The organism is Streptomyces sp. NPDC093089 (assembly GCF_044754405.1).
In the GTDB taxonomy this organism is placed as follows: Bacteria; Actinomycetota; Actinomycetes; order Streptomycetales; family Streptomycetaceae; genus Streptomyces.
The window spans coordinates 336,916-450,741 of the sequence record NZ_JBIVPA010000002.1 but is presented as its reverse complement, the minus strand read 5'-3'; the positions used below and the strand labels follow the sequence as shown (position 1 = coordinate 450,741).

The following is a 113,826-nucleotide window of genomic DNA, read 5'->3' as shown; positions in this document are numbered from 1 at the left end:
CGCCGCCACATCCGCATCCGCAAGAACGTGTCGGGTACGGCGGAGCGTCCGCGCCTCGTCGTGACGCGTTCCAACCGCGGTATCACCGCTCAGGTCATCGACGACCTCAAGGGTCACACCCTTGCGTCGGCGTCGACCCTGGACGCGTCGATCCGCGGCGGCGAGGGTGACAAGTCCGCGCAGGCCAAGCAGGTCGGTTCCCTGGTCGCCGAGCGCGCCAAGGCCGCCGGTGTCGAGGCTGTCGTGTTCGACCGTGGTGGCAACAGGTACGCCGGGCGCATTGCCGTTCTGGCTGACGCCGCCCGCGAAGCCGGGCTGAAGTTCTAAGCCCCGGTTCCGGGACTAACGGACGTAACAGAGAGAGGTAATCCAATGGCTGGACCCCAGCGCCGCGGCAGCGGTGCCGGTGGCGGCGAGCGGCGGGACCGGAAGGGTCGCGACGGTGGCGCTGCCGCCGAGAAGACCGCGTACGTTGAGCGCGTTGTCGCGATCAACCGCGTCGCCAAGGTTGTCAAGGGTGGTCGTCGCTTCAGCTTCACCGCGCTCGTCGTGGTGGGTGACGGTGACGGCACCGTAGGTGTCGGTTACGGCAAGGCCAAGGAAGTTCCCGCGGCCATCGCCAAGGGCGTCGAGGAAGCCAAGAAGAACTTCTTCAAGGTTCCCCGCATCCAGGGCACCATCCCTCACCCGATCCAGGGTGAGAAGGCCGCGGGCGTCGTCCTGCTCAAGCCGGCTTCCCCCGGTACCGGTGTTATCGCCGGTGGCCCGGTGCGCGCCGTGCTCGAGTGCGCCGGCGTTCACGACATCCTGTCGAAGTCGCTCGGCTCCGACAACGCGATCAACATCGTGCACGCGACCGTGGCGGCCCTCAAGGGCCTGCAGCGTCCCGAGGAGATCGCGGCTCGCCGTGGTCTGCCCCTCGAGGACGTCGCCCCCGCGGCTCTGCTCCGTGCGCGTGCTGGGGCGGGTGCGTAATGGCTCGCCTCAAGGTCACGCAGACGAAGTCGTACATCGGCAGCAAGCAGAACCACCGCGACACCCTGCGCTCGCTCGGCCTCAAGAAGGTCAACGACGTGGTTGTCAAGGAGGACCGCCCCGAGTTCCGCGGCATGGTGCACACCGTCCGCCACCTCGTGACGGTCGAGGAGGTTGACTGACATGGCGGAGACCAACCCGCTGAAGGCCCACAACCTCCGTCCCGCCCCGGGCGCCAAGACCGCGAAGACCCGTGTGGGTCGCGGTGAGGCGTCCAAGGGTAAGACGGCCGGTCGTGGTACCAAGGGCACGAAGGCCCGTTACCAGGTTCCGCAGCGCTTCGAGGGTGGGCAGATGCCCCTCCACATGCGTCTGCCGAAGCTCAAGGGCTTCAAGAACCCGTTCCGCACCGAGTTCCAGGTCGTGAACCTGGACAAGCTCGGCGCTCTCTACCCCGAGGGTGGAGAGGTCACGGTGGCCGACCTGGTCGCCAAGGGCGCGGTTCGCAAGAACCAGCTCGTCAAGGTGCTCGGCACCGGTGAGATCACCGTGGCGCTGCAGGTTTCGGTTGACGCCGTCTCCGGCTCCGCCAAGGAGAAGATCACCGCCGCCGGCGGCACCGTCACCGAGCTCGTCTAAGACGACTCGATGGCTTGAACATCCGATCGGGGATGCCTCTCAAAAGGGGCATCCCCGATTGGTCGTTCCTAGGGGGGCACGGTCGCCGGTAAGGTGGCGTGCACTGTCTAGACTCCGTGCGGTATGCCCGCACGGAATTGATGACCGATACCTAATCGTCGAACCTCAAGACCGTCACCCTTGACGCATAGCGCGGGGGTCGCAGGAGGCACCGTGCTCACCGCGTTCGCCCGGGCGTTCAAGACGCCCGACCTGCGCAAGAAGCTGCTCTTCACGCTTGCCATCGTCGTGCTGTACCGCCTCGGGGCCCACATCCCGGTTCCCGGCGTCAGCTACGAGGCCGTCCAGCAGTGTGTCAAGCAGGCCAGCGAGGGCAACAACAGCCTGTTCGGCCTGGTCAACATGTTCAGTGGCGGGGCGCTGCTGCAGATCACCATCTTCGCGCTCGGCATCATGCCGTACATCACGGCGAGCATCATCCTGCAGCTGCTGACCGTCGTGATCCCCCGCCTCGAGGCCCTCAAGAAGGAGGGCCAGTCGGGCACTGCCAAGATCACGCAGTACACCCGGTACCTGACGGTCGCCCTCGCGGTCCTCCAGGGAACCGGTCTCGTCGCCACGGCCAAGAGCGGTGCGCTCTTCAGCGGCTGCTCGGTGGCGGACCAGGTCGTGCCGGACCCGTCGATCTTCACCATCGCCACCATGGTCATCACGATGACCGCGGGCACCTGTGTCGTCATGTGGCTCGGTGAGCTCATCACCGACCGCGGCATCGGCAACGGCATGTCGATCCTCATGTTCATCTCGATCGCCGCCGGCTTCCCCGGCGCCCTGTGGGCCATCAAGGAGAGCGGCAAGCTCGCCAAGGGCTGGATCGAGTTCGGCACCGTCATCCTCATCGGCTTCGTGATGGTGGCCCTCGTGGTCTTCGTCGAGCAGGCCCAGCGCCGCATTCCGGTGCAGTACGCGAAGCGCATGATCGGTCGACGCTCCTACGGCGGAACGTCCACTTACATCCCGTTGAAGGTGAATCAGGCAGGTGTGATTCCTGTCATCTTCGCGTCGTCGCTTCTCTACATCCCGGCCTTGATCGCGCAGTTCTCGAACTCCACCGCGGGGTGGAAGACCTGGATCGAAGCCCACTTCGTCAAGGGTGACCACCCGTATTACATCGCCACCTACTTCCTCCTGATCGTGTTCTTCGCCTTCTTCTACGTGGCGATCTCGTTCAACCCCGAGGAAGTTGCGGACAACATGAAGAAGTATGGTGGCTTCATCCCGGGTATCCGGGCTGGTCGACCTACTGCCGAGTACCTGAGCTACGTGCTCAACCGGATCACTTGGCCGGGCTCGCTGTACTTGGGTCTGATCGCTCTTGTGCCGACGATGGCGTTGGCAGGCTTCGGTGGCGCCAATGCCAACTTCCCCTTCGGTGGGACGAGCATCCTCATCATCGTGGGTGTGGGGCTGGAGACCGTGAAGCAGATCGAGAGCCAGCTCCAGCAGCGCAATTACGAAGGGTTCCTCCGCTGATGCGAATCGTCCTCGTCGGACCGCCCGGTGCGGGTAAGGGCACGCAGGCTGCGTACCTCGCCAAGAACCTGGGCATCCCGCACATCTCTACGGGCGACCTGTTCCGTGCCAACATTTCGCAGGGCACGCCGCTGGGCGTAGAGGCGCAGTCGTACATGAAGGCCGGCCAGCTCGTGCCGGACTCCGTGACGATCGGGATGGCCGAGGACCGCATGCGCCAGGCGGACGCCGAGGGCGGCTTCCTGCTCGACGGGTTCCCGCGGAACGTGGCCCAGGCCGAGGCCCTGGACGCGTTCCTCAAGTCGGGCGGCATCGAGCTGGACGCGGTCCTGGACCTCGAGGTCCCCGAGGACGAGGTGGTGAAGCGGATCGCAGGCCGCCGCATCTGCCGCAAGGACTCCGCGCACGTCTTCCACGTGACGTACAACGCTCCGAAGACCGAGGGCGTCTGCGACGCCTGCGGCGGCGAGCTGTACCAGCGCGACGACGACACGGAGGAGACCGTCCGCAAGCGCCTGGCGGTCTACCACACCGAGACCGAGCCGATCATCGACTACTACCGGGAGCAGGACCTGGTGGCGACGATCTCGGCGCTCGGCAAGGTGGACGAGGTCACCGCCAAGGCGATGGACGCGCTCAAGAAGTAACCCCCGGTTCGTGCGATACGGCCGCGGTGCCCCTCAGGGGCGCCGCGGCCGTATCGTTGTTCTGTTCCCCGTACTCGATGGAAAGGCCGCGGCCACGATGGTGCAGATCAAGACCCCCGAGCAGATCGCGAAGATGCGCGAGGCGGGGCTGGTCGTCGCCGCCATCCACGCGGCGACCCGCGAGGCGGCCGTGCCGGGCGCCACGACGAAGGACCTGGACGAGGTCGCGCGGAAGGTCATCGCCGACCACGGGGCGAAGTCGAACTTCCTCGGTTACGGCGGCTTCCCCGCGACGATCTGCACCTCGGTGAACGAGGTCGTCGTCCACGGCATCCCCGACGACAAGACCGTCCTCAAGGACGGCGACATCATCTCGATCGACGCCGGCGCGATCGTGGACGGCTGGCACGGCGACGCGGCCTACACGGCCTTCGTGGGCACCGGGCACGCGCCCGAGCTCGTCGAGCTCTCCCGCGTCACCGAGGAGTCGATGTGGGCCGGCATCGCGGCCATGAAGCTCGGCAACCGCCTCGTCGACATCTCCAAGGCGATCGAGACGTACATCAAGCGGCAGCCCCGCCCCGCGGTCGGCGACCACAGCCTCGGCCGCTACGGGATCATCGAGGACTACGGCGGCCACGGCATCGGCACCGAGATGCACATGGACCCGCACCTCCTGAACTACGTCTCCCGCAAGCGCGGCAAGGGCCCCAAGCTCGTCCCCGGCCTCTGCCTCGCCATCGAGCCCATGGTCTCCCTCGGCACCCCCCACACCGAGGTCCTCAAGGACGACTGGACCGTCATCACCACCGACGGCACCTGGTCCTCGCACTGGGAGCACTCCATCGCCCTCACCGAGGACGGCCCCCTCGTCCTGACCGCCGTCGACGGCGGCAAGGCCAAGCTGGCCGAGCTGGGCGTGACGGCTGCGCCGGACCCGCTGGCGTAGTGCCGGGCCCGCGAGGGCGTCGGGGATCGGGCCCTGGGAGTTCGGCGCGGTGGCTTGCGTAAGGATCTCCTGGCGTGGGCAGACTTCCCGATTCGTCTTTTCCTGGGGCCTGACGTAGACTGATGCGTCGGCTCTCGTGTACCCGTGTGTCCGCATGCGGCGTCGAGAGTCGATCAAGGTAGCCGATTCGAAAGGCGAAGCGTGGCCAAGAAGCAAGGTGCCATCGAAATCGAGGGCACCGTGATCGAGTCCCTCCCGAACGCCATGTTCAAGGTGGAGCTCCAGAACGGTCACAAGGTCCTCGCGCACATCTCCGGCAAGATGCGGATGCACTACATCCGAATCCTTCCGGACGACCGGGTCGTGGTGGAGCTCTCTCCCTACGACCTGACGCGTGGCCGGATCGTCTACCGGTACAAGTAGATCTTGCCCGCACCCCGCCTTCGCGCGCGGGTGGTGGCACTGACCCGGAGAACCTCACATCCCATGAAGGTCAAGCCGAGCGTCAAGAAGATCTGCGACAAGTGCAAGGTGATCCGCCGTCACGGCCGGGTCATGGTCATCTGCGACAACCTGCGCCACAAGCAGCGCCAGGGCTGACGCACGCCGACCGACCTGCATTTCGCAGTTCTTCGCGCGACGCATAGCAATACGTACATACGCAGAGCCCGTCGGGCCGTGTTCCACGGTTGACGGCACCTCCGGCGGGGGCCGGGGACCCGGACGTACCACTGCTCCGACAGGAGCGGTCGGCGGTCGGGAGCGGTTCTGCAGCAGACCCCCGAGAACACAGGAGCCATTGAATGGCACGCGTTTCCGGTGTTGACATCCCGCGCGAAAAGCGTGTGGTGGTCGCACTCACCTACGTCTTCGGCATCGGGCGCACCCGGTCCGAGGAGATCCTCGCCTCGACCGGTGTGAACCCGTCGACCCGTGTCCGCGACCTTGCCGAGGAAGACCTCGTCAAGATCCGCGAGTACGTGGACGCCAACCTCCAGACCGAGGGTGACCTCCGTCGCGAGATCGCCGCCGACATCCGCCGCAAGGTCGAGATCGGCTGCTACCAGGGCCTCCGCCACCGTCGTGGCCTGCCCGTCCGCGGCCAGCGCACCAGCACGAACGCTCGTACCCGCAAGGGCCCGCGTCGCGCCATCGCCGGCAAGAAGAAGCCGGGCAAGAAGTAGTCCTCAGCGGACGCTTGACCAAGCGGTCTTCGCTGTAGGACCGACCACCTCCCGTAGGAGTTATAGATGCCCCCCAAGGGTCGTCAGGGCGCTGCCAAGAAGGTGCGCCGCAAGGAAAAGAAGAACGTCGCTCACGGCCACGCGCACATCAAGAGCACGTTCAACAACACGATCGTCTCGATCACGGACCCCTCGGGCAACGTGATCTCCTGGGCCTCCGCCGGCCACGTCGGCTTCAAGGGCTCGCGCAAGTCCACCCCGTTCGCCGCGCAGATGGCCGCCGAGTCGGCCGCTCGCCGCGCGCAGGAGCACGGCATGCGCAAGGTCGACGTCTTCGTCAAGGGTCCGGGCTCCGGCCGCGAGACCGCGATCCGCTCCCTCCAGGCCACGGGCCTCGAGGTCGGTTCGATCCAGGACGTCACCCCCACGCCGCACAACGGCTGCCGTCCCCCCAAGCGCCGCCGCGTCTGACGCACGGCTGCTTGATCAGGACTTCGGGCGGTACGGCTCTTCGGACCGTGCCGCCCGTACCCTTGCAGTAAGCAGAAGTACCGCACATCCATCGGGCTGCCGCCCGGTGACCGTCGGGCGTCAAATAGTGGGCGTCCACGACTGAAGGACACAGAGACATGCTGATCGCTCAGCGTCCGTCGCTGACCGAAGAGGTCGTCGACGAGTTCCGCTCCCGGTTCGTGATCGAGCCGCTGGAGCCGGGCTTCGGCTACACCCTCGGCAACTCCCTCCGCCGTACCCTCCTCTCCTCGATCCCGGGTGCCGCTGTCACCAGCATCCGCATCGACGGCGTCCTGCACGAGTTCACCACCGTGCCGGGCGTCAAGGAGGACGTCACCGACCTCATCCTGAACATCAAGCAGCTGGTCGTCTCCTCGGAGCACGACGAGCCGGTCGTGATGTACCTGCGCAAGCAGGGCCCGGGTCTGGTCACCGCCGCCGACATCGCGCCCCCGGCCGGTGTCGAGGTGCACAACCCCGACCTCGTCCTCGCCACGCTCAACGGCAAGGGCAAGCTGGAGATGGAGCTGACCGTCGAGCGCGGTCGCGGCTACGTCTCCGCCGTGCAGAACAAGCAGGTGGGCCAGGAGATCGGCCGTATTCCGGTCGACTCCATCTACTCCCCGGTGCTCAAGGTCACGTACAAGGTCGAGGCGACCCGTGTCGAGCAGCGCACCGACTTCGACAAGCTGATCGTCGACGTCGAGACCAAGCAGGCCATGCGCCCGCGTGACGCCATGGCGTCCGCCGGCAAGACCCTGGTCGAGCTGTTCGGTCTGGCGCGCGAGCTCAACATCGACGCCGAGGGCATCGACATGGGCCCGTCCCCCACGGACGCCGCCCTCGCCGCCGACCTGGCGCTGCCGATCGAGGAGCTCGAGCTCACCGTTCGTTCGTACAACTGCCTCAAGCGCGAGGGCATCCACTCCGTGGGTGAGCTCGTGGCGCGTTCCGAGGCCGACCTGCTCGACATCCGCAACTTCGGTGCGAAGTCGATCGACGAGGTCAAGGCGAAGCTGGCCGGCATGGGCCTGGCCCTCAAGGACAGCCCGCCCGGATTCGACCCGACCGCCGCCGCCGACGCCTTCGGCGCCGACGACGACGCGGACGCCGGTTTCGTCGAGACCGAGCAGTACTGAGAACTCGGGCCTCACGGTCCGTACCCGGGTGCGGGAGCTGTGCCTGATCGCACGGCCCCCGCGCCTCTCTCCGGGCCCCTCGCGGGGTCCGGATCTCCGACGGGTGACCGCCCGCTCGGACACTGACACCGGTACCTCATACGGCCGGTGCAGATCACAAGGAGAAACACCATGCCGCGTCCCGCGAAGGGTGCCCGCCTCGGCGGTTCCGCCGCGCACGAGAAGCTGCTGCTCGCCAACCTGGCGAAGTCGCTGTTCGAGCACGGCCGCATCACCACCACCGAGGCCAAGGCCCGTCGCCTGCGTCCGGTCGCCGAGCGCCTGATCACCAAGGCGAAGAAGGGCGACATCCACAACCGTCGCCTGGTGCTGCAGACGATCACCGACAAGGGCATCGTCCACACCCTCTTCACCGAGATCGCCCCGCGTTACTCGGAGCGTCCGGGTGGTTACACCCGTATCACCAAGATCGGCAACCGTCGTGGCGACAACGCCCCGATGGCCGTGATCGAGCTGGTCGAGGGCGAGATCGCCAAGAAGGCGACCGTCGCCGAGGCCGAGGCCGCCACCGTGCGCGCCGTCAAGGAGGCCGACGCGGCCGCCGAGGCTCCGGCCGAGGAGTCGAAGGACGCGTAAGCGTTCTTCCGACGTTTCTCGCGAGCGGGCCCGTACCCCCTGGGGTGCGGGCCCGCTCCCGTGTGTTTGAGAGGATCTCCGCGTGAGCGATGACGTGCAGGACGGGTTCGTACGGGTACGCCTTGACCTTTCGTACGACGGCAGGGACTTCTCCGGCTGGGCCAAGCAGGCCCAGGGGCGGCGGACCGTGCAGGGGGACATCGAGGAAGCCCTGCGGACCGTGACCCGGTCCACGGAGACGTACGAGCTGACCGTCGCGGGCCGGACCGACGCGGGGGTGCACGCGCGCGGCCAGGTCGCGCACGTCGACCTGCCCGTGGAGCTGTGGGAGGAGCACCGGGACAAGCTGCTGCGGCGGCTCGCCGGGCGGCTCTCCCACGACGTCCGCGTGTGGAAGGTCGAGGAGGCGCCCGCCGGCTTCAACGCCCGGTTCTCCGCGATCTGGCGCCGGTACGCCTACCGGGTCACCGACAACCCCGGCGGCGTCGACCCGCTGCTGCGCGGGCACGTCCTGTGGCACGACTGGGCCCTCGACATGGACGCCATGAACGAGGCCGCCACCGCGCTCGTCGGCGAGCACGACTTCGCCGCGTACTGCAAGAAGCGCGAGGGCGCGACCACCATCCGCACGCTCCAGGTGCTGCGCTGGGAGCGGCGTGCCGACGGCGTCCTGGAGGCGACCGTCAAGGCGGACGCCTTCTGCCACAACATGGTCCGCTCGCTGGTCGGCGCGATGCTGTTCGTCGGCGACGGGCACCGGCCGGTGGACTGGCCGGGCAAGGTGCTCGCCGCCGGGGTCCGGGACTCGTCCGTGCACGTCGTACGGCCGCACGGGCTCACCCTCGAAGAGGTCGGCTACCCGGCCGACGAGCTCCTGGCCGCCCGCAGCGTGGAGGCCAGGAACAAGCGGTCACTCCCGGGGAGCGCCGGCTGCTGCTGAGGCCTGGGAGCGGCCGCGGGCGTAGATCTGGTTGAAGGCGAAGGTGCCGAGGTCGTCACTGGCCCGGAAGACGGGCTCGTCGGCCTTGGTGACCTTCTTGCCGTCGGCGAAGCCGGCCTGGGTGAAGTACGCGTACCGGCCGATCGAGTTCGCGCGGCGCAGGCAGACCGTGGCGTGGCAGAAGTCACGCACGCCCGCGCCGACCAGCGGGGCGATGCCGCCGGTGGCCTGGCCCTTCGCCTTCTGGGCCGCGGCCTCGGACGGGAAGACGGCGACGCCGACGGTGATCGCGACGCCGTCCTTGACGTAGGTGGCGCGGAGCACGCGCTGGCAGCCGTTCTGCTTCAGGACGGTGCCGAGGCCGCCCTGGGTGACGGACGCGCAGTTCGTCGTGGCGGAGGTCGCGCCCTTCTTGTAGGCGCGCTTGTTCATGGACATCTGCTTGCCCGGGAAGAGGCCCTCGGCGGTGAGCGGGGCCTTGTCCTTCTTCGGGTCCGAGATGTAGTCCATCGGGTTCGGCGGGGGCGGCGGCGCCACGGACGAGAACGTCGGCTCGGGGGTGGGCGTGCCGGTGGGGGAGACCGCGCCGGTGGGGACGCCGCCGCCGTTCTTCGCCGTGTCGTTGTTCCTGTTCGTGGTCACGACGGCGGTGGCGACGATCGCGCCCACCGCGAGCGTGGCCAGTGCCCCGCCGCCGATCAGCAGCCAGCGCTTGCGGCGGCTGCGGCTGGCGGAGGCCGCGGCGAGGGCGCCCCAGTCAGGGGTCTGACCGCCGCCCTGCGCGCCCGGGAAGGGGTTCGGCTGCCCGGGCGGCTGCCCGAAGCCCTGGGGAGCGGTCGGCTGCCCGAAGCCCTGCGGGCCGCCGTACGGCTGCTGCGGTCCGTAGCCCGGCTGCTGCCCGTGCCCGGGCTGCTGTCCGTACCCCTGCTGACCCTGCCCCTGACCCTGCTCCTGCGGCTCTTGCGGCCACTGCGGTCCCCCAAAGCTCATGCCGCGCATCCTAAACCGGTTGGGCGCAGCGGACGCGGGCGGTGACAATGCACCCCATGGGACATGTCGAGGCCGCGCATCTTGAGTACTACCTTCCGGACGGGAGGGTCCTCCTCGGGGACGCCTCCTTCCGGGTCGGGGAGGGCGCCGTCGTCGCCCTCGTCGGGGCCAACGGCGCCGGCAAGACCACACTGCTCCGGTTGATCTCCGGGGAGCTCCAGCCGCACGGCGGCAGCGTCACCGTCAGCGGCGGACTCGGCGTGATGCCGCAGTTCGTCGGCTCGGTGCGGGACGAGTCCACCGTCCGCGACCTGCTGGTCTCGGTCGCCCAGCCCCGGATCAGGGAGGCCGCGAAGGCGGTCGACGAGGCCGAGCACCTGATCATGACCGTCGACGACGAGGCCGCGCAGATGAAGTACGCGCAGGCCCTCAGCGACTGGGCCGAGGTGCAGGGCTACGAGGCGGAGACCGTCTGGGACATCTGCACCATGGCCGCGCTCGGCGTGCCGTACGAGAAGGCCCAGTTCCGGCAGGTGCGGACGCTGTCCGGCGGCGAGCAGAAGCGGCTCGTCCTGGAGTCGCTGCTGCGCGGTCCGGACGAGGTGCTGCTCCTCGACGAGCCGGACAACTACCTCGACGTGCCCGGCAAGCGGTGGCTGGAGGAGCGGCTGCGGGAGACCCGCAAGACCGTGCTCTTCATCTCCCACGACCGGGAGCTGCTCTCCCGGGGCGCGCAGAAGATCGTCGCGGTCGAGCCCGGCCCGGCCGGTTCGGACGTGTGGGTGCACGGTGGGGGCTTCGACACCTTCCACGAGGCGCGCCGGGAGCGGTTCGCCCGCTTCGAGGAGCTGAAGCGGCGCTGGGAGGAGAAGCACGCCCAGCTGAAGAAGCTGGTCCTCAACCTGCGGCAGGCGGCGGCGGTCAGCCACGACATGGCCTCCCGGTACGCGGCGGCCCAGACCCGGCTGCGGAAGTTCGAGGAGGCGGGTCCGCCGCCGGAGCCGCCGCGCGAGCAGGACATCCGGATGCGGCTGCGCGGCGGCCGGACCGGTGTGCGTGCCGTGACCTGCGAGAACCTTGAGCTGACCGGCCTGATGAAGCCGTTCTCCCTGGAGATCTTCTACGGGGAGCGGGTCGCCGTCCTCGGTTCGAACGGCTCCGGCAAGTCGCACTTCCTGCGGCTGCTCGCGGGGGACACCTCGGTCGCCCACACCGGTACGTGGAAGCTCGGCGCGCGGGTCGTGCCGGGGCACTTCGCGCAGACCCACGCCCATCCCGAGCTGGCCGGGCGTCCGCTCGTCGACATCCTGTGGACGGAGCACGCCAAGGACCGGGGCGGGGCCATGTCGGTCCTGCGGCGCTACGAGCTGGAGCGGCAGGGCGACCAGCCGTTCGACAAGCTGTCGGGCGGGCAGCAGGCGCGGTTCCAGATCCTGCTCCTGGAGCTGGCGGGCACCACGGCGCTGCTCCTGGACGAGCCGACGGACAACCTGGACCTGGAGTCGGCCGAGGCCCTCCAGGACGGGCTGGAGTCGTACGACGGGACCGTGATGGCCGTCACGCACGACCGCTGGTTCGCGAAGAGCTTCGACCGGTTCCTGGTCTTCGGGTCGGACGGGGTCGTACGGGAGACCAGCGAGCCGGTGTGGGACGAGCGCAGGGTCGAGCGGGAGCGCTGACCCGCCGACCAGCCGGCCCGCTGCCGCCCCGCGGGCCGGCCCGACGGCGTCCCGCGGCGTTTTGACCCTTCGGGGGTGGCGCGGGTACTGTTGCGGTTTGTTATGCGTACCGGCTTCGTCGTTCTCACGCGAAGGGCCGTGCGCAGGTTCCCTGGAGCAGTTACCAGTGGCTCGCATACGGGCGTCGTTCCCGGCAGTGCAGGCCCCAGCTGCATGATCGCTTCAGGTGTGTCTGGACTCCATCCACTGAAGAAGCGAAGGCTACGAAGTGCGTACGTACAGCCCCAAGCCCGGCGATGTCACTCGCCAGTGGCACATCATCGACGCGCAGGACATCGTCCTGGGTCGTCTGGCGACCACGGCTGCGAACCTCCTGCGAGGCAAGCACAAGCCGATCTACGCCCCGCACATGGACATGGGCGACTTCGTCATCATCATCAACGCTGACAAGGTCCACCTGTCCGGCAACAAGAAGACCCAGAAGCTGGCGTACCGCCACTCCGGCTTCCCGGGTGGTCTGCGCTCCGTCCGTTACGACGAGCTGCTTGCCAAGAACCCCGAGAAGGCCGTCGAGAAGGCCATCAAGGGCATGATCCCCAAGAACACCCTGGGCCGTCAGATGATCTCGAAGCTGAAGGTCTACGCGGGCGAGAACCACCCGCACGCTGCGCAGCAGCCGGTTCCGTTCGAGATCACCCAGGTCGCGCAGTAGTTCCGGCCACACCCCCTAAGAACGAAAGAAATCTGAGGAGAATCGTGGCCGAGACCACCCCCGAAACCCCCGTCGACGAGTTCGAGGGCGTTGAGGAGTACACCACCGAGACCGAGCTCGTCGAGGGTGAGTACACCTCCGAGTCGCTCGCGTCCCGCTTCGGCGACCCGCAGCCGGCCGCCGGCCTGGGCCGTCGCAAGAACGCCATCGCCCGCGTCCGGATCGTTCCGGGCACCGGCAAGTGGAAGATCAACGGTCGCACCCTTGAGGACTACTTCCCCAACAAGGTGCACCAGCAGGAAGTCAACGAGCCCTTCAAGGTGCTCGAGCTCGACAACCGCTACGACGTCATCGCCCGCATCGCGGGTGGCGGTGTCTCCGGCCAGGCCGGCGCCCTGCGCCTCGGTGTGGCCCGTGCGCTGAACGAGGCGGACGTCGAGAACAACCGCCCGGCGCTGAAGAAGGCCGGCTTCCTCTCCCGCGACGACCGTGCGGTCGAGCGCAAGAAGGCCGGTCTCAAGAAGGCCCGTAAGGCCCCGCAGTACAGCAAGCGCTAATCACGCCTGCTCGCTGCTTTCGTACGCCCCGGCGGCACTGCCCGTGCCGTCGGGGCGTACGTTTTTTCATCACCTCTTTTATCAGCTTGGGCACGTATTTCTCGGAGGACAGCTGTGGGACGACTCTTCGGCACGGACGGCGTACGCGGTGTCGCCAACGCGGACCTGACGGCGGAGCTCGCGCTCGGTCTGTCGGTCGCGGCGGCGCACGTGCTGGCCGAGGCGGGCACCTTCGAGGGACACCGGCCGACCGCCGTCGTCGGGCGTGACCCCCGCGCCTCCGGAGAGTTCCTGGAGGCCGCCGTCGTGGCCGGCCTCGCCAGCGCCGGCGTCGACGTGCTGCGCGTCGGCGTGCTGCCCACCCCGGCCGTGGCGCACCTCACCGGCGTCCTCGGCGCCGACCTCGGCGTGATGCTCTCCGCCAGCCACAACGCCATGCCCGACAACGGCATCAAGTTCTTCGCGCGCGGCGGCCACAAGCTCGCCGACGACCTCGAGGACAAGATCGAGACCGTGTACGAGGAGCACCGCACCGGCGCCCCCTGGGAGCGCCCGACCGGTGCCGGCGTCGGCCGCGTGCGCGACTACGACGAGGGCTTCGAGACGTACGTCTCCCACCTGATCTCCGTCCTCCCCAACCGGCTCGACGGCCTCAAGATCGTCCTCGACGAGGCCCACGGCGCCGCCGCCCGCGTCTCGCCCGAGGCCTTCACCCGCGCCGGCGCCCAGGTCGTCACCATCGGCGCCCAGCCCGACGGCCTCAACATCAACGACGGCTGCGGCTCCACCCACCTGGGCCTGCTCCGGGCCGCCGTCGTCGAGCACGGCGCCGACCTGGGCATCGCCCACGACGGCGACGCCGACCGCTGCCTCGCCGTGGACGCCGCGGGCAACGAGGTCGACGGCGACCAGATCCTCGCCGTCCTCTCCCTCGCGATGCGCGAGGCCGGCACGCTCCGCGGCGACACCGTCGTCGCGACCGTCATGTCGAACCTGGGCTTCAAGCTCGCCATGGAACGCGAGGGCCTCAACCTCGTCCAGACCGCGGTCGGCGACCGCTACGTCCTGGAGTCCATGAAGGAGAACGGCTACGCCCTCGGCGGCGAGCAGTCCGGGCACGTCATCGTGCTCGACCACGCCACCACCGGCGACGGCACCCTCACCGGCCTGATGCTGGCCGCCCGCGTCGCCGCCACCGGCAAGTCCCTCGCGGACCTCGCCGGCGTGATGGAGCGCCTGCCGCAGATCCTCATCAACGTCAAGGACGTCGACAAGTCGCGGGTGACCACCTCCGGCGAGCTCGCCGCGGCCGTCACCGAGGCCGAGCGCGAGCTGGGCTCCACCGGCCGCGTCCTGCTCCGCTCCTCCGGCACCGAGCCGCTGGTCCGCGTCATGGTCGAGGCCGCCGACATCGAGCAGGCCCGCGCCGTCGCGCAGCGCCTCGCGGACGTCGTGAAGTCCGCGCTGGGATAGCCTTTCTGAGGCACCGTCATGCACGCGTGAGGGCCCGCCGCACACCGGAATCCGGTGCGGCGGGCCCTTTCGTACGAGGTGCTCCGGGGCGGACTCGGGCGCGCCGGGCGCTTTCGTACGAGGTGCTCTGGGGCGGACTCGGGCGCGCCGGGCGCTTTCGTACGAGGTGCTCCGGTGCGCGGCGGACCTTTTCGCGCAAAGGGCCCTCGACCGGGCCGGTGTCAGCCCTTTCGCGGCCGGCGCTTGAGGCGCCCGCGCTGGGTCCGCCACAGCCGCTGCTGCAGCGACAGGGTCGCCGTACCCGCCAGCATGATCCCCAGCAGGTTGAGCAGCAGCTGCCCGATCGACCCCCACGTCTGCGCGAACTCGCCGTAGCTGAGCGCCACCGCCGCGTTCGCCGCCGCCGGGACCGTGGTCACCGAGATCGCCACCCCCACCAGGGCGCCCGACTTGGACGACGTCAGGGACAGGGTGCCGGCCGCGCCCGCCAGCAGCGCCACCACGAAGGAGAACGGGTCCGGCTTCCAGATGAAGCCGGTCTGCGGACGCTCCGCGTCCAGCATCGCGTCGCTGAACAGGTCCAGCCAGTCCATGAACAGGCTGAACAGCGTCGTCGCCAGGATCGCCGCCGCGAAGCCGACGAGCAGCGCCGTCAGCGAGCGGGCCGCCAGCCTCGGCGCCCGCTGCACGATCGCCGTGCACACCCCGGCGAGCGGGCCGAACTCCGGACCGACCGCCATGGCGCCCACGATCAGGATCGCGTTGTCCAGGACGACGCCGCAGGCCGCGATCATCGTCGCGAGCAGCATGAAGGACAGATAGGTGAAGGAGAGCGTCGACTCCTCGTGGGTCGCCTCCGCCAACTGCTCCCAGATCACGGCGTCCGCGGCCTCGCCCGGAGCGTCCTCCTCGGCCTCGTCCGCCCGCGTGGACATCGACAGGTCGATGGTCTCCACCGCGATCGACCCGTCCTGGTCGATCCTCATGTCCCGCAGCCCGTGCAGCAGTTCGTCGGCCGACTCGCGTGCCATGTCGCACAGGACCAGGTCGCCGACCGGGTCCCTGGCCACGCCCGGCAGCACCACGAGATGCGTGGTGCCGACCTTCGACTCGATCAGCTCGACCGCGGCCGCGGTGCGGTCCGGTGGGACGATCATCCGCAAGTGCAACATCACCCGAGCTTACGGACGTCAGAGCTTCCGGAGGCTCAGTCTCTGCACCTTGTGGTCCGGGCCCTTCCGGACCACGAGCGTCGCGCGGCCGCGGGTCGGGGCCACGTTCTCCAGCAGGTTCACCTTGTTGATGGTCCGCCACATGGTGCGGGCGTAGTCCAGGGCCTCCTCCTCGGAGACCTGGGTGTAGCGCTGGAAGTACGAGGACGGGTTCTGGAACGCGGTGTCCCGGAGCTTGCGGAAGCGGTTGAGGTACCACCGCTCGATGTCCTCCGCCCGCGCGTCCACGTACACCGAGAAGTCGAAGTAGTCGGCGAGACCCACCCGGGTGCGGCCGTCCTTGCCGGGCAGGGCCGGCTGGAGGACGTTCAGCCCCTCCACGATGAGGATGTCGGGGCGGCGGACGACGAGCCGCTCGCCCGGCACCCGGTCGTAGATCAGGTGCGAGTAGACCGGGGCCGTGACCTCCTCCTTGCCCGCCTTGATGTCCGCGACGAACCGGGTCAGCGCCCGGCGGTCGTACGACTCGGGGAAGCCCTTCCGGGACATCAGGCCGCGCGCCTTCAGCTCCTCCATCGGGTAGAGGAAGGCGTCCGTGGTCACCAGCTCCACCCGCGGGTGCTCCGGCCAGCGGGCCAGCAGCGCCTGGAGGAGGCGGGAGACCGTCGACTTGCCGACGGCCACCGAACCGGCGACCCCTATGACGAACGGCGTGCCGCGCTGCTCGGCGCTCTCGCCGAGGAAGGTGTTCAGGGCGCCGCGCAGGCCGCTCGTCGCCTGCACGTACAGGTTGAGCAGCCGCGACAGCGGCAGATAGACGTCCCGGACCTCGTCGAGGTCGATGACGTCGCCCAGGCCGCGCAGCCGCTCGACCTCGTCGGCGGTGAGCGGCAGGGGCGTCTTGTCGCGGAGGTCGCTCCACTCGGCCCGGGTGAAGTCGACGTACGGGGTCGCCTCGGACGGCCGTCGGGGGCCGGTGCCGTTCCCGCTGCCGTTGCGGGGACCGTCTCCGTGGGAGCTTCGTGGCGGCGAAGTGATCACCCCGCCATTGTCGGGGGTCGCGGGCGTCCGTGGGCCGTGGGGTCGGTCACGCGACAAAAGCCGTTGTCCGACCGCTCCACTAGGGTGATCATGCTGATGCCGCGTGGGCTCCTGTACTTCACGCGGGGGGAGCCGCCACCGGGCGGCGCGAAGTCACCACGAAGAGAAGCAGAGAGCCACCTCAGATGCGTACGCCCATCCGAAGCGCCGCCGTCGCCGCCACCGCCGTCTCCCTCGCCCTGCTCGTCACCGCGTGCGGCAGCGGCGAGAAGGGCGGCGACGCCAAGGACGCCGGCAGGACCGCCGCGCCCACCGCCTCCGCCACCAGCGAGCCCCCGGCCGTGGCGCTCACCGCCGCCGAGCTGGACAAGCTCATCGTCGAGCAGGCGGACCTGCCCGGCTACCAGGTGCAGAAGGCCAAGGCCGCGGACCTCGTGAAGTCCGACGCCGTCTCCACCGACAAGCCCTCCTGCAAGCCGATCGCCGACGGCATGTCGTCCGTCGCCGCCGGAGCGGCCGCCGTGTCCGCCCAGCGCAAGGCCATCGAGGTGCCCAAGACCGAAGGCGCCACCGGCTCGCCGGCGGACGCCCTCGGCGCGCTCTCCGCCCCGGTCACCAGCGTGACCCTCGGCTCGTACGAGGGACAGGGCGCCCAGGAGGCCTTCGCCTCCTACAAGACGGCCGGCACCGACTGCGCCGGCGGCTTCACCCTCATCGGCGGCGGCGAGAAGACGAAGATCACGAAGCTCGCGCCGGAGACGGTGTCCGCGGGCGACGAGGCGCTCGCCTGGACGATCACCACCGACATGGACGGCGAACCCTTCGTCACCAAGCTCGTCGTCCTCCGCAAGGGCAACACGCTGGCCTCCTTCTCCACCCTCAGCCTCGGCGGCACCGTCAAGGCGCTGCCGCAGGCCGTGATCGACGCGCAGGCCACGAAGCTGGGCTGATCCGGGGGCGGGCCGGGGGCTGATCCGGGGGGCGAGTACGGGGGCCTGAGGCGGGCACGGGGCCTGGGTCGGGCGCCGAGCCCGGGTCGGGCGCCGAGCCCGGCCGCCCCCCGGGGGGACCGCCGGCCGGTCCGGAGCCCGGTGCGGCGCGGTCGCCGACCCGTGCGGCGCGGTTTGTCGACCCGTGCGACACGGTCGTCGACCCGTGCGACACGGTCGTCGACCCGTGCCGCCCGACTCCGGCCGGTGGGCCCGGTTCCGCCATAGGCTGCCGCCATGTGCGGAATCGTGGGTTATGCCGGCGGGCAGTCGGCACTTGATGTGGTGATCGCGGGCCTCAAGAGGCTCGAATACCGGGGCTACGACTCGGCCGGTGTCGCCGTGCTCTCCGACGGAGGGCTCGCCGCGGCCAAGAAGGCGGGCAAGCTCGTCAACCTGGAGAAAGAGCTCGTGGACCGGCCCCTGGCCGGCGGCTCCGTCGGCATCGGACACACCCGCTGGGCCACCCACGGCGGGCCGACCGACGCCAACGCGCACCCGCACCTGGACAACGCCGGGCGCGTCGCCGTCGTCCACAACGGCATCATCGAGAACTTCGCCGCCCTGCGGGAGGAACTCGCCGACCGCGGCCACGACCTGCGCTCCGAGACGGACACCGAGGTCGTCGCCCACCTCCTCGCCGAGGAGTTCTCCTCCGCCGGAGACCTCGCCGAGGCCATGCGGCTCGTGTGCCGCCGCCTCGACGGGGCGTTCACCCTGGTCGCCGTCCACTCCGACCAGCCGGACGTCGTCGTCGGCGCCCGCCGGAACTCGCCCCTCGTCGTCGGCGTCGGCGAGGGCGAGAACTTCCTCGCCTCCGACGTGTCCGCCTTCATCGCCCACACCCGCTCGGCGATCGAACTCGGCCAGGACCAGGTCGTCGAACTCACCCGCGACGCCGTCACCGTCACCGACTTCGACGGCTCGCCCGCCGACGTACGGGCCTACCACGTCGACTGGGACGCCTCCGCCGCCGAGAAGGGCGGCTACGACTACTTCATGCTCAAGGAGATCGCCGAGCAGCCCAAGGCCGTCGCCGACACCCTCCTCGGGCGCATCGACACCGCCGGCCGGCTCACCCTCGACGAGGTGCGCATCCCGGACGCCGTCCTCCGCGAAGCCGACAAGGTCGTCATCATCGCGTGCGGCACCGCCTTCCACGCCGGGATGATCGCCAAGTACGCCATCGAGCACTGGACCCGGATCCCCTGCGAGGTCGAGCTCGCCAGCGAGTTCCGCTACCGCGACCCGATCCTCGGCCAGCGCACCCTGGTCATCGCGATCTCCCAGTCCGGCGAGACCATGGACACCCTGATGGCGCTCCGGCACGCCCGCGAACAGGGCGCCAAGGTGCTCGCCGTCTGCAACACCAACGGCTCGACCATCCCGCGCGAATCCGACGCCGTGCTCTACACCCACGCCGGACCCGAGGTCGCCGTCGCCTCGACGAAGGCCTTCCTCACCCAGCTCGTCGCCTGCTACCTCCTCGCGCTCTACCTCGGGCAGGTACGGGGCACCAAGTGGGGCGACGAGATCCACGCCGTCGTCCGCGAGCTCGCCCGCATCGGCGACGAGGTCGAACGCGTCCTGGAGACGATGGAACCCGTCCGGGCCCTCGCCCGCTCGCTCGCCGACAAGGACACCGTCCTCTTCCTCGGCCGGCACGTCGGCTACCCCGTGGCCCTGGAAGGCGCCCTCAAGCTCAAGGAACTCGCGTACATGCACGCCGAGGGCTTCGCCGCGGGAGAGCTCAAGCACGGACCGATCGCGCTCATCGAGGAGGACCTCCCGGTCGTCGTGGTCGTCCCCTCGCCCAAGGGCCGCTCCGTCCTCCACGACAAGATCGTCTCCAACATCCAGGAGATCCGCGCCCGCGGCGCCCGCACCATCGTCATCGCGGAAGAAGGGGACGAAGCGGTCGTCCCGTACGCCGACCACCTCATCCGCATCCCGGCCACGCCTACGCTGCTCCAGCCGCTGGTCTCCACGGTGCCGCTCCAGGTCTTCGCCTGCGAGCTCGCCACCGCGCGGGGCAACGAGGTCGACCAGCCGCGCAACCTGGCCAAATCAGTGACCGTGGAGTGAGGTAACACATGATCATCGGGGTGGGGATCGACGTGGCGGAGATCGACCGTTTCGCCGCGTCGATCGAGCGCACGCCCGGGCTGCTCCAACGCCTCTTCGTCGAGCGCGAAATGCTGCTCCCGAGCGGCGAACGGCGCGGCCCCGCCTCCCTCGCGGTGCGGTTCGCTGCGAAGGAGGCACTGGCGAAAGCGCTCGGAGCACCCGGCGGACTCCTCTGGACGGACGCCGAGGTGTACGTCGAGGGCACCGGACAGCCCCGCCTCCGCGTCCGCGGAACCGTCGCCGCCCGCGCGGCCGAACTCGGCGTCAAGAACTGGCACGTCTCCCTCAGCCACGACGCGGGCGTCGCCTCGGCGGTGGTCATCGCGGAGGCGTGACGGGGAGGGGACGGGCTCGGTGCCGGTGCCGGTGCCGGTGCCGGTGCTCGTGCCTGTGCCTGTGCCTGTGCTCGTGCCTGTGCCTGTGCCTGTGCCTGTGCCTGTGCCTGTGCTCGTGCCTGTGCCTGTGCCTGTGCCTGTGCCTGTGCCTGTGCCTGTGCTCGGCACGTGCGGGGCGGGGGCTGCCCGGCGTAGGGGCGCCAGGGCCGACCCGACCCGCCGGGTTTGCTGCTCCTGCAGGTCGGGGCCCGGTCGCCGGAGGGCGGCCGGGCCTTCGGCGTGCCGGGGGCGGTTGACCGTCGGGTGGGGGTGGCTGGGGCTTCGGCGTGCCGGGGGCGGGTGTCCGTCGGATGGGGCGCGGTCTGCCGTGCGGGCCGTGGGGCTGCCGTGCGGGGCGGGGCTCTGCCCGAGGGCCGTGGCTCGCGGCTCCGTGGCTCGTGGCGGTCTTCGGGCGGGGACAGGGGGACTGCGGCAGACTGCGGACATGCGAACCGCTCACCGCGCCGAGACCGTACGGGCCGCAGAAGCCGCCCTCATGGCCCGCCTGCCGGAAGGCGCGCTCATGCAGCGGGCCGCCGCCGGACTCGCCGCAGCCTGCTGCTCCCTGCTCGGCAAGGGGCGGGTGTACGGGGCCCGGGTCGTCCTGCTCGTCGGCAGCGGCGACAACGGCGGCGACGCGCTGTACGCCGGCGCACGGCTCGCCCGGCGCGGAGCCGGCGTCACGGCCGTCCTGCTCGGCACGCGCGCCCACCCCGGCGGACTCGCGGCCCTCCGCGCTGCCGGCGGCCGGATCGCCGACGACCCCTTCGACGCGCTCGCCGTCGCCGATCTCGTCCTCGACGGCATCACCGGCATCGGCGGACGCGGCGGACTGCGGCCCGACGCCGTCCCCGTCGCCCGCGCCGCACGCGGCTCCGGAGCCGTCGTCGTCGCCGTCGACCTCCCCAGCGGCGTCGACGCCGACACCGGGGAAGTCGCCGGAGAGGCCCTGCGCGCCGACGCGACGATCACCTTCGGCACGTACAAGCCCGGACTGCTCGTCGACCCGGCACGCGAGTACGCCGGGGCGCTGCGGCTCGTCGACATCGGCCTCGCCCCCGTCCTCCCCGGAGTGCCCGACGCCGAGGCGCTCCAGCACCAGGACGTGGCGTGGCTGCTGCCCGTCCCCGGCGCCGAGAGCGACAAGTACCGGCGCGGCGTCCTCGGCGTCGTCGCCGGCTCCGCCCGCTACCCCGGCGCGGCGGTCCTCGCCGTCGCCGGGGCGCTGGGGGGCGGCGCCGGGGCCGTCCGGTACGTGGGGCCCGCGGGCGACGCGGTCATCGCCGCGCACCCCGAGACCCTCGTGCACGCCGGACCGCCGTCGAAGGCCGGACGGGTCCAGGCCTGGGTCGTGGGCCCCGGCCTCGGTGACGAGTCCTCCCTCGTCACCGAGGTCCTCGCCTCCGACGTGCCCGTCCTCGTCGACGCCGACGGGCTGCGCGGGCTCGACCCCGCCGCCGTACGGGCCCGCACCGCCCCCACCCTCCTCACCCCGCACGCGGGCGAGGCGGCGGCGCTGCTCGGCACCGCGCGCGAGGACGTGGAGGCGGGGCGGCTCGGTGCCGTCCGGGAACTGGCGGCGCGCTTCGGCGCGACGGTCCTCCTGAAGGGCTCCACGACCCTGGTGTGCGGGCCCGACGGCGGTCCCGTACGGGTCAACCCGACCGGCACCCCCTGGCTCGCCACCGCCGGCAGCGGCGACGTCCTCTCCGGCCTCGCCGGCTCCCTCCTCGCCGCGGGCCTCCCCGCCCTCGACGCGGGCTCCTGCGGGGCCTACCTGCACGGCCTCGCCGCCCGTCGCGCCTCCTCCGGCGCCCCCCTCACCGCGACCCGGGTCGCGAACGCCCTCCCCGCCGCCTGGCACGACGTCACCACCACCCCGTAGCCCCGCCTTTCGATCCCCCCACCCCACCCCTTCCCGAAACCCTGCAGGGGGCAGGTGGAGGCGGGGGCAGAGAATTTCCCGGGGGCTGCGCCCCCGCCCCTGCCGGGACTGCGCCCCCGCCCCCGCCCCCTGCCGGGACTGCGCCCCCGCCCCTGCCGGGACTGCGCCCCCGCCCCCGCCCCCTGCCGGGACTGCGCCCCCGCCCCTGCCGGGACTGAGCCCCTGGCCTCCCGCTGGGGCTCCCCCTTCCGGGGTCGCCCCCTACCCGGCTGCGCCCCGCCCTGCGCGCAGCCTCACCCCCACCCTGGCCGCCCCGTCCCGCGCGGTCCCTGCGTCGGCGGGGGGAGTGCCCGTGTGGTTCGCGTGTCGTGCCCCGGTTGGTGGAAAACATTGGGCCGGGGGTGGGTTTCGGCGGGAATGGGGGGCGGGGTGGGGGTTGGGTGGGTGGGTGATCAAAGTGAGAAGTGGGATGGCGGCGGTGGTGTTGGTGATGGTGGCGGCTTGGTTCGGGGGTGGGGCGGGGGTGGCTGCTGAGGTGCCGGATCCGGGGGAGGTGTTGGTGCCGGGGGCGGCGGGTGGGGGGAGGGCGGAGTATCCGATGGATACGCCGGACCAGGTGTTGCCGCCGTTGCAGCCGGAGGGGGAGGTGCCGGTGCCGGAGCCGCAGGAGGAGGGGGAGGGGGCGGTGGAGTGGGTGCCGAGGAGCGCGGTGGCGGAGGCGTGTACGGCGAGGACGGGGACGTATCAGCGGCGGGTGGAGAAGTTGCTGGGGCTGAGGGTGGACGGGAGGCAGTCGGCGGGGGACTGCAGGGCCATCAGGGCGTTCCAGGTGAGGGAGAGGATCAAGCCGGCGAGCGGGTACGCGGGGCCGGTGACGTGGGCGCGGGCGGAGTTGCTGGCGGCGCGGAAGTCGCTGGATCCGGGGAAGCGGTGTCCGGTGAAGAAGTACGCGGTGGCGTGCGTGGACCTGGACCGGCAGCTGATGTGGGTGCGAAAGGGGAAGAAGGTGACGTACCCGGTGGTGAACATCAGGAGCGGGCGGGTCGGGTACGCCACGAGGACGGGCTGGCACGACGTGTACTGGCGGCACAAGGACCACTGGTCGTCGATCTACGACACGCCGATGCCGTTCGCGCAGTTCTTCAGCGGGGGGCAGGCGTTCCACGCGGTGTACGGGCAGCTGGCCACGCCGACGGGCAGCCGGGGATGCGTGAATCTGAGCTACCGGAACGCGGAGAAACTGTGGGGGGTGCTGCGCAAGGGTGACAGGGTCTACATCTGGGGGAAGCGGCCGGGTGGCTGACACCTGAGAGACTGGGCGCGATGACTGAGACACCGCCGCCCCGCAGAGCCCGCGCCGAGATCGACCTTGGCGCGCTGCGTGCGAACGTCCGCACGCTGCGCGCCCGTGTCGCCCCCCACGTCCGGATCATGGCCGTGGTGAAGGCCGACGCGTACGGACACGGCGCGCTGCGCTGTGCCCGCGCGGCCCTGGACGCGGGCGCGGAGTGGCTGGGGACGGCGACTCCGCAGGAGGCGCTGGCGTTGCGGGCGGCGGGGATCACGGACGTGCCGGTGATGTGCTGGCTGTGGACGCCGGGGGACCCGTGGGACCAGGGCGTCGAGGCGGGCCTGGACATGTCCGTGAGCGGGATGTGGGCCCTGCGGGAGGTCGTGGCGGCCGCGGAGGCGGTCGGCAAGCGCGCGCGGATCCAGTTGAAGGCCGACACGGGCCTGGGGCGGAACGGGTGCCAGCCGACCGACTGGCCCGAGCTCGTCACGGAGGCGCTGAAGGCGGAGGCGCAGGGGCTGGTGAAGGTGACGGGGCTGTGGTCGCACTTCGCGTGCGCCGACGAGCCGCACCATCCGTCGATCGCGCCGCAGCTCGACCTGTTCCGTTCGATGGTCGACTTCGCGGAGAAGTCGGGTGTCGAGCCCGAGGTCCGGCACATCGCGAATTCGCCGGCCACGCTGACGCTGCCCGAGGCGCACTTCGACCTGGTGCGGCCCGGCATCGCGATGTACGGGGTGTCGCCGAGTCCGGAGCTGGGGACCTCCGCCGAGCTGGGGCTGCGGCCGGTGATGTCGCTGAAGGGGAGCGTCGCGCTGGTCAAGCGGGTGCCGGCCGGGCACGGGGTGAGTTACGGGCACCACTACGTGACCGCGGAGGAGACGACGCTGGGCCTGATCCCGCTGGGGTACGCGGACGGGGTTCCGCGGCACGCCTCGGGCCGGGGGCCGGTCCTCGTCGGGGACCGGGTGCGTACGGTCGCCGGGCGGGTCGCCATGGACCAGTTCGTGGTCGACCTCGGTGGCGACAGCCCCGAGCCGGGCACCGAGGCGGTGCTGTTCGGGTCCGGGGAGCGGGGCGAGCCGACCGCGGAGGACTGGGCGGTGGCCGCCGACACCATCGCGTACGAGATCGTGACCCGCATCGGCGCGCGCGTGCCGCGGGTCTATACGGGCGAGTAGGAAGAGGGCCGGCGTGGGCGAGTCGAGGAGCTGGCGGCGGGCCGGGTTCGCCGGTGCCGCGATAGGCGTCCTCGCCGCCGGTGCGGCGGCGGGGGTGGCCGTCGAGCGGTTGACCGTCGGCCGTTCCGTACGGCAGAAGGCGCGGCTCGCGCTGGACGCCACCGGCCCGTACGGCGGGCTGCGCGGCACTCCGGGGCGGGTGTCCGCGGACGACGGGACGGTGCTGTACTACGAGGTGGACGAGGTCGAGCCGGATCCGTCGTCCGGTCGCCGCAGGCGGCTGTTCGGGCGGAAGGAACCCGCCCCGGTGACCGTCGTGTTCAGCCACGGGTACTGCCTCAACCAGGACTCCTGGCACTTCCAGCGGGCCGCGCTGCGCGGTCTCGTCCGGAGCGTCCACTGGGACCAGCGCGGCCACGGCCGCTCAGGGCAGGGCGTCTCCCAGGCCGGTCCCGACGCGGTGCCCGTCTCGATCGACCGGCTGGGCCGCGATCTGAAGGCGGTGCTCGACGCGGCCGCGCCCGAGGGCCCGCTGGTGCTGGTCGGGCACTCGATGGGCGGCATGACGGTGATGGCGCTCGCCGAGCGGTATCCGGAGCTGGTCCGCGACCGGGTCGTGGGCGTCGCCTTCGTCGGCACGTCGGCGGGGAAGCTGGGCGAGGTGTCGTACGGGCTGCCGATCGCGGGGGTCAACGCGGTCCGGCGGGTCCTGCCGGGGGTGCTCCGGGCGCTCGGCACGCAGGCGGAGCTGGTCGAGCGGGGGCGCCGGGCGACGGCCGACCTGTTCGCCGGGCTGATCAAGAAGTACTCGTTCTCGTCGAAGGACGTGGATCCGGCGGTGGCCCGGTTCGCGGAGCGGATGATCGAGTCGACGCCGATCGACGTGGTCGCCGCCTTCTATCCGGCGTTCGCCGAGCACGACAAGGCGGCCGCGCTCGCCGCCTTCCACGGCCTTCCCGCGCTCGTCCTCGCCGGCGACAACGACCTGGTGACGCCCAGTTCGCACACCGAGGCCATCGGCGACCTGCTGCCGGACGCCGAGCTGGTGATCGTCCCCGACGCGGGGCACCTGGTGATGCTGGAGCACCCGGAGGCGGTCACCGACCGGCTGGCCGACCTCCTGGTGCGGGCCGGTGCCGTGCCGGAGCCGGACGCGGGGGCGTCCGCGGGGGCGTCCGCGGCGGGGACGGACACCCGCAAGGGCTAAGTTGGCGGGTATGGAAGCAGCGCACCCGCCCGTGTCCGGCGCGACCCTCTCGGTCGACTCCCCCCAGCAGATGCAGGAGCTGGGCCGCCGGCTCGCGAAGATCCTCCGGCCCGGCGACCTCGTCATGCTCACCGGCGAGCTCGGCGCCGGGAAGACCACGCTCACCCGGGGCCTCGGCGAGGGGCTCGGGGTGCGGGGCGCGGTCACGTCCCCGACGTTCGTCATCGCCCGGGTCCATCCGTCGCTGGTCGGCGGTCCGGCCCTGGTCCACGTGGACGCGTACCGCCTCGGCGGCGGGCTCGACGAGATGGAGGACCTGGACCTCGACGTCTCGCTGCCCGAGTCGGTGGTGGTCGTCGAGTGGGGCGACGGCAAGGTCGAGGAGCTGACCGACGACCGGCTCCACCTGCTCATCCACCGGGTGACCGGCGACACCGACGACGACCGGCGGACGGTCGTGCTGCGCGGGATCGGGGCGCGCTGGGCCGACGAGGAGCTGGGCGCGCTCTGAGCGGGCGCGGCCGCCGGTACGTAGGTTCCGACAACGTGTCGGGAAGGTGTTGCGTGGGTCGCACGAGCCGTGGTCACATGGATGCACGAGATGGTTAGGTGTACCTAACCTACGGGAGGCAGGCATGGCGACGCCCGAGCGCGCGGAACCCGGTCGGGACCACGTACCGATGAGTGAGCTGCTGGCGTCCTGCGCCGCCGCACGCGCCCTGTCCACGCCGCCGCGGCCCCAGCCCGAGGAAGGCGACCAGGCGACGCCGCCGGGGCCGCCGGTCGTGCGGGGCGAGGCGGCCTGACGCCCGGCCCGCGGGTCGTCGCCCCGCCCGGGGGCCGTCCGGCCTCGGGCGACGACGGCTCTCGGGCGACGGCGACTCTCGGGTGGCGGCGGCTCTCGGGCGACGACGGCTCTCGGGCGACGGCGACTCTCGGGTGGCGACCCTCAGGCGACGACGACGACCTTCGCGCCGATCACCGCGAAGACCCACAGCGCGTCGCCGTCGGCGCGCTTCATGCGGATGCCGCCGGTCTTCCTCGCCGGGTCGGGGGTCGGCATCGAGCCGTTCACCGCCGCGCTGAAGCCGATCGCCACGTCCTGGTTGGTCGCGAAGCGCACCACGTGCTCGATCTGCACGCCGTCCGAACCGCGGACCGAACCCGAGCGCGAGGTCACCTTGTACGCGCCCGGCACCGGGTGGACCGTGCTCGGCGTCACGGAGAACGTCCGGGTCGCCTTGCCCTTGGCGTCGACCAGCCACACGCGGCGGTCGGCCAGCGCGTACACGACGCGCTCGCCGGTGCCGGAGCTCGCCGGCACCGCCAGCGGGTCGCCGGCCGGCTTCTTCGCGCCGCCGCTCGGCGAGACGGACGGGACGGACGTGCCGGAGGTGCGGGGTTTCGCCGACAGGTCGGAGGGGGCGCTCGCCGAGGCCTGGTAGGCGAGGAACGCGACCGCGGCGACGGCCGCCGCCGTGAGCCCGGCCACGAATCCCGAGCTGCTCCGTGCCACCGTGCCCACCTCTCGTACGAATGTATCGAAGGGTGACGGTAGCAGCCGCGGCACCGAGGTCCGGGGCGCCGTGCCCGGTGGGGCACCCGGCCGGGCCCGGGCGGCGGGGCGGCACCCGGCCCGGGAGCCGTAGGCTGTTCGCGTGCTGTTGCTCGCCATGGATACCGCCACCCCCGCCGTCACCGTCGCCCTGCACGACGGCGACGCCGTCGTCGCCGCGTCGAGCCAGGTCGACGCCCGCCGTCACGGGGAGCTGCTGATGCCCGCCGTCGACCGGGTCCTCAAGGAGGCCGGTCTGAAGCTCGACGCGGTCACCGGGATCGTCGTCGGCGTCGGCCCCGGCCCGTACACGGGACTGCGCGTCGGCCTCGTCACGGCCGCGGCCTTCTCCTCCGCGCTCGGCGTGCCCGTCCACGGACTGTGCACGCTCGACGGCCTCGCGTACGCCGCCGGGTACGACGAGCCGTTCGCCGTCGCCACCGACGCGCGGCGCAAGGAGGTCTACTGGGCGCGGTACGACGACTCCCGCACCCGGGTGACCGACGCGGCCGTCGACCGGCCCGCCGACATCGCCGAGCGGCTGGCCGGCCTCCCGGTCGTCGGCGCGGGTGCCCGCCTCTACCCCGACGCCTTCCCCGACGCCCGCGACCCCGAGCACCAGTCGGCGGCCGCGCTCGCCGGGCTCGCGGCGGAGCGGCTGGCCGCGGGCGGGGACGGCTTCCTCGACCCGCTGCCGATGTACCTGCGGCGCCCCGACGCGCAGGTGCCGAAGAACTACAAGGTGGTCACCCCCCGGTGACCGCCGCCGTGACCGGGGCCGTGCTGCGCGGGATGCGCTGGTGGGACATCGAGCCGGTGCTCGCCCTGGAGGCCGAGCTGTTCCCCGAGGACGCCTGGTCGGAGGGGATGTTCTGGTCGGAGCTCGCGCACGCCAGGGGTCCGAGGGCCACCCGTCACTACATCGTCGCGGAGGACCCGGCCGACGGCCGTCTCGTCGGGTACGCCGGGCTCGCCGCCGCCGGCGGACTCGGCGACGTGCAGACGATCGCCGTCTCCCGCGACCAGTGGGGCACGGGCCTCGGCGCCCGGCTCCTCACCGACCTGCTCAAGGAAGCCACCGCCTTCGAGTGCGAGGAGGTCCTCCTCGAGGTGCGCGTGGACAACACCCGGGCCCAGAAGCTCTACGAGCGCTTCGGCTTCGAGCCCATCGGTTTCCGGCGCGGCTACTACCAGCCGGGCAATGTCGACGCGCTCGTGATGCGACTGATCGTTCAAGGAACTGGGACTGAGATCTGATGGCTGCTGACGAACCGCTGGTACTCGGCATCGAGACGTCCTGCGACGAGACCGGCGTCGGCATCGTGCACGGCACCACCCTCCTCGCGGACGCCGTCGCCTCCAGCGTCGACACCCACGCCCGCTTCGGCGGGGTCGTGCCCGAGATCGCCTCCCGCGCCCACCTGGAGGCGATGGTCCCGACGATCGAGCGCGCCCTGAAGACGGCCGGGATCTCCGCGAAGGACCTCGACGGCATCGCCGTCACCGCGGGCCCCGGCCTCGCGGGCGCGCTGCTCGTCGGCGTCTCGGCGGCCAAGGCGTACGCGTACGCCCTCGGCAAGCCGCTCTACGGCGTCAACCACCTGGCCTCGCACATCTGCGTCGACCAGCTGGAGCACGGCAAGCTGCCCGAGCCGACGATGGCCCTGCTGGTTTCCGGCGGCCACTCCTCGCTGCTGCTCTCCTCGGACATCACCTCCGACGTGCGGCCGATGGGCGCCACCATCGACGACGCGGCGGGCGAGGCCTTCGACAAGATCGCCCGCGTCCTCGACCTGGGCTTCCCCGGCGGCCCGGTCATCGACCGGCTCGCCAAGGAGGGCGACCCGGCGGCCATCGCGTTCCCGCGCGGTCTGAGCGGCTCCCGCGACCCCGCGTACGACTTCTCCTTCTCCGGCCTCAAGACCGCGGTGGCCCGCTGGATCGAGGCGAAGCGGGCGGCCGGCGAGGACGTGCCCGTACGGGACGTGGCTGCGTCCTTCCAGGAGGCGGTCGTCGACGTGCTCACCCGCAAGGCCGTCCGGGCCTGCAAGGACGAGGGCGTCGACCACCTGATGATCGGCGGCGGCGTCGCCGCGAACTCGCGGCTGCGGGCCCTCGCCCAGGAGCGCTGCGAGCGGGCCGGCATCCGGCTGCGGGTGCCCCGGCCGGGCCTGTGCACCGACAACGGCGCGATGGTCGCCGCCCTCGGCTCCGAGATGGTCGCCCGCAACCGGCCGGCCTCCGACCTGGAGCTGTCGGCGGACTCGTCCCTGCCGGTCACCGACCCGCACGTGCCCGGGGCGCACGGCCACGACCACGGTCACGGTCACTCCCACGACCACGTGCACGAGGTCAGCAAGGAGAACCTGTACTCGTGAGGCTCACCCTCATGTGGGAGGCGCGGGCGGCCCGGGACCGGGGCGCCGAGCTCCTGGAGTGGGCGCGGGCGCAGGTCCTCGTCCGCGAGCCGGTCCGCCGGGAGCTCTTCCGGGCGCCCCAGGACCGGGTCCTCGTCCTCACCTGGTGGGAGGCCGACGCGTTCGACGCCGAACTCCCCGAGCTGCCGGAGCCGGACGCGGAGCTGATCACCCGCCCGGTCCACCGCTGGCGCTTCGAATCGATCGAACAGGCGACGGGCGAGCGAAAGTAGAGCAACCTTTCGACTCTGGCGGGCATCCCACAGCGTGTGAAGAAGACGATCACGCTGTGGGCGGTGCTGACCGCCCTCGCCCTCCTGGTGACCGGCTGCGCGACGGAGGACCCCGCCGCCGCACCCGTACCGGAGCGGGCGGGACCCTCCACCGCGCCCGCCGCGGGCCACGGGGCGCCCGAGGCCCCCGCCGCCCCGGGGGCCGCCGCTGCCGCCGCGTACCGCAAATGGGGTCTGAAGCCCTTCCCGGCCGCGCCCCCGCCGCCCGCGGCCAAGCCGGTCGCCCGGCGGCCCGGCGAACCGGTCCCTGTCATCAGCGAGATACCCACCACCGAGAAGATCGTGTTCCTCACGATCGACGACGGGGCCGAGAAGGACCCCGGGTTCGTCACGATGATGGACGAGCTCAAGATCCCCTTCACGATGTTCCTGACCGACTCCGCCATACGCGCCGACTACGGGTACTTCGCCCCGCTCGCCGCCCAGGGCCACGGCGTCGCCAACCACACCCTCACCCACCCGAACCTGCGCACCCTCTCCCAGGACGCCCAGCGCCGCGAGATCTGCGGCCAGCAGGAGCGGCTGGCGCAGCGCTACGGCACGACCCCCCGCCTCTTCCGCCCGCCCTACGGCAACTGGAACGAGGCCACGCGCGCGGCGGCCGGCCAGTGCGGGGTCGACGCGATCGTCCTGTGGCGCGAGTCCATGCAGATCAAGAACATGCAGTACCAGCGCGGCGACCGGAAGCTCCACCCCGGCGACATCATCCTGGCCCATTTCCGAGGCCCGTCCGAGCTCAAGGGCCGCACGATGACCGAGATGACGGCCACGATGCTGCGCCGCATCCAGGAGCAGGGCTTCACGGTGGCCCGCCTGGAGGACTACGTCTGAGAATTCCTCCGGGCGCGGTGTCGATGCGGGCGGTGCCCGTTCGACGTATGAGTGAGAGGCGGGGAACGGCCCCGCCACCCGCACCACCGAGGAGTCGTCATGCCCCGCTTCCTGTCCCTCGTCCGCATCGAGGAGAACACCATCGACATGGAGAGCGCCGACCCCGGCTTCGAGGAGCGGATGGGCGCGCTCTTCGAGGAGATCACCAAGGCCGGCGCCATGCTGGACACGGCGGGGCTCAAGCCGACCGCCGAGGCCACCCGGATCACCTGGTCGGACGGGAGCCTGTCCTACACCGACGGGCCGTTCACCGAGACCAAGGAGGTCGTCGGCGGCTACGCCATGCTGCAGTGCAAGGACATGGCCGAGGCCGTCGAGTGGGGGAAGCGCTTCCTCGCCGTCCACCCGCCGCACTGGAAGGTCGGTCTGGAGGTCCGCGAGGTCGAGGAGATGCCGGGCGCCTGACGCGCGGTGTGCTGTCATGTGAGCCGTGACGGTGCAGAGCACGCTGGAGACGGTCTTCCGGATGGAGTCCGCGCGGATCATCGCGACGGTCGCGCGGATCGTCCGCGACGTCGGCATCGCCGAGGAGATCGCGCAGGACGCGCTCGTCTCCGCCCTTGAGCAGTGGCCGAGGTCAGGCGTCCCGGAACGGCCGGGCGCCTGGCTCACGGCCACCGCCAAGCACCGCGCCGTCGACCTGGTGCGGCGGCGCGAGACGTACGCCCGGAAGCTCGCCGAGGTGGGCCGGGAGCTGCCGGAGGAGTCGTACGACCCGGAGCCCTCCGGCCCCGGCGACATCGACGACGACGTCCTGCGGCTGATCTTCACCGCCTGCCATCCGGTGCTCTCCGCCGGGGCGCGGGCCGCGCTGACGCTGCGGCTCGTCGGCGGGCTCCGCACGGACGAGATCGCCCGCGCCTTCCTCGTGCCGGAGGCGACCGTCGCGGCCCGCGTCACCCGCGCCAAACGCACCCTCGCGAAGGCGGGCGTCGAGTTCGAGGTGCCGTACGGGGAGGAGCGGGCGGCCCGCCTCGGCTCGGTCCTTGAGGTCGTCTACCTGATCTTCAACGAGGGGTACGCGGCCACCGCGGGCGACGACCTGCTGCGGCCCGGCCTGTGCGAGGACGCGCTCCGGCTCGCCCGGGTGCTCGCCGCCCTCGTGCCGGCGGAGGGCGAGGCGCAGGGCCTGGCCGCGCTCCTGGAGCTCCAGGCGTCCCGGACGGCGGCCCGCACCGGACCCGACGGGCGGCCGGTGCTGCTCGCCGAGCAGAACCGGCGGCGCTGGGACCGGCTGCTCATCCGGCGCGGGTTCGCCGCCCTGGAGCGGGCCGGGGACGGCCGCTCCTACGGGCCGTACGCCCTCCAGGCCGCCATCGCCGCCTGCCACGCGCGGGCGGTGTCGTACGAGGAGACGGACTGGGCGACGATTGCCGCGCTCTACGGGCGGCTCGGCGTCCTCGCGCCCTCACCGGTCGTCGAACTGAACCGCGCCGTCGCCGTGTCGATGACCGAGGGCCCGGCCGCCGCCCTCCCGATCGTCGACGCCCTCGCCGCCGAACCGGCCCTGGCCCGCTACCACTTGCTCCCCAGCGTCCGGGGCGACCTGCTGGCCCGCCTCGGCCGGACCGCGGAGGCCCGCGCGGAGTTCGAGCGGGCGGCGGCCCTCACCAGGAACGAGAGCGAGCGGGGGCTGCTGAGGGCGCGGGTGGGGGAGTTGGGGGAGGCGGAGGAGGCAGGGCGGTCAGGGGAGTCGGGGGAGGCGGAGGAGGCAGGGCGGTCAGGGGAGTCAGGGGAGTCGGGGGGCTCGGGGGCGGGGTGGCCGGGGGAGGGGGAAACCGGATGACGGGACTCCGGGCCGGGGGCCGGGGGCTCGGAGTCCCGGAGTCGGGAGGCCCGTCGTCGGTCCGGGACGGGTGACGCTTAGGGTGCTCGGCATGTCCCCGCGTATGCCGCTGCCTCCACCGCCCCCGCCCGCCGAGCTCCAGAGCTGGCCCGACCGGGAGGCGCGGATCGCCGACCGGGCGCTGGCGCTCGACGCGTTGGGGCGGCGGCTGCTCGGGGTGGGGCGGCTGGCGACGTTCCTGGCGTGGTGCGCGCTCCTGCAGGTGGGCTGGGCCCTGGTGGGGGTGCTGCTGATCTCGCTCGGCGGGCCGATGCCCGACCCGCTCACGGTGCTGACCGGGGTGTTCGCGACCGTCCTCGGCGTCGGCGTCCTCGTTCCCGCCGGGTGGCTGACCGTGCGGAGCCTGCGGCGCGACCGGACCGTCCGCGAGCTGCTCGTCCGGTGGGCGGCGCTCGACCGGCACGGCCCGACGGACGCCCGGCTGCGCGCCCCGGCCCTCAGCGCCTGCTGGCTGCTGCTGTCCTCCGCGATGTGCGCGGTCGGCCTCTGGCTGGGCTTCGCCGTGCCCCTGGGCACCCGTTGGGAGGACGGCGGCTACGGCCTGGTCGCGTACGGCATGGGCGCCGCCCTGATCCTCTGGGTCACGGGGCTCACCGGCCTGACGAAGGCCGTCGGCCACTACCGCTTCGCGGTGCGGCTCAGCGGCCCCCGCCGGCCGGCCGGCCGATCAGCATCGTCGGGGCGCCCGCGACCCGAGTGAGCAGCACCGTCGCGGAGTTGGGGCCCTTCGGCTTCACCTTGCGCCGGATCTCCTCGGGTTCGACCGCCGAGCCGCGCTTCTTCACGGTCAGGGTGCCGACCTCGCGTTCCCGCAGCAGTGCCTTCAACTTCTTGAGGTTGAAGGGGAGTTCGTCGGTGATCTCGTAGGCGGCGGCGTACGGGGTGGGGGTGAGCGCGTCCGCCGTGACGTACGCGATCGTCTCGTCGACCAGGCCCCCGTCCAGCTGCTCCGCGACCTCGGCGACGAGGTGCGCGCGGATGACGGCGCCGTCCGGCTCGTACAGGTAGCGGCCGACCGGCCGGACCGCCGGGTCGGGCAGTCCCCGGCCGGTGAGCCCGGCGCCGGAGGGCAGCAGGGTGGCGCGGCGGGCGCCCGGCTCCGTGCCGAACCACAGCACGGCCTCCTTGACGTCCCCGCCGTCCGAGATCCACTCGGCCTCGGCGTCCTCGGGGACGGCCTCGTGCGGGATGCCCGGCGCCACCTTGAGGGCGGCGCGCGGGGCCTTGCGGGCCGCCTCGACGGCCCAGGACAGCGGCGGGGAGTACGCCTCCGGGTCGAAGATCCTGCCCCGGCCGCCGCGCCGCGCCGGGTCGACGAACACCGCGTCGTACGGGCTGGTGTCGATCTCGGTCACGTCCGCGCAGCGGACCTCGATCAGCTCCGCGAGGCCGAGCGCCTCGGCGTTGGCGCGGGCCACCTCGGCGGTCAGCGGGTCGCGGTCGACGGCGAGGACGGAGATCCCGGCGCGGGCGAGGGCGATGGCGTCGCCGCCGATCCCGGAGCAGAGGTCGGCGACGCTGCGGACGCCGAGGTCCCTCATGCGGCCGGCCCGGTAGGTGCCGACCGAGGCGCGGGTCGACTGCTCGACGCCGTGGGGCGTGAAGTACATCCGGTACGCGTCCTCGGCGCCGAACTTCGCCACCGCCCGCTGCCGCAGCCGCGCCTGGCCGAGCGCCGCCGTGACGAGCTCGGCGGGGTGGTCGCGGCGCAGCCGGGAGGCGACCGCCAGTTCCCGGGCGGGGTCGTAGTCGCGCAGGGCGGTGAGGAGCGTCTGACCCTCGGGGCCGAGCAGGGGGGTGAAGGAGGCGAGGTCGGTCACCCGTCCCATTGTGGGCCCTGCGTCGCTGTGGGCCGCCCGGGGGACGGTGGGGCGGCGCGGCGGTGTCGCGACCCGGAACGGCGCCTCCGCGCTGACAGGATGCGGCGCCATGCAGCTCGTACGACAAAAGGAAGAATCTATGGTGATCGGCGCGCCCCCTTCCCGTCGGACCCTCGGGGCCGCCCTCCTCGCCGCCGCCCTCGCCACCACCGCCACGGCCTGCTCCGGCGCCGCCGAGCCGGACCGCGGCGCGCCGGCCCCCGCCGCCGGCCAGCAGGCCCGGGGCGGCCAGGGCGCGTCCGGCGCGCTCAACGACTACCTCGACCGCGTCCGCAAGGAACGCACCGCCCGCGTGCTCGCCGCCAAGAAGTGGGGCCTCGCCCGCCCGCCGCTCGAAGCGCCCGCCCCGCCCGCCGTCAAGCCGAAGATCACCACCCGCAAGGGCTTCGAGACCGACGGCGAAGGCCTCCCGCCCGTCTTCACCACCGTGCCCACCCAGCAGAAGGTCGTCTTCCTCACCATCGACGACGGCGCCGAGAAGGACCCCGACCTGCTGCGGATGATGAACGACCTCCGCATCCCCTACAGCGCCTTCCTCAGCGACTACGTCGTCAAGGACGACTACGGCTACTTCGCCCGGATGCAGAAGTCGCAGAAGTCCGGGGTCTCCCTGCACAACCACACCCTCAACCACCGCTACCTGCCCGGACTCTCGTACAAGCAGCAGAAGCGCGAGATCTGCGGCATGCAGGACGTCATCGAGAAGCGGTACGGCAAGCGGCCCCCGCTCTTCCGCCCGCCGTACGGCAACTACAACGAGGACACCCTGCGCGCCGCCAAGTCCTGCGGCGTCAAAGCGGTTCCGCTGTGGGCCTCCGAGGCCTTCCCCGACCGCATGGAATGGCGCGAGTGGGACCGGGACCTGCACCCCGGCGACATCGTGCTCACCCATTTCCGGGGCAAGGCGGACTGGAAGGGCACCATGCCGGACATGATCCGCAGGGTGATGAACGTGATCACGGCGAAGGGGTACGCCGTCGCGAAGCTGGAGGACTACGTGTGAGAACCCGGGCACGGCGCCTGGCCGCCGCTCTGGCCGTCACCGGCGCCCTCCTCGCCCTCCCCGCCTGCGCCTCCTCGGTCGACCCGATCGAACGGCTGGGCCGCAAGGCGGCGGAACGGGTGGGCCCCCACCCGTCGCCGGCGGGGGAGGTGCGGGGCACGGCCCGGGCGGTGTCGGACGCGAAGGGCTGCGGGGCCCGCCCCGCACTCCGCCGCGAAGTCCCTCCCGAAGCCCCTCCCGCAGTCCGTCGCGAAGTCCCTCCCGAAGCGCGTCCCGAAGCGCGTCCCGTCACGCCACGGAGCGATGAATTGGCACTCCGCTTGACCGAGTGCTAATCGCGGTCATAGTCTCGGCTCTGGCACTCCCCACTGGAGAGTGCCAACACAGCGACGGGCAGGTCCGGCACCCGCGACGACGGATCCACCTGGTCGCCACCTCAGACAGTTAGCCCCGTGAGATCTCCGAAGGGGGAGGTCGGATCGTGACGACCACCAGCTCCAAGGTTGCCATCAAGCCGCTCGAGGACCGCATTGTGGTCCAGCCGCTCGACGCCGAGCAGACCACCGCCTCTGGCCTGGTCATTCCGGACACCGCCAAGGAGAAGCCCCAGGAGGGCGTCGTCCTGGCCGTGGGCCCGGGCCGCTTCGAGAACGGCGAGCGTCTGCCGCTCGACGTCAAGACCGGCGACATCGTGCTGTACAGCAAGTACGGCGGCACCGAAGTGAAGTACAACGGCGAGGAGTACCTCGTCCTCTCGGCCCGCGACGTGCTCGCGATCGTCGAGAAGTAATTCACCGAAGTACCGAAGTACCGAAGTACCGAGCACTGAAGCAGATGCTCTGAGCTGCGCCCCGAGGCCCCTTCCAGGCGCCCCGGGGCGCAGTTCGTTCCACCCGAATCCGAGAGGGCTGAACCGCTCCCATGGCGAAGATCCTGAAGTTCGACGAGGACGCCCGTCGCGCCCTTGAGCGCGGCGTCAACAAGCTTGCCGACACGGTCAAGGTGACGATCGGCCCCAAGGGCCGCAACGTCGTCATCGACAAGAAGTTCGGCGCCCCCACCATCACCAACGACGGTGTCACGATCGCCCGCGAGGTCGAGATCGAGGACCCGTACGAGAACCTCGGCGCCCAGCTGGTGAAGGAGGTGGCGACCAAGACCAACGACATCGCGGGTGACGGCACCACCACCGCCACCGTGCTCGCCCAGGCCCTGGTCCGCGAGGGTCTGCGCAACGTCGCCGCCGGCGCCTCCCCGGCCGCCCTGAAGAAGGGCATCGACGCCGCCGTCAAGGCCGTCTCCGACGAGCTGCTCGCCACCGCGCGCCCGATCGAGGACAAGTCCGACATCGCCGCCGTCGCCGCGCTGTCCGCGCAGGACCAGCAGGTCGGCGAGCTCATCGCCGAGGCCATGGACAAGGTCGGCAAGGACGGTGTCATCACCGTCGAGGAGTCCAACACCTTCGGCCTGGAGCTCGACTTCACCGAGGGCATGGCCTTCGACAAGGGCTACCTGTCCCCGTACATGGTGACCGACCAGGAGCGTATGGAGGCCGTCCTCGACGACCCGTACATCCTGATCAACCAGGGCAAGATCTCCTCGATCCAGGACCTGCTGCCCATCCTGGAGAAGGTCATCCAGGCCGGCGCCAGCAAGCCGCTGCTGATCATCGCCGAGGACGTCGAGGGCGAGGCCCTGTCGACCCTGGTCGTCAACAAGATCCGTGGCACCTTCAACGCCGTGGCCGTCAAGGCCCCCGGCTTCGGCGACCGCCGCAAGGCGATGCTCGGCGACATGGCCACCCTCACCGGTGCCACCGTCATCGCCGAGGAGGTCGGCCTCAAGCTCGACCAGGCCGGCCTGGACGTGCTGGGCACCGCCCGCCGCGTGACCATCACCAAGGACTCCACCACCATCGTCGACGGTGGCGGCAACTCCGAGGACGTCGCGGGCCGCGTCAACCAGATCAAGGCCGAGATCGAGTCCACGGACTCCGACTGGGACCGCGAGAAGCTCCAGGAGCGCCTCGCGAAGCTGGCCGGCGGCGTGTGCGTGATCCAGGTCGGCGCCGCCACCGAGGTGGAGCTGAAGGAGAAGAAGCACCGTCTGGAGGACGCCATCTCCGCGACCCGCGCCGCGGTCGAGGAGGGCATCGTCTCCGGTGGTGGCTCCGCTCTGGTCCACGCCGTCAAGGTCCTCGAGGGCAACCTCGACAAGACCGGCGACGAGGCCACGGGCGTCGCGGTCGTCCGCCGCGCCGCCGTCGAGCCGCTGCGCTGGATCGCCGAGAACGCCGGCCTCGAGGGCTACGTCATCACCTCCAAGGTGGCGGAGCTCGACAAGGGCCAGGGCTTCAACGCCGCCACCGGCGAGTACGGCGACCTGGTCAAGGCCGGCGTCATCGACCCGGTCAAGGTGACGCGCTCCGCCCTGGAGAACGCCGCCTCCATCGCCTCCCTCCTCCTCACCACCGAGACCCTCGTCGTGGAGAAGAAGGAAGAGGAGCCGGCGGACGCGGGCCACGGCCACGGCCACGGCCACTCCCACTGAGGCCCACCGCTGACCGCTGAGGTCCGCAGCTGAACCACCGAGGCCCGGTGCTCCCGTCGCGGGAGCACCGGGCCTCGTGCTTCGCGCCCGTTCCTACCCCTCCACGGCGCCGAGCTGCCCCATGAGCCCGAGCAGGTCGTACTGCCACCACCCCTCGACGATCTTCCCGTCGTCCCGGAAGCGGTGGATGACCGTGCCGCTCATGGTCACGTTCATGCCCGTCGGCTGAAGCCCCATGAAGTCCCCGGTGTGGCTGCCGCGCCACGTCCAGCGGGTACAGACCCGGTCGCCCTCGGCGATCTGGTCGTCGACGGTGAAGGCGAAGTCGAATCCGCCCCGCCACATCTCCACCTCGCGCCGGACGGCGTCCATGCCGATGACGTCCTGCTCGTTCGTCGGATCGTGATCGTGGTACCCCTCGGCCAGCACCTCGTCGAGCAGCGCCAGCTCCTGCTCCGTCGCCAGCATCTCCATCAGCCGCCGCGCGTTGTGCTTGTACAGCGCCTCGTCCCGCACCACGTCCAGGTCCGTGAACGTCGGCATCTCGTCACAGAGCGCGACCATCTCCCGGAAGATCCGGTCCGTCTCCGGCAGCTGCGAGTTCCGCATCGCCACGTCGTACGACGGGAACTCGACGATCTCCACGACGTGCGAAGAGTCCGACCGGTCCATCCCGACCATGCTGTGCGTGGCCGTCCGCTTCCCCTGGGTCTGCTCCACCCACTGATCCATGAGCCGGTTCAGGTCGTCGACCCGGCTGGTCTTGCAGTCGATGATCTGTACGAAAGTCATGACGCCTCCCGACCGCGGTGGGAACCCTTTCAGTCTAGGTCCGGCGCGCCGGGATGCCCTGGCAGCATGGGGGCATGAAGCGGGGGATCGGCGTGGAGAACGACTCGGGCATCGTGGTGATCGGCGACGGGAACCGGGTGGTGACCGGCCCGCCGCCGACCGTCCGCTCGGCGTACTGGGAACAGGTCCGCCGCATCGCCCCCGACGAACTCGTCGGGCGGGAAAGCGAGTTGGCCGAGCTGGCCGCCTTCTCCCGTACCGGCCGCGGTTGTCTCTGGTGGCGGGCCGACGCCTGGGCCGGCAAGTCGGCGCTGATGGCGTGGTTCGCCCTCGCCCCGCCGCCCGGCGTACGGATCGTCCCCTTCTTCACCACCGCCCGCCTCGGCGCCCAGAACGACGCCGCCGCGTACGTGGACGTCGTCCTCGAACAGCTGGCGGAGCCGGCGGGGGAGGGCCTGCCCGCGCTGCTCACCTCCGCGACCTGCGAGGCCCACCTGCTGCGCCTCTACCGCACCGCCGCCGAGGCCTGCGCCGCGCGCGGCGAGCGCCTCGTCCTCCTCGTCGACGGCCTCGACGAGGACCGCGGTGTCACCACCGGCCCGACGCCCACTCCATCGCCAGCCTCCTCCCCGCCTACCGGCCCGTCATCGTCGCGGGCCGGCCCAATCCGCCGATCCCCGCCGACGTCCCGGAACGCCATCCCCTCCGGGACCCCGCGACCGTACGGCCCCTTCCCCCCTCCCCGAAGGCCCGCGCGATCCGCGTCGAAGCCGAGCGCGAACTCAAGCACCTCCTCGCGGACGACGGCCTCCCGTACCCGCTCCTGGGTCTGCTCACCGCCGCCGGCGGCGGCCTCACGGCGGACGACCTCGCGGAACCGACCGGCGAGATCCCCTACCGCGTACGCGACCTCCTGCGCACCGGCCCGGGCCGGACGTTCGCCGTGCGCGGCGACGCCCACCTCCCCGCCCACGAGGAACTGGCGGCCGGAGCACGCGAGATGCTCGGCGCACGGGAACTCGACCGGCGCCGCGGCGAGCTCCACGCCTGGGCGGACGAATGGCGCCGCCGCGGATGGCCGGCATCCTCCCCGGCCTACCTCCTGCACGGCTACGCCCCCATGCTCCGGGAGTCCGGAGACGTCGACCGGATGCTCGCCTGCGCCCTCGACGAGGCGCGGCACGACCGGCTGCGGGCCGTGGGCCGGGTGTGCCGGGCGCTCCTCGCCGCGGGTCGGGCCGACGAGGCCGAACGCGTGCTGCGGGGCACGGCGCAGGAGCACCGGGAACTGGGCCCGTCTTCCTCCTCGACGGTTCGCGGGCGCTGCGCGCGGCGGGGTACGAGGAGCGCGGCGGAGCTGCTGCTCTCCGTCGCGCGGGACCTCGTGGAGGCGGGGGAGCTCGGGCGGGCCGAGGCGGTCCTGACCGGTCTGCATCCGCTGGGTCACGGGTGTGCCTCCGCCTACGCGCAGCTCGCCCGCGCCCATGCGGACCCCGTGCGGGCCCGCCGGTGCGCCGCGCTCGCGCTGCACCCGGGGTCCTGGGCCGGCGTGCTCGGCGCCGTCCTGCACGCCGACGCCGGGACCCTTCCCCTGGTGCTCGCCGAGGCGGACCGGCTGCTGGACGCCGCGGTCGACCGGTGGCCGGGCCCGGCGGGTCAGGCCGACGTGGTCAGGTCGGCGGCGCGGACCTCGTCGGCGAACGGTTCGCCGGCCGTGTAGCGGGTGATCTCCGCGAGGGCCTGGTCCGTCATGCGGTGGAGTTCGTTGCCGAGGGAGCCGGCGACGTGCGGGGTGAGGAGGACGTTGGGGAGGGTCCACAGCGGGGAGTCGGGCGGGGGGAGTTCGGGGTCCGTGACGTCGAGGACGGCGTGGAGGCGGCCCGAGAGGAGGTGGGGGAGGAGGGCGGTCTCGTCGACGAGAGAGCCGCGGGCCGTGTTGATCAGGGTGGTGCCGTCGGGCATGGCGGCGAGTTGGCGGGCGCCGATCATGCGGTGGGTGGAGGGGAGTTGGGGGGCGTGGACCGAGACGACGGTGCTGCGGGCGCAGAGTTCGTCGAGGCCGACGAGCCGGGTGCCGGCGGGCGGGGTCGTCACGTACGGGTCGTAGAGGAGGACTTCGCAGTCGAAGGGGCGGAGGAGCTCGATGACGCGGCGGCCGATGCGGGAGGCGCCGATGATGCCGATGGTGCGGTGGTAGTTGCCCCAGGGCGCCGACTCGGTGAGCCAGGAGTCGTCGGTGCGGTGCCGCGCGTAGCGCTGGGCCGAGCGGAGGACGCCCTTTCCGGCGAAGAGGATCGCGGCGAGGGCGTACTCGGCGACGGGGAGGGCGTTGGCGGCGGCGGCGGAGGTGACGCGGAGGCCGCGGTCCCAGCAGGCTTCGGTGATGTGGTGCTTGACGGAGCCGGCGGCGTGGACGACGGCTTTGAGCCGGGGCGCGCGGTCGAGGACGTCGGCGGTGAGGGGGGTCGCCCCCCAGCAGGTGAGGAGGAGTTCGGCCTCGGCGAGGGCGGCGGCGACGCGGGGGCCGGGGGCGGTGAGGTCGTGGGCGACGAGGTGCGGGTCGGTGCGGGTGAGGGCGGCGAGTCGGTCGCGGTGGGCGCCGGTGAGCAGCCGGTCGGCGATGCCGGGGCCCATCGCGAGGAGGAGGGCGGGGCGGTTGTCAGGGTCGGGGCGCATCGTGGGTACCGGCCTTCCTCACTTGACGCTGCCGGCGGTGAGGCCGGCCTTCCAGTGGCGCTGGAGGGAGACGAAGGCGACGACTAGGGGGACGACGGCGAGGAGGGACCCGGTGACGACGAGGGGGTAGAAGTCGGGCTCGGCGTGGGCGTTGCTGTTCCAGGCGTACAGGCCGAGGCTCAGCGGGTAGAGCTTCTGGTCGGACAGCATCACCAGGGGGAGGAAGAAGTTGTTCCAGACGGCGGTGAACTGGAAGAGGAAGACGGTCACGAAGCCGGGCATGACCATGCGCAGTCCGATGGACCAGAAGACGCGCAGTTCGCCGGCGCCGTCGATGCGGGCGGCTTCGAGGGCCTCGTCGGGGATGTAGCCGGCGCAGAAGACCCGGGAGAGGTAGACGCCGAAGGGGTTGACGAGGACGGGGATCAGGACGGCCCAGTAGGTGTTGACGACGCCGACCTCGCTGGCGAGGAGGTACATCGGCAGGGCGAGCGCGGTGGTGGGGACGAGCACGCCGAGGAGGACGAGGCCGAAGAGCTTCTCCTTGCCCCGGAAGTCGTAGACGTGGAAGGCGTATCCGGCGGCGACGCTGACGAGGGAGCAGGCGAGGGCGCCGAGGCCCGCGTAGAGGAGGCTGTTGGCGTACCAGTGGAAGTAGACGCCGTCGTTGTACGCGGCGAGCCGGCTGAGGTTGCCGCCGAGGTCGAAGCCCTCGAAGGAGAAGGCGTTTCCGGCGAGGAGGCCGCCGGCGTCCTTGGTGGCGGCGGTGAGCAGCCACACGAGGGGGAAGAGCATGTAGACGACGGCGAGGAGGAGGGCTCCGTTGACGGCCGTCTGGGACAGCCAGCGGTGGGGGGCGCGGTTGCTCATGCCGTCCGCTCCTTCCGTGCCGTGCGCGCCGGGCGTGCGGTGCGTGCCGGGCTCGCCTCGCGTGCCGTGCCCGCCTTGCGCCGGCCGGTGAGGCGGGTGACCGCGAAGGAGAGCAGGGCGGCCGTCAGGGCGAGGAGTACGGAGGCCGCGGCGGCGAGTCCGTAGTCGTTGCGGTCGAAGGCCGCGGTGTACGCGTACATGTTGGGCGTCCAGGTGGAGGTGACGGCGGAGCCGGTGCCCTTGTTGAGGATCAGCGGTTCGGTGAAGAGCTGGAGGGAGCCGATGATCGTGAAGAGGCCGACCATGGCGAGGGAGGCCTTGACGAGCGGGATCTTGATGGCGAAGGCGATCCGCCAGGCGCCGGCCCCGTCGACGGTGGCCGCTTCGAGGACGGAGCGGTCGATGGCCTGGAGGGCCGCGTAGAAGATGACCATGTTGTAGCCGAGCCATTCCCACAGGGCGATGTTGACGACGGAGGGCAGGGTGCCTTCGGGGGAGAAGAAGTCGAAGCCGATGCCTCCGGCGTCCATCGCCTGTACGACCGGGCTGAGTTGGGGCGTGTAGAGGTAGACCCAGATCAGGGCGGCGATGATGCCGGGGACGGCGTGCGGCAGGAACAGCGCGAGCTGGAAGAAGCGGCGGGCGCGGGCGAGCGCCGAGTCGAGCAGGAGGGCGAGGCCGAGGGCCCCGGCGAGCAGCAGCGGGATGTAGAGCAGGCAGTATCCGAGCAGGACGCCGAAGCCCTCGCGGAAGGCCCGGTCGCCCAGCGCCGCGGTGTAGTTGTCGAGGCCGGTGAAGACGGTCTCGGTGCCGCCGAAGCCCAGTCCGGACTGCTTCTCGGTGAAGAGGCTGAGCCAGACCGCGTATCCGATCGGCACCACCATCACCGCGGTGAACAGGAGGAAGAAGGGGGTCAGCAGGATCGTCGCGGCGCGGGTCCGGGCCTTCATGCGGTCAGCCCTCGACCTTCAGGCCGCGCTTGGTGAGTTCGGCGACGGTGGCGTCGTGGCCTGCCTTGACGGCGTCGGCGATGCCGGGGCCGCCCTGGGCGATCTTGCCGAAGTGGTCCTTGATCGCGGTGTTGGTGGTGCCGGTGGTGGGGCCCCAGGACCAGTGGGGGTTGATGGAGGCGCCGGCGGCCTCGAAGAGGGCGTAGATGTCCTGGCCGTCGTAGTAGCCGGCGTCGAAGGCCTTCTTGGCGACGGGGCGCAGGGCCGTGGCGGCGGGGAAGGCGGAGGAGGTGCCGGAGGCGATGCGGGCCTTCACGCCGTCCTCGGTGGTGGACATCCACTCGGCGAAGGCGACGGCCGCCTCCTTCCTCTTGCTGTCCTTGGTGACGGCGAAGGAGGTGCCGCCGAGCATGCCGCTGGCGGGCTTTCCGTCCCAGGTGGGGATGGGGGCGACGGCCCACTTGCCGCTCAGTTCGGGCGAGTTGCCCTTGAGGACGCCGGCGCCCCAGGAGGCGCCGAGATAGCCGATGGTGGTGCCGTTCTTGAGGGAGCCGACCCATTCGGGGCTGAAGGAGGCGTCCTTGTGGACGAGGTCGGCGTCGAGGAGGCCCTGCCAGTAGGCGGTGACCTTGGTGGTGGCCGGGTCGGTGGTGTCGATCTTCCAGGTGTCGTTCTCGGCCTTGAACCACTGGGCGCCGGCCTGCCAGGCCATGGCCTCGAAGGTGGTCGGGTCGTCGGGGAAGAAGGTGGCGAGCCGGGCCTTGGCGTCGGCCTTCTTGACCTGCTCGGCGGCCTTCTTGAAGTCGTCCCAGGTCGCCGGGGTCTGGATCTTGTACTTGGCGAACAGGTCCTTGCGGTAGAAGAAGGCCTGCGGGGCGGCGTCGAAGGGGACGGCCCAGGACTTGCCGCCGAGGGTGGTGAGTTCGACGGACTGCGGGAGGAGCTTGGCGCGGTCGGCCTCGGTGAACTGGTCGCCGATGTCCTGGAGGGCGCCGGAGCTCACGAACTCGGGGAGCGAGGAGTACTCGATGGAGACGAGGTCGGGGGCGTTGCCGGCCTTCACCGCGTTGGAGATCTTGGCGTAGCCGCCGGCGGTGCCGGAGGGGATCTCCTCGAACTTCACCTGGACGTCGGTGTGGGAGGCGTTGAAGGCGTCCACGACGTCCTTGGAGCCCTTGGCCCAGCCCCAGAAGGTGATGGTCACGGGCCCGGTCGGCTTGTTCGCGGTGTCGTCACCGCCGCCGCCGCAGGCCGTGAGGACGGCGAGGGCGGTGGCGGTGCCGGCTATGACACGGGACGTTCTGCTCCAAGTACGGGTCACGGCTCGACTCCTGGGGGCGGGGCGGCTGGGAGGTTGTGGCCGTGATCCTGTGACCGTTCATGACCGAAGTCAAGAGCGAAAGATTGATTGATCGAAAAAAGAACAGATCGATCGCCCGTGGCACCGCATCGGGGGCCGGGCCCGCGGGCGGGTCCCGCAGGCCGGTCCCGCAGGCCGGTCCTCGGCCTTCCCGCCGGAGGGGTGCGCCGCGCCCGCCGGGCCGGTGCCCCGCGCCCGTCAGTCGCCCCGCGCCCCGCACGAGTCCCGGACCCGCAGCCTCGGCAGCAGGCTCAGGTGGCGCCGGGCCGCGTCCTCGTCGGGGCTCTCGGTGAGCCGCTCCACGAGGAGCTCCGTGGCGTGCCGCCCCACCTGCCGCTTCGGCGGCGCGACCGCGGTCAGCGGGGTGTCGGCGAGGGCGGCGACCTCGTCGTCGTACGCGATCAGGGCCAGGTCCTGCGGCACCCGCACGCCCAGCTCGGCGAGGCGCTGCACGATCTCGATCGCGTCCACGTCGTTGTGGACCAGGGCCGCGTCCGCGAGGTCCGAGCGGACCGCGTCGTGCAGGGCCCGCACGGCCCGCTCGAAGCCCTCCGGATCCGCCTCGGCCGGTACGGAGTCGATGACCGGGCGCGGCTCCTTCAGGCCGAGCGTGCCGAGCGCCCCGGCGTACCCCGCGCGCACCGCGAGCGCGGTCGGGGAGTCGCGGCGGGCCACGAGCAGCGGCGTCGCACGGCCGAGGGAGAGCAGGTGGCGCAGGGCGAGCAGGACACCGTGGCCGTGGTCGGAGACGACCCGGTCGAGGTCGTCGAGGGGGCTGCCGGGTTCGGCCCTGCGCTCCAGGAGCACGGCCGGCACCGGGAGCTCCGCCAGCCAGTCCCCGTATGCGAGCCGGTCCTCGGGGCCCCGCCAGCCGGGCGCCACGAGCACGCCCTCGGCGCCGGCCGCGAGGAGCCCCTCGGTGCGGGCGCGGTCCTCCTCGGGCCGGTAGTCCGAGATGCGCAGCACGAGCCGGGCGCCGACCCGCGCCGCCGCCTCGTGGGCCCCGCGGATGACCTCGGCGAAGTAGTACGTGGCGGAGGGGGCGAGCAGGCCGAGGACCAGGCCCTCGCCCGGCCGTCCGGCACCGGCCGCGCTCTGTCCCCGTGGCCAGGACACCTGGCCGTGCACCCGGTCGAGCAGCCCCTGCCCGGCCAGCGCCTCGACGTCCCGGCGGGCGGTGACGGGGGAGACCCCGAGGCGCTCGGCCAGTTCGGAGACGCGGGCGGTGCCGCGCTCGCGCACCAGGGCCAGCAGTCGGTCGTGTCGTTCGGCAGCACTCTCGCGCACGGCGCAGTTCCCCCTCGCGGTGGTCGTGGTTCCCCGACCCTAGCCCAGAAATGATCGAACGACGGAAGTTTCGATCATTCGCTCCGAATCTCTTGACGTTCGATCGGAGTCTGTCCAGGATTCCCCGCGACGCGGAAGTCGACGCAGATGTCGGCGCAGGCGTCGACGCGGACGTCAGCGCAGGGAGTCCCAGGGAGCATCATGCCCACGCCACCCGAGAACCGTGAGCTCAGCCCGTACACCGGCTGGACCCGTACCCACTGGGAGGCCGCGGCCGACCGACTCCTCCTCGCCGTCCGCCCGTACGCCTCGCCGGGACGCGCGCTGATCGACCTCCCGGGCCCCCGCCCCAGCTGGTCGGGGGCCCGCTCCGACGGCCTGGAGGGCTGGGCCCGCACCTTCCTCCTCGTCGCCCTCCGCACCGCGGGCGCCGGGGGCGAGGACCCGCACGGCCACCTCGACCGGTACGCGGAAGGCCTCGCCGCCGGAACCGCGCGCCCCGGACGGGCGGACCCGGACTCCTGGCCCCTGATGGCCGACACCCGCCAGGCGGTCGTCGAATCCGCCTCGGTCGCCCTCGGTCTCCGCCTCACCCGCCCCTGGCTCTGGGACCGCCTCGACGACGGCACCCGGCAGCGGGTCGCCGAGTGGCTCCTGCCCGCCCTCGGCCCGTCGCCCGTCGACAACAACTGGTGGCTCTTCGGCCTCACCGTCGCCGGCTTCCTCCAGGACGCCGGCGTCGAGACCGACCGCGCCGCCGCCACGATCGACCGCTCCCTCGCCCGGATCGAGGACTGGTACCTCGGCGACGGCTGGTACAGCGACGGGGACAACCGCGCCTTCGACCACTACAACGCCTGGGCCCTGCACTTCTACCCCGTCCTGCACGCCCACCTCGCCGGCGACCGGGAGCTCCTCGACCGCTACGGGCCCCGCCTCCGCGCCCACCTCGACGACTACGTCCACCTCTTCGACGCGAACGGCGCCCCCCTCCCGTACGGGCGCTCCCTGATCTACCGCTTCGCCGCGGCCGCCGCCCCCTGGCTCGGCACCCTCACCGGCCACACCCCGCTCACCCCCGGCGCCACCCGCCGCCTCGCCTCCGGCACCCTGCGCCACTTCCTGGCCCGCGGAGCCACCGACGCCCGCGGAGCCACCGGCAAGCGCGGAGACACCGGCAAGCGCCGGGCCACCGACGCCCGCGGGCTCCTCACGCTCGGCTGGTACGGCCCGTACGCGCCCCTCGTGCAGGAGTACTCGGGCCCCGGCTCCCCCTACTGGGCCTCCAAGGGCTTCCTCGGCCTCCTCCTGCCCGCCGGCCACCCGGCCTGGACCGACCCCGAGGAACCCCTGCCGGCCGAACGCGCCGACACCGTCCGTCCCGTCGCCCCGGCCGGACTGCTCGTCCAGACCACCGCCGCCGACGGGCTCGTACGCCTCCACAACCACGGCAGCAACCACGTGGGGAGCGGCGAAGGGGGCGAGGACGACCCCGGGTACGCCCGCCAGGCCTACTCCACCCGTACGGGACCCACCGCCCCGCCCGACGCCGCCGACAACCACTTCGCCCTGATCGTCGACGGGGAGCCCACCCGGCGCGGCACCGCCGTCCCGGCCGGCACCGGCCCGGGCTGGGCGGCCTCCGCGCACCGCCCGCTGCCCGGCGTCCGGGTCCTCTCGGCGACGCTCGCGCACGGCCGCGCCGAGGTCCGCGCCCACCTCGTCCTCGGTGCCCCGGAAGGGACCCCCGTACGGCAGACCGGCTGGGCCGCGCACGCCGACGGGCCCGTCTCCCAGCTCCACCCGGTCCACGGCTACGGTCCCGGGACCGCCGAACTCCCCACCGGAGCCACCCTCCAGGGCCCGGGCCCCACCCGTACCCCCGCGCTGCACGGCGTCACGCACGGCCCGGAGAGCCTCTTCGTCGCCCTCGCGTCCCTCACCGCCGAGGCCGCCCCCGCTCCGGTGTCCGACCTCGCGGACGTCCGGGTCGCCGGCCGCACCCTGCACGTGACCTGGCAGGACGGCACGACCGCGCGACTCCCCTTGGAGCAGGACTACTTCGGACCGTACTTGCGGCCCGCCTTGGAGGAGACCCCGCCGAGCAGCCCGCGCGGCGCCAGCTTCGCCACGCCCATGAGGGCCTTGTAGCGGGGGTCGGGGATGGACAGGGTCTTGCCCCGTTCCAGGTCCGACAGCGCCGAGGACACCAGCTTGTCCGCGTCGAGCCACATCCAGCCGGGGATGTTGTCCGTCCCCATCCCCGCGCGCTCGTGGAACTCGGTGCGGACGAAGCCCGGGCAGAGCGCCATGAGCCGGATCCCGCTGCCCGCGAGGTCCCGCGCCGCGCCCTGGGTGAACTGGACGACCCACGCCTTGGAGGCGCCGTACGTGCCGCGGGGCACGAAGGCCGCCACCGAGGCGACGTTCACGACGGCGCCCCGGCCCCGCTCCCGCATCGAGGCGGCGGCGGCCGAGGTCAGCCGCAGCACCGCCTCGCAGTGCACCGTCAGCATCTTCAACTCGTCGGCCATGGAGACTTCGAGGAAACGGCCCTTGTTGCCGAAGCCGGCGTTGTTCACGAGCAGGTCCACCGGCCGCTTCGGGTCGGAGAGGCGGGCCTCGACGGAGGCGATGCCCTTCTCGTCGGCGAGGTCCGCGGAGAGCACCTCGGCCTCGATCCCGTGCCGGTCGTGCAGCTCGGTGGCCTGCTCCCGGAGCCGCTTCACGTCCCTCGCCACGAGCACGACGTCGTGGCCGTCCGCCGCGAGTCTCCGTGCGAAGGCGGCTCCGATGCCCGCGGTGGCGCCTGTGATCAGTGCAGTCGTCATACGGGCACGGTAGTGCCCCCGCCGAGCGGCTACGGAGCCGCGTCCGCCCCGCCGTCCGCCCCGCCGTCCGCCGCGTGGTCCTCCCCTTGGCCCGCCCCGCCGTCCGCCCCGCCCCGCCCGTCGCCGTACGCGTCCGCGTACCGGCGGGCCAGCGCGAGCAGCCCCGACTCCATCCACTCGGCGGCGGCCAAGGTGCCGGGCAGCAGGGTGCGTTCGGCGGTCGCGGCGTGGTGCAGGACCGCGACGGTGACGTGGTGGTCGGGCCGGTGCACGACCGTGATCGGGTCGCCGGCCCGGATCTCGCCGGGCTCGATCACCCGCAGCAGCGCGCCGGGTCCGGCCGTCGACCGCGTGAACCGCTTGACCCACCCCTTCTCCCCGACGAAGCCGCCGAACGTACGGCAGGGGATGCGGCCGCCCGTGACCTCCAGGACCACGTCGTCGCCGATCCGCCAGCGCTCCCCGATCAGGGCCCCGTTGACGTCGAGGCCGAGGGTGGTGAGGTTCTCGCCGAAGGAGCCGTTGGCCAGGGGGCGGCCGAGTTCGGCCTCCCAGCGGTCCAGGTCCTCACGGGCGAAGGCGTACGCGGCCCGGTCGCGGCCCCCGTGGAAGCGCAGGTCGCACACGCTGTCCCCGGCGAGGCCGCCGGCGCCGACGCCGGGCGGCCCGGGGTCCTCGATCCGTACGGGTCCGTCGACGGGGCGCTTGTCGATGCCCGTCGTCCCCGACGCGGAGTCGGTGTACTCCACCGCCCGGGCACGGCCCACATTCACGCTCAGCAAGGTCATGGCGGCACTTTAAGGGCATCCAACCCAAAGACGTGGTCGAATTTTCTCCGCCGAACCCAAGATTCGCTTATGCTTGGGCGCATGATCGAGGCACGCCACCTCCGCGTCCTGCGCGCCGTCGCCGCCACCGGCTCCTTCTCGGCCGCCGCGCGCGAACTCGGCTGCACCCAGCCCGCCGTCAGCCAGCAGATGAAGGCCCTCGAAGCCTCCGCCGGAACCCCGCTGCTGATCCGCACGGGACGCGAGATGCGCCTCACCCAGGCCGGCGAGGTCCTGGTGCGGCACGCCTCCGGCATCCTGGCCGGGCTCACCGCCGCCGAGGAGGAGGTCGCCGCCATCGCGGGACTGCGGGCCGGCCGCGTCCGCCTCGTCTCCTTCCCGAGCGGCAGCTCCACCCTCGTCCCCACCGCGCTGGCCGCGCTGCGGGCCGCGCACCCGGGCACCCGGGTCTCCCTCGTCGAGGCCGAACCGCCCCGCTCGATCGAGATGCTCCGCGAGGGCGACTGCGACGTGGCCCTCGCCTTCCGGTACGGCGCGGGGCAGGCAGAGTGGGACGACCTCGTCGTCCGGCCGCTGCTCGCCGACCGGCTCGTGGGCCTGGTGCCCGAGGGGCACCGGCTCGCCGGGGCGGACGCGGTCGGCATCGCGGAACTCGCCGACGAGTCCTGGATCGCCGGCTGCCCGCGCTGCCGCCGCCAGCTCGTGGACGTCTGCGAGGAGGCGGGCTTCACCCCCCGCATCGACTTCGCCACCGACGACTACCCGGCGGTGGTGGGCCTGGTCGGCGCCGGCCTCGGCGTGGCCGTCCTGCCGGAGCTGGCCATCGAGTCCGTACGCCCCAAGGGTGCGCGGACCGTGACCGTCGAGCCCGCCGTGGAGCGCGAGATCGTCGCCCTCACGCTGCCCGACCTGGCCCAGGTCCCGGCCGTCGCCGCCACGCTGGACGAACTGACCCGGGCCGCCGCGCGCCCCTGAGGGCCGCGACCGCCGAAGGGCCGGCCGTTCCCGGGCGCGGGCATGCCGGAGGTGCGGCCCGGGCCGAAGGTGCGGGGGAGGCCTGGCCGAGCCGGGCCGCCACGCGCGCACAGGTGCCGCCCGACGCGCGCGTGGGCGTGGCCGCAGGCTCGGTGCCTAGCTGAAGAAACGTTCCTTCACATGTGCTCCGCGATCGGTCGGCCGGCGGCCGCCGATGTCGTCATGGCTGTCATGGGAGTCATGGACGCCGTGCCCGTGGCGGACGTGGCCGACGCGGTCGTCGGCGCCGCCGAGATCAGGCGGTTCCGTGCGCGTCCCATGAGCTCTTCGCGTTCGTCCTCGGTGAGGCCGCCCCATACGCCGTAGGGCTCCCGTACGGCGAGTGCGTGTGCCGCGCACTCCGCGCGTACCGGGCACCGCATGCAGACCTCTTTCGCCGAGTTCTCACGCGCACTCCGTGCCGCGCCGCGCTCTCCCTCGGGGTGGAAGAACAGGGAGCTGTCGACTCCGCGGCAGGCCGCGAGCAGTTGCCAGTCCCACAGATCGGCGTTGGGTCCGGGAAGGCGGGAGAAATCTGCCATTGCGCTTGTCCCCTTGAAACCGTGTCGAACGGATAGGTGGGCGGGTGGATGGCTGATCGACGGGGCTCCTCCGGGTCCCCGTCAGGCTGGGTGGGTCCAGGTAGGTCTGGGTCGGTACACCTACTGTCGAAGTAGATGTAAATATGACTCATTGCGAATCTAGCCACAGACACTACGAAAAGGGAAGAAAACCCGCTAAATGGGGCATAGCTTTCCGTGAAGGGCGGATGACCTGCGGTGCTCTCCTCCGTGTGCGCACCCTCACGTAGAGTGCCGAAGGTCTCCGTCCGACCCGTAACTCTTTCGAGTGACCGTCGTTGAGAGTGCGGAGGCGGTTGAAGGAAGAAGCGATCGGGCAGGTGTCCGAGAGCGTCAATCGCACAGGTGACGATTACGTACAGCCCTGGAGGCTCAAGGTGACGCGCTACAGCTGCGAGAGCCGCGGAGGTCAGGCATGACATCCGTCCTCGTCTGCGACGACTCCCCGCTCGCCCGAGAGGCGCTCCGCCGCGCGGTCGCGACCGTGCCCGGCGTCGAGCGGGTGACCACCGCGGCCAACGGCGAGGAAGTCCTCCGCCGCTGGGGCGCGGACCGCTCGGACCTGATTCTGATGGACGTACGCATGCCCGGTCTGGGCGGCGTGGAGACCGTCCGCCGGCTGCTCTCCGCGGACCCCGGCGCCCGCATCATCATGCTCACCGTCGCCGAGGACCTCGACGGCGTCGCCCTCGCGGTCGCCGCGGGTGCGCGTGGCTACCTGCACAAGGACGCCTCGCGCGCCGAGCTGCGGGCCACCGTCACCCAGGCGCTCGCCGACCCGACCTGGCGGCTCGCCCCGCGCCGCCTCCGTTCGGCCGAGATGGGCGCCGCGCCCACCCTCACCGCACGCGAGATCCAGGTCCTCGAAGGCATGAGCCACGGCCGGTCCAACGCGGAGATCGGGCGCGAGCTCTTCCTCTCCGAGGACACGGTCAAGACGCACGCCCGGCGCCTCTTCAAGAAGCTCGGCGCCTCGGACCGAGCCCACGCCGTCGCGCTCGGATTCCGCTGGGGCCTGGTCCGCTGAACCCCAGGTCACCCGCCATGTCCCCGTCCGAGCCCGCGTCCGTCGCGGGGCGGACGGGGTCGGCTTGTGTCACTTCCCCGCCGGATGACGCATCCTTGAGATGTGGAGTTCCTCGGGGACGAGTCGATCGAGCGGGAGGGGAGGGCGCGGGAGATGGGTTCCGGCGCACCTGCTCATAACGCTTCGGTGCACAACTACGGACGCGGTGCCGCGGACGCGGAAGCGTCGGGGCACCATGGAGCGATGCGCGACGACGAGACCGTGAGGTCCCCCAAGCCCGCCGGGCAGGGGGAGATCGGCGCGCTCGTCGGTCGCGCGGTCGACGGCGACGCGCAGGCGACGCACGACCTGCTCGCACGGGTGCACCCGCTCGCCCTGCGGTACTGCCGCACCCGCCTCAACCGGCTGCCGGGCGACGCCCGGCACTTCGTCGAGGACCTGGCCCAGGAGGTCTGCGTCGCCGTCCTGATGGCGCTGCCGCGCTACAAGGACACGGGCAGGCCCTTCGAGGCCTTCGTCTTCGCCATCGCCGGACACAAGGTCGCCGACCTCCAGCGGGCCGCCATGCGGCACCCGGGGTCCACGGCCGTGCCCTCCGACGAGATGCCCGAGCGGCCCGACGACTCCCTCGGCCCCGAGGAGCGCGCGCTGCTCAGCGACGACGCCGAGTGGGCCAAGAAGCTGCTCGCCAATCTTCCGGAGAACCAGCGCGAGCTGCTGGTGCTCCGGGTCGCCGTCGGGCTGACCGCCGAGGAGACCGGGCAGATGCTCGGCATGTCCCCGGGAGCCGTCCGGGTCGCGCAGCACCGCGCGCTCAGCAGGCTGCGCGCCCTGGCCGAGCAGTAAGACTCGCCGGGGCTCGTCGTCCCTTTCGTACACGTGTGAACGTCCAAAGCTTTCCACGGATCTTGATCGTGGAATGAGACACGGTTCAAGCCCGTTAGCATGGACATCCCGCACCGATCAAGGCCATTTGGGAAGGTGTCATGACTGCCAACGTCGACGGAGTGCCCGAGAAATTCGCGACACTCGGGCTGACCTACGACGACGTGCTGCTCCTGCCGGGCGCGTCCGAGGTCCTCCCGAACGCGGTCGACACCTCGTCCCGCATCTCGCGCAACGTCCGCGTCAACATCCCGCTGCTCTCGGCGGCGATGGACAAGGTCACCGAGTCCCGCATGGCGATCGCCATGGCCCGGCTCGGCGGCGTCGGCGTGCTGCACCGCAACCTGTCCGTCGAGGACCAGGTCAACCAGGTCGACCTGGTCAAGCGGTCCGAGTCCGGCATGGTCACCGACCCCATCACGGTGCACCCGGAGGCGACGCTCGCCGAGGCCGACGCGCTGTGCGCCAAGTTCCGCATCAGCGGCGTCCCGGTCACCAACCCGGACGGCAAGCTGCTCGGCATCGTCACCAACCGCGACATGGCCTTCGAGAGCGACCGCAGCCGTCAGGTCCGCGAGGTCATGACGCCGATGCCGCTGGTCACCGGCAAGGTCGGCATCTCCGGCGTCGACGCGATGGAGCTGCTGCGCCGCCACAAGATCGAGAAGCTTCCGCTGGTCGACGACGAGGGCGTCCTCAAGGGCCTCATCACCGTCAAGGACTTCGTCAAGGCGGAGAAGTACCCGAACGCCGCGAAGGACTCCGAGGGCCGCCTGCTCGTCGGTGCCGCCGTGGGCGCCAGCCCCGAGGCCCTGGAGCGCGCCCAGGCGCTCGCCGCCGTCGGTGTGGACTTCCTGATCGTCGACACCTCGCACGGCCACAACAGCAACGCCCTGAGCTGGATGTCGAAGATCAAGTCGAGCGTGAACGTCGACGTGATCGGCGGCAACGTCGCCACGCGTGACGGCGCGCAGGCGATGATCGACGCCGGCGTCGACGGCATCAAGGTCGGCGTGGGCCCCGGCTCGATCTGCACCACCCGCGTGGTCGCCGGCATCGGCGTCCCGCAGGTCACCGCCATCTACGAGGCCTCGCTCGCGGCCCGTGCCGCCGGCGTCCCGCTCATCGGCGACGGCGGCCTGCAGTACTCCGGCGACATCGGCAAGGCGCTGGCCGCCGGCGCCGACACCGTGATGCTCGGCAGCCTCCTCGCGGGCTGCGAGGAGTCGCCCGGCGAGCTGATGTTCATCAACGGCAAGCAGTTCAAGTCGTACCGCGGCATGGGCTCGCTCGGCGCCATGCAGTCCCGCGGCCAGGGCAAGTCGTACTCGAAGGACCGCTACTTCCAGGCGGAGGTCACCTCCGACGACAAGCTCGTGCCCGAGGGCATCGAGGGCCAGGTGCCGTACCGCGGCCCCCTGTCCAACGTGCTGCACCAGCTCGTCGGCGGTCTCCGCCAGACCATGGGCTACGTGGGTGCCGCCACCGTCGCGGAGATGGAGTCCAAGGGCCGGTTCGTCCGGATCACCTCGGCGGGCCTCAAGGAGAGCCACCCGCACGACATCCAGATGACGGTCGAGGCGCCGAACTACAGCAGGAAGTAACACAGCGCGACGCGTGGGGGCGGTTCCGGCATGTGGCCGGAGCCGCCCCTCACGCTTGTGTCGGGGATACTGGTAGGCGCAGACGTAGAGGGAAAGGCCACACATCGTGACTGAGATCGAGATCGGGCGCGGCAAGCGCGGCCGCAGGGCGTACGCGTTCGACGACATCGCCGTCGTCCCGAGCCGGCGCACCCGGGACCCGAAGGAGGTCTCGATCGCCTGGCAGATCGACGCCTACCGATTCGAGCTGCCGTTCCTGGCCGCCCCGATGGACTCGGTCGTGTCGCCGCAGACCGCCATCCGGATCGGCGAGCTCGGCGGCCTGGGCGTCCTGAACCTGGAGGGTCTCTGGACCCGTTACGACGACCCGCAGCCGCTGCTCGACGAGATCGCCGAGCTGGACGAGGCGACCGCGACCCGCCGCCTGCAGGAGATCTACGCCGCGCCGATCAAGGAAGAGCTGATCGGGCAGCGCATCAAGGAGGTGCGCGACTCCGGTGTCGTGACCGCCGCCGCGCTCTCCCCGCAGCGGACCGCGCAGTTCTCCAAGGCAGTCGTCGACGCCGGCGTGGACATCTTCGTCATCCGCGGCACGACGGTCTCCGCCGAGCACGTCTCCGGCGCCTCCGAGCCGCTGAACCTCAAGCAGTTCATCTACGAGCTCGACGTCCCGGTCATCGTCGGCGGCTGCGCCACGTACACCGCGGCCCTGCACCTGATGCGCACCGGCGCCGCGGGTGTCCTCGTCGGTTTCGGCGGCGGCGCCGCGCACACCACCCGCAACGTGCTGGGCATCCAGGTCCCGATGGCGACCGCGGTCGCCGACGTGGCCGCGGCCCGCCGCGACTACATGGACGAGTCCGGCGGCCGTTACGTGCACGTCATCGCCGACGGCGGCGTCGGCTGGTCCGGCGACCTGCCGAAGGCCATCGCCTGCGGCGCCGACTCGGTCATGATCGGCTCCCCGCTCGCCCGCGCCACCGACGCGCCCGGCAAGGGCCACCACTGGGGCATGGAGGCCGTCCACGAGGACGTGCCGCGCGGCAAGCTCGTCGACCTGGGCATCGTCGGCACCACCGAGGAGATCCTCGCGGGCCCGTCGCACACCCCCGACGGCTCCATGAACTTCTTCGGCGCCCTGCGCCGCGCCATGGCCACCACCGGCTACAGCGAGCTCAAGGAGTTCCAGCGCGTCGAGGTCACCGTCGCGGACGCCCAGCACAAGCGCTGACCCGCACCGCACCCGCCCGAGGGGCCCCGCACCGATCCGGTGCGGGGCCCCTCGGCGTTCAGAGCCGGTGGGCCGCGCCGGCGGGGGTGGCGCCCCGGGTGTCGAGGAGGAGCTGGGCCTTCACCGAGAGGCCCTGGAGGTCGTAGGTGCGGTGCTGCTGGAGGAGGATCGTGAGGTCGGCGTGGGCGGCGGCCTCGTAGAGGGAGTCGGCGCGGGGGACGGGGAGCTCGCGGACGCGCCAGTCGGGGACGTGGGGGTCGTGGTAGCTGACGGCCGCGCCGAGGTCCATGAGGTGGCGGGCGATCTCGTCGGCGGGGGAGCCCTGCCGGTCCGGGAGGTCGGGCTTGTACGTGATGCCGAGGAGGAGGACGCGGGCTCCGCGGGCCGACTTGCCGTGCTCGTTCAGGAGGGTGGCGGCGCGCTGGACGACGTACCGCGGCATGCGCTCGTTGACCTGGCCGGCGAGTTCGACGAGGCGGAGCGGGCGGTGGGCGCCGACGGTGTCGACGGGGACGCCGTGGCCCCCGACGCCGGGGCCGGGGCGGAAGGCCTGGAAGCCGAAGGGCTTGGTCTCGGCGCAGCGGATGACGTCCCACAGGTCGACGCCGAGCTCGTTGCAGAGCACCGCCATCTCGTTGACGAGGGCGATGTTGACGTGCCGGAAGTTGGTCTCCAGGAGCTTGACCGTCTCCGCCTCGCGGGGGCCGCGTGCGCGTACCACCTTGTCGGTGAGCCGGCCGTAGAAGGCGGCCGCGGCCTCGGTGCAGGCGGCGGTGAGGCCACCGATGACCTTGGGAGTGCCGGCGAAGCCGTGGGTGCGGCGGCCGGGGTCGATGCGGCCGGGCGAGTACGCGAGGTGGAAGTCGCGGCCGGCGCGCAGGCCCGAGCCGGTTTCGAGGACGTCCCGCAGGAGGCCCTCGGTGGTGCCCGGCGGGACGGGGGACTCCAGGAGCACGGTGGTGTGGGGGCGCAGCCGTGCGGCGAGCGCGCGGGCCGCGTCGGTGACGGCGGTGAGGTCGAGGGTCCGGTCGGGGCCCAGGGGCGTGGGGGCGCAGAGGACGGCGGTGCGCACCCGGCCGAGTTCGGCGGGATCGGTGGTCGGCCGGAAGCTCCCCGAGAGCATGCGGCGGATCTCCGGGGTGGTGAGGGAGCCGTCGACGGGGGGACGACCGGCGGCGAGTTCGGCGACGGGGCGGGGGTCGGTGTCGTAGCCGATGGTGTCGATGCCTGCGGCGGTGGCGGCCTGAGCCAGGGGGAGTCCGTGGTGGCCGAGGCCGATGACGGCGAGATCAGCGGGCATGAGGGGTGGGCCGTCCTTCCCGGTGGCCGGAGGGAACGCGACGCGCAAACCCGGTGGACAGAACGGGTCGGACGCAATGTCAGACTAGGCGTAAATATGAACGATATGTGGCATTGTGCGCGCCAAGGTCGCCGAGTGTTATCCACAGGGTCGCGGCGAGGCGGTGGCTGAAGTCACCGGACCGGGACAGAATCAAGTCTGTGAGCCGGGCCACACACGGGCCCGGTTCGCGCGGAACAGACGGGGGACGACGGGAGGCAGCAGCCGTGAGGACAGCGACACTGGGACCCGCCGAGCGCGTCGAGGCGCTGGCGGCCATGGCCGAGCGCGAGCTCGACGTACTGGTGGTCGGCGCCGGGGTGGTCGGCGCGGGAACCGCGCTCGACGCCGTCACGAGAGGGCTCTCGACCGGCATCGTCGAGGCCCGCGACTGGGCCTCCGGCACCTCCAGCCGGTCCAGCAAACTCATCCACGGCGGCCTGCGCTACCTGGAGATGCTGGACTTCGCCCTCGTGCGGGAGGCGCTCAAGGAGCGCGGCCTCCTCCTGGAGCGGCTCGCACCCCACCTGGTGAAGCCCGTCCCCTTCCTCTACCCGCTCCAGCACAAGGGCTGGGAGCGGTTCTACGCCGGCTCGGGCGTCGCGCTGTACGACGCGATGTCCCTCTCCTCCGGCCACGGACGGGGACTCCCCGTCCACCGGCACCTCTCCCGCCGCAACGCGCTGCGGGTCGCGCCCTGCCTACGGAAGGACGCCCTCGTCGGCGCCCTGCAGTACTACGACGCCCAGATGGACGACGCCCGCTTCGTCACCACCCTCGTCCGCACCGCCGCCTCCTACGGCGCCAAGGCCGCCAGCCGGGCCCGCGTCATCGGCTTCCTCCGCGAGGGCGAACGGGTCGTCGGCGCCCGTGTCCAGGACGTCGAGGCCGGAGCCGCGTACGAGATCCGGGCGAAGCAGATCGTCAACGCCACCGGGGTGTGGACGGACGACACCCAGGCCCTCATCGGCGAGCGCGGCCAGTTCCACGTCCGCGCCTCCAAGGGCATCCACCTGGTCGTGCCCAAGGACCGCATCCACTCGACCAGCGGACTCATCCTGCGCACCGAGAAGTCCGTACTGTTCGTCATCCCCTGGGGCCGCCACTGGATCGTCGGCACCACCGACACCGACTGGGACCTCGACAAGGCGCACCCCGCCGCGTCGAGCGCCGACATCGACTACCTCCTCGAGCACGTGAACACCGTGCTCGCCACCCCCCTCACCCGGGACGACGTCCAGGGCGTCTACGCCGGCCTGCGCCCCCTCCTCGCCGGCGAGTCGGACGCCACGAGCAAGCTCTCCCGCGAGCACACCGTCGCCCACCCCGTCCCCGGCCTGGTCGTGGTGGCCGGCGGCAAGTACACGACGTACCGGGTCATGGCGAAGGACGCGGTCGACGAGGCCGTGCACGCCCTCGACCAGCGCGTCGCCCCCTGCGTCACCGATGACACCCCGCTGCTCGGCGCCGAGGGCTACCGGGCCCTGTGGAACGCGCGCGCCAGGATCGCCGCCCGCACCGGTCTGCACGTCGTCCGGATCGAGCATCTCCTCAACCGCTACGGCTCCCTGACGCAGGAGGTCCTCGACCTCGTCGCCGAGGACCCCGGCCTCGGCGAGCCGCTCGCCGCCGCCGACGACTACCTGCGCGCCGAGATCGTCTACGCCGCCTCGCACGAGGGCGCCCGCCACCTCGACGACGTCCTCACCCGCCGGACCAGGATCTCCATCGAGACCTTCGACCGGGGCACGCTCAGCGCCCGCGAGTGCGCGGAACTGATGGCGCCGGTCCTGGGCTGGGACGCCCTCCAGATCGAGAAGGAGGTGGAGCACTACGAGAAGCGGGTGGAGGCGGAGCGCGAGTCGCAGCGGCAGCCCGACGACCTGACGGCCGACGCCGCACGGCTCGGCGCGCCGGACATCGTGCCGATCTGACACCCGCTCCGCCGCCGACGGGTGCCGGCCCGCACCCGTCTGACAGGACGTCCGGGTCGTCCGCGTTCCGGCGGGAACCTCGGGGGTGCCCGAACGCGTCGTCATCCCGGAGTACGGACCCGGGGGCGCCGCCCGTCCCGAGGTGAGGGACAATGGGCTCTCTTCCAGGGCGGGTTACCGCATCGCGCGGGAAGCGGCAGACGCGGCGAATTTCAGGGATCGCAGAGGGGACGCATGTCGGAGGCGGAGCAGTCGCGGGACACGGCGAAGGACCCCGGGCGGGACGCCGCAGCGGGGGCCGCGACCGACGGCGACCGAGGAGCGGTCCCGGCCGCGCGTGAACCGGGGCAGGACGAGCAGGACGCGCAGGTCGGACGGGGTGCGCAGGGTCCCGAGGATGCGCGCCCCGAGCAGGACGCACAGCGCGCCGAGGGCGTCGGGGACGCCGTCGCGGACCCGCGGGCCGCGCAGGGCCCCACGGGCGCGGCGTCCGCCGCGGCGCCGGGTTCCGGCGCAGGCACCGGCCGCGCCGGCGACCCCCGCGAAGCTTCGGCACCGGCCCCCGCGCCCGTCGACGCCGCCGCGAACGGCCGGCTGCGGGGCACCGAACCGTCGACCGGACGGGCCGGCTTCGGCGCCGGGGACGGCGACGGCGAGAGCGGCCACCCGTCCGGCACCGGGCGCGCGACCGGCGGCGACAAGCTGCGCAAGGCCCCGGCGAACGAGGGACGGCTCCTCGCCGGCCGGTACCGGCTCGGCGTGGTCCTTGGGCGCGGCGGCATGGGCACCGTGTGGCGCGCGGTCGACGAGACCCTCGGCCGCACGGTCGCCGTCAAGGAGCTCCGCTTCCCCACCAGCATCGACGACGACGAGAAGCGACGCCTCATCACCCGGACGCTGCGCGAGGCGAAGGCCATCGCCCGGATCCGCAACAACGGCGCCGTGACCGTGTACGACGTCGTCGACGAGGACGACCGTCCCTGGATCGTCATGGAGCTCATCGAGGGCAAGTCCCTCGCGGACGCCGTGCGCGAGGACGGCACGCTCACGCCCCGGCGCGCCGCCGAGGTCGGCCTCGCCATCCTCGACGTGCTGCGTTCGGCGCACCGCGAGGGCATCCTGCACCGCGACGTGAAGCCGTCCAACGTGCTGATCGCCGAGGACGGCCGGGTCGTCCTCACCGACTTCGGCATCGCCCAGGTGGAGGGCGACCCCTCGATCACCTCCACCGGCATGCTCGTCGGCGCCCCCTCGTACATCTCCCCGGAGCGCGCCCGCGGTCACAAGCCCGGTCCGGCCGCCGACCTGTGGTCGCTCGGCGGACTGATCTACGCGGCGGTCGAGGGCAGCCCGCCGTACGACAAGGGCTCGGCCATCGCCACCCTCACGGCGGTCATGACCGAGCCGGTCGATCCGCCGAAGAACGCCGGACCCGAGCTGGAGCAGGTCATCTACGGCCTGCTCGCCAAGGACCCGGCCCAGCGGCTCGACGACGCCCGCGCCCGCGTCCTGCTGCGGGCCGTGCTCGACGCGCCCGAGGCGGCGCCCGCGACCTCGCCCGAGGTCACCACGGTCGTACCGCTGCCGCCGCGCCCCGAGGGGGTGCCGGCGCCGCCCGCCGTGCCGCCGACCCCGGCGGCCGACCGGAGTCAGGCCCCCGACGCCGCGGAGCGGATGCGGGGCGCCCTGAAGTCCGTACGCAACGCGGCGGCGTCGGCATCGGCGTCGGCGAAGCCCGACGCGGCGCGGAACGGCGGGAAGCCGGCGACGGCCCGCGCGACGCTGACCGACGTCGTCCCGCGCCGCACGCTGGTGATCATCGCGGCGGTCGCCGTCCTCGCCGTGCTCGGCACGATCCTCGCCGTCTCCCTCGGGGGCGGCGGCCAGAAGGACCAGGGCAAGGGGAGCGGGGGGACCACGGCGTCCGCCGGCGCCTCGGCCGGCGGCGACGCCTCCGGCGGGTCCGCGGGCTCCGACGGCGGCAAGGGCCAGTCGCCCGGCGGCCCCGGCCAGCAGGGCGGCGCGCAGCCCGGTGACACCAACTCCACCGGCGCCACCGGCGCGAACGGCACGACGGGGGCCGCGAACGGGTCGAACGGCGGCACCGCCAAGCCGTCCGGCAAGCCCGGCGGCGGCACGCAGCTGCCCGCCGGCTACACCCTCGTCACCAACACCCGGTTCCACTTCTCGATGGCGATGCCCTCCTCCTTCTCGCTCCGCTCGATAGCGGGATACGACTCCGGCGGGATCTTCAGCGAGAGCGGTGGCTTCCCGCGCGTCCAGGTCGACTTCAACAACAGCCCGAAGGACGACGCGGCCGCCGCGTGGGCCGCGGCCATGACCGGTGTCGCGGCCACCAGCAACGGCTACAAGCACATCGGCATCCGCCCCGTCTCGTACAAGGGCTACCCGACGGTCGCCGACTGGGAGTTCGAGCGGACGCAGAAGGGCGTGCGCGTGCACGTCCTCAACCGCGGCTTCAAGGTGGACGCCAAGCACGGCTACTCCATCATGGTCACCTGCAAGGCGGGTGAGTGGAACGGCGCGGAGTGCCGGACGCTGCGGGAGACGGCGTTCGCCACGTTCACGCCCAAGGACTGACCGGCGCCACGTATCGTGAGAGTTCGCGGACGGTACGCAGCCGAACGGAGTCGTTAACTGCACGGTGCCGGACCGGAATTGACGGACTCGCGTGATCCCTCCCGATCCCGAGGGGTCCACGGGGGACAGTGCGCGCGTGGGGAGGCGTCGTGGACGACTACGCGGGAAGGGTGCTCGCGGACCGCTACCGCCTGCCGCTGCCGCCGGCGGACGCGGACCCGTACGAGGACGCGTACGCGCTCGTGGAGACGCGCGCGTTCGACACGTACAGCGGGCAGGAGGTCCTGGTCCGCCAGGTGCCGCTGCCGGAGTTCGTCGACGCCGAGGTGCTCGACGGCGACGCCCGCCCCGCCGACCCCTACGGCGGCACGGGACGGGCGACCCGCCGGCCCGCCGAACCCGTCGTGCGCCGCGCGATCGAGGCCGCCCAGGCCGCCGCGCAGATCCCCGACCACCCCCTGCTCGACCAGGTCTTCGACGTCTTCGCCGAGGCCGGCTCACTGTGGACGGTGAGCGAGGTCGTGGCGGCCAGACCCCTGGCCGCGCTCCTCGCCGAGCGCCCCCTCACCCCGTACCGCGCGGCCGAGATCGGTGCCGACGTCCTCACCGCCCTGCGCGCGCTGCACGCCCACGGCTGGGTCCACCGGAACATCACCGCCCGCACCGTCCTCGTCTGCGACGACGGCCGGGTCGTCCTCACCGGCCTCGCGGTCGGCGCCGCCGAAGAGGCCCTCTGCGGCTACGCACCCGTCCCGACCGAGCCCGCGCCGCCCGGCTCCGAGCCGTTCGAAGCCGAGCCGTTCGAGGGCGCTCCGCCCGGCTCCGAGCCGTTCGAGGGCGCTCCGTCCGAAGCCGAGCCGTCCGTCGTCGAGTGGCCCGAGCCCGAGGAGGGCTACGGCTCCCAGCAGTTCGTACGCGAGGTGTACGAGGCCGAGGTCTACGAGGCGGAGCTGTACGACGAGCCCGGCCCGGACGGCCTGACGGGCGAGCGGCTCCTCGCGGGCGACGACGCCGGCACCGACCTGTACGGCGCCGGTCCCCATGCCGCTGACACCTATGCCGCCGGTCCGTACGACACCGACCCGTACGACACCGACCCGGACGACACCGACCGGTACGACACCGACCGGTACGGCATCGATCCGGACATCACCGACACCTATGACGGGGACCCGGACGAGGACGGCGACACCGGCTCCGGGCCGCGCGGCGACGGCGATGCCCACGGTGACGACCCCGCCGATGCAGACCCCGCCACCCCCTACGGCGCCGATCCCTACGGCCGTGCGTCCTCCGAGTCCGCCGTCACGACGCAGCCCGGGCCCGCACCGGTGTCGCCGACGCCGCCGACCGCCGACGTGCGGGCCGCGCGGGCCGGGGCCATCGCCGCGTACCGGGCGGGGGCGCGCGCCGCGGCGCGGCTCGGCGAGAGCGGGGCGCTGCCGGTCCAGCGTCCCGCGCCGCCGGAGCTGCCGCCGCCGCCCGCCGCGCCCGAGCCGCAGTGGTGGGCGCGGGTGGCGGACGACGACGAGGACGACGAGGACGACGACGAGACGTACGGCGGCCAGGGGCCGCAGCCGGGACCGCCGCGGATGATGCTGGCCGGCAGCTGGAGCGACGGCCCGCACGCCTCGCGGGACGCCTCCGGGCCCATCCCGGCCGGGGGCGGTTCGGTGCTGCCCGGTTCGGGGCGGCCGGCCCTGCCCGCCGGGTACACGGCCGCGACCCCGCAGCCGGCGCGCATCCCGAGGCCCGCGGGTGCCCGTGACGGCGACCGGGACGCCCACCGGGAGCCGGTCGCGGTGACGGCCGGGGAGTATCGCGGCCCGGCCACGCGGCTCGACGCCGAGCGGGCCCGGCAGACCCGGATCGCGGTCGTCGGCGCCGTGACCGAGCGCTGGGCGCCGGAGCAGGCGGGGCCCGTCCACGAGAACTGGCGCCTCGCGCCGCCCATCGGCCCCGCCACCGATCTCTGGGCGCTGGGCGCGCTGCTCTACCGGGCCGTCCAGGGGCACGCCCCCTACCCGGAGGACAGCGCGGCCGAGCTGGTCCAGCTGGTCTGCGCCGAGCCGCCGGCCTTCGCGGAGGAGTGCGGGCCGCTGCGCCCGGTCGTGGAGTCCCTGCTGCGCCAGGACCCCACCGAGCGGCCGGACTTCGAGGAGCTGCGCGGCTGGCTGCGCTCCCTGGTCAGGTCGGCGCCCGAGCCGGAGGCCGGGGTGGGCGTCGTGCCGCTGCCCTCCTTCGACGAGAAGCGGCTGCCGATCGTGCGCCGGCGCGGCGAGCTGGTGCGCCGTCGGCGCGGGGGAGCGGGGGCGGGCCGGCACCGCCACAAGCGCGGCAAGGACCCGCGTCCCGCGGACCGCCGCGAGGACGTCCACGAGCACGACTCCGCGTACGAGCGCGCGTACGAGCGCGGTCACACGTACGAGCGCGACCGGGCGTACGAGCGTGCGCCCCACGACGTACCGTCGGACCTCTCGGGCGACTTCCGGGAGGAGTACCGGGAGGCGTACCAGGAGGAGATCCCGCAGCGGGCTCCGCGCGCGCCCCGCGCACCGCGCGCCTCGTCCTCCAGGGGCCCGGACTCCCCGCGGTCCCTCGGCCGTACGCTGCTGGTCCTGGTCTTCCTCCTGCTCGGCGGGGCCGTGGCGTACGCGGTCCTCTTCATGCCCGGTGACGCGGAGACCCCCGACGCGCGGACCACGCCCACGACCGGCGCGCCGCCGTCGACGGCGCGGCCGTCCGCCGAGCCGTCGGGCGGACCGACCGGCGGGGCGACCACCGCTCCGCCCGCCGGGGCGACCACCGCTCCGCCCGCCGGGGACCCGTCGGCGCCCGCCCTCGCGGCCGGGTACACCCTGCGGCAGGACCCGGAGGGCTTCCGGATCGGGGTGCCGAACGGATGGCGGCGCAGCCCGATCAACGACGCCGGACAAGTCCGCTACACGAACGGCGACTTCACGCTGATCGTCGTACCGGGCCGGGACAGCGTCCGGGACAACGGCGGCGACCCGCTGGAGTACCAGAACAGCCGGGAGCGCGAGCTGGAGCCGTGGCGGGCGTCCAGCTGGTCGGGGGCGGAGCGCACGCGCCGGGTCGACGTCGGCAGGACGGCGACGGCCACGGGAAGTTACTGGTGGCTGGACGGCACGGGCCGCGAGGTCTTCGTCCGCAACCTGGCCCTGATCGACGGCGGCAGGTACCACGTCGTCCAGGTCATCGGCCCGTACGCCGAGCGCGACAAGGTCGGCGAGATCCACGACGAGGCGACGAAGGGGTTCCGGCCCGGGCGCTGAAGCGGAACGACTCCTACCGGCCCCTGGTCACAGTGCTGTTCCTATGACGGCCCCGAGGTTCCGCCGCCCGTGCCCCCCTCCGTAACCTGTTCTCCGAAGGAATGCGGGGGCAAGTGGAACATTCTCAGAGCACAGGTGAGGGGCTGCTGCTCGCCGGGCGGTACCGGCTGGGCGAGTCCATCGGGCGCGGCGGCATGGGCAAGGTCTGGCGCGCGCACGACGAGGTACTGCACCGCGTGGTGGCGGTGAAGGAGTTGACGGCCGGTCGCTTCGTGGCCGAGGCCGACCGCCTCGTGCTGCACGCCCGGACGCAGAAGGAGGCGCGGGCAGCCGCCCGGATCACGCACCCCGGTGTGGTGACCGTCCACGACGTCCTGGAGCACGACAACCGGCCGTGGATCGTCATGCAGTACGTCGACGGGCCGTCGCTCGCCGACGCGGCCAAGGAGGCCGGCACGATCGAGCCGCGCGAGGCGGCCAGGATCGGGCTGCACGTCGTCGGCGCGCTGCGGGCCGCGCACGCGGCCGGGGTGCTGCACCGCGACGTCAAGCCGGGGAACGTGCTGCTCGCGCGCGACGGGCGCGTCCTGATCACCGACTTCGGGATCGCGGCGATCGAGGGGGACTCGACGATCACGCGGACCGGCGAGATCGTCGGATCCATCGACTACCTGGCGCCCGAGCGGGTGCGCGGCGGGGATCCGGGCCCGGCCTCCGACCTGTGGTCCCTCGGTGCGACGCTGTACGCGGCGGTCGAGGGCACCTCGCCGTTCCGCCGCACCTCCCCGATCAGCACCATGCAGGCCGTGGTGACCGAGGAGCCGCCGCACCCGGACAAGGCGGGGCCGCTGGCGCCCGTCATCGTGGCCCTGTTGAGCAAGGACCCGGACCGGCGTCCGCGCGCGGACGAGGCCGAGCGGATGCTGCTCGACGCGATGGAGGGGCGCAGGCCGGAGGCGGCGCAGGCGTACGTGCCGACCCAGCGCGTCGCCAGGGAGGACCTGGATCCGGCGGCGGACGGGATCGGCGCGCCGGCCGGCGGAGCGCGTACCACGGACGGCTCGGGCGCGGACGGCACCGGCGCAGGCACCGGCGCCGGCGGCTCGGCGGCGGACGGTGCGGCGGGCGCTTTGCGGAAGGTCACCGCCCAGTGGCCCCACCCGCCCCACGGTTCTCAGCATCCCCATGGTTCGCAGCCTTCCCACGGGTCCTCGCTGTCGCAGTCGCCTCCCACCCTGGTCCCGGACGCGTCCTCGCGGCCCGGCCGCGGCCGGTGGCGCAGCGCCGTCCTCGCGGCGCTGCTCGCCGGGGTCGTCGCGGGCGGTGCGGTCTTCGCCGTCATGAACTACGCGGGTGGAGACCGGGGCGACGACGGCAGGCAGACCAAGGCACCCACCTCCGCCCCGCCGACCAAGGGCACCGCGGACGGCGTCCCGGTCGGCTGGCACCGGGTCGTGGACCCGGAGGGTTTCAGCCTCGTCGTGCCGGACGGCTGGAAGCGGCAGACGGAGGGCGACCAGATCGACTACACCCCGGACAACGGCCGCCACCGCATCCGGATCAGCATCGACCGCAGCCCCGACTTCGAGAACCCGTACATGCACGCCCTCGACCTGGAGCGCGTGCTGCAGAAGCGGATGAACTACAAGCGGGTCAAGCTCAACCAGAACACCTACCGTGACCAGGTCCGTTCCTGTCTGTGGGAGTTCAGCTGGACCGAGCGGAAGGACTTCCCCGGGCCCCGGCACGCGATCGACCAGATGTACTACGAGGACGACGGCACGGAGTACGCCATCTACATGTCCTCGCCGGAGTCGAGTTGGGAGACCACCCGGCAGCAGTTCGACGTCGTCGTCCGGTACTGGCGGGCGCCGGGCGACTGAGCGAGCGTCACACACGCGCGTGGCGACCGCCCGGTGACCGGGCTCCCCGCGCACCGCGCACGCACCGGGGCCGGGCCGGAGATTTTCTCCGCGCCCGGCCCCCGGCATTCGTAAGCCGCTGATCAGGGCTTATGTGCCAGTGATCGCTGGCGCAATGTGCGTACCCGGTGAAAACGTATTACCGACGGGTACCCAAAGGGCTGGACGCGGCCTACGCTCGCCCTCATGACGGACTCGCAGGCCCCCGCCGCCCCTCCGGTTCTCGACGCCCCCGCCGCGCAGGGCAGGGCGCTCGCGCCCGCCGGCGCGACCAACCCCGTCGCGCCCGCGCCCGCCGGCGCGCGCACCGCCGCCGACGTCGTGACGCCCGAGGTGGTCGCCCGCCTCACCCGCGGCGTCGCCGGCTCCGGCCGTACGGCCAACCACACCCCGTTCACCGGGGAGAAGCTGGCGGACCTGCCCGAGTCCACCCCCGAGGACGTCGCCGAGGCCTTCGCCCGCGCGCGCGCCGCCCAGACCGCCTGGGCCGCCACCCCCGTCAAGGCCCGCGCCGCCGTCCTCCTCCGCTTCCACGACCTCGTCCTCCAGCGCCAGTCCGAGGTCCTCGACCTCATCCAGCTGGAGACCGGCAAGGCACGTCTGCACGCCCACGAGGAGGTCCAGGCGGTCGCCGTCTGCGCCCGCCACTACGGCCGCAGGGCCGCCTCGTACCTGCGCGCCAAGCGCCACACCGGCGTCGTGCCGACCCTCACCAAGGTCACCGAACTGCGCCAGCCGCGCGGGGTCGTCGGCCAGATCGCGCCCTGGAACTACCCGCTCGAACTGTCCGTCGGCGACGCCCTGCCCGCCTTCGTCTCCGGCAACGCCGTCGTCATGAAGCCCGACACGGAGACCGCGCTCACCGCGCTCTGGGCCCGCGATCTGCTCATCGAGGCCGGACTGCCCGCCGAGGTCTTCCAGGTCGTCATCGGCGAGGGCCCCGTCGTCGGCCCCGAGGTCGTCAAGCACGCCGACTACGTCTCCTTCACCGGCTCCACCCGCACCGGCCGCGAGGTCGCCCAGGGCGCCGCGGCCCGCCTCGTCGGCGTCTCCCTCGAACTCGGCGGCAAGAACGCGATGCTCGTCCTCCAGGACGCCGACATCGAGAAGGCCGCCGCCGGCGCCGTCCGCGCCTGTTTCTCCTCCGCCGGCCAGCTCTGCATCTCCATCGAGCGGCTGTACGTGCACGAGTCCGTCGCCGACGCCTTCCTGGAGCGCTTCGCCGCCCGTACCAAGGCCATGCGGCTCGGCAGCTCCCTCGCGTACGGGGCCGACATGGGCTCCCTCGTCGGCGACCGGCAGCTGGAGACCGTCAGCCGCCACGTCGAGGAGGCCGTCGCCAAGGGCGCCAAGCTCGTCGCCGGCGGTGTCGCCCGCCCCGACATCGGCCCCCTCTTCTACGAGCCGACCATCCTCGACGGCGTCGAGGCCCCGATGGCCGTCTGCGCCGAGGAGACCTTCGGCCCGGTCGTCTCCGTCTACCGCTTCCGGGACGAGGACGAGGTCGTCGACCTCGCCAACGGCACGCCGTACGGCCTGAACTCCTCCGTCTGGACGAAGGACTCGCGCCGCGGCCACGCCGTCGCGGCCCGGCTGCGCACCGGCACCGTCAACATCAACGAGGGGTACGCGCCGGCCTACGGCAGCGTGCAGTCCCCGATGGGCGGCATGAAGGACTCCGGCCTCGGCCGCCGCCACGGCTCCGAGGGCATCCTCAAGTACACCGAGGCCCAGACCGTCGCCCAGCAGCGGCTGATGCCCCTCGCGCCCTCCTTCGGGATGGACGACGAGAAGTACGCGGCCTTCATGAGCGTGTCCCTGAAGGCGATGAAGGCCCTGCGCCTGCGCTGAGCCCGAAGGCGGCGCAGGCCCCGCGCCCGCGCCGAACCCGAAGGCGGTGCAGGTCTCGTGCCCGCCGCGCCCGGAGGCGGCGCAGGCCCGCGCCCGCGCCGCCGTCCGGCCCGCCTGCCCGTTTCCGCCCCTTTCCGCACGAGGAGAGCCATGACCGCGGTACCCCCTACCCAAAACCAGGAGCAGGCGGACGACGCCGCGTACGACTACGACGTCCTCGTCGTCGGATCGGGCTTCGGCGGTTCGGTCACGGCCCTCCGCCTCACCGAGAAGGGCTACCGGGTCGGCGTCCTGGAGGCCGGGCGCCGCTTCACCCGCGCGACCCTGCCCAAGAACTCCTGGGACCTGAAGAACTTCCTGTGGGCGCCCGCCCTCGGCCTCTACGGCATCCAGCGCATCCACCTGCTCGGCAACGTCATGGTGCTCGCGGGCGCCGGCGTCGGCGGCGGCTCCCTCAACTACGCCAACACCCTCTACGTACCGCCCAAGCCGTTCTTCGACGACCCGCAGTGGAAGGACATCACGGACTGGCAGGACGAGCTGCGGCCGTACTACGACCAGGCCCAGCGCATGCTCGGCGTCCGCCTCAACCCGACGATGACCCCCTCCGACGTGCACCTCAAGTCGGCCGCGCAGGCGATGGGCATCGGCGACACCTTCCACATGGCGCCCGTCGGGGTCTTCTTCGGTGACGGGGACGACGCCGACGGGACCGCGAAGGCGAAGCCCGGCGGCGAGGTCGCCGACCCGTACTTCGGCGGCGCGGGCCCGGCCCGGCGCGCCTGCACCGAGTGCGGCGAGTGCATGACCGGCTGCCGGCACGGCGCCAAGAACACCCTCAACGAGAACTACCTCCACCTCGCCGAGAAGGCCGGCGCGACCGTCCACCCGATGACCACGGTCGTCACCGTCACCGAGGACTCGCGGGGCGGCTTCGCGGTGAAGACCCTGCCCACCGACCAGCGCAGGAAGGGCAAGGGCCGGACCTTCACCGCCCGCCGGGTGGTCATCGCGGCCGGCACGTACGGCACGCAGACCCTGCTGCACCGGATGAAGGACAGCGGCCTGCTGCCCCGCCTCTCGAACCGACTCGGCGAGCTCACCCGCACCAACTCCGAGGGCCTCGTCGGCGCCCAGACCACCGACCGCCGCTACCGCAAGCGGCACGGCGCGAAGAAGGCGGACTTCACGCGCGGCGTCGCCATCACCTCCTCGGTCCACCCCGACGAGAACACCCACATCGAGCCGGTGCGGTACGGCAAGGGCTCCAACTCCATGGGCGGCCTCACCGTCCTCCAGGTGCCCTACGGCGCCCACCGGGTGCGCAACTGGTTCCTCAACCTGCTCAGGCACCCCACCCTCGCCGCCCGTTCCCTCTCCAACTGGCACTGGTCGGAGCGGACCATCATCGGCCTCGTCATGCAGTCCCTCGACAACTCCCTGACGACCTACCGCAAGCCCGGCGGCATCGGAAAGGGCCTGCTCACCGCCCGCCAGGGCCACGGGGCGCCGAACCCGGTCCAGATCCCGGAGGCCACCCGGGCCGCCACCCTCCTCGCCGAGGAGATCAACGGCTTCGCCGGCTCCAACGTCGGCGAACTGATGGGCACCCCGCTCACCGCCCACTTCCTCGGCGGCTGCCCGATCGGCGCCGACGCCGAATCCGGCGTCATCGACCCGTACCACCGGCTCTTCGGCCACCCGGGGATCTCCGTCGTCGACGGGGCGGCGGTCTCCGCCAACCTCGGCGTCAACCCGTCCCTGACCATCACGGCCCAGGCCGAGCGGGCCATGTCCTTCTGGCCGAACAAGGGCGAGGAGGACCCGCGCCCGCGGCAGGGCGAGGCGTACGCGCGGCTCTCGGCGGTCGAGCCGAAGTCCCCCGCGGTCCCGGCCGAGGCCTTCGGCGCCCTGCGGCTGCCGTTCCTCGGCATGCCGGCGGTCCCGCCGAAGAAGGCCTGAACCCGGCCGCGATCTTGGTCGCGGTCCCGGACGCATCGCGACCACGGTCCCGGACCTGATCCCGGATACAGGAGAGGGCGCTGCACCCCCCTCCGAGTGCAGCGCCCTTCCAGTTCTTGGTGGTGCTGCATAGATGACCCGCGACCGGTGGGATTGGTTGTAGCGGTTGCACAGGATCTCCGTGTGACGCGCGTCACGCTGGAGATGGGGGCATGGGGAAGGGCCCCGCGCTCGCGATTCCGGTCGCGGCACGGGGCCCTTGGGGTCGGCACCGGTGTCAGGGCAGCTGCGGTGCCGAGCGGGGCGGCGCCGGGGGTCGCGCCGCGGGGAGGGGGAGGGATGGGGGATCGGGGGACGGGGAGGAACGGGAGATCGGCCGGATGCGGCCGGCCCCGGGCGTCCCCGGGACCGACCGCCCTTTCTGGGTGACCGGGCTGCTGTCCCCTGCTGTCCGGTCACAGGCGCTGGTGCGAGGTCCCACGGCGTACCTGAGGTACGCCACACGCCCCAGCGAAGCCACGCGTGGTTTCTTTCGGGCCCGCCCCTGGCTGGCACGGACACCCGGACCAACGAAGCCGGGTCGAGGCCGGTCACGCGCCGTACGGGTGAGAGCGGGCCCGAACTCAGATGCGGGCGGTGACCCCGCGTCCGGGGCGGTGGCCCCGACGCGGCCCCGCTCCACATCAGGGCAGCGGCCTCGGACGCGGCGCGGCTCCGCGTCCGGCCGGTGGTCTCAGACGCGGCGCGGTTCCGTGTCCGGCTCGGTGGTCTCAGGCACGGCGCGGTTCCGTGTCCGGCTCGGTGGTCTCAGGCACGGCGCGGTTCCGTGTCCGGCTCGGTGGCCTCAGGCACGGCCCGGCTCCGCGTCCGGCTCGGTGGTCTCAGGCACGGCGCGGTTCCGTCTCCGGCTCGGTGGCCTCAGACGCGGCCGCGGCAGAGCTCCAGCATCGTCATCGCCAGCGTCGTGCCGGGCTTGCCGAGCGCGTCCCTGTAGTGGGCGAGGACCTCCATCTCGCGGGCGAGGTTCACCCGGCGGCCGCCGGAGGAGATCCGGGCCTCCTGGATGACGGCGGAGACGGCCATCCGCTCCTGGATGAGTCCGATGATCCGGTCGTCGAGTGCGTCGATGCGCTCGCGGGCGTCACCGATCAGCGTCGCCGCCTCGTCGGTGCGGGCGCCGGTCTTCTCGGTCCGGGTCATGGCGGTCATGTCGGGGCTCCTCGTGGTGTCGGATGCCCCGGGGCGATACGGCCCGGAGACAAGCAGAACGCCCCGGGCCTTGTCGGCCCGGGGCGCCTGGGAAGTCGCTTGTCAGTTGCTCAAGCAGCACGACCATGGCAGCCGGTGGGCCGGTTGCCATAGGTAAAGACGAAGGTCGTGAGCTTGCGCATGGCGACAGTATGGACCCCTCCGACGGGCCCCGGCCAACCCGGGTTCGGATGGTGAGACGAAAAGTGCGACCGGCGCGCCGGTAGAATCGACAAATAGCACCCCCCTTCGGGGGACCCCCTCCTACCGCCGGAAGGCCGCCGTAGTGTCATCAGCGACCCCCGCTGCCGCGCCCGACGTCTCCAACCCGGACGTAGTCCTCGTTGTCGACTTCGGCGCCCAGTACGCCCAGCTCATCGCCCGCCGCGTCCGTGAGGCCCGGGTCTACAGCGAGATCGTCCCGTCCACCATGCCGGTGGCCGAGATGCTGGCCAAGAACCCGAAGGCGATCATCCTCTCCGGCGGCCCGTCCTCCGTGTACGCGGAGGGCGCACCCCGCCTCGACCGCGCGATCTTCGAGGCGGGCGTCCCCGTCTTCGGCATGTGCTACGGCTTCCAGCTGATGGCGACGACCCTCGGCGGCACCGTCGACAACACCGGCGCCCGCGAGTACGGCCGCACCCCGCTGCACGTCTCCCGGACCGGCTCCACCCTCTTCGAGGGCACCCCGGCCGAGCAGTCCGTGTGGATGTCGCACGGCGACGCCTGCTCCGCCGCCCCCGAGGGCTTCACCGTCACCGCCTCCACGGACGTCGTGCCGGTCGCCGCCTTCGAGAACGACGCCAAGAAGCTGTACGGCGTCCAGTACCACCCCGAGGTCCTGCACTCCACGCACGGCCAGCAGATCCTGGAGCACTTCCTCTACCGCGGCGCCGGCATCGAGCCCAGCTGGACCACGGGCAACGTGATCGAGGAGCAGGTCGCGGCCATCCGCGCCCAGGTCGGCGACAAGCGCGCCATCTGCGGCCTCTCCGGCGGCGTCGACTCCGCCGTGGCCGCCGCGCTCGTGCAGAAGGCCATCGGCTCGCAGCTCACCTGCGTCTACGTCGACCACGGCCTGATGCGCAAGGGCGAGACCGAGCAGGTCGAGAAGGACTTCGTCGCCGCCACCGGCGCCAACCTGGTGGTCGTCGACGCGCAGGAGCGCTTCCTGAACGCGCTCGCCGGCGTCTCCGACCCGGAGACCAAGCGGAAGATCATCGGCCGCGAGTTCATCCGCGTCTTCGAGCAGGCCCAGCTGGAGATCCTCCAGGAGGAGGGCCCCGAGGTCGCCTTCCTCGTCCAGGGCACGCTCTACCCGGACATCGTCGAGTCCGGCGGCGGCACCGGCACCGCGAACATCAAGTCCCACCACAACGTGGGCGGCCTCCCCGAGGACATCGAGTTCGAGCTCGTCGAGCCGCTGCGCCAGCTGTTCAAGGACGAGGTCCGCATGGTCGGCCAGGAGCTCGGCCTGCCCGAGGAGATCGTCCAGCGCCAGCCGTTCCCCGGCCCCGGCCTCGGCATCCGCATCGTCGGCGAGGTCACCAAGGAGCGCCTGGACCTGCTGCGCGAGGCCGACGCCATCGCCCGCGAGGAGCTCACCGCGGCCGGTCTCGACCGCGAGATCTGGCAGTGCCCGGTGGTCCTCCTCGCCGACGTCCGCTCCGTGGGCGTCCAGGGCGACGGCCGCACCTACGGTCACCCGATCGTGCTGCGCCCCGTCTCCTCCGAGGACGCCATGACGGCCGACTGGTCGCGCCTGCCGTACGACGTGCTGGCGAAGATCTCGACCCGCATCACCAACGAGGTCGCCGACGTGAACCGCGTCGTCCTCGACGTCACGAGCAAGCCCCCGGGCACCATCGAGTGGGAGTAGTCGCTCCCGCGGGCCGAGTGGGAGTAGTCGCTCCCGCGGGCCTCTGAAGCCGCCGTCCCGGTCCGCCGGGGCGGCGGCTTCGTCGTGTTCGCGTCCGGACTCTGGTGACTTGCCCGGCCGGGCGTTACCTTCCGGCGCATGAGCGTGATACCGGACCCCGTACCCGTCGAACGGCTCCACTTCGCGATGCCGCCCGTCCACGCGACGGCCGAGGAGGAACGCACCCACCGCAGGCAGCGGCTCGCGGGCGCGCTCCGGCTCTTCGGACGGCTCGGGTACGAGGAGGGCGTCTCGGGCCACATCACCGCCCGCGACCCCGAATACCCCGACTGCTACTGGGCGAACCCGTTCGGGGCGCCGTTCGAGGAAATCACGGCGAGCGACCTGATCCTGGTCAACGGCGACGGGCAGGTCCTCCGCGGCGGCCAGCACGTCAACCAGGCCGCGTTCACCGTCCACGCCGAGGTCCACCGGGCCCGGCCCGACGCCGTCGCCGTCGCCCACACCCACTCCGTCCACGGACGGACGCTCGCCGCGCTCGGCGAACTCCTCGACCCGATCACCCAGGAGGCCTGCGCCTTCTACCAGGACCACGCCCTCTACGACGCCTACACGGGCGTCACCGTCGACGCCGAGGAGGGCCGCCGGATCGCCGTCGCCCTCGGCTCGTTCAAGGCCATCGTGCTCCGCAACCACGGCGTGCTCACCGTCGGCGGCTCCGTCGACGCGGCGGCCTGGTGGTTCATCGCCCTGGAACGCTGCGCCCGGATCCAGCTCGCCGCACGGGCGGCCGGCAAGCCGGTCCTCATCGACCACCGCGAGGCGGTCACCACCCGCGAACAGCTCGGCAGCGACCTCGTCGCCTGGATCAACTACCAGCCCCTCTGGCGCAGGATCAGCCGAGCGGAGCCCGAACTCCTGTCGTAACACCATCGCTTCACCCTTCTGTACGTCAATGGGACGGCGTGGCAATCACTCTCCGGCGGGGCGCACGCGGCAGGCGCGAGAGCCGTCGGTGGGGCACAATTCCGTGGAATCAACGGTCGGTTGGCCCTCCGGGACGCACCGGTACGTGCCGTGAAGTGAGCTCGGGAAGTGAGCACCGTGGCGGTTCAAGAGGCGAGACAGTACGGCGAGCACGCGACGGCCTGCGCCGGCTGCGCCCCCTGCGGACAGACCGGCCACCGGCGCGCGGTCGCCGCGTTCCTCGCCCGGCGCGACGAACTCGCCGCCGGACACGGTGTCCCCGCCGCCGTCGCCCACTCGCCGGTCGCCGCCCGCCAGTGGGTCTCCGACGAGCTCGCCCAGTCCGCCCGCGCGGTCGCCGTCCGCGGCCGCGAGGCCGGCCTCGCCTGGCTCGACCGGGTGCGGCGCGGCGGTCTCGCCGCGGTCTGGGGAGCCGTCCTCGCCCTCCTCCTCGGCCAGGCCCTCACCGCGATCGGGAACGGCTGGACCGGCGCCCGCACGGCCGGCCTCTGCACCGCGCTGGTCCTCGCCGCCCTGCTCAGCGCCGCCGCCCACGTCCACCGGGCGCGCGGCGGTCTCCTCGCCCCGCTGATCGGCGAGGACAACCGGCTCTCCACCACCCGCGCCGTCGCCGCCGCCTGGCTCCTGCTCCTCGGCTTCACCCTCCTCTTCCTGGCCTTCCGGTCGTCGGACGCGACCGCCTTCGGTCTGGCCCGCGGCGCGGGCCTGCTCACCGTCCTCGCGCTGGTGTCGGCCGTCACCGTCACCGCCCGTCTCGTCGTCGCCACGGGCATCGCCTCCCGCCGCCTCCAGAAGGTGCGCGCCGACCGCCCGCGCGCCGCCGACCTGGTCTGCGACGACAGCGGCCGCGCCAGCCTCGCCGACGTCCAGTACCTCCTCGTCTCCGCCGCCGTCCTGGCCCTCGCCGCCGTCGGCCTCGCCCGCGACCCCGCCCGGCTGCCCGAGGTCCCCTGGTCCCTCGTCCTGCTCCTCGGCGTCTCCGCGGCCTGGCACCTCGCCGCGAAGTGCACCGAGGGCGTCCGCCCCACGATCCACTCCGTGGTCCGGTCCCGGGAGGCCGGCGACCTCGACGCCCCGATCCGCACGGGCGACGACATCGAGATCCGCGGCTGCGGCTTCGTCCCGCCCGGCGCCGGCGCCCCCGACCCGCTGACCCGTCTGGTCGTGCGCATCGGCCCCGTCCACACCCACGTGCCGCTGGTGCCCGTCCCCGGCGGCTTCGCCAACCCCACCGACACGGCCCTGACCGTCCCCCTCCCGGCCGACGTGGAGCCGGGCCGGGTGGAGGTGTCGGTCGTGACGGCGGCGGGCGTGGAGACCAACCGGGTCACGATCGACGTGGCGGACTGACCGTCCGGCCCCCTTCCCGCGTCCTCGGAGCCTTCAGCGAGGAGAATCGATCCGCGAACAGTCGTACGGGCGTGGAGAGGTGACCGACGATGACGGGACAAGCGGACCGGACGGACGACACGGGCGGTACGGGCCGTACGGACTCCACGGGAGCGGGCGCCGGGCGCTTCGCCCGCTGGAAGGCCGCCTTCGACGAGCGGAAGGCGGTCGCCGCCCGCTACGCCCTCCTTCCGTTGCGGATCTTCCTCGGCGTCACGTTCGTCTACGCGGGGCTCGACAAGCTCACCGACCCCGCCTTCTTCGCCGACACCGGCAGCGGCTCCATCGGCGAGACGATGCGCGGGGTCCGCGACTCGTCCGCGATCCCCGCCCTCGTCGACCTCGCGCTCAAGAACCCCACCGGCTTCGGCTACGCGATCGCCTTCGGCGAGATCGCCGTCGGGATCGGGACCCTGATCGGCCTCTACGCCCGCCTGGCGGCGCTCGGCGGCGCGCTGATCTCGCTGAGCCTCTGGCTGACCGTGAGCTGGCAGGTGAACCCGTACTACCTCGGCAACGACCTCGCCTATCTGATGTCCTGGCTCCCGCTGGTGTTGGCCGGGGCCTCGGTGCTGTCGGTGGACCGCTTCCTCGCCGAGCGGCGCCGTATTCGATAGGTGACCCAGGCCGCGAGGCCGGCCAGGCCCAGGCCGCCGCAGAGGACGGGGATCACCGCGTACCACGGCGTCGTCCAGGTGCCGGCGGCGTCTCCCGCGTACAGCGCGGCCAGCGCGAGGGCGGTGAGACCGGCGAGCAGCCGGCCGGGACGGAACTCATGAAGCAGCACGGGTGACCTCCACCTGTCCGATGCCGACCTCGAGCGAGAGGTCCACTGTGCCCGCCGGGGCGGTCCCGGCCGGCGGGTCGATCGTGCGCGTGACGTCGCGGTCCGGGGAGATGTCGATGTCGTTCGCGGGCTCGCCGGGCAGCCGCAGGTCACCGAGGCCCACCTGGGCGCGCACCTTCACGACCGCGTCCTTCGGGACGATCACCTTGAGCTGCCCCGCGCCCACCTCGGCCGACGTCGAGACGGTCGAGCCGGCCGGGAGCGGGAGCCCCGACAGGTCGAGGGTGCCGACACCGGTGCCCACCTCGTAGCGGGGCTGTACGGCCGTGGCGGACGCCGGCTTCCACGTCTCGCGCATCCAGTCCGTCGAGATCTCGTGGGGCAGCGCCGTGGCCAGGGCGAGCAGGCCCGCCGCGATCACCGTGTGGAAGACCGTGCCGAACCCGGTCCGGCCGAGGAAGCTGCTGACGACGAGGCCGAGGCCGAACACCGCGAGCGCGGCGACCAGGCCGGTCTGCAGACTCGTGCCCAGGGGCTGGGTGTCCCAGGTCAGCGCGGTCCCGACGACGGCAGCGACCATGGCGAGCAGGTACACGAGGCCGGCGATGGACCGCGGGCTGCGCCGGATCGACGGCTGCGGACGTCCCGGGGCGGGCCGAGGGGGACCCCACTGGCTGCCGGGCTTCGGCACCTCGCCGCCCACCCGGCCGTCCTCGTCGAGGACACCGTGCGGGCCCCACAGGTATCCCAGGGCCACCCTGCCCGTGGAGCCGTCCTTCACTATCGGGTCCTTCCACCAGGAGGGGAACTCGACCATCGGCGGGGCCTTGGTCTCGGGCGGGGCCTCCGAGGCCACCAGGGCGGCGGCCGCCGACTCCAGCCGGCTCTCGGGCTCCATGACCCCCGTCTGCCGGCGCCGCGACCAGACGGCGGCCGCGCTCACCACGAACCCCACCAGCAGGGCGGAACCCAGCATGCTCCCGCTGTGCAGCATCGACAGGAAGATCCCGCAGCCCACCAGTGCCATCAGGACGGCGGCCAGCGAAGCGCCGGAGACGCGGCCGGTCAGCAGCCTGCGCCCCTCGTTCTCGTCCTCGCCCGCGAGCGGGAGCAGCAGCCAGGCGAAGCCGTAGAAGATCAGTCCGATGCCGCCGGGCACCGCCAGCACGCCGACCGCCACCCGGAAGACCACCGGGTCGAGGTCGAAGTACCGGCCCAGGCCGCCGCAGACTCCGCCCACGACCTTGCTGCCGCGTGAGCGCTGCAGGGACGGGGCGGGAACGGCCTCCGCCGGCGGCGGGGCCTCGTGCTGCGAAGGCATCGAACTCGTCATGCGTCCATGGTGACCGCCCGTGACGTCCAGCGGCACCGGGGCCGACCCTGGCCCGACCCTGATATTCGGCGCCCTCTCGCCCCCGAGGCGTTACCAGGGACGATCTCAGGGCCGACCCTGATGTCCCGGGCGGGCCGAACGTGTGACGATCGGTGCATGTCCGCAGCCGCTCGTGTCACCGAGACCGACGAACCGCCCGTGCGCAGGCTCTACAGGAGCGCCGACGGGCGGTGGCTCGGCGGTGTCGCGCGCGGCCTCGCCGGGCATCTCGGTCTGCCGGTCGTGTGGGTGCGGGTCGTCTTCCTCGTTCTCTTCTTCATGGACGGCCTCGGTCTCGTGCTCTACGCAGCCTTCTGGATCGTCGTCCCGCTCGGTGTCGGCGGCCGGACCCACCCACGCCCCCTGTTCGAGACCACCACGGACGGCCGCCGCAGACTGCGCAAGCCGGACCGGGGACAGGTCCTCGCCCTGATAGCGCTCGCGATCGGCGGCGCGGTCCTCATCGGGAACATCAGCGTCGACAACGAGTCCGGGCGGTACATCTGGCCGGGGCTCCTCGTCTGCGGCGGTGTCGCCCTGGTCTGGCGCCAGGCGGACAACGCCCGCCGGGCCAGCTGGACGGAGGCGGGGCGCCGCCGCCGCGTCCTCCAGCTCGTCCGCGGCCTCGTCGGCGTCGCCCTGGTCGGCACCGGCCTCGCGGTCTTCGTCGTGGTGCGCGGCTCGGTCGCCCAGCTCGGCACGGCCCTCACCGCCGCCGTCGCGGTCCTCACCGGCATAGCCCTGCTCGCCGGCCCCTGGCTGGTCCGGATGTCGCAGGACCTCACGGAGGAGCGCACCATGCGCATCCGCGCCCAGGAGCGTGCCGAGGTCGCGGCCCACGTCCACGACTCCGTGCTGCACACCCTCACCCTGATCCAGCGGAACGCCGACGACGCCGGCGAGGTCCGCCGGCTCGCCCGAGCCCAGGAGAGGGAGCTGCGGAACTGGCTCTACAAGCCCGAGGGAACGGGCAAGGAAGAGGAGCCGGAGACCCTCGCGGAGGCGGTGAAGCGGGCCGCGGCCGAGGTCGAGGACAAGCACGGGGTCCCGCTGGAGGTCGTCGTCGTCGGCGACTGCCCGCTCGACGAGGGACTGTCCGCGCAGATGCAGGCCGCGCGCGAGGCGATGGTCAACGCCGCCAAGTACGGTGGCGAGGGTGGTGCCGTGCAGGTGTACGCCGAGGTGGAGGGCCGCACGGTCTTCGTCTCGGTGCGGGACAGGGGGCCGGGCTTCGATCTGGATTCCGTGCCCGAGGACCGGATGGGCGTACGAGAATCGATCATCGGCCGGATGCAGCGCTACGGCGGTTCGGCCCGGTTGCGGTCCGTTCCCGGCGAGGGCACCGAAGTGGAGCTTGAGATGGAGAGGGCGGACGGATGAGCGACGAGACGGGTGCGGCGACCGGAGCCGACGCGGGTGCGGCGGGCCTGGAGCGCCGGGTGCGGGTGGTGCTCGTCGACGACCACCGGATGTTCCGCACGGGCGTGCAGGCCGAGATCGGCAGGACCGAGGTCACCGGCGTCGAGGTGGTCGGCGAGGCCGCCGACGTCGACCAGGCGGTCACCGTCATCACGGCGACCCGCCCCGAGGTCGTCCTCCTCGACGTGCACCTTCCCGGTGGTGGCGGCGTCGAGGTGCTTCGACGGTGCGTGAGTCTGATGAGCGCGCCCGAGGACCCGGTCCGCTTCCTGGCGCTGTCCGTCTCGGACGCCGCCGAGGACGTGATCGGGGTGATCCGGGGCGGTGCCCGCGGCTACGTCACCAAGACGATCACCGGCACGGACCTGGTCGATTCGATTTTCCGCGTCCAGGAGGGCGACGCGGTCTTCTCCCCGCGCCTCGCCGGGTTCGTCCTGGATGCCTTCGCCTCCACGGACGCACCCCCGGTGGACGAGGACATGGACCGGCTCACGCAGCGGGAGCGGGAGGTGCTGCGGCTGATCGCCCGCGGGTACGCGTACAAGGAGATCGCCAAGCAGCTCTACATCTCGGTGAAGACGGTCGAGTCGCACGTCTCGGCGGTCCTGCGGAAGCTCCAGCTCTCCAACCGGCACGAGCTGACCCGCTGGGCCACCGCCCGCCGCCTGGTCTGACCCGCCCCGACCCGGCCGGCCCCGGGCCGGTACCGGACCAGCCCACCCGGCCGGGGCAGCCGGGGTCAGTACACCTTTCCCGGGCCATCCCGCCCGGCCATCCCGACCGGGTCAGGCCGCCCGGGTCAGCCCACCCGGGTCGCCCCGGCGAAGGGCATCTCGTCGATGGGGGCGATTCGGATGGGGGCGCCGGGACGGGGCGCGTGGATCATCTGGCCGCCGCCGATGTAGAGCCCGACGTGGCTGATGCCGGAGTAGAAGAAGACCAGGTCGCCGGGGGCGAGCTGGGAGCGGGAGACGCGCTGCCCGGCGTTGATCTGGGTGTACGTCGTGCGGGGGAGGGAGACGCCGGCCGCGCGCCAGGAGGCCTGGGTCAGGCCCGAGCAGTCGTACGCGGAGGGGCCCGTCGCGCCCCAGACGTACGGCTTGCCGATCTGGGCGCGGGCGAAGGAGATGGCCGCGGCGGCCCGGGAGTTCGGGGCGGTCACCGGTGTGCGGTCGCCGCCCGAGGAGCGGTCGGCCCGCACCGGGGTGGTGCCGGTCGAGGCCGCCGAGCCCGATCCACCGGTTCCGGCCGAGGTGCCCGAGCCGTCCCGGCCGGCGGTGGCGGCCTCGTACCGCGCCCGCTCCTCGGCGGTGAGCCGGGCGAGCAGGGTCCTGGCCCGGGTCAGCTTGCCGGTCACGGCGGCCTTCTGCCGCCGCAGCTCCTCCTCGTGCCCGCGCAGCGTGGTGAGGCGTCCCGTGGACTCGCCGCGCAGGTGCCGGAGCGCGTCGAGCTCGCGCCGTACGGCGGCGACGGCGACCGCCTGCCGGTCGCCGGCCTTCTCGGCGAGCGCGGCCCGCTCCAGGTACTCGTCGGGGTCGGAGGTGAGGGCGAGCTGCACCGCGGGGTCGAGTCCCCCGGAGCGGTACTGGGCGGTGGCCATGGCCCCGAGCCCGTCCCGGGCGGTGTTGAGCCGCTGGGTCCTGCGGGCGGCCTCGTCACGCAGCCTGTCGAAGGCGGCGCGGGCCTCGTCGGCCTTCTCCTTCGCCCCGTTGTACCGCTCCGTCGCGACCTCGGCCTCCTGGTACAGCCGGTCGACCTCGGCCTTGACCTGGGCGGTGGTGGGCCGGGGGTCGGCGTGCCCGGACCCCTCGAAGAGCGTCGCCGTCGCCGCGGAGGCGAGGGCGAGCGTGGCGGCGGTGCGGACCGCCTGACCACCGAGGGGGGATCGCCGGGACTTTCGGTGCGCTGCCACGAGGGCGGGTCACATCCTCTGCCTGAGGGGGACGGTGCCCGCCGGGCCGACGGCGGCCGCCACAGGGGAGACGACCGCCGCCGGATTTTCTCGGCGGGGGTGACCGACGACCGCCGGATCGCCGGCGGCGGTGGGGAGCCGGCCACCTGGTGGAGGACGCTAAACCTGGGGTCACGCCCCGGCGGTGAGTTGATCGGTATTGGCGTCAGTTGACGGGTCGGGCACCGGACGCGTTCGCTCCGGGTGACGGGCCTGGGGCCTTCCGGTGGACGGCCGACCGAAGCGGCGAAGCGAGTGGACCCGGCCGGCGAGCGGTGCTAAGGCCCCGGCTAGGCTCCGCCCCATGGACGTACTCATCAATGTCTTCGTCGCCCTGCACATCATCGGCATCGCCTCGCTGCTCGGCGGGTTCCTCACCCAGATGAAGGCGATGGGCGCCGGTACGGCCCGCTTCACCCCCGCGATGCTGCACGGCGCGCTGACCATGCTGGTCACGGGCGTCGCGCTGGTCGGCCTCAACCAGGCCGACGACCAGACCGTGAACAACCTCAAGGTCGGCATCAAGCTGGCGATCCTCGTCGTCATCCTCGGCCTGGTCTACGTCAAGCGGGACGAGGAGAAGGTCGACAAGGGCCTCTTCGCCGCCGTCGGCGGCCTGACCACGGCGAACATCTTCATCGCGACCCTCTGGGTGTGACCCGTTCCGCAGCCGGGACGCCGAGGAGCGTTCCGAAGGCGGGCCCGGATGTCGGTGGGGCGTCCTAGACTCGTGAGGCGATGAGCAGCCTCTTTGACGACAGCTTCCTGGCAGGCCTCCAGAACCACTCCTCGGAGGAGCCCCCGCCCCACCCCGAGGACGACGAGCACGGCTCCCCGGCCGCGGAGGAGGTCCCGCACGACCTCTTCGGGGAGCACTTCGACGCGCCCCCGCCGCGGGACGCGCACTACCGCGACGGCGCCCCGCGCCCCGTCGTGGACCCCGCCGCGCTCCTGGAGGGGCTGAACGAGCAGCAGCGCGCCGCCGTCGTCCACACCGACACCCCGCTGCTCATCGTCGCGGGCGCCGGCTCCGGCAAGACCCGGGTGCTCACCCACCGCATCGCCCACCTCCTGGGCACGCGGCACGTCCACCCCGGCCAGATACTGGCGATCACCTTCACCAACAAGGCCGCCGGGGAGATGAAGGAGCGCGTCGAGCAGCTCGTCGGCCCGCGCGCCAACGCCATGTGGGTCATGACCTTCCACAGCGCGTGCGTCCGCATCCTGCGGCGCGAGTCGAAGCGGCTCGGCTTCACGTCCTCCCTCTCGATCTACGACGCCGCCGACTCGAAGCGGCTGATGGCCCTGGTCTGCCGTGACCTGGACCTCGATCCGAAGAAGTTCCCGCCGAAGTCGTTCAGCGCCAAGATCTCGAACCTCAAGAACGAGCTGATCGACGAGGAGTCCTTCGCCGACCAGGCCGCCGACGGCTTCGAGAAGACGCTCGCCGAGGCGTACCGGATGTACCAGGCGCGGCTGCGCGAGGCCAACGCCCTGGACTTCGACGACATCATCATGACGACGGTCCACCTGCTCCAGGCGTTCCCCGACGTCGCCGAGCACTACCGCCGCCGCTTCCGCCACGTGCTGGTCGACGAGTACCAGGACACCAACCACGCCCAGTACACCCTCGTGCGGGAGCTCGTCGGCACGGGCTACGACGACCTCGGTCCCGCCGAGCTGTGCGTCGTCGGCGACGCCGACCAGTCGATCTACGCCTTCCGCGGCGCGACCATCCGCAACATCCTCCAGTTCGAGGAGGACTACCCGGACGCGACGACGATCCTCCTTGAGCAGAACTACCGCTCCACGCAGACGATCCTCTCCGCCGCCAACGCCGTCATCGAGCGCAACGAGTCCCGCCGCCCCAAGAACCTGTGGACGAACGCGGGCGCGGGCGCGCAGATCACCGGCTACGTCGCGGACACCGAGCACGACGAGGCCCAGTTCGTCGCCGACGAGATCGACCGGCTCACGGACACGGGCGACGCCAAGGCCGGCGACGTCGCCGTCTTCTACCGGACCAACGCCCAGTCCCGCGTCTTCGAAGAGATCTTCATCCGCGTCGGACTGCCCTACAAGGTCGTCGGCGGCGTGCGCTTCTACGAGCGCAAGGAGGTCCGGGACGTCCTCGCGTACCTCCGCGTCCTCGCCAACCCCGAGGACAACGTCCCGCTGCGCCGCATCCTCAACGTGCCCAAGCGGGGCATCGGCGAGCGCGCCGAGGCGATGATCGACGCCCTCTCGCTGCGCGAGAGGATCACCTTCCCGCAGGCCCTCAAGCGGGTCGACGAGGCGTACGGCATGGCCGCGCGCTCGGCGAACGCCGTCAAGCGCTTCAACGCGCTGATGGACGAGCTGCGCACCGTCGTCGAGTCCGGCGCCGGCCCGGCCGTCGTCCTGGAGGCCGTACTGGAGCGGACGGGGTACCTGGCCGAGCTCCAGGCCTCGACCGATCCGCAGGACGAGACCCGGATCGAGAACCTCCAGGAGCTCGCCGCCGTGGCCCTGGAGTTCGAGCAGGAGCGCGGAGAGGAGCCCGCGACCCTCGCCGAGTTCCTGGAGAAGGTCGCCCTCGTCGCCGACTCCGACCAGATCCCGGACGAGGACGAGGAGGGCCGGGGCGTCATCACGCTGATGACGCTGCACACCGCCAAGGGCCTCGAGTTCCCGGTGGTGTTCCTCACCGGCATGGAGGACGGCGTCTTCCCGCACATGCGCGCCCTCGGGCAGGCCAAGGAGCTGGAGGAGGAGCGCCGCCTCGCGTACGTCGGCATCACGCGCGCGCGTGAGCGGCTGTACCTCACCCGTTCGTCGATGCGCAGCGCCTGGGGCCAGCCCTCGTACAACCCGGCCTCGCGGTTCCTGGAGGAGATCCCGCCCGCGTACCTGGAGTGGAAGCGGACCGGCCCGATGGTGAAGCCGGCCGGGCCCACCTCGGGGATCACGTCCTCGCTCTCGTCGTCCCGCGCGCGCTCCGGCCCGTCCGGCTTCGCCACCCGGCGCGCCGGGGAGAAGCCGGTGATCTCGCTCCAGGTCGGCGACCGGGTCACGCACGACCAGTTCGGACTTGGCACGGTCGTGAACGTGACCGGCGTGGGCGCCGACGCCCAGGCGACGATCGACTTCGGCGACGAGAAGCCGAAGCGGCTGCTGCTGCGGTACGCGCCGGTCGAGAAGCTGTAGTCCCCACCGCCGCGCGCACGCGTACGGGCCCCGGCTGCGGCCGGGGCCCGTACGCGTGAAGAGGGGGGGGAGCTCAGCTGGTCGGGTCGAGACCGTGGCTGCGCAGCCAGGCCAGCGGGTCGATCGCGCGGGTGCCGTTCGGCCGGACCTCGAAGTGCAGGTGCGGGCCGGTGGAGTTGCCGGAGTCGCCCGAGTACGCGATGACGTCGCCGGCCTTCACCTGACCGGAGCGGATCTTGGCGCTGCTGAGGTGGCAGTACCAGGTCTCGGTGCCGTCCGGGGCGGTCACGATCACCATGTTGCCGTAGGCGCTGTTCAGCTGGGTGCGGACGGTGCCGTCCGTGGCGGCCATGACCGGGGTGCCCGTCATGACGGGGAAGTCGATGCCGGTGTGCACGGACATCCAGTTGATGCCGGACTGTCCGAAGCGCGCGCTGAGCCGGTGCAGCTTCACCGGCAGCGAGAACTTGGGGCGGAGCGCCTCCTTGCGGGCCGCTTCCTCCTCGCGCTTCTTCTTCTCGGCCTCCTGGCGGATCCGGAGGTCGATGCGCTCCTGGGTGCGGCTGGCGCGGTCGCCGAAGTCGCGGGCGTCCTCGCTGAGCGCGGCGAGCTGGGTGTCGAGCGCGTTGTTGGCGGCGACCTGCTTGACGGAGGCCGGGTCGGCCGCGGCGAGGGTGGTGGTGTTGTCCTTCTTCCCGCCCTCGGTGGCCCCGGTCAGCCCGCCGACGGACGCCGCGGCGATGCCGGCGACTCCCATGACGCAGGCGGAGGGGACGGCGACGGTCAGCAGCGCGGACCGCTTGGCGGGGGTACGGCGACGGCTGCGGCCGCCTCCGGCGTTGCGGCGCACGGGGCGGCCGGCGATCGGGGAGTCCGTACGGAGTTCGACGGCGGGGGCGTCGGCGGCCGGGAGGTGCTCGGCGTCCTCGGGGGCCTGGCGGTCCCCGAGTCCCTCGGCGGCGTCGAAGTCGGCATCGAGGTCCGCGTCGGCGTCGAAGTCCGTGTCGACGTTCGTGTCGTAGTCCGTGCCGAGCTCGGCTTCGCACACGAAGTCGCCGTCGGGGGTGGTGTCCGTGGTGGGGGACGTGCCGTCCGGCTCCGCCTCGGCGCCGTACTCGAACGCGAACTCGGCGGTGTGCTCGGCCTGCGGCGCGTCCATCGGGTTGTACTGCTGGGGGACGTGCGGCTCGGTCTCCGGGGTCGCGTGGTTCCACGCGGTCGCGTCGTAGCTGCCGGTGCCGTTGTCGGTCGCGAAGGCGGGGGCGGCCCACTGGCCGGTGGCGTCGTAGGACTCGTAGCCGTACGCGCCCTGGGCGGCGTAGGCGCCGGCGTGGACGGTCTCGTACTGGCCGGTCTGCTGCGCCTCGGTCCAGGCGGAGGCGTTCCACTGGCCGGTGGCGTCGTACTGCCCGGTGGTGTCGTAGCCGGTCGTCGCGTACGCGCCGGTGGTGTCGTACGCGCCGGTCGCGTCGTACGAGGCGAGACCGGTCCACTGACCCGTGGCGTCCCACTGGCCGCCGGTGCCGTACTGCCCGGTGGTGTCGTAGCCGGTCGTCGCGTACGCGCCGGTGGTGTCGTACTGGCCCGTCGTGTTGTCGTACTGCCCTGTCAGGTCGTACTCGCCGGTGGTGGTGTACGAACCGGTGGCGCCGCCGTACTGGCCGAGGTCCCACTGCCCGCTGTTGTCCGCCTGGCCGCCGGCGTAGGTGCCGAAGAGCGGGTCGGTGGAGAAGCTGTCGGTGGAGTGGGCGCCGTCTCCGGCGTACCCGGCGTGGGGGTGCTGGTCGTTCACCAACGTCTCTCTCGCCTCGGCAGCAGGACCAGTCCGGGGCGGGCCCCTTGAGGGGTGTCCCGGGGGTAAGCAGTGGCGCGACTGTACCCGGCGGTACGCGCGGCGGACAATCTTCCGCGGGGTTTATGGCCGCAGGAAACGGGCAATCGGCCGTGTTTCGCCAGCTCGGGGAGGGAGCTTTGGCCTTGTGTTCGATGAACGTTCGAAGAACGGTGTCGTGCGGTCAGGCGACCGAGCTCGCGCCCGGCTCCTCCTCGCGCGCTCCCCGGACCTGCGGCCCGTCGGCGTCCAGGGCCTCCAGCACCCCGGCCGCCACCGTCGGGTGGACGGGCAGCGCGAGATGGCCGATCCCGCTGACCCGGACGTTGTGGACGAGGAGGTCGGGGTGGTCGAGCCGGGCGGTCTCCACCGGCACCATCACCTGGTCCAGATCGCTCCAGAAGCTCACGAACCGGGTCCTGCAGCCCGGCGCGGGACCGGCCAGCTCCCGCAGCACCTCCGAACCGGGGCGCATCTGCCGGACCAGCGGGTGCGCGTCGGCGAGCGGGGCCACGGTGGTGCCGGCGTGCGGGGTGCCGAGCGTGACCAGGGTGCGGACCCGTGCGTCGCCGCCGAGCTGCTGCACGTAGTAGCGGGCGACGAGCCCGCCCAGGCTGTGCCCGACGATGTCGACCTCCGGCTGTCCCGTACGGGCGGTGGTCTCCTCCACCCGGCGGCCGAGCTCCGCGGCGGCGGCCCGGAGGTCGCAGGTGAGCGGGGAGTAGTTGAGCGACTCGACGGAGTCACGGCCGTGCCGTGTCAGGGCGCGGCGCAGCAGGACGAAGACGGAGCGGTTGTCGACGAAGCCGTGCAGGAGGACGATCGGGCGCCGGCCCGCGAGCGGCGTGTCGGGGGGCGTGGCGGGGGAGAGCCGCTCGGCCACGACGCCCGAGGGGTAGAGGACGAGATGGCCGGTGAGGACGGCGAGCTCCAGTGCGGTGGCCTTCATCAGGGCGGTGACCTTGGTGAGCTCCATGGCCGGCCTCCCGAACGGCGCGCGGGGCCGAACGGTACGCCGGTACGCCGCACCCCCGCGCCGTACGGACGGCGGCACGGAGGTGCGGCGACCTCGTCGCGGCTCCCTTTGCGACCGGGCCCCGCTTGCGGCTGGGTGGGCCCAGGAGGAGGGCCCTGAAGCGGGGAACGGCGCAGAGCGAACATGTCCCAACGTGTGATTTCCCCCTCCCCGGGCTCCGCGAAACTGCCGGGTGCGGGATGCTGGGGATAACGTTCGTTCACCTCCCCGGCAACGAGGCGCGGGGGTCGCATGTGGAGGCAGTGATGGGTGGAGCCGGTCCGATCCGCGTGGTGGTGGCCAAGCCGGGTCTCGACGGCCACGATCGTGGCGCGAAGGTGATCGCGCGGGCACTCCGCGACGCCGGTATGGAGGTCATCTACACCGGGCTGCACCAGACGCCCGAGCAGATCGTCGACACCGCGATCCAGGAGGACGCCGACGCGATCGGCCTGTCGATCCTCTCGGGGGCGCACAACACGCTCTTCGTGAAGGTCATCGAGCTGCTCAAGGACCGCGACGCGCTGGACATCAAGGTCTTCGGCGGGGGCATCATCCCGGACGCCGACATCCCTCCGCTGAAGGAGAAGGGTGTGGCCGAGATCTTCACGCCGGGCGCGACGACGGCGTCCATCGTGGACTGGGTCAACGCGAACGTGCGCGTCGCCGCGTAGCCGCGACACGCCGTCCGTATCTCACCGAAGGGCCCTTCCGCCACGGAAGGGCCCTTCTGCTTTTCGCACGTGCGCCGCGTCGGCCGGCCGCCGTGCGCCGAGTCCGCTTCTGCGTAAGCCGTCAGCCGCCGTGCGCGGGGTCCGCGCCCGCGGGCTCCCCGGTGAGCTCGGCGCGCATCGCGGCGCGCAGCCGGAGGGTGGACACCAGGCGCTGGAAGGCCTCGGACCAGTAGCCGCCCGCGCCGGGCGCGACGTCCTCGGCCTCGTCGGGAAGGGCGGTCAGGGACTCCAGCTGCCGTGCCGCGGCCGGGTCGAGGCAACGCTCCGCCAGGCCCATCACCCCGCTGAAGCTCCACGGGTAGCTGCCCGCGTCCCGGGCGATGTCGAGGGCGTCGATCACCGCGGCGCCGAGCGGCTCGGCCCAGGGCACGGCGCAGACGCCGAGCAGCTGGAACGCCTCCGACAGGCCGTGCGCGGCGACGAACGAGGCGACCCAGTGCGCCCGCTCCTCCGTGGGCAGCATCGACAGGAGCCGACCGCGCTCGGCCAGCGACGACGTCCCGGGGCCGGTGGCGGGCGGGGCGGCGGGGGAGCCGAGCAGCGCGCGCGACCAGGCCGCGTCCCGCTGCCGTACGGCCGCCCGGCACCAGGCCGCGTGCAGCTCGGCCTGCCAGTCGTCGGCGACCGGCAGGGCCACGATCTCCTCGGGGGAGCGTCCGCCGAACCGGGCCGGCCAGCAGGACAGCGGCGCCGCCTCGACGAGCTGGCCCAGCCACCAGGAACGCTCGCCGCGCCCCGCCGGCGGGGTCGCCACCAGGCCGTCCCGCTGCATCGCCGCGTCGCATTCGTGCGGAGCCTCGACGGCGATCGTGGGCGACCCCGCCGTCCGGTCGAGGCCGACACAGGTGGCGGCCCGGCCGGCCATCCGGCCCGCGAGCGCGGAGGCGGGCAGGGCGGAGAGCAGCTCGGCGGCGATGGCCCGGACGTTGCGGCTGCGGTCGGAGAGGGCCGCCTCGAGGAACTCCTCGTCCGCGTCGGAGAGCCCGGTCCGCAGCGAATCGAGGAACATCAGCCGGTCCTCCGCGCGCTCGGTGGACCAGGTCGAGGCGATGAGGGCGAGCCCGGCCGCCGGGTCGTCCGTCCGTACGGCGGAGAGCAGGGCCACCCGCTCGGCGAACAGGCCCTCGTCCCACAGGGCGCGGACGCCTTCCGCGTCCTCAGGGGACGGCAGGCCGCCGCCCCCGGCGGTGCCCCGCAGGGCGAACCTCCACTCGGGGTTGAGCCGGGCCAGCCACAGGCCGCGCGGCCCGGCGAGCCGCAGCGCCTGGGGCCGCAGATCGGTACGGGCCCTGGCCGCGTCGAGCAGGGCGGGCAGTGCGGCGGGCGGCGCCTTGTACCCGAGCTCGTTCGCCAGGGCCAGCCACTGGGGCAGCAGTTCGGCGAGGTCGGGGGCGGCGCCCCGCCGACCGGCGGGCGAGGGCGCGGCCCGTCCCGCGAGCAGCTGCTCCAGCCGGGTCCCGGCCGCCGCCGGAAGCGTCCTGCGGCGATCCCCCGGAGCGGCGTCCGGCGGCGCCACGGCAGCCCCGGGCCGCAGCCCCGCCCTGCGCCGTACGGTGTGCAGCGCGGCCTCGTCGAGCAGCGCCCCCGGCAGCCTCCCGGCCTCCGTGCCCGCCAGTGCGGCCGGCGGTCGGCGATCAGTGCCGAGCAGCGCCGAGGTGACGAGCTCCTCCCAGGCGCGGGCCGCGTCTTCTTCGGTGACGTCGCTCCGTCCCGCGCGCGGGACGGAGGCTGTCGTGGTGGTGTCCATCGTGTTCCTCCGGGCGGGCGGTGTGCGGTGGCCGGGGGTGTAGGAGTCGGGGGGCGTAGAAGAGGGGACGGTCTGGCTGCCGGTGGGCTCGGCGGAGGGGACGGTCTGGCTGTCGGTGGGCTCGGCGGAGGGGACGGTCGCGTCGGGGGCAGGGAGGAGGGATCCGGGAGAGGAGACGGTCTCGCCGGGGGTCATATGAGGGGGACAGTTTCGCCGGGGGCCTCCGGCGACCAGGCGGCGAGCGGGGTGAAGCCGCGGTGGCCGCACTCCCCGAAGACGGTCACGGGCGCGCCGCCGGACAGGGCGACCAGGCGCCAGAGGCCGGGGCGGGACTGGGCGGCGGGGGTCAGCGGGAGGGCCTCGCGGCCGTCCGCGTCGGCGAGCTGCCAGCCGTACTCCGCGCGCGCCGGCACGACGTCCCGCAGCGTCACGGGCCAGGAGTCCAGCCACGGGTCGTCGCGCAGCGCGCGGCCGTAGGCGTCGAGCGCCCCGCCGACCGGGCCGCCCGGCGGTGGTGCGGCGGGTCCGGCGACGGGCGCGAAGTGCTCGCCGGGCTCGGCCCGCAGCCGGCCGGAGCCCGGATACGGGGTCAGTTCGCCGTCGAGCACCGCGCCGACGGGGAAGGCGAGCCGGGGTGCCCGGCCTGCCGCGCCGAAGGAGAGCAGCAGGGCGGTGCGCCGGCTCGCCGCGCCGTACAGCCAGATCCGGCGGGTCGTCAGCCGGGCGTCCGCCGTGTCGTACTGGGCGAGGACGTGCCAGTGGTCGCGCACCGGGGAACCGTCGGCGGGGACGGTGAGACCGACCCGGGTCCGTACGGTCGTCGCGACGTCGGCGGGCAGCCGGTCGGCGGCGAGCCAGGCCCGGTCGAGGAGATGGGTGAGCGCGCACTCCTCGAGGAGGCGCACGGGCCAGCCGGGCCCCGAGCCCGGTATCGCCCCCAACTCCCTGACCCGGCCCGCGAGGCCCGGCGCCTGGGCGTCGACCATGCGGGCGGCCGTCTCCTCCCACAGGCCGTACCCGCTCTGCTCGGCCGTCGCCAGGCCGCCGCGCAGCAGGTCGGCGAGCCGCTGCTCCAACTCCCGCGCGCCCGCGGTGATCCGGGCGGCCCTGCGCTCGGCCCGGCGGCGCGCGGCCTCGGGATCGGCGGTGGTGGTGGCGGCGGTGGCCGGAGCGCCGGCGCCGGCGGGCCGGGATGCGGCGTCGGCGCGCTCGCGCCGCCCCGCGAGCCACCGGCCGGCCCAGTCGGGCGCGACGGAGTCGGCGATCGCCGCGGGGTCCGACGCCTGGAGCAGCAGCAGGCCCAGGGCGTGCTTGCAGGGGAACTTGCGGCTCGGGCAACTGCACGCGTACGCGGGGCCCGTGGTGTCGACGACCGTCCGGTACGGCGTGCCGCCGCTGCCCTTGCACAGGCCCCAGACGGCACCCTCCCCGCAGCCCGTGCCGGACCACGGCCCGGCCGTGCCGAGCTTGCTTCCCGCTCTGCGCGAGGCGTCGTCAGGAGCCAGTGCCAGCACCTGTCCCGTCGTCCAGCGCACCCCCATGGCATTCATGTCACCGACGGTAGAGGCCGCCACTGACAACGCCCCCGGCCTGGGAGTTCAGTGGTGGGGCAGCTCCGCTGGGCGGTCGGGTCGGGTGACCTGACGACTCCTGCGAAGCGATTTGACTTTACTCTCCCTTTGCGATTCGCTGCGTTGACCGACCGTTCGTTCTGTACCACGTTCCTGGGGGAACCCCGCCATGAATCGCACCGCCCGCACCGTCGTCTCGGCCCTCGCCGTCGCCGGCCTCGCCCTCGGCCTCGGCGCCTGCTCGGAGGCCGCGGAGAAGGCCGCCGACCAGGTCGACAAGTCCGTCAGCGAGACCTACGAGGTCACGTACGAGGTCAGCGGCAAGGGCGTCGAGTCGATCGACTACCACGCCGGGGACGGCACCGCGATGGCGCCGCGCGTCGAGTCGGAGAAGAAGCCCACCACGCCCTGGACGAAGACGGTCAAGCTGAAGGGGATCATGCCGCCGGCCGTCATGCCGATCTCGCTCACCCCCGCCGACCTCACCTGCAAGGTGATCTACCAGGGCAAGGTCATCAAGGAGGCCAAGGGCGAGCAGGCCGTCGCGGGCGGCTGCGTCGCCGTCTCGCCCATCGTGGGCTGACCCTCCCTCAACTCCCCGACAGGGCCCCCTCATCGCCCCTGACCAGCGGCGGAGGGCCGTTGTCAGTGGCATGGTGCACCGTGGATCGCACAGCAGGTCGAACGATCTGGAGGGGGATCCATGCCCGTGCCCGAAACCATCGCGCAGCCCGGTTCCGGTGTCGAGACGGACACCGGACCGGGACGACCGCAGACCACCACCGAGGCCCTGCGCCCACACGCCGAGCACGCCTTCGCCGGCGAACTCGCGGCGCTCGCCGCGGCCGACGACCGCCCCCGGCCCGCCCGCTGGCTCCTCTCGCCGTGGGCCGTCGCCACCTACCTCCTCGGCGGCACCCTCCCCGACGGGACGGTCGTCTCGCCCAAGTACGTGGGACCGCGCCGCATCGTCGAAGTCGCCGTCACCACCCTCGCCACCGACCGCGCGCTCCTCCTGCTCGGCGTCCCCGGAACCGCCAAGACCTGGGTCTCCGAGCACCTCGCCGCCGCCGTCAGCGGCGACTCCACCCTCCTCGTCCAGGGCACCGCCGGAACCCCCGAGGAAGCCGTCCGGTACGGCTGGAACTACGCCCGGCTCCTCGCCCACGGACCCGACCGCGACGCCCTCGTGCCGAGCCCCGTGATGCGGGCGATGACGCAGGGAATGACCGCCCGCGTCGAAGAACTCACCCGCATCCCCGCCGACGTCCAGGACTCGCTCATCACGATCCTGTCCGAGAAGACGCTGCCCGTCCCCGAGCTGGGTCAAGAAGTGCAGGCCGTTCCCGGCTTCAACCTGATCGCCACCGCCAACGACCGCGACCGCGGCGTCAACGAACTCTCCAGCGCCCTCCGCCGCCGCTTCAACACGGTGGTGCTGCCGCTGCCCGCGAGCCCCGAGGCCGAGGTCGACATCGTCACGCGCCGCGTCGAGCAGCTCGGGCGCTCCCTGGAACTGCCGGCCCTGCCCGCGGGAGTCGACGAGATCCGCCGCGTCGTCACCGTCTTCCGCGAACTGCGCGACGGCGTCACCACCGACGGGCGGACGAAGGTCAAGTCCCCCTCTGGGACGCTCTCCACGGCCGAGGCCATCTCCGTCGTCACCGGCGGGCTCGCCCTCGCCGCCCACTTCGGCGACGGCGTCCTGCGCCCCGCGGACATCGCCGCCGGCATCCTCGGCGCCGTCGTCCGCGACCCGGCGGCCGACCGGGTCGTCTGGCAGGAGTACCTGGAGACGGTCGTCAGGGAGAGAGACGGCTGGAAGGACTTCTACCGCGCCTGCCGCGAGGTGAGCGCATGACGGCCACCGCCACGCCGCCGACCGCGACCCGGACGTCGGGCACCGACCGCGGCGCGCACCGGGCCGGGACCCGGCCGACGGACACCGACCGTGCCACACACACGGCCGGGACCCGGACGACGGGTGCGGTCGGTGCCGTGCAGCGGGCCGGGGCGGAACGGCGGCGCGACCGGCCGCTGCTCCTCGGGGTGCGGCACCACGGGCCCGGGTCGGCGCGGGGAGTGCTCGCCGCGCTGGAGGCCGAGAAGCCCGCGGCCGTGCTCGTCGAGGGGCCCGCCGAGGCCGACGCGCTCGTCGCACTGGCGGGGGAGGCGGACATGCGGCCCCCCGTCGCCCTGCTCGCGCACGCCGTGGACGACCCGGGACGGGCCGCGTTCTGGCCCATGGCGGAGTTCTCGCCCGAATGGGTCGCGATCCGCTGGGCACTGGACCGGGGCGCCGCCGTCCGGTTCGTCGACCTGCCCGCCGCGCACACCCTCGCCGCACACACCCTCACCGCGGCCGCCGACCCGACCTGGGACGACAGCGAGGACGCGGTCGCCGGCGGCGGGCCGCCGATCGACCCCGTCGCCGAACTCGCCCGGGCCGCCGGGTACGAGGACGCCGAGCACTGGTGGGAGGACGCCGTCGAGTTCCGCGGGGCCGACGACCCCACCGCCCCGTTCGAGGCCCTCGCCGAGGCGATGGGCGCCCTGCGCGAGACGTACGGCCACGGCGGCCACCCCCGCGACCTCGTCCGCGAGGCCCACATGCGACTCCGGGTGCGGGCCGCCCGCAAGGAGTTCGGCGACGACATCGCCGTCGTCTGCGGCGCCTGGCACGTCCCCGCCCTCGCCCGGAAGACCACCGTCGCCGCCGACCGGGCCCTCCTCAAGGGCCTGCCCAAGGTGCGGACCGAGACGACCTGGGTCCCCTGGACCCACCGCAGGCTCGCCCGGCGCTCCGGGTACGGCGCCGGCATCGAGGCCCCCGGCTGGTACGGACACCTCTTCGCCGCGCCCGACCGGCCCGTCGAGCGCTGGATGACCAAGGTCGCCGGGCTCCTCAGAGCCGAGGACCACCCGGTCTCCACCGCCCACGTCATCGAGGCCGTCCGGCTCGCCGAGACCCTCGCCGCCCTGCGCGGCCGGCCGCTCCCCGGCCTCGACGAGACCACGGACGCCGTCCGCGCCGTCCTCTGCGAGGGCTCCGACGTGCCGCTCGACCTCGTCAGGGACCGCCTCGTCGTCGGCGACGTCCTCGGCGAGGTCCCGGCCGGAGCCCCCGCCGTCCCCCTCCAGCGGGACCTGAGCCGCCGCCAGCGCACCCTGCGCCTCAAACCCGAGGCACAGGAGCGCGAGCTCGAACTCGACCTGCGCAAGGAGACGGACGGCGAACGCAGCCGACTGCTGCACCGGCTGCGGCTCCTCGGCGTCGGCTGGGGCGAACCGGCCGCCGGACGGGCCGCCACCGGCACCTTCCGGGAGACCTGGCGGCTGCGCTGGGAGCCCGAGCTGCACGTCCAGGTCGCCGAGGCCGGCGTCTGGGGCACCACCGTCGAGGCCGCCGCCACCGCCAAGGCCGAGGCCCGGGCCCTGTCGGCGACCGCCCTCGCCGACATCACCGCCCTCGCCGAGCACTGCCTCCTCGCCGGACTCACCGACGCGCTCCCCGTCGTCATGCGCACGCTCGCCGACCGCGCGGCGCTCGACACCGACGTCGCCCACCTCGCCCAGGCCCTCCCGGCCCTCGCCCGCTCCCTCCGCTACGGCGACGTCCGCGGCACCGGCACCACGGCCCTCGCCGAGGTCGCCGCAGGACTCGCCGAACGCATCTGCGTCGCCCTGCCCCCGGCCTGCGCCGGCCTCGACACCGACGCCGCCACCCAGATGCGGGACCGACTCGACGCCGTCCACACCGCGATCGGCCTCCTCCCCGACCGCAGCCCGGAACCCGCCACCTCGGGGCCCGCCACCTCGGGGCCCGCCACCTCGGGACCCAGCAGCCCGGGGCCCCTTACCCCAGGCCCCGCCACCCCAGGCCCCGGCAGCCCGGCACCCTCCACCCCGGACCCGCTCGCCGCCCCGACCGGCGGAGGGCTCGCGGACCGCTGGGCCGGGACGCTGCGGCGGCTTGCCGACCGGGACCGGACACCGGGGGTGCTGCGGGGCAGGGCGGCCCGGATCCTCCTGGACGAGGGACGGCTCGGCGGCGACGAGGCGGCGCCGCTCATGAGCCGCGCGCTGTCGCCGGGCACACCGCCGCCCGACGCGGCGGCGTGGATCGAGGGCTTCGTCGGCGGGGCGTCCGGTGGCGGGCTGCTCCTCGTCCACGACGAGCGCCTCCTCGGTCTGGTCGACGCCTGGCTCACGTCCGTACCGGCCGGGGCGTTCACCGACGTGCTGCCGCTGCTGCGCCGCACCTTCTCCGGATACGAGCCGGGCGTCCGCCGCACCCTCGGCGAGCTGGTCGCCCGTGGCCCGCGCTCCGCGGCGGGGGGCCGTCCGGCGCCGGGCGACATCCCCGGCTTCGCCACCGGCCTCGACCAGCAGCGGGCCGATGCCGTCCTGCCCCTCCTTCACCTCGTCCTCGGCACGGAGGCCCGCACATGACCACCGACAGGAGTAGCGACAGGAGCACCGCCGTGCCCCTCGCCACCGGCACCGCCGTGGCCACCGGGGCGGGGCACGTCGGGACGGGGCCCATCGGGACGGGGCCCGCCGGAACGGCCCCCATCGGGACGGCCCCCATCCGGACGGATTTCACCGGGACCGACTCCATCAGGACGGCCCGCACCCCGACCGACCCCGCCCCGACCGACCCCGCCCCGACCGACCCTGCCCCGACCGACCCCGCCCCGACCGACCCCGCCGCGGGCGACGAGCGGCTTCGCCGCTGGCGGATGGTTCTGGGGGGTGGGGAAGCCGACGGGACCGGGAGGGCGCTGGGGGGCGCCGACGCGGCGATGGACGGCGCGCTCACCGCGCTCTACGACCGGGCGGGGCGGAGCCGTGAGCGCGGAGGAAGGGACCGCTCGGCGGGGCTCGGTGCTTCGGCGCCGTCCGTCGCCCGCTGGCTCGGGGACATCCGTACGTACTTCCCCAGCTCGGTCGTCCAGGTGATGCAGCGCGACGCGATCGAGCGGCTCGGCCTGGCCACCCTCCTCCTGGAGCCGGAGATGCTGGAGGCCGTGGAGGCCGACGTGCACCTCGTCGGCACGCTGCTGTCGCTGAACAAGGCGATGCCCGAGACGACCAGGGAGACCGCGCGGCTCGTGGTGCGGAAGGTCGTCGAGGACCTGGAGAAGCGCCTCGCCACCCGCACGAGGGCCGCCCTCACCGGCGCTCTCGACCGGTCGGCCCGGATCAGCCGCCCCCGTCACCGGGACATCGACTGGGACCGCACGATCCGCGCGAACCTCGGGAACTACCTGCCCGAGCACCGGACGGTCGTCCCCGAGCGGCTGGTCGGCCACGGCCGTGCGTCCCGGGCGGTGAAGAAGGAGGTGGTGCTCTGCATCGACCAGTCCGGTTCGATGGCCGCCTCCGTCGTCCACGCCTCCGTGTTCGGCGCGGTCCTCGCATCGATGCGGTCGCTCGCGACCCGGCTCGTCGTCTTCGACACGGCCGTCGTCGACCTGACCGACCGGCTCGACGACCCGGTCGACGTCCTCTTCGGCACCCAGCTCGGCGGCGGCACCGACATCAACCGCGCGCTCGCGTACTGCCAGTCCCGGATCACCCGGCCCGCCGACACCGTGGTGGTCCTCGTCAGCGACCTGTACGAGGGGGGCATCCGCGACGAGATGCTGAAGCGGGTCGCGGCGATGAAGGCCTCGGGCGTTCAGTTCGTGGCGCTGCTCGCGCTCTCCGACGAGGGCGCGCCCGCCTACGACCGCGACCACGCGGCGGCGCTCGCCGCGCTCGGCGCCCCGGCCTTCGCCTGCACCCCCGACCTCTTCCCGGAGATCATGGCCGCGGCCCTGGAGAAGCGCCCCCTGCCGATCCCCGCGACCTGACTCCGGCCCGGCCCGCCCGCTTCCCAATCCGCGGCCCGGCCCGCCCGCCCCCCGATCCCCGGTCCGGTCCGGTCCGAACCATGCCCGCCCCCCGATCCCCGGTCCGGTCCGAACCATGCCCGCTCCCCGATCCCCGGTCCGGTCCGGTCCGAACCGCGCCCGCCCCCGATCCGGTGCGGAATTCGTGGGCGTCGGCCGTTGGCGCGGGTGCGGATTCCGCAGGTTCGGGACCACCCGCACGGGTGTGTGCGGGGGGGACTGAGTCCCATATCACATGTGGGTCCGGGAGGCCCTCACTTCGGTTCAGGGCGCGTCGTGAGGGGCCGGGAGGCCAGGCCCCGCCTGCCGTGAGCGCCCCGGGACGGCGGTCCCGGCCCCCTACGGACCGCCTCTCGGCCCCTACGATCTGTGACCTGTATCACCGCTCGGTTGTGACCTGCGATTTAGGGACCCGCGGCCCTCGGGGATAACCTGCGAGACGGACATGCCGCGTCCACGGTCACCGTGTACGCCTCCCTTGTGACAGCGCAGTCACGTTGCCCTCCGCGGCACGCCCACGCAGACAACGAACCGCGATCATCAGAAAAGGGACGGACTGGCGTGGACCTGTTCGAGTACCAGGCGAGGGACCTCTTCGCCAAGCACGGTGTACCGGTGCTGGCCGGTGAAGTCATCGACACGCCCGAGGCGGCGCGCGAGGCCACCGAGCGTCTTGGCGGCAAGTCCGTCGTCAAGGCCCAGGTGAAGGTCGGCGGCCGCGGCAAGGCCGGCGGCGTCAAGCTGGCCGCCGACCCCGACGAGGCCGTCGCCCGCGCGACGGACATCCTCGGGATGGACATCAAGGGCCACACGGTCCACAAGGTGATGATCGCCGAGCTGTCCCCGGAGATCGAGGCGGAGTACTACGTCTCGTACCTCCTCGACCGCACCAACCGCACCTTCCTGGCCATGGCCTCGGTGCAGGGCGGCATGGACATCGAGGAGGTCGCGGAGAAGACCCCCGAGGCCCTCGCGAAGGTCCCGGTCAACGCCAACGACGGCGTCACCCTGGAGAAGGCCCGCGAGATCGTCGCCCAGGCGAAGTTCCCGGCCGAGGTCGCCGAGGGCGTCGCCGAGGTCCTCGTGACCCTGTGGGACACCTTCGTCGCCGAGGACGCGCTCCTCGTCGAGGTCAACCCGCTGGTCAAGACCAAGGACGGCCGCATCCTGGCCCTCGACGGCAAGGTGTCTCTCGACGAGAACGCCGACTTCCGTCAGCCCGGCCACGAGGCGCTCGAGGACAAGGCCGCAGCCAACCCGCTCGAGGCTGCCGCCAAGGCCAAGGGCCTCAACTACGTCAAGCTCGACGGCGAGGTCGGCATCATCGGCAACGGCGCCGGCCTGGTCATGTCGACCCTGGACGTCGTCGCGTACGCCGGTGAGAACCACGGCGGCGTGAAGCCGGCCAACTTCCTCGACATCGGCGGCGGCGCCTCCGCCGAGGTCATGGCGAACGGCCTGGAGATCATCCTGGGCGACGCGGACGTCAAGTCCGTGTTCGTCAACGTCTTCGGTGGCATCACCGCCTGTGACGAGGTCGCCAACGGCATCGTCCAGGCCCTGGAGCTCCTCGCCTCCAAGGGCGAAGAGGTCACCAAGCCGCTGGTCGTGCGCCTCGACGGCAACAACGCGGAGCTGGGTCGCAAGATCCTGTCCGACGCCAACCACCCGCTCGTGCAGCGCGTGGACACCATGGACGGCGCGGCCGACAAGGCCGCCGAGCTCGCGGCTGCGAAGTAAGGGACAGGGGAAACCACAGCCATGGCTATCTTCCTCAACAAGGACAGCAAGGTCATCGTCCAGGGCATGACCGGTGCCACGGGCATGAAGCACACCAAGCTCATGCTGGGTGACGGCACCAACATCGTCGGCGGCGTGAACCCGCGCAAGGCCGGCACCTCCGTCGACTTCGACGGCACCGAGATCCCCGTCTTCGGCACGGTCGCCGAGGCCATGGAGAAGACCGGCGCCAACGTCTCGGTCCTCTTCGTGCCGCCGGCCTTCGCGAAGGCCGCCGTCGTCGAGGCGATCGACGCCGAGATCCCCCTCGCCGTCGTCATCACCGAGGGCATCGCCGTCCACGACTCCGCCGCGTTCTACGCGTACGCCGTGGCGCAGGGCAACAAGACCCGCCTCATCGGCCCGAACTGCCCCGGTCTCATCACCCCGGGCCAGTCCAACGCCGGCATCATCCCGGGCGACATCACGAAGCCGGGCCGCATCGGCCTGGTCTCGAAGTCCGGCACGCTGACGTACCAGATGATGTACGAGCTCCGTGACATCGGCTTCTCCTCCGCCGTCGGCATCGGTGGCGACCCGGTCATCGGCACCACGCACATCGACGCCCTCGCGGCGTTCGAGGCGGACCCCGACACCGACCTGATCGTCATGATCGGCGAGATCGGCGGCGACGCCGAGGAGCGTGCGGCCGACTTCATCAAGGCCAACGTCACCAAGCCGGTCGTCGGCTACGTCGCGGGCTTCACCGCGCCCGAGGGCAAGACCATGGGCCACGCCGGCGCCATCGTCTCCGGCTCCTCCGGCACCGCCCAGGCGAAGAAGGAGGCCCTTGAGGCCGCGGGCGTCAAGGTCGGCAAGACGCCGACCGAGACGGCCAAGCTGGCGCGCGCGATCCTCGCGGGCTGACACCAGCGGTAGCTGTACGAGAGGGCCCCGCCCCCGCCCGGTCACCCGGGCGGAGGCGGGGCCCTCTCGCGTACGGCGGCGGCTACCCGGCCGCCGGGACCAGGCGCTCGGGGCCCGGGTGGGGCCCGGAGCGCAGCGTGTCGCGGAGCTTCAGGTCCTCCGGGCGGAGCTTCTCCGGGCCGCCGCGCACCGGCACCCCGTTGACGGTCTCGCCGGGGGCGTTGACCGGGATGTAGTGGGTCGGCGCGGTCGCCGCGGCGAAGCCGGTGACGACGATGAGGACCGCCGTGACCCCGAGCACGGCCCGGGTCCAGGTGCGGCCGCGCTGCTCGCTCCCCGAACGGATGGTGCGGGCCGCCGGCAGGGTCGCCGTCGGAGCCTCCGCGACCATCCCGCTCAGCCGCCGGTGCAGCGCCTCCGGTTCGGCGAGTTCGGGGATCCGCTGCCCGAGGACGGTGCGGGCGTGCAGCAGCCGGTTGGCGGCGGCGGGGGTGCTCGCCTCGGTCTCGGCGGCCGTCTCGGGCAGGTCGAGGCCGAGCCCGTCGTAGAGCAGGACGGTGCGGCGGTACGGCGGCGGCAGTTCGAGGAGCGCGTCGAGCAGCGCCCGCCGGTTCGCCTCGCTCGGCGGGGCGTCGGGGTGCTTGTGGGCGCGGCGCAGCCGGTGCCAGGGCGAAAGGGCGTACTCGTACGCCGCCGCCCGCACCCAGCCCACCGGGTCGGCGTCGACGGCGACCTCGGGCCAGTGGTCCCAGGCGTGGTGGAAGGCGTGCTCGACGGACTCGCGGGACAGCCGGCGGCGTCCGGTGAGCAGGTACGTCTGGTGGACGAGGCCCGGCGCCGCGTGGGCGTAGAGCGCGTCGAAGGCCTGCTCGGGGGTGAGCCCCGGCACGACGGGGGCCGCCGCCCCGGCCTCCGCGACCCCGGCCGCCGTACCCCCGGCTTCGGCGGTCCCGACCCCTGTGACCTCGGCCCCTGCGACCCCGGTCTCGGCGGTCCCGGCCGCCACCGCCGCCACCGCAGGTTTCAGGCGCTCCTGCGGCCTCGGGTCGGCTCTGCGGGCCGGACCGGGAGCGATCGCCGGCGCCGGGGAGGGGGCTTTCGGCGGCTTGGCGGCCCGCTTCACCGCGGCCTTCGGCCGGACGGCGGCGGACGACGTGCCGAGGGCGATCGGCGGGACGGACGGCGTCGGCGCGGGCGCCGGGCTGCCGGACGGCTTCGACGGGAGCGAGGCGCCCGGCGTGGGTCCCTGCGCGGGCCCCTCCGCGGCGTCCGGCGCGGCACCCGCCGACGTGTCACCCGCCGACGCGGTCGGACGTTCGGGCGCGTCGGCCGGACGTTCGGGCGTTCGGGGTGCACCGGTTTCGTCGTGCGCGCCGGTTTCGTCGTACGCGTCGGTTTCGTCGTACGCGCCGAGCAGCTTCGCGTACGCCTCGCGCTTACGGCCCCGGGGCGTCGAGCGCCCGGTCTCCCAGGCCTTGATCGTGGCCTTCGTGACGCCCATGGCCTCGGCGACCTGCTCCTCGGTGAGGGCGAGGGCCTCGCGCAACCTGCGCCGCTCCTTCGGGGTCGGCAGGGTGGCGGAGGGGGCGGAATCCGCGGTGCTCCGGCTCATCGGTGTCGACCTCCCGCAGAGCGTCTCTGGGCGGAAAAGTACATAAACGTATCTTGAGCGACACAACGGAACTTTGCCTGTTACGTCACGAAAGCGCGTGTCGTTGGCAGCATGACCCCGTGACCCATGTGACCGAGCACCCCCTGGTCCAGGGCGGCCGTTCCGCCGCGCTCGCCACCGCCTGCGTCCGCGGCGGGGTCGCCGCCGGGCTCGGCCTCGGCGGGCTCGCGGTCCTGGTGATCGCCGCCTGGATCGGCTCCCCGTACCCCGACAGCGGACCCGGCGGGGCCATGCACCTGGCCGCCGGGCTCTGGCTGCTCGCCCACGGCGTGGACCTGGTCCGTACGGACACCCTGTCCGGCCTCCCCGCCCCCCTCGGCGTCGCCCCGCTGCTGCTGGTCGCCCTGCCCGTCTGGCTCGTCCACCGGGCCGCCCGCGACACCCTCGACGCGCAGGGCGACGGCGGGCGCCCGCGCCCCTCCCCGGGTGGCGCGGTGGGGGCGGTCGCCGGGGGGTACCTGCTGGTCGCGGCCGCGGTCGTGGTCTACAGCGCGAGCGGCCCGCTGCCCGCCGACCTGATCACGGCCGGGCTCTGGATGCCCGCCGTCGTGGTGGGGGCGGCGGGGGCCGGGGTCTGGACGGCGCTCGGCCGTCCCGTCCCCGGGCAGCGGCAGGCGGCGGCCGCCCTGCGCGCCGCCGGGCTCGGGCTCGTCGCCCTGCTCGGCGGCGGCGCGGTGGCCGCGGCGGTCTCGCTGGCCTGGCACGCGGGCGAGGCCCAGGCCGTTTTCACGGGCCTCGCGGGGGAGTGGTCCGGTCGGGTGACGGTCCTGCTGCTCGTCCTGGCGCTGCTGCCGAACGCGGCCGTCTGGGGGGCCGCGTACGGGCTCGGGCCCGGCTTCACCCTCGGCACGGGCGCGCTCGCGACCCCGCTCGGCCTCGCCGGCGACCCGGCCGTGCCGCCCTTCCCGCTGCTCGCCGCGCTGCCGGACGGCGGGCGCGGCACCTGGGTGCACTGGCTGGCCGCCGCGATCCCGCTGGCCGCCGCCGTGGTCCAGGGCGGTCGCGTGGGCCGCGCGGCGCGGACCTGGGCGGCCCGGGAGGCGGCCCTGACGGCCCTCGGTGCGGCCTGGGTGTGCGGGGCGGCCGTCGCCGTCCTCGCGGCCGCCGCGGGAGGCCCGCTCGGCAGCGGCCGCCTCTCGGCGTTCGGCCCCGTCTGGTGGCAGGCGGGAGCCGCGGCGGTTCTCTGGGGCGTCTGCCTGGGCGTCCCGACGGCGCTGGTGGTACGGGCCTGGGGCCGCCGCGTCCCGCGCCCGAAGCCGGCGCCGGTGTCCACGCCCGCCCGGCCGGTACCCGCCGGCGCCTCCTCCGGCCCCGCACCGCTCCCGCAGTCGGCCGTAGTTCCCGACCGGACGCCCTCCGGCAACCGGTCGGGCGGCGCCGCATCCGCGCCCGTCGCCGACCACCTGGGTGACCTCGACGACCTCGGCTACGAGCCGTACGACTACCTCCCGGCCGCCTGGGAACCCGCCCCGCCGTCGCCGCGCCCGGCCCCGACCCCGCTCCCGGAGGGACCGCCGGAGCAGGACACCCCCTAGGAGCGTCCTTGTCGGTCGCCCGGACTACTCCCGGACGCCGAAGCCCGCGCGCAGCGGCTTGGGCAGGAGGTCGTTGCAGGCGAGTTGGCCCGCGTGGGTGAGGGCGTCGTCGCGGCACTCGTAGAAGTCGCTGTAGACGAGCTGCATGGTGAAGCCGACCGCGACGATCATGAGGGCGACGCTCGACGCGACGAGACCGCTGATCGCGGCCGTCCGCATCGAGCGCAGCGGGGTGGCGGAGGCGCCCAGCCCGGACGGGCGGACCGGCGCGGGGCCCTGGCCCTGACCTTGCGCCTGGCCCTGGCCCAGTGCCTGGCCCTGGTTCTGCGCCTGGGCCTGTCCCGAAGGCTGGGACGCCGACTGTGATGTCGGCGACAGGTCGGCGGGGGGCTTCGGCTTGGAGCGGAGCGAGCTGATCGCCCAGTAGAGGCCGAGGGCGCCGAGCAGCAGCGCCAGCTCCGGGATCTCGAAGATGGCGAAGAAGAAGGCCCACATGCCGGAGAGGATCGCGTACCGCGCCCGCCGCTGAGCCGGGTCCGTCGGGTCCCAGCGGAGCCCCTGGCCCCGCCCGGGTCCGCCCTGGCCGGGTCCGCCCTGGCCGGGTCCGCCCTCCGGCCCGCCCTGGCCGCCGCCCTGCCGCTCGGGTCCCCGGCCGAAGCCGTCGTTCGAGGGGCCCGGTTGGCGCGGGCTCCAGCGGCCGTCGGACGTGTCCGGGGTCCCGGACGCGTCGTCGTCCGAGCCCTCCGGCCGCCGCGGTCGCCACGGCTGGTCCGGCCGGCCCTCGGGCGGCGGTGCGAACGGGTTGTCGTCGTTCGTGGACTGGCGTTCCGGCATCTGCTGAACGTCTTCCCTCTGTCGTCGCGACCACGGCCGCACCCGTGGTCTCCACTGCTGTCTCGTCCGCCGCTGTGCGCTGATCGCCAGGCGTCGGACCCTGACGCTACCGCCCTGCTCCGCCCCCGTCCCGTGGGGGCCGTCCCGTGTGCCGGTATCGTTGCTGACGGTCGAGCCATTCGTAGGGTTCCCCGTATCGAGCGGCACGATTCGTTCGTACGACCGTACAAACACCACGGAAAGAGTGACCCAGTGGCTGCCGCCCGCCTCGTCGTCCTGGTCTCCGGGTCCGGTACCAATCTGCAGGCCCTCCTCGACGCCATCGCCGCCGACCCCGAGGGGTACGGGGCCGAGGTCGTCGCCGTCGGCGCCGACCGCGACGGCATCGCCGGCCTGGAGCGCGCCGAGCGCGCCGGGCTGCCCACCTACGTCTGCCGGGTCAAGGACCACGCCACCCGCGAGGAGTGGGACCGCGCCCTGACCGAGGCCACCGCCGCGTACGAGCCGGACCTCGTCGTGTCGGCCGGCTTCATGAAGATCGTCGGCAAGGAGTTCCTCGCCCGCTTCGACGGCCGCGTGGTCAACACCCACCCGGCCCTGCTGCCCAGTTTTCCCGGTGCCCACGGGGTGCGCGACGCCCTCGCCTACGGCGCGAAGGTCACCGGATGCACCGTCCACTTCGTCGACGACGGTGTCGACACCGGCCCGATCATCGCCCAGGGCGTGGTCGAGGTGCGGGACGAGGACGATGAAGACGCTCTCCACGAGCGCATCAAGGAAGTCGAGCGCTCGCTGCTCGTCGACGTCGTGGGGCGCCTCGCCCGGCACGGCTATCGCATTGAGGGACGAAAGGTTCATGTCGGTGAACACGGACACCGTTAAGCCCATCCGCCGCGCGCTGGTCAGCGTCTACGACAAGACGGGGCTCGAAGAGCTGGCCCGCGGTCTGCACGAGGCCGGTGTCGAGCTCGTCTCCACCGGCTCCACGGCCGGGAAGATCGCCGCCGCGGGCGTGCCGGTCACCAAGGTCGAGGAGCTGACCGGCTTCCCCGAGTGCCTGGACGGCCGCGTCAAGACCCTCCACCCGCGCGTGCACGCCGGCATCCTCGCCGACCTGCGCCTCGAATCGCACCGCGAGCAGCTCGCCGAGCTCGGCGTGGAGCCCTTCGACCTGGTCGTCGTGAACCTCTACCCGTTCCGCGAGACCGTCGCCTCCGGCGCCACCCCGGACGAGTGCGTCGAGCAGATCGACATCGGCGGCCCGTCCATGGTCCGCGCCGCGGCCAAGAACCACCCGTCCGTGGCCATCGTCACCAGCCCCGAGCGGTACGCCGACGTCCTCGCGGCCGTGCAGGCCGGCGGCTTCGACCTGGCCGCCCGCAAGCGGCTCGCCGGCGAGGCCTTCCAGCACACCGCCGCGTACGACGTGGCCGTCGCCTCCTGGTTCGCCGACGACTACGCCGCCGCCGACGACTCCGGCTTCCCGGACTTCCTGGGCGCCACCTACGAGCGCAACAACGTCCTCCGCTACGGCGAGAACCCGCACCAGGGCGCCGCGCTCTACGTCGACGGGACGGGCGGCCTCGCCGAGGCCGAGCAGCTCCACGGCAAGGAGATGTCGTACAACAACTACACGGACACCGACGCCGCGCGCCGGGCCGCGTACGACCACGCCGAGCCCTGCGTCGCGATCATCAAGCACGCCAACCCGTGCGGCATCGCGATCGGCGCCGACGTCGCCGAGGCGCACCGCAAGGCGCACGCCTGCGACCCGCTGTCCGCGTTCGGCGGCGTCATCGCCGTCAACCGCCCGGTCTCCGTCGCGATGGCCGAGCAGGTCGCCGAGATCTTCACCGAGGTCATCGTGGCCCCCGGCTACGAGGACGGGGCCGTCGAGGTCCTCGCCAAGAAGAAGAACATCCGCGTCCTGCGCGCCGAGGGCGCCCCGGCCAACCCGGTCGAGGTCAAGCCGATCGACGGCGGCGCGCTGCTCCAGGTCACCGACCGCCTCCAGGCCGAGGGCGACGACCCGGCGAACTGGACCCTGGCGACCGGTGAGGCCCTGTCCGCCGAGGAGCTCGCCGAGCTGTCCTTCGCCTGGAAGGCCTGCCGCGCGGTCAAGTCCAACGCGATCCTGCTCTCCAAGGACGGCGCCTCGGTCGGCGTCGGCATGGGCCAGGTCAACCGCGTCGACTCCGCGAAGCTGGCCGTCGAGCGCGCGGGCGAGGAGCGGGCGCGCGGCGCCTACGCCGCCTCCGACGCCTTCTTCCCCTTCCCGGACGGCCTGGAGATCCTCACCGCCGCCGGTGTGAAGGCGGTCGTGCAGCCGGGCGGCTCGATGCGCGACGAGCTCGTCGTCGAGGCCGCGAAGAAGGCGGGCGTGACGATGTACTTCACCGGCACGCGCCACTTCTTCCACTGATCCCCGCGACGGGGGCGTACGGGCCGCTCGGTCCGTACGCCCCCGTCCGGCGCTCCGGGCGCCAGGCGGCTCCCTCCGGTCGCGCCGGGCGGGCGCTCCGGTCGCGGCCGGGCGGGGGGCCTCCGGTCACGCCGACGGCCCTCCTTCCGGTCGCGGCGACGAATCCGCCGAACGGGTGGACTCTGGTCTAATGGGTTGCTCTTCTGTCGGCCGCCGGTAGTGGGGGACGTGGTGTTGGACGTACTGAACAGGCCCGCTGCGGATCCCACCGAGGCCGAGCGGTCCGACGGGCTCTCCCCGGCGCCGCTGCGCCCGTACCTGATCCTCGCGGGCGTCCTGTGCGGCCTGTACTTCCTGTACTCCTGGGTGCAGTACGCGCACTTCCGGACGCCCTCCTGGGACCTGGGGATCTTCGGGCAGTCGGTCCGGGCGTACGCCGAGTTCCGCGCCCCGGTCGTCGACATCAAGGGCCCCGGCTTCCACATACTCGGGGACCACTTCAGCCCGGTCACCGCGCTGCTCGCGCCGCTGTACTGGATCTGGCCCTCGCCGGTGTCCCTGCTCTTCGGGCAGGCCGCGCTGTTCGCGGCGTCGGCCGTCGTGGTCGGCCGGACCACCCAGCAGATCCTGGGGAGCCGCGCCGCCGGCATCGGGCTGACCGTCGCGTACGGGCTGTCGTGGGGCCTCCAGGAGGCGGTCAAGTCCGACTTCCACGAGATCGCGTTCGCGGTCCCGATGCTCGCCCTGACCTGCCGGGCCCTGCTCCTGGGCCGCTGGACCGCCGCCGTCGCGTGGTCGGCCCCGCTCGTCCTGGTCAAGGAGGACATGGGGCTCACCGTCACCATGGTCGGCGCGGTGCTCTTCCTGAAGGGGCAGAAGCGGCTGGGAGCCGCTCTGGCCGGTTTCGGCGCGGCGGCCTTCGCGCTCACGGTCCTCGTCCTGATCCCGGCGGCGAGCCGGCTCGGCCAGTACGACTACTGGTCGAAGATCGAGAAGACCGGCGAGGGCACCGAGACCTCGTTCGGGCAGGTCATCGGCGACGCCCTCGCCTCGGGCGAGCGCTGGGAGATGGTCTTCTACCTGCTCGCCGTGACGGGCTTCCTCGCCCTGCGCTCCCCGCTGGTCCTGCTGGTCCTGCCCACCCTCGGCTGGCGGTTCCTCTCCCAGGACGCCAACCACTGGGGCATGCACTGGCACTACAGCGCCATCCTCATGCCGATCGTCTTCCTGGCCCTCGTGGACGCCGTCCGCTCCGTGCGGACCTCGCCGCGGGCCTGGCTCGCCTCGTACGGGAAGGTGGTCGTGCCCGTCGCGACGGCGGTCGCGCTCGTCCTGGCCGCGAACCTGCCGCTGCGGGAGCTGCTGAAGCCGGAGACGTACCGCACGGACACCCGGGCCGAGCAGGCGCGGGCGGCGGTCGACGCGGTCCCGGAGGGGGCCAGCGTGGAGGCCGACGTGTCGCTCCTCGCCCACCTCACGGCGGACCACCGGGTCTACTGGGTGGGCACGTCGAAGGGCGTGAACCCGGACTACCTGGCCTTCGACCTGCGCGGCTGGTCGAGCCAGGTGTCGGACCCGGCGCAGCTGGCTTCGCAACTGCATCCGGAGGCGCGGTACGAGATCACGTACCGCTCGGACGGGTTCGCGGTCCTGAAGCGGGTGTGATCCGCGGGGAACGCCGGAGGGGCCGTCCGGCGGTGTGCCGGACGGCCCCTCTGAGCGGCGGGGAACCCGCCAGGAACGTTACTTCTTGATGACGAGCGTGCCGGCGGCGCGGTCGTGCCAGCCCTGCGTCTTGCCGGTGCTGTCGAAGAAGGGCGACAGGTAGACCAGAAGCTGCCCAATGCCGCAGACGATCGCGCCGGCCATCGGGATGATCCAGCGGATGAAGCCACCGCCGAGACCCGGCTTGCCGCCCGTGTTCTCCTTGACGACGCGGAGGCCGAGCACCATCTTGCCGAGGGTGGCGCCGACGAAGGCGATCATCAGCCACTCGTAGAGCATGGTGGCGATGAACAGCAGGAAGAGCATGCCGAAGAAGGCGGCGAGGATGCCGCCAGCCGCGGCTGCCTGGTCGTTCAGGCAGTTTTGGTAAGCCGAGGACGCCGGGTCCAGGCCGGTGCAGTCGTCGATGGTCTCGGACGCGCCCACCACGCCAGCCAGACCGATCGCCGACAGGACCCAGTACACGAGGCCGATGGCGATGCTGTCGATCAGACGCGCGGCGAACCGCAGACCCATCGAAGCGACCTGCACCGTGCCCAGGCCGTGCAGGCTGATGTAGCCGTTGTTGGCCTGAAGAGTGCCCGGCGCCTGAGGGTACGCGCCCGGCTGCTGCTGCTGCGGGTAGCCGTAGCCGCCCTGCGGCGGGACGCCCTGGGGGGTCTGCTGCGGGTAGCCGTAGCCGGGCTGCTGGCCCTGGCCCTGCTGGCCGTAGGGGTTGTTCGGGTCGCCGAAGCTCATCGCGGTTTCCTCCGTGAATTTTCTCTGTGCGGGGACGACGCGGCCCGCGCGGAGGACTTTCACGGCATTTGAGCGGATTTCCCCCCGGCACTTTCCGCGGTGCTGCGCGGATCATCGTCGTCGCACCGTCGACTTCTTGTCCAGTCGATACGTGGTGGAGTTGTGCAAGTGCAACCTGTCGCTCCGGATGACGGAGTCCTCGGCGGGGGCGAATTGGAACAAGGCGGGGGTCATCCGGGAGGATGTCCGCATGAGCGCCCAGATTCTCGATGGCAAGGCCACCGCAGCCGCGATCAAGTCCGATCTGACCGTCCGTGTGGCGGCCCTCAAGGAGAAGGGCGTCACGCCCGGCCTCGGCACCGTCCTGGTCGGCGACGACCCCGCCAGCCAGAAGTACGTGGCCGGAAAGCACCGCGACTGCGCGCAGGTCGGGCTCGCCTCGATCCAGCGCACGCTGCCCGCCACCGCCACCCAGGAGGAGATCGAGGCGGTCGTACGGGAGCTCAACGAGGACCCGGCCTGCACCGGCTACATCGTCCAGCTCCCGCTGCCCAAGGGCATCGACGAGAACCGCATCCTGGAGCTGATGGACCCGGCCAAGGACGCGGACGGCCTGCACCCGACCAACCTCGGCCGGCTCGTGCTCAACGAGCCCGCCCCCCTGCCCTGCACGCCGAACGGCATCGTCACCCTGCTCCGCGCCCACGGCGTGGAGATCAACGGTGCCGAGGTCGTCGTCGTCGGCCGCGGCGTCACCATCGGGCGCCCGATGCCGCTCATCCTGACCCGCCGCTCCGAGAACGCGACCGTGACCCAGTGCCACACCGGCACCCGGGACCTCTCGGCGCACCTGCGCAACGCCGACATCATCGTCGCGGCGGCCGGCGTCCCGCACCTCATCAAGGCTGAGGACGTGAAGCCGGGCGCCGCCGTCCTCGACGTCGGCGTCTCGCGCAACGGCGAGGGCAAGATCCTCGGTGACGTGGACCCGGGCGTCGCCGAGGTGGCCGCCTGGATCTCCCCGAACCCGGGCGGTGTGGGCCCGATGACCCGCGCGCAGCTCCTCGTCAACGTCGTCGAGGCCGCCGAGCGCGCGGCCGCGGCGCTCTGACGTGACCTCCGGGACCCCGGGGACACCCGGGAACCCGCCCGTCGCGGACGCGGCGACGGACGACGCGGCCGCCACCGGGACCCCGGATCCGGCCGACGACGCGGCCGCCGCCGAGGGCGGTGCCGAGGCCGGACCCCGGCCCGCCCCGTGGAAGCGGCCGGCGCCGACCCTCACCACCGACACCGCGCGGCCCGAGGGCGGCGGCCGGGCGGCGCCGGGCGACGCCCCGGCGCCCGCGCGGCAGTGGCCGCTGCTCACCGTCCTCGCCCTCGCCGGGCTCGGCCTGGTCGTGGTGGGCACGGACCCGTTCCCGCATGCGTTCCGGGTGGGGGCGATGCTGGTCGGGGCGGCGCTCCTGCTGGGCGCCGTGCTGCGCCAGGTGCTGCCGTCGGTCGGCATGCTGGCCGTCCGGTCCCGCTTCACGGATCTGATCACGTACGGGGTGATGGGCGCCCTGATCGTGTTCCTGGCGCTGATGGTGCAGCCGGGGCCCTGGCTGCGGATCCCGTTCCTGGAGGACGTACTGCATCTGACGGTCACGTAGCCCTGACGGTCACGTAGCCCTGACGGTCACGTAGCCCTGGCGGTCACGTAGCCCTGGCGGTCACGTAGCCCTGACGGTCACGTAGCCCTGACGGTCACGTAGCCCTGACGGTCGCGCAGCCCTGACGGTGACGTAGCCCTGACGGTGACGCGGTCCGGACGGGTCGGCCGGTCCTGACGGTCACGCGGTCCTGACGGTCACGCGGTCCGGCGGTGCTCGCGACGGCGCCCGCCCTCTCCCCCGTGGGAGGGCGGGCGCCGTCGCGTTCAAGGGTCATGTACGTGTCACTGCCGGGACAAGATCCGTCGGCCCGCTGTGGCACGGAAGTGACCATTCCGGTACCCGGGGGGCGCACGGACGGGTGGCAGTGAGCCGGACCACAAGGGAGTGGGGGTGCGCAGGCCCCCGGGTCCGATAGCCTGACCGCTGGAAATCTCTTCATGTCGAGACACCGATCGATCAGACCGATCGATCGTCGATCAGGAAGGGACGTTCCAGCATCAGGGGCAGGGACCCCCACCGCCAGCTGTCTTACGGAGATCGCCATGACCCGCACTCCCGTGAATGTCACCGTCACCGGCGCGGCCGGCCAGATCGGCTACGCGCTGCTCTTCCGCATCGCCTCGGGCCACCTGCTCGGCGCGGACGTGCCGGTCAAGCTGCGCCTCCTCGAGATCCCGCAGGGCGTGAAGGCCGCCGAGGGCACCGCCATGGAGCTCGACGACTGCGCGTTCCCGCTGCTCAAGGGCATCGACATCTTCGACAACCCGAACGCGGGCTTCGAGGGCGCCAACATCGGCCTGCTCGTCGGCGCCCGCCCGCGCGGCCCGGGCATGGAGCGCGGCGACCTGCTCGCCGCCAACGGCGGCATCTTCAAGCCGCAGGGCGAGGCCATCGCCGCGCACGCCGCGGACGACGTCAAGATCCTGGTCGTCGGCAACCCGGCCAACACCAACGCCCTGATCGCCCAGTCCGCCGCCAAGGGCGTCCCGGCCGAGCGCTTCACCGCGATGACCCGCCTGGACCACAACCGCGCGCTGACGCAGCTGGCCCAGAAGACCGGCTCCTCGGTCACGGACATCAAGCGCCTCACCATCTGGGGCAACCACTCCGCGACCCAGTACCCGGACATCTTCCACGCGGAGATCGCCGGCAAGAACGCCGCCGAGGTCGTCGGCGACGAGGCGTGGCTGGCCGACACCTTCATCCCGACCGTCGCCAAGCGCGGCGCCGCGATCATCGACGCCCGTGGCGCGTCGTCCGCCGCCTCCGCCGCCAACGCCGCCATCGACCACGTCCACACGTGGGTCAACGGCACCGCCGAGGGCGACTGGACCTCCATGGGCGTCCCGTCCGACGGCTCCTACGGCGTCCCGGAGGGCCTGATCTCCTCCTTCCCCGTCACCTGCAAGGACGGCAAGTACGAGATCGTCCAGGACCTGGAGATCAACGACTTCTCCCGCGCCCGCATCGACGCCTCCGTGGCGGAGCTCTCCGAGGAGCGCGACGCCGTTCGCGAGCTCGGCCTGATCTGAGCCCGGCCTGATCCGAGCCCCGGCCTGATCCGAGCCCCGGCCTGATCCGAGCCCCGGCCTGATCCGAGCCCCGGCCTGATCCGAGCCCCGGCCTGATCCGAGCCTAGGCCTGATCCGAGCCTAGGCCTGATCCGAGCCTAGGCCTGATCCGAGCCGCCCGACCGGGCCCCCGGCCCGCCGGACTCCGGCTCCCCGTACTCGGCGCCCCCGGACCGCACGACCGACCGTGCGGCCCGGGGGCGCCGTTTTCAGCGCCGACACGCCGTCCTGACCTCCCCTATGCTGTCCCACCGGTTCCGGCCGACACGGCCGGGAACAAGGACAGTTCCATGCAAACGGGGGAGTCTTGCCGCAATCTTTCGTGCCCCAGCAGCCGGGACGGCCGCCGGGCGCGCCGCCCGCCGTCGACCCGCGCCGCTTACCCGCCTCCAGCGAGGCGACCCGGCTGCTCTGCGCCGGCACGTACCTCGACGACGGATTCCGTGACGCGGTCATCGACCAGCTGTACGTCCACGAGGAGCGCTTCGCCGCCCCCGCCCTCGGCTACGACGCGAGCCGCGTCCTCGCCCACGCGCTGCGCGCCCGCCGCGTCGAACTCGGCTGGGCCGCCGGCATCATCGCCCTCTGGATCGTCGCGATCCCGCTCACCAAGGGCCTGGCCTCCCTGCTGATCGTGCCGTTCCTCGTGCTCGGCCTCGCCCGCTGGGTCCGCGGCAAGGCGGCCACCGCCCCGGTCTACCGGGTCGTCCCCGCCTTCCTGCTGCGCTGGTACGGGCGGCTCATGCTCCTCCAGTCCGCGCTGTTCCTCCTCTTCCTCGTCATCGGGGACGAGGAGTCCGACGCGGACTTCCTCGGCGACCTCTCCGACACCGGAGACGTCCTCGACCTGGCGGTCGGCCTCGCCGCCCAGGAGATCTGGGGCGTCGGCAAGCTGGAGGCGTGGATCACCCTCGCCGTGCCGCTGCTCGTGGCCTGGGCGGTG

100 protein-coding genes and 1 pseudogene (2 of these 101 cut by a window edge) are annotated in these 113,826 nt (G+C 72.7%); 74 read left to right on the top strand and 27 right to left on the bottom strand.

What is annotated here, in order from left to right:
• From rplR to truA, 14 genes are all read left to right on the top strand, one after another.
• On the top strand, positions 1-327 hold the 3' portion of the coding sequence (gene rplR, locus ACIQFX_RS05645; protein WP_402459190.1) for a 50S ribosomal protein L18. Its footprint begins 57 nt before the window's first position; only the last 327 of its 384 coding nucleotides appear in the window; the start codon falls outside the window, past its left edge; it ends in the stop codon at positions 325-327.
• A gap of 45 nt (positions 328-372) precedes the next feature.
• Entirely contained in the window at positions 373-975 is a 603-nt protein-coding gene (gene rpsE / locus ACIQFX_RS05640; protein WP_017239585.1) for a 30S ribosomal protein S5, read from the top strand.
• Entirely contained in the window at positions 975-1,157 is a 183-nt protein-coding gene (gene rpmD, locus ACIQFX_RS05635; protein ID WP_015035589.1) for a 50S ribosomal protein L30, read from the top strand. The genes rpsE and rpmD overlap by 1 nt, the downstream gene beginning before the upstream one ends.
• Position 1,158: 1 nt before the next feature.
• Positions 1,159-1,614 (top strand): 50S ribosomal protein L15, encoded by a 456-nt coding sequence (gene rplO, locus ACIQFX_RS05630; RefSeq protein WP_017239586.1) that lies wholly within the window; start codon positions 1,159-1,161, stop codon positions 1,612-1,614.
• A gap of 213 nt (positions 1,615-1,827) precedes the next feature.
• A complete protein-coding gene (gene secY / locus ACIQFX_RS05625; RefSeq protein ID WP_402459189.1) occupies positions 1,828-3,147 on the top strand; it encodes a preprotein translocase subunit SecY in 1,320 nt (439 codons plus the stop codon).
• Positions 3,147-3,794, top strand: coding sequence for an adenylate kinase (locus ACIQFX_RS05620; RefSeq protein ID WP_402459187.1), 648 nt, complete (start codon positions 3,147-3,149; stop codon positions 3,792-3,794). Before secY ends, ACIQFX_RS05620 begins: the two co-directional genes overlap by 1 nt.
• A 97-nt stretch (positions 3,795-3,891) precedes the next feature.
• Positions 3,892-4,743, top strand: a complete 852-nt coding sequence (gene map / locus ACIQFX_RS05615; RefSeq protein ID WP_402459185.1) for a type I methionyl aminopeptidase — start codon at positions 3,892-3,894, stop codon at positions 4,741-4,743.
• Between the two features lie 201 nt (positions 4,744-4,944).
• Positions 4,945-5,166, top strand: a complete 222-nt coding sequence (infA, locus tag ACIQFX_RS05610; protein ID WP_003956442.1) for a translation initiation factor IF-1 — start codon at positions 4,945-4,947, stop codon at positions 5,164-5,166.
• 63 nt (positions 5,167-5,229) lie between these two features.
• The gene (gene rpmJ / locus ACIQFX_RS05605) at positions 5,230-5,343 is read left to right on the top strand and encodes a 50S ribosomal protein L36 (RefSeq protein ID WP_003956441.1); all 114 of its coding nucleotides are present in this window, start codon (positions 5,230-5,232) and stop codon (positions 5,341-5,343) included.
• A gap of 203 nt (positions 5,344-5,546) precedes the next feature.
• Positions 5,547-5,927, top strand: a complete 381-nt coding sequence (rpsM, locus tag ACIQFX_RS05600) for a 30S ribosomal protein S13 (protein WP_017239590.1) — start codon at positions 5,547-5,549, stop codon at positions 5,925-5,927.
• Between the two features lie 66 nt (positions 5,928-5,993).
• On the top strand, positions 5,994-6,398 hold the full coding sequence (gene rpsK, locus ACIQFX_RS05595) for a 30S ribosomal protein S11 (RefSeq protein WP_003956432.1): 405 nt from the start codon (positions 5,994-5,996) through the stop codon (positions 6,396-6,398).
• 158 nt (positions 6,399-6,556) lie between these two features.
• On the top strand, positions 6,557-7,579 hold the full coding sequence (locus ACIQFX_RS05590; protein ID WP_003966937.1) for a DNA-directed RNA polymerase subunit alpha: 1,023 nt from the start codon (positions 6,557-6,559) through the stop codon (positions 7,577-7,579).
• A 171-nt stretch (positions 7,580-7,750) separates the two neighbouring features.
• A complete protein-coding gene (gene rplQ / locus ACIQFX_RS05585; RefSeq protein WP_015035596.1) occupies positions 7,751-8,215 on the top strand; it encodes a 50S ribosomal protein L17 in 465 nt (154 codons plus the stop codon).
• 82 nt (positions 8,216-8,297) lie between these two features.
• Complete coding sequence (gene truA / locus ACIQFX_RS05580; RefSeq protein ID WP_376486763.1) at positions 8,298-9,155, top strand: tRNA pseudouridine(38-40) synthase TruA; 858 nt, start codon at positions 8,298-8,300, stop codon at positions 9,153-9,155.
• Here the strand turns inward: truA and ACIQFX_RS05575 are convergent.
• The gene (locus ACIQFX_RS05575; RefSeq protein WP_402459182.1) at positions 9,126-10,145 is read right to left on the bottom strand and encodes a hypothetical protein; all 1,020 of its coding nucleotides are present in this window, start codon (positions 10,143-10,145) and stop codon (positions 9,126-9,128) included. The genes truA and ACIQFX_RS05575 overlap by 30 nt on opposite strands.
• Positions 10,146-10,201: 56 nt before the next feature.
• Between ACIQFX_RS05575 and ACIQFX_RS05570 the strand changes: the two genes are divergently transcribed.
• The 4 genes from ACIQFX_RS05570 (at position 10,202) to glmM (ending at position 14,566) form a co-directional block, all read left to right on the top strand.
• Positions 10,202-11,824, top strand: a complete 1,623-nt coding sequence (locus ACIQFX_RS05570; RefSeq protein WP_402459181.1) for an ABC-F family ATP-binding cassette domain-containing protein — start codon at positions 10,202-10,204, stop codon at positions 11,822-11,824.
• Positions 11,825-12,092: 268 nt separating this feature from the next.
• Positions 12,093-12,536 carry a 50S ribosomal protein L13 gene (rplM, locus tag ACIQFX_RS05565; RefSeq protein ID WP_402459179.1) on the top strand — a complete coding sequence of 148 codons (444 nt, stop codon included), beginning with the start codon at positions 12,093-12,095 and terminating at the stop codon, positions 12,534-12,536.
• A 44-nt stretch (positions 12,537-12,580) separates the two neighbouring features.
• Positions 12,581-13,093: a 30S ribosomal protein S9 gene (gene rpsI, locus ACIQFX_RS05560; RefSeq protein WP_015035601.1), complete on the top strand. Its 513-nt coding sequence runs from the start codon at positions 12,581-12,583 to the stop codon at positions 13,091-13,093.
• A 114-nt stretch (positions 13,094-13,207) separates the two neighbouring features.
• The gene (gene glmM / locus ACIQFX_RS05555) at positions 13,208-14,566 is read left to right on the top strand and encodes a phosphoglucosamine mutase (protein ID WP_402459177.1); all 1,359 of its coding nucleotides are present in this window, start codon (positions 13,208-13,210) and stop codon (positions 14,564-14,566) included.
• Between the two features lie 221 nt (positions 14,567-14,787).
• On the opposite strand, the gene ACIQFX_RS05550 is transcribed toward glmM, so the two are convergent.
• Together ACIQFX_RS05550 and coaA are read right to left on the bottom strand one after the other, a co-directional pair.
• Positions 14,788-15,738: a DUF389 domain-containing protein gene (locus ACIQFX_RS05550; protein ID WP_402459175.1), complete on the bottom strand. Its 951-nt coding sequence runs from the start codon at positions 15,736-15,738 to the stop codon at positions 14,788-14,790.
• Positions 15,739-15,756: 18 nt separating this feature from the next.
• The gene (gene coaA / locus ACIQFX_RS05545; protein ID WP_402459173.1) at positions 15,757-16,779 is read right to left on the bottom strand and encodes a type I pantothenate kinase; all 1,023 of its coding nucleotides are present in this window, start codon (positions 16,777-16,779) and stop codon (positions 15,757-15,759) included.
• Between the two features lie 185 nt (positions 16,780-16,964).
• Here coaA and ACIQFX_RS05540 point away from each other — a divergent pair, with 185 nt between their 5' ends.
• The 9 genes from ACIQFX_RS05540 to ACIQFX_RS05500 all read left to right on the top strand — a co-directional run bounded on the left by ACIQFX_RS05540 (position 16,965) and on the right by ACIQFX_RS05500 (position 26,639).
• Positions 16,965-17,729, top strand: coding sequence for a hypothetical protein (locus ACIQFX_RS05540; RefSeq protein ID WP_402459171.1), 765 nt, complete (start codon positions 16,965-16,967; stop codon positions 17,727-17,729).
• A 276-nt stretch (positions 17,730-18,005) separates the two neighbouring features.
• On the top strand, positions 18,006-19,853 hold the full coding sequence (gene glmS / locus ACIQFX_RS05535; protein WP_402459170.1) for a glutamine--fructose-6-phosphate transaminase (isomerizing): 1,848 nt from the start codon (positions 18,006-18,008) through the stop codon (positions 19,851-19,853).
• Positions 19,854-19,861: 8 nt separating this feature from the next.
• Complete coding sequence (locus ACIQFX_RS05530) at positions 19,862-20,230, top strand: holo-ACP synthase (RefSeq protein WP_376486782.1); 369 nt, start codon at positions 19,862-19,864, stop codon at positions 20,228-20,230.
• A gap of 484 nt (positions 20,231-20,714) precedes the next feature.
• The gene (locus ACIQFX_RS05525; protein WP_402459167.1) at positions 20,715-22,154 is read left to right on the top strand and encodes an NAD(P)H-hydrate dehydratase; all 1,440 of its coding nucleotides are present in this window, start codon (positions 20,715-20,717) and stop codon (positions 22,152-22,154) included.
• A gap of 490 nt (positions 22,155-22,644) precedes the next feature.
• Entirely contained in the window at positions 22,645-23,457 is an 813-nt protein-coding gene (locus ACIQFX_RS05520; protein ID WP_402459588.1) for a L,D-transpeptidase family protein, read from the top strand.
• Positions 23,458-23,477: 20 nt separating this feature from the next.
• Positions 23,478-24,626, top strand: coding sequence for an alanine racemase (alr, locus tag ACIQFX_RS05515; RefSeq protein ID WP_402459165.1), 1,149 nt, complete (start codon positions 23,478-23,480; stop codon positions 24,624-24,626).
• A gap of 13 nt (positions 24,627-24,639) precedes the next feature.
• Positions 24,640-25,833: an alpha/beta fold hydrolase gene (locus ACIQFX_RS05510; RefSeq protein WP_402459164.1), complete on the top strand. Its 1,194-nt coding sequence runs from the start codon at positions 24,640-24,642 to the stop codon at positions 25,831-25,833.
• A 10-nt stretch (positions 25,834-25,843) separates the two neighbouring features.
• Complete coding sequence (gene tsaE, locus ACIQFX_RS05505) at positions 25,844-26,344, top strand: tRNA (adenosine(37)-N6)-threonylcarbamoyltransferase complex ATPase subunit type 1 TsaE (protein WP_367827723.1); 501 nt, start codon at positions 25,844-25,846, stop codon at positions 26,342-26,344.
• 169 nt (positions 26,345-26,513) lie between these two features.
• Positions 26,514-26,639, top strand: a complete 126-nt coding sequence (locus ACIQFX_RS05500) for a hypothetical protein (RefSeq protein WP_402459162.1) — start codon at positions 26,514-26,516, stop codon at positions 26,637-26,639.
• A 143-nt stretch (positions 26,640-26,782) separates the two neighbouring features.
• Here the strand turns inward: ACIQFX_RS05500 and ACIQFX_RS05495 are convergent, their stop codons facing one another.
• The gene (locus tag ACIQFX_RS05495) at positions 26,783-27,325 is read right to left on the bottom strand and encodes a hypothetical protein (RefSeq protein WP_402459587.1); all 543 of its coding nucleotides are present in this window, start codon (positions 27,323-27,325) and stop codon (positions 26,783-26,785) included.
• Between the two features lie 166 nt (positions 27,326-27,491).
• On the opposite strand from ACIQFX_RS05495, the gene tsaB reads away from it, so the two are divergent.
• The 8 genes from tsaB (at position 27,492) to ACIQFX_RS05455 (ending at position 33,535) form a co-directional block, all read left to right on the top strand.
• Complete coding sequence (gene tsaB, locus ACIQFX_RS05490; protein ID WP_402459160.1) at positions 27,492-28,148, top strand: tRNA (adenosine(37)-N6)-threonylcarbamoyltransferase complex dimerization subunit type 1 TsaB; 657 nt, start codon at positions 27,492-27,494, stop codon at positions 28,146-28,148.
• A 32-nt stretch (positions 28,149-28,180) separates the two neighbouring features.
• Positions 28,181-28,645, top strand: a complete 465-nt coding sequence (gene rimI / locus ACIQFX_RS05485; protein WP_402459585.1) for a ribosomal protein S18-alanine N-acetyltransferase — start codon at positions 28,181-28,183, stop codon at positions 28,643-28,645.
• Entirely contained in the window at positions 28,645-29,766 is a 1,122-nt protein-coding gene (gene tsaD / locus ACIQFX_RS05480) for a tRNA (adenosine(37)-N6)-threonylcarbamoyltransferase complex transferase subunit TsaD (protein WP_402459158.1), read from the top strand. The genes rimI and tsaD overlap by 1 nt, the downstream gene beginning before the upstream one ends.
• Positions 29,763-30,038, top strand: coding sequence for a hypothetical protein (locus ACIQFX_RS05475; protein WP_402459156.1), 276 nt, complete (start codon positions 29,763-29,765; stop codon positions 30,036-30,038). The genes tsaD and ACIQFX_RS05475 overlap by 4 nt, the downstream gene beginning before the upstream one ends.
• A 36-nt stretch (positions 30,039-30,074) precedes the next feature.
• Complete coding sequence (locus ACIQFX_RS05470; protein ID WP_402459154.1) at positions 30,075-30,929, top strand: polysaccharide deacetylase family protein; 855 nt, start codon at positions 30,075-30,077, stop codon at positions 30,927-30,929.
• A gap of 99 nt (positions 30,930-31,028) precedes the next feature.
• The gene (locus tag ACIQFX_RS05465) at positions 31,029-31,394 is read left to right on the top strand and encodes a YciI family protein (protein ID WP_362564209.1); all 366 of its coding nucleotides are present in this window, start codon (positions 31,029-31,031) and stop codon (positions 31,392-31,394) included.
• 61 nt (positions 31,395-31,455) lie between these two features.
• Positions 31,456-32,775 carry an RNA polymerase sigma factor gene (locus ACIQFX_RS05460; protein ID WP_402459583.1) on the top strand — a complete coding sequence of 440 codons (1,320 nt, stop codon included), beginning with the start codon at positions 31,456-31,458 and terminating at the stop codon, positions 32,773-32,775.
• 91 nt (positions 32,776-32,866) lie between these two features.
• Positions 32,867-33,535, top strand: coding sequence for a hypothetical protein (locus tag ACIQFX_RS05455; RefSeq protein ID WP_402459152.1), 669 nt, complete (start codon positions 32,867-32,869; stop codon positions 33,533-33,535).
• Here the strand turns inward: ACIQFX_RS05455 and ACIQFX_RS05450 are convergent.
• Positions 33,474-34,664 (bottom strand): methyltransferase domain-containing protein, encoded by a 1,191-nt coding sequence (locus ACIQFX_RS05450; protein ID WP_402459150.1) that lies wholly within the window; start codon positions 34,662-34,664, stop codon positions 33,474-33,476. The genes ACIQFX_RS05455 and ACIQFX_RS05450 overlap by 62 nt on opposite strands.
• A 130-nt stretch (positions 34,665-34,794) precedes the next feature.
• Between ACIQFX_RS05450 and ACIQFX_RS05445 the strand changes: the two genes are divergently transcribed.
• From ACIQFX_RS05445 to groL, 3 genes are all read left to right on the top strand, one after another.
• Positions 34,795-35,718: a polysaccharide deacetylase family protein gene (locus ACIQFX_RS05445; RefSeq protein WP_402459148.1), complete on the top strand. Its 924-nt coding sequence runs from the start codon at positions 34,795-34,797 to the stop codon at positions 35,716-35,718.
• Positions 35,719-36,199: 481 nt separating this feature from the next.
• The gene (gene groES / locus ACIQFX_RS05440; RefSeq protein ID WP_017239619.1) at positions 36,200-36,508 is read left to right on the top strand and encodes a co-chaperone GroES; all 309 of its coding nucleotides are present in this window, start codon (positions 36,200-36,202) and stop codon (positions 36,506-36,508) included.
• Positions 36,509-36,639: 131 nt separating this feature from the next.
• On the top strand, positions 36,640-38,268 hold the full coding sequence (gene groL, locus ACIQFX_RS05435; RefSeq protein ID WP_402459147.1) for a chaperonin GroEL: 1,629 nt from the start codon (positions 36,640-36,642) through the stop codon (positions 38,266-38,268).
• Between the two features lie 93 nt (positions 38,269-38,361).
• Here the strand turns inward: groL and ACIQFX_RS05430 are convergent, their stop codons facing one another.
• Positions 38,362-39,060, bottom strand: a complete 699-nt coding sequence (locus ACIQFX_RS05430) for an ester cyclase (RefSeq protein ID WP_402459145.1) — start codon at positions 39,058-39,060, stop codon at positions 38,362-38,364.
• 34 nt (positions 39,061-39,094) lie between these two features.
• Positions 39,095-39,532, bottom strand: a complete 438-nt coding sequence (locus tag ACIQFX_RS05425) for a hypothetical protein (protein ID WP_402459144.1) — start codon at positions 39,530-39,532, stop codon at positions 39,095-39,097.
• Between the two features lie 471 nt (positions 39,533-40,003).
• Here ACIQFX_RS05425 and ACIQFX_RS05420 point away from each other — a divergent pair, with 471 nt between their 5' ends.
• Complete coding sequence (locus tag ACIQFX_RS05420; protein ID WP_402459142.1) at positions 40,004-40,780, top strand: hypothetical protein; 777 nt, start codon at positions 40,004-40,006, stop codon at positions 40,778-40,780.
• Here the strand turns inward: ACIQFX_RS05420 and ACIQFX_RS05415 are convergent.
• The 5 genes from ACIQFX_RS05415 to ACIQFX_RS05395 form a co-directional block, all read right to left on the bottom strand.
• A complete protein-coding gene (locus ACIQFX_RS05415) occupies positions 40,717-41,736 on the bottom strand; it encodes a hydroxyacid dehydrogenase (RefSeq protein ID WP_402459140.1) in 1,020 nt (339 codons plus the stop codon). The genes ACIQFX_RS05420 and ACIQFX_RS05415 overlap by 64 nt on opposite strands.
• An 18-nt stretch (positions 41,737-41,754) precedes the next feature.
• Positions 41,755-42,606, bottom strand: a complete 852-nt coding sequence (locus tag ACIQFX_RS05410; protein ID WP_402459138.1) for a carbohydrate ABC transporter permease — start codon at positions 42,604-42,606, stop codon at positions 41,755-41,757.
• On the bottom strand, positions 42,603-43,556 hold the full coding sequence (locus tag ACIQFX_RS05405) for a carbohydrate ABC transporter permease (protein ID WP_402459136.1): 954 nt from the start codon (positions 43,554-43,556) through the stop codon (positions 42,603-42,605). The genes ACIQFX_RS05410 and ACIQFX_RS05405 overlap by 4 nt, the downstream gene beginning before the upstream one ends.
• A 4-nt stretch (positions 43,557-43,560) precedes the next feature.
• On the bottom strand, positions 43,561-44,877 hold the full coding sequence (locus ACIQFX_RS05400; protein WP_402459135.1) for an ABC transporter substrate-binding protein: 1,317 nt from the start codon (positions 44,875-44,877) through the stop codon (positions 43,561-43,563).
• Positions 44,878-45,114: 237 nt separating this feature from the next.
• Positions 45,115-46,203, bottom strand: a complete 1,089-nt coding sequence (locus tag ACIQFX_RS05395; RefSeq protein WP_402459133.1) for a substrate-binding domain-containing protein — start codon at positions 46,201-46,203, stop codon at positions 45,115-45,117.
• 201 nt (positions 46,204-46,404) lie between these two features.
• Between ACIQFX_RS05395 and ACIQFX_RS05390 the strand changes: the two genes are divergently transcribed.
• The gene (locus ACIQFX_RS05390) at positions 46,405-48,354 is read left to right on the top strand and encodes a DUF2264 domain-containing protein (RefSeq protein WP_402459131.1); all 1,950 of its coding nucleotides are present in this window, start codon (positions 46,405-46,407) and stop codon (positions 48,352-48,354) included.
• Here the strand turns inward: ACIQFX_RS05390 and ACIQFX_RS05385 are convergent.
• Together ACIQFX_RS05385 and ACIQFX_RS05380 are read right to left on the bottom strand one after the other, a co-directional pair.
• Positions 48,261-49,034 (bottom strand): SDR family NAD(P)-dependent oxidoreductase, encoded by a 774-nt coding sequence (locus ACIQFX_RS05385; protein ID WP_402459129.1) that lies wholly within the window; start codon positions 49,032-49,034, stop codon positions 48,261-48,263. The two genes, ACIQFX_RS05390 and ACIQFX_RS05385, sit on opposite strands and share 94 nt — an antisense overlap.
• A 29-nt stretch (positions 49,035-49,063) precedes the next feature.
• Positions 49,064-49,822, bottom strand: a complete 759-nt coding sequence (locus ACIQFX_RS05380; protein WP_402459127.1) for an MOSC domain-containing protein — start codon at positions 49,820-49,822, stop codon at positions 49,064-49,066.
• Positions 49,823-49,903: 81 nt separating this feature from the next.
• Here ACIQFX_RS05380 and ACIQFX_RS05375 point away from each other — a divergent pair, with 81 nt between their 5' ends.
• Positions 49,904-50,797: a LysR family transcriptional regulator gene (locus ACIQFX_RS05375; RefSeq protein ID WP_376490002.1), complete on the top strand. Its 894-nt coding sequence runs from the start codon at positions 49,904-49,906 to the stop codon at positions 50,795-50,797.
• 251 nt (positions 50,798-51,048) lie between these two features.
• Here the strand turns inward: ACIQFX_RS05375 and ACIQFX_RS05370 are convergent.
• A pseudogene (locus ACIQFX_RS05370) lies at positions 51,049-51,378 on the bottom strand (WhiB family transcriptional regulator); the annotation flags it as partial.
• Between the two features lie 454 nt (positions 51,379-51,832).
• Between ACIQFX_RS05370 and ACIQFX_RS05365 the strand changes: the two are divergent.
• From ACIQFX_RS05365 to ACIQFX_RS05350, 4 genes are all read left to right on the top strand, one after another.
• The gene (locus ACIQFX_RS05365) at positions 51,833-52,444 is read left to right on the top strand and encodes a response regulator transcription factor (RefSeq protein ID WP_003948568.1); all 612 of its coding nucleotides are present in this window, start codon (positions 51,833-51,835) and stop codon (positions 52,442-52,444) included.
• Positions 52,445-52,687: 243 nt separating this feature from the next.
• Positions 52,688-53,290 carry a sigma-70 family RNA polymerase sigma factor gene (locus tag ACIQFX_RS05360; RefSeq protein WP_402459126.1) on the top strand — a complete coding sequence of 201 codons (603 nt, stop codon included), beginning with the start codon at positions 52,688-52,690 and terminating at the stop codon, positions 53,288-53,290.
• Positions 53,291-53,430: 140 nt separating this feature from the next.
• The gene (guaB, locus tag ACIQFX_RS05355) at positions 53,431-54,933 is read left to right on the top strand and encodes an IMP dehydrogenase (RefSeq protein ID WP_402459124.1); all 1,503 of its coding nucleotides are present in this window, start codon (positions 53,431-53,433) and stop codon (positions 54,931-54,933) included.
• Positions 54,934-55,039: 106 nt separating this feature from the next.
• Positions 55,040-56,164 carry a GuaB3 family IMP dehydrogenase-related protein gene (locus ACIQFX_RS05350; protein ID WP_376490004.1) on the top strand — a complete coding sequence of 375 codons (1,125 nt, stop codon included), beginning with the start codon at positions 55,040-55,042 and terminating at the stop codon, positions 56,162-56,164.
• Positions 56,165-56,222: 58 nt separating this feature from the next.
• Here the strand turns inward: ACIQFX_RS05350 and ACIQFX_RS05345 are convergent, their stop codons facing one another.
• The gene (locus tag ACIQFX_RS05345; protein ID WP_402459123.1) at positions 56,223-57,464 is read right to left on the bottom strand and encodes a nucleotide sugar dehydrogenase; all 1,242 of its coding nucleotides are present in this window, start codon (positions 57,462-57,464) and stop codon (positions 56,223-56,225) included.
• Between the two features lie 266 nt (positions 57,465-57,730).
• Between ACIQFX_RS05345 and ACIQFX_RS05340 the strand changes: the two genes are divergently transcribed.
• The 6 genes from ACIQFX_RS05340 (at position 57,731) to ACIQFX_RS05315 (ending at position 71,069) form a co-directional block, all read left to right on the top strand.
• Complete coding sequence (locus ACIQFX_RS05340; RefSeq protein ID WP_402459121.1) at positions 57,731-59,437, top strand: glycerol-3-phosphate dehydrogenase/oxidase; 1,707 nt, start codon at positions 57,731-57,733, stop codon at positions 59,435-59,437.
• A 234-nt stretch (positions 59,438-59,671) separates the two neighbouring features.
• Positions 59,672-62,038: a serine/threonine-protein kinase gene (locus ACIQFX_RS05335; RefSeq protein ID WP_402459119.1), complete on the top strand. Its 2,367-nt coding sequence runs from the start codon at positions 59,672-59,674 to the stop codon at positions 62,036-62,038.
• Between the two features lie 149 nt (positions 62,039-62,187).
• Positions 62,188-65,334: a protein kinase gene (locus ACIQFX_RS05330; protein ID WP_402459117.1), complete on the top strand. Its 3,147-nt coding sequence runs from the start codon at positions 62,188-62,190 to the stop codon at positions 65,332-65,334.
• A gap of 113 nt (positions 65,335-65,447) precedes the next feature.
• The gene (locus ACIQFX_RS05325) at positions 65,448-67,217 is read left to right on the top strand and encodes a serine/threonine-protein kinase (protein WP_402459115.1); all 1,770 of its coding nucleotides are present in this window, start codon (positions 65,448-65,450) and stop codon (positions 67,215-67,217) included.
• 225 nt (positions 67,218-67,442) lie between these two features.
• A complete protein-coding gene (locus ACIQFX_RS05320; protein WP_402459114.1) occupies positions 67,443-69,107 on the top strand; it encodes a succinic semialdehyde dehydrogenase in 1,665 nt (554 codons plus the stop codon).
• A 150-nt stretch (positions 69,108-69,257) separates the two neighbouring features.
• Entirely contained in the window at positions 69,258-71,069 is a 1,812-nt protein-coding gene (locus tag ACIQFX_RS05315) for a GMC family oxidoreductase N-terminal domain-containing protein (RefSeq protein ID WP_402459112.1), read from the top strand.
• Positions 71,070-71,987: 918 nt separating this feature from the next.
• On the opposite strand, the gene ACIQFX_RS05310 is transcribed toward ACIQFX_RS05315, so the two are convergent.
• Positions 71,988-72,278 (bottom strand): chorismate mutase, encoded by a 291-nt coding sequence (locus ACIQFX_RS05310; RefSeq protein WP_402459110.1) that lies wholly within the window; start codon positions 72,276-72,278, stop codon positions 71,988-71,990.
• Positions 72,279-72,603: 325 nt separating this feature from the next.
• Between ACIQFX_RS05310 and guaA the strand changes: the two genes are divergently transcribed.
• The 4 genes from guaA (at position 72,604) to ACIQFX_RS05290 (ending at position 77,189) form a co-directional block, all read left to right on the top strand.
• On the top strand, positions 72,604-74,196 hold the full coding sequence (gene guaA / locus ACIQFX_RS05305) for a glutamine-hydrolyzing GMP synthase (protein WP_402459108.1): 1,593 nt from the start codon (positions 72,604-72,606) through the stop codon (positions 74,194-74,196).
• Between the two features lie 138 nt (positions 74,197-74,334).
• Positions 74,335-75,123 (top strand): class II aldolase/adducin family protein, encoded by a 789-nt coding sequence (locus ACIQFX_RS05300; protein ID WP_402459107.1) that lies wholly within the window; start codon positions 74,335-74,337, stop codon positions 75,121-75,123.
• 177 nt (positions 75,124-75,300) lie between these two features.
• Positions 75,301-76,533 carry a hypothetical protein gene (locus tag ACIQFX_RS05295; protein ID WP_402459105.1) on the top strand — a complete coding sequence of 411 codons (1,233 nt, stop codon included), beginning with the start codon at positions 75,301-75,303 and terminating at the stop codon, positions 76,531-76,533.
• Between the two features lie 89 nt (positions 76,534-76,622).
• The gene (locus ACIQFX_RS05290) at positions 76,623-77,189 is read left to right on the top strand and encodes a DoxX family protein (RefSeq protein ID WP_402459104.1); all 567 of its coding nucleotides are present in this window, start codon (positions 76,623-76,625) and stop codon (positions 77,187-77,189) included.
• Here the strand turns inward: ACIQFX_RS05290 and ACIQFX_RS05285 are convergent.
• Both ACIQFX_RS05285 and ACIQFX_RS05280 read right to left on the bottom strand, forming a co-directional pair.
• Entirely contained in the window at positions 77,099-77,359 is a 261-nt protein-coding gene (locus tag ACIQFX_RS05285) for a hypothetical protein (RefSeq protein ID WP_402459102.1), read from the bottom strand. The two genes, ACIQFX_RS05290 and ACIQFX_RS05285, sit on opposite strands and share 91 nt — an antisense overlap.
• Positions 77,346-78,692: a PspC domain-containing protein gene (locus ACIQFX_RS05280; protein WP_402459101.1), complete on the bottom strand. Its 1,347-nt coding sequence runs from the start codon at positions 78,690-78,692 to the stop codon at positions 77,346-77,348. Before ACIQFX_RS05280 ends, ACIQFX_RS05285 begins: the two co-directional genes overlap by 14 nt.
• A gap of 156 nt (positions 78,693-78,848) precedes the next feature.
• Here ACIQFX_RS05280 and ACIQFX_RS05275 point away from each other — a divergent pair, with 156 nt between their 5' ends.
• Both ACIQFX_RS05275 and ACIQFX_RS05270 read left to right on the top strand, forming a co-directional pair.
• Complete coding sequence (locus tag ACIQFX_RS05275; RefSeq protein ID WP_402459099.1) at positions 78,849-80,111, top strand: PspC domain-containing protein; 1,263 nt, start codon at positions 78,849-78,851, stop codon at positions 80,109-80,111.
• A complete protein-coding gene (locus ACIQFX_RS05270) occupies positions 80,108-80,824 on the top strand; it encodes a LuxR C-terminal-related transcriptional regulator (RefSeq protein ID WP_402459097.1) in 717 nt (238 codons plus the stop codon). The genes ACIQFX_RS05275 and ACIQFX_RS05270 overlap by 4 nt, the downstream gene beginning before the upstream one ends.
• A gap of 125 nt (positions 80,825-80,949) precedes the next feature.
• On the opposite strand, the gene ACIQFX_RS05265 is transcribed toward ACIQFX_RS05270, so the two are convergent.
• Positions 80,950-82,062, bottom strand: a complete 1,113-nt coding sequence (locus ACIQFX_RS05265; RefSeq protein ID WP_402459095.1) for an NlpC/P60 family protein — start codon at positions 82,060-82,062, stop codon at positions 80,950-80,952.
• A 343-nt stretch (positions 82,063-82,405) separates the two neighbouring features.
• Between ACIQFX_RS05265 and ACIQFX_RS05260 the strand changes: the two genes are divergently transcribed.
• Together ACIQFX_RS05260 and pcrA are read left to right on the top strand one after the other, a co-directional pair.
• Positions 82,406-82,759 (top strand): hypothetical protein, encoded by a 354-nt coding sequence (locus ACIQFX_RS05260; RefSeq protein WP_402459093.1) that lies wholly within the window; start codon positions 82,406-82,408, stop codon positions 82,757-82,759.
• Positions 82,760-82,839: 80 nt separating this feature from the next.
• The gene (gene pcrA / locus ACIQFX_RS05255; protein ID WP_402459091.1) at positions 82,840-85,287 is read left to right on the top strand and encodes a DNA helicase PcrA; all 2,448 of its coding nucleotides are present in this window, start codon (positions 82,840-82,842) and stop codon (positions 85,285-85,287) included.
• A gap of 73 nt (positions 85,288-85,360) precedes the next feature.
• Here the strand turns inward: pcrA and ACIQFX_RS05250 are convergent, their stop codons facing one another.
• Together ACIQFX_RS05250 and ACIQFX_RS05245 are read right to left on the bottom strand one after the other, a co-directional pair.
• The gene (locus tag ACIQFX_RS05250; RefSeq protein ID WP_402459089.1) at positions 85,361-87,082 is read right to left on the bottom strand and encodes a M23 family metallopeptidase; all 1,722 of its coding nucleotides are present in this window, start codon (positions 87,080-87,082) and stop codon (positions 85,361-85,363) included.
• 220 nt (positions 87,083-87,302) lie between these two features.
• On the bottom strand, positions 87,303-88,094 hold the full coding sequence (locus ACIQFX_RS05245; protein ID WP_402459088.1) for a lipase family alpha/beta hydrolase: 792 nt from the start codon (positions 88,092-88,094) through the stop codon (positions 87,303-87,305).
• A 305-nt stretch (positions 88,095-88,399) separates the two neighbouring features.
• On the opposite strand from ACIQFX_RS05245, the gene ACIQFX_RS05240 reads away from it, so the two are divergent.
• Positions 88,400-88,807 (top strand): cobalamin B12-binding domain-containing protein, encoded by a 408-nt coding sequence (locus tag ACIQFX_RS05240; protein WP_402459086.1) that lies wholly within the window; start codon positions 88,400-88,402, stop codon positions 88,805-88,807.
• 121 nt (positions 88,808-88,928) lie between these two features.
• Here ACIQFX_RS05240 and ACIQFX_RS05235 read toward each other — a convergent pair whose 3' ends face one another.
• Both ACIQFX_RS05235 and ACIQFX_RS05230 read right to left on the bottom strand, forming a co-directional pair.
• The gene (locus tag ACIQFX_RS05235) at positions 88,929-90,614 is read right to left on the bottom strand and encodes a DUF5691 domain-containing protein (protein WP_402459581.1); all 1,686 of its coding nucleotides are present in this window, start codon (positions 90,612-90,614) and stop codon (positions 88,929-88,931) included.
• 191 nt (positions 90,615-90,805) lie between these two features.
• Positions 90,806-92,164 (bottom strand): SWIM zinc finger family protein, encoded by a 1,359-nt coding sequence (locus ACIQFX_RS05230; RefSeq protein ID WP_402459084.1) that lies wholly within the window; start codon positions 92,162-92,164, stop codon positions 90,806-90,808.
• Between the two features lie 190 nt (positions 92,165-92,354).
• On the opposite strand from ACIQFX_RS05230, the gene ACIQFX_RS05225 reads away from it, so the two are divergent.
• The 6 genes from ACIQFX_RS05225 (at position 92,355) to sucD (ending at position 100,728) form a co-directional block, all read left to right on the top strand.
• Entirely contained in the window at positions 92,355-92,768 is a 414-nt protein-coding gene (locus ACIQFX_RS05225; protein ID WP_402459083.1) for a hypothetical protein, read from the top strand.
• A 120-nt stretch (positions 92,769-92,888) separates the two neighbouring features.
• Positions 92,889-94,046, top strand: a complete 1,158-nt coding sequence (locus ACIQFX_RS05220; protein WP_402459082.1) for an AAA family ATPase — start codon at positions 92,889-92,891, stop codon at positions 94,044-94,046.
• Positions 94,043-96,637: a DUF5682 family protein gene (locus ACIQFX_RS05215; RefSeq protein WP_402459081.1), complete on the top strand. Its 2,595-nt coding sequence runs from the start codon at positions 94,043-94,045 to the stop codon at positions 96,635-96,637. The genes ACIQFX_RS05220 and ACIQFX_RS05215 overlap by 4 nt, the downstream gene beginning before the upstream one ends.
• A gap of 290 nt (positions 96,638-96,927) precedes the next feature.
• Entirely contained in the window at positions 96,928-98,043 is a 1,116-nt protein-coding gene (locus tag ACIQFX_RS05210) for a VWA domain-containing protein (RefSeq protein WP_402459579.1), read from the top strand.
• 600 nt (positions 98,044-98,643) lie between these two features.
• Positions 98,644-99,822 carry an ADP-forming succinate--CoA ligase subunit beta gene (sucC, locus tag ACIQFX_RS05205; RefSeq protein WP_402459079.1) on the top strand — a complete coding sequence of 393 codons (1,179 nt, stop codon included), beginning with the start codon at positions 98,644-98,646 and terminating at the stop codon, positions 99,820-99,822.
• Positions 99,823-99,843: 21 nt separating this feature from the next.
• Positions 99,844-100,728: a succinate--CoA ligase subunit alpha gene (gene sucD, locus ACIQFX_RS05200; RefSeq protein WP_360800442.1), complete on the top strand. Its 885-nt coding sequence runs from the start codon at positions 99,844-99,846 to the stop codon at positions 100,726-100,728.
• Positions 100,729-100,810: 82 nt separating this feature from the next.
• On the opposite strand, the gene ACIQFX_RS05195 is transcribed toward sucD, so the two are convergent.
• Positions 100,811-102,340: a sigma factor-like helix-turn-helix DNA-binding protein gene (locus tag ACIQFX_RS05195; protein ID WP_402459077.1), complete on the bottom strand. Its 1,530-nt coding sequence runs from the start codon at positions 102,338-102,340 to the stop codon at positions 100,811-100,813.
• 119 nt (positions 102,341-102,459) lie between these two features.
• Here ACIQFX_RS05195 and ACIQFX_RS05190 point away from each other — a divergent pair, with 119 nt between their 5' ends.
• Entirely contained in the window at positions 102,460-103,935 is a 1,476-nt protein-coding gene (locus ACIQFX_RS05190) for a DUF6350 family protein (protein ID WP_402459075.1), read from the top strand.
• 24 nt (positions 103,936-103,959) lie between these two features.
• Here the strand turns inward: ACIQFX_RS05190 and ACIQFX_RS05185 are convergent, their stop codons facing one another.
• Entirely contained in the window at positions 103,960-104,769 is an 810-nt protein-coding gene (locus tag ACIQFX_RS05185) for a hypothetical protein (protein ID WP_402459074.1), read from the bottom strand.
• 252 nt (positions 104,770-105,021) lie between these two features.
• On the opposite strand from ACIQFX_RS05185, the gene purN reads away from it, so the two are divergent.
• The 3 genes from purN (at position 105,022) to ACIQFX_RS05170 (ending at position 108,856) form a co-directional block, all read left to right on the top strand.
• Positions 105,022-105,651, top strand: coding sequence for a phosphoribosylglycinamide formyltransferase (gene purN, locus ACIQFX_RS05180; protein WP_376490573.1), 630 nt, complete (start codon positions 105,022-105,024; stop codon positions 105,649-105,651).
• A complete protein-coding gene (purH, locus tag ACIQFX_RS05175; RefSeq protein ID WP_402459072.1) occupies positions 105,626-107,191 on the top strand; it encodes a bifunctional phosphoribosylaminoimidazolecarboxamide formyltransferase/IMP cyclohydrolase in 1,566 nt (521 codons plus the stop codon). The genes purN and purH overlap by 26 nt, the downstream gene beginning before the upstream one ends.
• 231 nt (positions 107,192-107,422) lie before the next feature.
• Positions 107,423-108,856 carry a DUF2079 domain-containing protein gene (locus tag ACIQFX_RS05170; RefSeq protein ID WP_402459577.1) on the top strand — a complete coding sequence of 478 codons (1,434 nt, stop codon included), beginning with the start codon at positions 107,423-107,425 and terminating at the stop codon, positions 108,854-108,856.
• A gap of 78 nt (positions 108,857-108,934) precedes the next feature.
• On the opposite strand, the gene ACIQFX_RS05165 is transcribed toward ACIQFX_RS05170, so the two are convergent.
• The gene (locus ACIQFX_RS05165) at positions 108,935-109,654 is read right to left on the bottom strand and encodes an RDD family protein (protein WP_402459071.1); all 720 of its coding nucleotides are present in this window, start codon (positions 109,652-109,654) and stop codon (positions 108,935-108,937) included.
• Positions 109,655-109,904: 250 nt separating this feature from the next.
• On the opposite strand from ACIQFX_RS05165, the gene ACIQFX_RS05160 reads away from it, so the two are divergent.
• The 4 genes from ACIQFX_RS05160 to ACIQFX_RS05145 form a co-directional block, all read left to right on the top strand.
• Entirely contained in the window at positions 109,905-110,765 is an 861-nt protein-coding gene (locus tag ACIQFX_RS05160) for a bifunctional methylenetetrahydrofolate dehydrogenase/methenyltetrahydrofolate cyclohydrolase (RefSeq protein ID WP_402459069.1), read from the top strand.
• Between the two features lies 1 nt (position 110,766).
• The gene (locus ACIQFX_RS05155) at positions 110,767-111,309 is read left to right on the top strand and encodes a DUF3017 domain-containing protein (protein ID WP_402459067.1); all 543 of its coding nucleotides are present in this window, start codon (positions 110,767-110,769) and stop codon (positions 111,307-111,309) included.
• A gap of 545 nt (positions 111,310-111,854) precedes the next feature.
• A complete protein-coding gene (locus ACIQFX_RS05150; protein ID WP_402459065.1) occupies positions 111,855-112,844 on the top strand; it encodes a malate dehydrogenase in 990 nt (329 codons plus the stop codon).
• Positions 112,845-113,190: 346 nt separating this feature from the next.
• Positions 113,191-113,826: the beginning of a hypothetical protein gene (locus tag ACIQFX_RS05145; RefSeq protein WP_402459064.1), read on the top strand. 1,110 nt of this gene lie beyond the right edge of the window; only the first 636 of its 1,746 coding nucleotides appear in the window; its start codon is at positions 113,191-113,193; its stop codon lies off the right edge, out of view.

Bases quoted from the DNA above. Each gene is read 5' to 3' on its own strand.
- rpsE (WP_017239585.1), top strand. From the start codon at position 373: ATGGCTGGACCCCAGCGCCGCGGCAGCGGTGCCGGTGGCGGCGAGCGG.
- rpmD (WP_015035589.1), top strand. From the start codon at position 975: ATGGCTCGCCTCAAGGTCACGCAGACGAAGTCGTACATCGGCAGCAAG.
- rplO (WP_017239586.1), top strand. From the start codon at position 1,159: ATGGCGGAGACCAACCCGCTGAAGGCCCACAACCTCCGTCCCGCCCCG.
- ACIQFX_RS05620 (WP_402459187.1), top strand. From the start codon at position 3,147: ATGCGAATCGTCCTCGTCGGACCGCCCGGTGCGGGTAAGGGCACGCAG.
- map (WP_402459185.1), top strand. From the start codon at position 3,892: ATGGTGCAGATCAAGACCCCCGAGCAGATCGCGAAGATGCGCGAGGCG.
- rpmJ (WP_003956441.1), top strand. From the start codon at position 5,230: ATGAAGGTCAAGCCGAGCGTCAAGAAGATCTGCGACAAGTGCAAGGTG.
- rpsM (WP_017239590.1), top strand. From the start codon at position 5,547: ATGGCACGCGTTTCCGGTGTTGACATCCCGCGCGAAAAGCGTGTGGTG.
- rpsK (WP_003956432.1), top strand. From the start codon at position 5,994: ATGCCCCCCAAGGGTCGTCAGGGCGCTGCCAAGAAGGTGCGCCGCAAG.
- ACIQFX_RS05590 (WP_003966937.1), top strand. From the start codon at position 6,557: ATGCTGATCGCTCAGCGTCCGTCGCTGACCGAAGAGGTCGTCGACGAG.
- rplQ (WP_015035596.1), top strand. From the start codon at position 7,751: ATGCCGCGTCCCGCGAAGGGTGCCCGCCTCGGCGGTTCCGCCGCGCAC.
- ACIQFX_RS05575 (WP_402459182.1), bottom strand. From the start codon at position 10,145: ATGAGCTTTGGGGGACCGCAGTGGCCGCAAGAGCCGCAGGAGCAGGGT.
- ACIQFX_RS05570 (WP_402459181.1), top strand. From the start codon at position 10,202: ATGGGACATGTCGAGGCCGCGCATCTTGAGTACTACCTTCCGGACGGG.
- ACIQFX_RS05550 (WP_402459175.1), bottom strand. From the start codon at position 15,738: ATGTTGCACTTGCGGATGATCGTCCCACCGGACCGCACCGCGGCCGCG.
- ACIQFX_RS05540 (WP_402459171.1), top strand. From the start codon at position 16,965: ATGCGTACGCCCATCCGAAGCGCCGCCGTCGCCGCCACCGCCGTCTCC.
- glmS (WP_402459170.1), top strand. From the start codon at position 18,006: ATGTGCGGAATCGTGGGTTATGCCGGCGGGCAGTCGGCACTTGATGTG.
- ACIQFX_RS05530 (WP_376486782.1), top strand. From the start codon at position 19,862: ATGATCATCGGGGTGGGGATCGACGTGGCGGAGATCGACCGTTTCGCC.
- ACIQFX_RS05525 (WP_402459167.1), top strand. From the start codon at position 20,715: ATGCGAACCGCTCACCGCGCCGAGACCGTACGGGCCGCAGAAGCCGCC.
- ACIQFX_RS05520 (WP_402459588.1), top strand. From the start codon at position 22,645: ATGGTGGCGGCTTGGTTCGGGGGTGGGGCGGGGGTGGCTGCTGAGGTG.
- alr (WP_402459165.1), top strand. From the start codon at position 23,478: ATGACTGAGACACCGCCGCCCCGCAGAGCCCGCGCCGAGATCGACCTT.
- tsaE (WP_367827723.1), top strand. From the start codon at position 25,844: ATGGAAGCAGCGCACCCGCCCGTGTCCGGCGCGACCCTCTCGGTCGAC.
- ACIQFX_RS05500 (WP_402459162.1), top strand. From the start codon at position 26,514: ATGAGTGAGCTGCTGGCGTCCTGCGCCGCCGCACGCGCCCTGTCCACG.
- rimI (WP_402459585.1), top strand. From the start codon at position 28,181: ATGCGCTGGTGGGACATCGAGCCGGTGCTCGCCCTGGAGGCCGAGCTG.
- tsaD (WP_402459158.1), top strand. From the start codon at position 28,645: ATGGCTGCTGACGAACCGCTGGTACTCGGCATCGAGACGTCCTGCGAC.
- ACIQFX_RS05465 (WP_362564209.1), top strand. From the start codon at position 31,029: ATGCCCCGCTTCCTGTCCCTCGTCCGCATCGAGGAGAACACCATCGAC.
- ACIQFX_RS05460 (WP_402459583.1), top strand. From the start codon at position 31,456: ATGGAGTCCGCGCGGATCATCGCGACGGTCGCGCGGATCGTCCGCGAC.
- ACIQFX_RS05455 (WP_402459152.1), top strand. From the start codon at position 32,867: ATGTCCCCGCGTATGCCGCTGCCTCCACCGCCCCCGCCCGCCGAGCTC.
- ACIQFX_RS05450 (WP_402459150.1), bottom strand. From the start codon at position 34,664: ATGGGACGGGTGACCGACCTCGCCTCCTTCACCCCCCTGCTCGGCCCC.
- ACIQFX_RS05445 (WP_402459148.1), top strand. From the start codon at position 34,795: ATGGTGATCGGCGCGCCCCCTTCCCGTCGGACCCTCGGGGCCGCCCTC.
- groL (WP_402459147.1), top strand. From the start codon at position 36,640: ATGGCGAAGATCCTGAAGTTCGACGAGGACGCCCGTCGCGCCCTTGAG.
- ACIQFX_RS05430 (WP_402459145.1), bottom strand. From the start codon at position 39,060: ATGACTTTCGTACAGATCATCGACTGCAAGACCAGCCGGGTCGACGAC.
- ACIQFX_RS05415 (WP_402459140.1), bottom strand. From the start codon at position 41,736: ATGCGCCCCGACCCTGACAACCGCCCCGCCCTCCTCCTCGCGATGGGC.
- ACIQFX_RS05410 (WP_402459138.1), bottom strand. From the start codon at position 42,606: ATGAGCAACCGCGCCCCCCACCGCTGGCTGTCCCAGACGGCCGTCAAC.
- ACIQFX_RS05405 (WP_402459136.1), bottom strand. From the start codon at position 43,556: ATGAAGGCCCGGACCCGCGCCGCGACGATCCTGCTGACCCCCTTCTTC.
- ACIQFX_RS05390 (WP_402459131.1), top strand. From the start codon at position 46,405: ATGCCCACGCCACCCGAGAACCGTGAGCTCAGCCCGTACACCGGCTGG.
- ACIQFX_RS05385 (WP_402459129.1), bottom strand. From the start codon at position 49,034: ATGACGACTGCACTGATCACAGGCGCCACCGCGGGCATCGGAGCCGCC.
- ACIQFX_RS05380 (WP_402459127.1), bottom strand. From the start codon at position 49,822: ATGACCTTGCTGAGCGTGAATGTGGGCCGTGCCCGGGCGGTGGAGTAC.
- ACIQFX_RS05375 (WP_376490002.1), top strand. From the start codon at position 49,904: ATGATCGAGGCACGCCACCTCCGCGTCCTGCGCGCCGTCGCCGCCACC.
- ACIQFX_RS05365 (WP_003948568.1), top strand. From the start codon at position 51,833: ATGACATCCGTCCTCGTCTGCGACGACTCCCCGCTCGCCCGAGAGGCG.
- ACIQFX_RS05360 (WP_402459126.1), top strand. From the start codon at position 52,688: ATGCGCGACGACGAGACCGTGAGGTCCCCCAAGCCCGCCGGGCAGGGG.
- guaB (WP_402459124.1), top strand. From the start codon at position 53,431: ATGACTGCCAACGTCGACGGAGTGCCCGAGAAATTCGCGACACTCGGG.
- ACIQFX_RS05345 (WP_402459123.1), bottom strand. From the start codon at position 57,464: ATGCCCGCTGATCTCGCCGTCATCGGCCTCGGCCACCACGGACTCCCC.
- ACIQFX_RS05335 (WP_402459119.1), top strand. From the start codon at position 59,672: ATGTCGGAGGCGGAGCAGTCGCGGGACACGGCGAAGGACCCCGGGCGG.
- ACIQFX_RS05320 (WP_402459114.1), top strand. From the start codon at position 67,443: ATGACGGACTCGCAGGCCCCCGCCGCCCCTCCGGTTCTCGACGCCCCC.
- ACIQFX_RS05315 (WP_402459112.1), top strand. From the start codon at position 69,258: ATGACCGCGGTACCCCCTACCCAAAACCAGGAGCAGGCGGACGACGCC.
- ACIQFX_RS05310 (WP_402459110.1), bottom strand. From the start codon at position 72,278: ATGACCGCCATGACCCGGACCGAGAAGACCGGCGCCCGCACCGACGAG.
- ACIQFX_RS05300 (WP_402459107.1), top strand. From the start codon at position 74,335: ATGAGCGTGATACCGGACCCCGTACCCGTCGAACGGCTCCACTTCGCG.
- ACIQFX_RS05290 (WP_402459104.1), top strand. From the start codon at position 76,623: ATGACGGGACAAGCGGACCGGACGGACGACACGGGCGGTACGGGCCGT.
- ACIQFX_RS05280 (WP_402459101.1), bottom strand. From the start codon at position 78,692: ATGACGAGTTCGATGCCTTCGCAGCACGAGGCCCCGCCGCCGGCGGAG.
- ACIQFX_RS05275 (WP_402459099.1), top strand. From the start codon at position 78,849: ATGTCCGCAGCCGCTCGTGTCACCGAGACCGACGAACCGCCCGTGCGC.
- ACIQFX_RS05270 (WP_402459097.1), top strand. From the start codon at position 80,108: ATGAGCGACGAGACGGGTGCGGCGACCGGAGCCGACGCGGGTGCGGCG.
- ACIQFX_RS05260 (WP_402459093.1), top strand. From the start codon at position 82,406: ATGGACGTACTCATCAATGTCTTCGTCGCCCTGCACATCATCGGCATC.
- pcrA (WP_402459091.1), top strand. From the start codon at position 82,840: ATGAGCAGCCTCTTTGACGACAGCTTCCTGGCAGGCCTCCAGAACCAC.
- ACIQFX_RS05245 (WP_402459088.1), bottom strand. From the start codon at position 88,094: ATGGAGCTCACCAAGGTCACCGCCCTGATGAAGGCCACCGCACTGGAG.
- ACIQFX_RS05240 (WP_402459086.1), top strand. From the start codon at position 88,400: ATGGGTGGAGCCGGTCCGATCCGCGTGGTGGTGGCCAAGCCGGGTCTC.
- ACIQFX_RS05235 (WP_402459581.1), bottom strand. From the start codon at position 90,614: ATGGACACCACCACGACAGCCTCCGTCCCGCGCGCGGGACGGAGCGAC.
- ACIQFX_RS05230 (WP_402459084.1), bottom strand. From the start codon at position 92,164: ATGAATGCCATGGGGGTGCGCTGGACGACGGGACAGGTGCTGGCACTG.
- ACIQFX_RS05225 (WP_402459083.1), top strand. From the start codon at position 92,355: ATGAATCGCACCGCCCGCACCGTCGTCTCGGCCCTCGCCGTCGCCGGC.
- ACIQFX_RS05220 (WP_402459082.1), top strand. From the start codon at position 92,889: ATGCCCGTGCCCGAAACCATCGCGCAGCCCGGTTCCGGTGTCGAGACG.
- ACIQFX_RS05215 (WP_402459081.1), top strand. From the start codon at position 94,043: ATGACGGCCACCGCCACGCCGCCGACCGCGACCCGGACGTCGGGCACC.
- ACIQFX_RS05210 (WP_402459579.1), top strand. From the start codon at position 96,928: ATGGTTCTGGGGGGTGGGGAAGCCGACGGGACCGGGAGGGCGCTGGGG.
- sucD (WP_360800442.1), top strand. From the start codon at position 99,844: ATGGCTATCTTCCTCAACAAGGACAGCAAGGTCATCGTCCAGGGCATG.
- ACIQFX_RS05195 (WP_402459077.1), bottom strand. From the start codon at position 102,340: ATGAGCCGGAGCACCGCGGATTCCGCCCCCTCCGCCACCCTGCCGACC.
- ACIQFX_RS05185 (WP_402459074.1), bottom strand. From the start codon at position 104,769: ATGCCGGAACGCCAGTCCACGAACGACGACAACCCGTTCGCACCGCCG.
- purH (WP_402459072.1), top strand. From the start codon at position 105,626: ATGTCGGTGAACACGGACACCGTTAAGCCCATCCGCCGCGCGCTGGTC.
- ACIQFX_RS05165 (WP_402459071.1), bottom strand. From the start codon at position 109,654: ATGAGCTTCGGCGACCCGAACAACCCCTACGGCCAGCAGGGCCAGGGC.
- ACIQFX_RS05160 (WP_402459069.1), top strand. From the start codon at position 109,905: ATGAGCGCCCAGATTCTCGATGGCAAGGCCACCGCAGCCGCGATCAAG.
- ACIQFX_RS05150 (WP_402459065.1), top strand. From the start codon at position 111,855: ATGACCCGCACTCCCGTGAATGTCACCGTCACCGGCGCGGCCGGCCAG.